This is a genomic window from Streptomyces sp. NRRL S-1022, from assembly GCF_000720135.1.
Taxonomy (GTDB): domain Bacteria; phylum Actinomycetota; class Actinomycetes; order Streptomycetales; family Streptomycetaceae; genus Streptomyces.
Map to the genome: position 1 here is coordinate 1 of NZ_JOIU01000022.1, position 112,282 is coordinate 112,282.

A 112,282-nucleotide genomic window follows, 5' to 3' on the forward strand; every position below is an offset into this window, starting at 1 on the left:
GCCACCGGGTGGCGCACAAGCCGCCAAGCACGCCGCCACCCGGGGCCGTTCCTTCCAACCGCAATCGAAAGGAACCACCATCATGGCCCACCACACCCCACCCCCGCCGAAGATCTGCCCGGCCTGCGACGGCTTCGCCTCCGTCGCCGTCACCCTCGGCGGCCGCGACCACCGTGGCCACCTGCGCACCATCACCGCCCACTGCCCGGCCTGCCAGGGCACCGGCACCGCCCGCCCCGCCCGCTGGCAGGGGGTGAACGCCTGATGCCCCGCCGCTGGAGCCTCGGAGTCGACCGCATCCTGTCCGACGGACTGGACGGCGACTACGACCGCCTGAAGAAGACCGCCAAAGCCCACCAGCTGCACGACACTGACCGGGCCGCCAAGCCCGGCCGCCACGGCCGCTCCTCCAACACCGCCGCGAGCGAGGACGCCAACACCCCGCAGAAGCGAGGTTGGCGCCGTTGACCCCGAAAGCCCTGCTCGACCCGACCACCCTCGGCGACCTGCTGAGGGTGGCTTCGGCCCCCGACTACACCCGCTGGCACGAGCAGATCCGCCGCAGCGGCGGCTGCGCCGACCCCATCCACCTGACCGGCTGGGTCCTGCATAAGGACAGGACGACCGGCGAGACCCTGCACCACTACTCCACCGAGACCGAGCCGGGCGGGCGCCTCCGCATCGCTTGCGGCAACCGCCGTGCCTCCCGCTGCCCGTCCTGCGCCTGGACCTACGCGGGCGACACCTACCACCTCATTCGCGCCGGCCTCGCCGGGGACGACCGCCGCGACATCCCCGCCACCGTCCGCGACCATCCTCGCGTCTTCGCCACCTTCACCGCCCCCTCGTTCGGCCGCGTGCACAACCGGCCTGACAGGGGCGTCTGCCGCTGCGGCACCCGTCACGGCGCCGACGATCCCGCACTCGGCACGGCCCTCGATCCGGAGTCGTACGACTACGCGGGCGCGGTGCTGTTCAACAACCACGCCGGACAGCTCTGGCAGCGCTTCACCAACCGGCTCCGTCGCGAGGTCGCCGCCCGCGCCGGCCTCTCACAGCGGGAGCTGAAGGAAGCCGCCCGGGTGTCCTACGGCAAGGTCGCCGAGTTCCAGAAGCGCGGCGCCCTGCACTTCCATGCCGTGATCCGGATCGACGGCCTCGACGGACCGGGCGCCCCGCCTCCAGCCTGGGCCACGGTCGAGCTCCTCGCCGACGCCATTCAGGCCGCTGCCGTCCACTCCTACACGTCGGTGTCGGTGCCCGCCGCTGGCGACCAGGCCGCCCGTACTTTCCGTTGGGGCACCCAGCTCGACGTCCGCCCCATCAAGGCCTTCGGAGACGGGTCCGACATCACCGAACAGGCCGTCGCCTCCTACGTCGCCAAGTACGCCACCAAGGCCGCCGAGAACACCGGCACCCTCGACCGCCGCATCGGCGAACTCTCCGAACTCGACCGCCACGGCGTCCCCGGCCACACCCGACACCTGATCGAAGCCTGCAAGCTGCTCGACCCGCTGTATCCGGACCGGCGCCTGTGGGCCTGGGCGCACATGCTCGGCTTCCGCGGCCACTTCTCCTCGAAGTCCCGCCGCTACTCGACCACCCTCGGCGCCCTCCGCCAGGCCCGCGCCGACTACCGCGCCGCGCAGGAACAGGCCGCCCTCGGCCTCGACGACCAGGAGCCGGACACCGTCCTGGTCCTCGCCGACTGGCAGTACGCCGGCCACGGCCACACCCCCGGCGAATCCGTCCTCGCCGCCACCATCGCCCGCGACCTCCAACTGAACCGCGAAACCGCCCGTGAGGCACTTGCCGCACTGCCACAGGAAGGGGAGTGGTGATCGTGGCGACACGTCTGCCTGACCGGTACCTGACGCCTGAGGACCTGGTCGAGCTGTTCGAGCTGCCCAGCGTCGAGACCGTCTACCAGTGGCGCCGCAAGCGCATCGGCCCCCGCGGCTTCCGTGTCGGCCGGCACCTCCGCTACGACCCCGAAGACGTCCGCGCCTGGGTGAAATCCCGTATGAAAGAAGGAGCCGCCGCGTAATGGCCGGACACGTCCAAGACCGTTGGTACAAGAGCGTCCCCGGCCCCGACGGCAAGACCGTCCGGGTCAAGACCGACCGATACGGCGTCGGCCACCGCTACCGCGCCCGGTACATCGCGCCTGACGGTTCCGAGAAATCCAAGAGCTTCCCGGACAAGCAGAAGCGCAAGGCGGACCAGTGGCTCGCCAACATCGAAGCGGACATGTCGCAGGGGCGATACATCGACCCAGCTGCGGGCTCCGTGACCTTCGGTGAGTACGCCAAGAAGTGGATGGCAGCACTCACCATCGACCCGGTGACCCGAGAGAGTGTCGAGATCCGTCTCCGGGTTCACGCCCTTCCGTATCTCGGTGATCGACCGATGGCCTCCTTCCGTCCCTCGCACCTGCGCATATGGATGCGGGAGCTAGAGGCCACGGGCCGCGCGGCGTCCTACCGGAGATCAATCTTCGCCAACGTGTCCGCCGTGTTCACGGCTGCCGTGGAGGACCGGATCATCGCCGAGAATCCCTGCCGGGCGCGCTCGGTCCGGGCGCCGTCCCTCGACGGGCGCAAGGTCAAGCCGTGGTCGGTCGAGCGTGTCATGGCCGTACACGATGCCCTGCCCGATGCCTACCGAGAGATGGTGTCCCTGGGGGCTGGGTGCGGCCTTCGGCAAGGCGAGATCTTCGGCCTGGCCCTCGAAGACGTCGACTTCCTCGGCGGTACCGTCCACGTCGTCCGGCAGGTCAAGCTCTTGCGCGGCACACAGGCGGTCTTCGGCCCGCCCAAGGGTGGCAAGGAACGGCGTGTGCCTCTGCCCGAGACGGTCGCCTTCGCGCTGGCCGCCCACATCACCAAGCATGAGCCGGTCGAGGTCACGCTGCCGTGGAAGACGCCGGACGGCCCGCCGGTGACGGCCTCGCTGCTGTTCTCCAACGCCCGGAACAGGGCGGTGGCCCTGCACCGCACCCGCTTCAACCGCTATGTGTGGCGCCCAGCCCTGACGGCCGCCGGCATCCCCCTCGGACGCGAGAACGGCATGCACGCCCTCCGCCACTTCTACGCGTCCGTGCTCCTGGACGCGGGGGAGAGCATCAAGGCGCTCAGTGAGTACCTCGGGCACCACGACCCGAGCTTCACTCTGCGGACGTACACACACCTCATGCCGAACAGCGAGGCGCGCACCCGGGCTGCCGTGGATCGCGTCTTCCGGGACCCCGACAGCACCGAGGACGGCCCGGTAACGGCCCAGGGGGAAAGTTAGGCCCCTGACCTGCACCGCAATCAGAACAGCCACAACTGACCGACCCCGCACGTCCGGAGCGCCCTTTCCCGCAGGGGGAAGGGCGCTTTCGCCGTGGGTGGCGTGGTGCGCGGGGGCGTCCAGGGGCCGGCCGGTCCCTCCGGTTCGCGGCGGCCGGGGGAGCCCGTCCTCACCCGCCGCCGGCGCCCGTCCCGGCCCACGCCGGGGGCCGGCCCGCGGTGAGCGCCTCGTACAGCGCCAGCAGTTCGTCGGCCGTCTCGCGGCCGGCGGGCAGCAGGGGTGCGCGGACCGGTCCCGCGGGCAGGCCGAGGCGGTTCAGCAGGGCCTTCGCGGTGACCGTGCCGGGCAGACCCGCCTCCATCACGGCCTCGGTCAACGTGGTAAGCGCCAGCTGGAGTGCCGTCGCCCGGCCGGTGTCGCCGGCGTCGAACGCGTCCAGGACCGCGGCGACCCGGTCGGGCACGGCGTTCGCGATCGTGCTCACACAGCCCGCCGCGCCGACCGCGTACAGCGCCAGGAGGTGCTCGTCGCAGCCCGCGTAGTACGCCAGCTCCGTCCGCGCCAGCACCTTCTGGGTACCGAGGAAGTCGTAGGAGCAGTCCTTGACGGCCACGATCCGCGGGTGCCGGGCGAGCCGGATGACGGTGTCCGGTGCGATGCGGGTGCCGGTGCGGCCCGGGATGTCGTAGAGCATCACCGGCAGCTCGCTCGCGTCGGCGACCTCCAGGAAGTGCGCGGCCACGGCCTCCTGCGGGGGCCGGCTGTAGTACGGCGTCACCACCAGGACGCCGTCGGCGCCCGCCTCGGCGGCCGCGAGCGCCAGCTCCACCGTGTGCCGGGTGTCGGACGTGCCCACGCCCGCGACCAGCGCGGCCCGGTCGCCGACCGCCTCCCGTACGGCCGTGACCAGCCGGGCCTTCTCCTCGTCCGTGGTGGTGGGCGACTCGCCCGTGGTGCCGCTGAGGACCAGGCCGTCGCAGCCCCGCGCCACCAGGTGCGCGGCCAGCCGCCGGGCACCGTCCAGGTCGAGGGCGCCCTCCTCGGTGAACGGCGTGATCATGGCGCAGAGCGTGCGGCCGAAAGGGGCGGCGTCGCGGGTACTCGTCATGGGAGTAGTCTCGGGGGCGCGACGATGAAGCTCTACTTAATTCTTCTACGTGATATCTGGAAGCATCACTGATCGATGAAGAGGTCCGGCCGGAGGCCCTGTGTCCAACTCGGCACCTGATGGGTCACTATGGCCGAAAGGGTCACCGACGTCAGGTCATGGGAGGCGCCATGAAGCTGGGCAAGGCACTGGCCACCGGAGTCGCCGAGGAACGGCCGCTCGCCCGCCTCGAACCCGAGGAGGAGCCGCGAAGCGCCGAGGAGACCGTCCGTGTGGAGGCGGACGCACCGGCCGAGCCGGTCCGTGAAGAGGTCCCGGCCGCCCGATGAGGCTGCGGCTCCCGGCGGAACACCCGACGGAGCCGCCGACCGGCTACAAGATCGCCCACCCGGTGCTGTCACAGGACGGCACCCGGGCCGGGTTCACCGGTGTGTCGCTCGGCGGCGCGCTGCCGTACGCCGTCCTCGACGACGCCTCCTGCGTCTACGGACTGCGTCACCGCCCGCCCGCGCGCCGGTGCGACTGCGGCTTCCACTGCGTGCACGACCGGGCCGCCGCCGAGGCACTGCTGTGCACCGCCGAGCACCGGGCGGCCGTCCTGCTGGAGGTCTCCGTCCTCGGCGCCTACATCCGCTTCGAACGCGGCTTCCGCTACGCCCGGCAGCGGGTGCGCACGGTCACGGCCGGCCCCTGCGGCTGCGGCGCAGGCGCCGTCGCACTGGCCGACGCCGGCTGGGGCCGGCCCGGCTGGCGGGCCCTGGCCCCCGCCTGCGCCGGCTGCCTGCGCGGACGGCCGTCCCTCCCGCTCGCCGGGTTCGCCCGGCTGGCCGGCCAGGGCCTCCGCGTGGTCGCGGGCGCCGGAGGTACGGGCGCCCCGCCGGGCCCGGCCGCCGGGTTGACGTCCGCCGCCGAGCCGGGTGTGCCCGAACTCGTCGCCGAGGCGGCCCTGTTGCAGGCGCGTCTCGACTGGTTCCAGTCCCAACTGGCGCGTCTCGGCGACCGCGGGAGCGGAGGCGCCGGGCAGGGGTGAGGACCCCCGGGGCCGGGTACCCGGACGTTCCGCACAGAGAGGAGGCGGACACCGTGACCGTGACCTCGCACACCCGGCCCGCGGCCGACGCGCACCCCTCCACGGGCGAACTCGTCAGCCGGGCCACCGAGCAGCTCTCCCGGCTGCTGCGGCAGGAGATCGCCCTCGCCAAGGAGGAGCTGGCCCGCAAGGGCCGCCGGGCCGGACGCGGCGGCGGGCTGCTGGGCGCCGCCGGCGCCGTCGGCTACGTCGGGCTGATCACCCTGGCCGGAGCGGCCACCGCCGCCCTCTGTCTGGCGCTGCCCGTGTGGGCGGCGGCGCTCGTCGTGGCCGTGGTGTTCTTCGCCGTGGCCGGCCTGCTGGCCGCGACCGGACGCGCCCAGCTGCGCCGCGCCGCCCCGCCCGCGCCGGAGGAGACGCTCGGCAGTGTCAGGGCGGACCTCGACGCCATCAGGGAAAGGGCACACCGATGACGCACAGGAAGCCGCACGGCACGGGCGCCAAGGGCCCCGACGAGCTGCGGCAGCAGATCGAGCACACCCGCGACCAGCTGGGCGACACCGTCGCCCAGCTGGTCGGCCGTGCCGATGTGAAGGGCCGGGCCCGCGCCCGGGCCGCCGACCTGAGGGACAAGGCCGGTGCCATGACCGTCCAGCTGCGCGTCGGCGCCGCCCAGGCGGGGCACGGCGTGCAGGACCGCGCGGCGAAGGCGGGGCACCTGGTGCAGGACCGCGCCACGCGGGCCGGTCACACCGCGCAGGAACGGATGGCGAAGGCCGGCCACCTGGTGCAGGAGCGGGCCGGCCACGGCCGGCACACCCTCCAGGACCGGGCCGTCCACGCCGGGCAGGCCATGGAGCACGACGTGCGGGTGCCGCGCCCGGTGCGCTACGTCGTGGGTGCCGCGCGGCGGCATCCGCGGCCGGCGCTGGTCCTGGGCGCGGCGGGCGCCGTCGTCGTCGGCGCCGCCGTGGTCTGGCGCCGGATCGACCGCGGGCGGTGACACCGCGGCGGCGGGACCGGCCGGACGCCGTCCGGCCGGTCCCGCCGCAGGGTCACGGACGGAACCGCAGCACCTGCGGGTCGTGGTCGCTGATCTGGTCGTGGAACTCCGCGTTGATGTGCACGCTGTCGTAGTCGAAGTCGCAGCCGCGGCGGATCGCCGGGCTGATCAGGATCTGGTCCAGGACCTGCTGGTTGCCCTGGTAGTCGTAGCTGTAACGCTCGCTCCTGGGCAGCGACTTGATCGCCGACCACAGCTCGCCGTCACCTTCGAGGATCTGCGCGGTGCCGGAGAACTCGAAGTCGTTCATGTCGCCGAGCGCGATGACGTCCGCGTTCTTCTGTACGGACAGGATGTCCTTGACGAACGCGTTCACCACGGTCGCCTGGGCGTGCCGCTGGATCTCCGAGCTGCGCACCGGCGGCTGGTACTGCGAGGTCAGCCCCTGGTCGCCGCCCTTGGAGTTGAGGTGGTTGGCGATCACGAACACGGTCTTGCCGCGGAAGACGAACTCGCCCGCGAGCGGCTTGCGGCTGTTGTTCCAAGCCGCGTTCGCCGGGTCGATCCGGCCCGGGGAGAGCGTCAGCTGCGCCTTGCCGTGCACCTTGGTGACGCCGACCGCGGTGGTCGAGTCGCCGCCCGCGCGGTCCACGAAGGACACCCGCTCCGGGTTGAACAGGAACACCTGGCGGATGTTGCCGCCGGGCTCGCCGCCGTCCTGGTCGTTGACCGGGTTGACCGAGCGCCACTGGTACGTGGGGCCGCCCGCCGCGGCGATCGCGTCGATCAGCTTGGTCACCGTCTGGTCCGCGTCGACCGTGCCGTCGTCCTTGGCGCCGTTGTTGTCCTGGATCTCCTCCAGCGACACGATGTCGGGCGACTGGAGGTTGTGCACGATCGCGGAGGCGTGCTGGTCGAAGGTGGCGTCCGACGGGTCGAGGTTCTCCACGTTGTACGTCGCCACCGCCAGCTCGCGGCCCGACTGCTTCCGCGTCGTCTCGCGCTCCAGGCCACCGCCGCGCAGCGTGCCGAGCTTGCTCGCGACGAGGGTGTAGCCGCCGAACTGGTTGAAGTCCAGCGGGCCGGTGGTGGTGCCCTCCAGGGTGTCGCCGACGTCCGCCTTCGGGAAGTCGGCGGTGGCGCCCAGCGACTGGATCTGGAGCCGGCCGGTGTTCTGCGAGTCGTACGAACCGTAGACCGTGCCGCCCCGGCGGCTGCGGTGCTCCCACGGCTTCACGGTGACCCACAGCTCGCTGTACGGGTCGGTCGCGGTGACCACGCGGGCGTCGGCGACCTGGACGTTCATGCCCTCAAGGGACTCGTAGTAGTCCAGGGCGTACGCCGACGGGTCCAGGGGGAGGCCGTTGACCGAGTTGGCCGCTGCCGCGTCGCCCTGCGGGGCGTACGCGTCCGGCACCGCGTCCTCGTCGACGACGACCGGCGCCGGCACCGGGTTGCCGGTGGAGACGGTGGTGACGGCCGGCTTGGTGATCTCCGTGACCGACTGGTTGCCGGAGGAGGCGCCGCCCGGCACGAACTCCGAGACCGTTCCGCTGACCGTCACCGCGTCGCCGACCGCGACCTTGGGCGCGGAGCTGGTGAAGACGAACACGCCCTCACTGGTGGCCGGGTTGTCGTCCGGGGTCGGGTCCTGGAGCCAGAAGCCCTTGGACGAGCCGTACGTGCGCGTGGCCGTGACGACGCCGGGCACGTCCGTCACCTTCTGCCCGGCGAAGGGGGACACCCGGGTCGTGCCCTGGATGTCGTGGACGCGCACCGAGTCGGCGTGCGCGGGCGTGGGGAGGACGACTATCTGGCTGACCGCCGCCGCGCTGCAGACGGTGGCGACGGTGAGCGCGGCGAGGCGCGCGGAAGACCTGCTCGGCAAGGGATCCCTCCGGGGACGTGACGATGCGCCGGGACGAGGGTGGAACGGGAGCGTGCGGGGCCGGTAGCCCTCTGTGACACGCGTAGAGCCGAGTGAACAGTTGTCCCCCCAACTTCTACGCGCGTCAATCTCCTGCCTGGCCCGGGGAGTTGTCAAGGTTTCGGCCAGGTACGGCTGCTTACGGGGAGATGAACCGGGCGGCATAGGTGGAAATCCGTCTAGGCTGAGCGGCTGAGCCCGTTCACGGTCCGAGGAGAACCAGCCGATGTCAGACAGCTCCCCCCTGCCGCCCGTACGGCTGCACCCCGAAGCGGAGCTGGCGCGTGCCGCGCTGTCCACGCCGTTGCTGTCCCGGGCCGCCCGCCTCGCCCGCTGGGCCGGGCCCGACACCCGCGTGGACGCCGGCGGCGGGCTGGCCGAGGAACAGCTGCCGGCCGCCGCCGAACTGCTCGGACTGACCGGCGACGACGCCGCCGCGTACACCAGTGAGGCCTGGCGGGTCGCGGTGGACACCGGCCTGGTGGAGATCGTGGACGAGGAGGCCGGCACCGTCCGGACGGGGGAGGAGCTGAAGCTGCTCACCGGCGGCTCCCCACGGGACGTGCTCACTGTGTGGCTCGCCGCCCTGGAGACCGTCCTCGCCGACGCGGCCGTCCCCGATCTGGACGACCTGGCCGACGCCCTCGACGACGGCGGAGAGGTCGATTTCTCGTCACTCGACTGGGACCCGGAGGCCGAGGCGGAGTTCCTCGACGGCGTCCTCGGCAACCTCTACCTGCTGACCGTCAGTGAGGACGGCGCCGGCGACGGACCCGTCCCGCTGCCCGCCCTGGCCGCCTCCATGCTCGTACCCGACGACATGGGCGAGCCCACCAACGACGTCCTGGAGCAGGTCTCCGACGCCATGATGCGGCTGGACGACCAGTTCCGCGCGCTGGAGCCGGTCGGGCTCGTGGCCTACCAGCCGGTGGACGAGGCGCTGATGGCCGACGCCGAGGAGGAGCCGGCCGCGCCGGTGGACGACACCGACGTCTCCCGCTACGGCATGGTCCGGCTCACCCCGCTCGGCGCGTACGGGCTGCGGGCGCGGCTGCTGGAGGCCGGGTTCGACGCGCCGGCCGTCGGGGAGCTCGCCGACAAGGGCGCGGACGCGCTGCTCGACGGCACCGCCCGGTTCGGCCGGTCCGCCGCCCGGGCCGAGACCGAGCAGTGGCTCGCCCGCCGCGAACCGCTCGCCGCCGCACGCGAGTTGCTGGCGGCGGCCCGCGGCGCGGACGCCGGGGCCCCGCTGCGCCGGCTGCGCTGCCAGCAGGCGCTGTCGCTGGTGGGCGCCGAGGCCGAACCCGCGCTGCGGGAGGTGCTGGACGACCCCGAACTCGGCGGGCTCGCCCGGGTGTGGCTGAGCGAGCGGGGCGCCGCCGGGGTGCCGGCACCGTCCCAGGAGCTGGTGTTCTGGCTGACCGTCGACACGCTCGCCGCCCAGCTGGCCGCCGAGGGCAACTCCGAGGAACTGCAGGCCCTGGTGGAGGGGCTGGCCGCCCAGCACAGCGGCTTCTTCGCGGCGGCCTGGCGGGTGGAGCACCCGGCCACCGCCGAGGTGCTGGACGCGATGGGCCGGCTGCACCCGGACAAGAAGGTCGCCAAGGAGGCCCGCAAGGCCGCGTTCAAGGCCCGCTCCCAGCAAGGCGGGTGAGCACTGCCGGGTGAGCACTGCCCGGGGAGCGTTGCCGGGCGAGCGAGTGGCTGCGGCGGGCCGGTCCTGCGCGCGTCCCGGTGGATGACCCGGGCGGCGCGTGGCCGGTGCTTGGGACGGCCATGGGGTGCCGCATACGGGTTCATGGAACAGGCGCCCTGGTGGTGGTCCGGCGTTCAACTCCCGTTCACGGCCGGGCGGGAGCGTGTGCGCCGAACCGAGGCCCCCCACCCTCACGGCACTGCCACCTCGTCACAGGAGACACCATGTCGCTCACCCGCAGGGACTTCGCCAGGAATTCCGCGATCACCGGTGCCGGGGTCGCGCTGGCGGGCAGCGTCGGCGCCCTCGCCACCGCGCCGAACGCCCTTGCCGCCACGGACACCGAGAGCGCCGGGGCCGAGTCCGCCCACGGGGGCCACCACGGCGTCGGCTACGGCCCGCTCGTCCCGGACCCGGCCGGCATCCTCGCCCTGCCCGCCGGCTTCGCGTACCGCGTCATCACCTACAGCGGCCGGACCAAGCTGGAGTCCGGCGAGTTCACCCCGTCCAACCACGACGGCACCGCCACCTTCGCCGGTCCGCGCGGCACCACCCTGCTCGTCAACAACCACGAGCTGGCCGGTGCCCGCGCCCAGTGGCCGCACCCGGTGCCGCTCACCGAGGGCCTGGTCTACGACCCGGCGGCGGCCGGCGGCTGCACGGTGGTCGAGGTCCGCCGCGGCGGCGAGGTCGCCGAGTGGGTCGGCATCGCCGGCACCGCCACCAACTGCGCCGGTGGCAGCACCCCGTGGGGCACCTGGCTGACCTGCGAGGAGACCGAGGACAAGGCCGGCAAGAACGGCTTCACCAAGGACCACGGCTACGTCTTCGAGGTCGACCCCGAGGACCGCCGCGCCAACCGCGACCCCAAGCCGGTCAAGGCCCTGGGCCGCTACGCCCACGAGGCCGTCGTCGTCGACCCCCGGCGCGGCCACCTCTACCTCACCGAGGACGCCTCCGGCCCGAACGGCCTGTTCTACCGCTGGACCCCGCCGGAGGGCTTCCGCCACGGCCGCGGCAGGCTGCGCGCCCTCGCCGACGACGCGGGCGTGCTCCAGGCGTTCAAGTGCTTCGACTCCGGCGGCCAGTTCGTGGACGACCTCTCCCGCGCCACCAAGGCCGGCACCGTCTACGGCGTCGACTGGGTGGACGTCCCCGACCGCGACGCCAGGACCGTCTCGGTGCGCAAGCAGTTCACCGACGGCCAGGTCACCCGCGCCCGCAAGCTGGAGGGCATGTGGTGGGGCGACGGCGGCGTCTACGTCGTCTCCTCCTTCGCCCGCCAGGAGAGCCCGGTCCAGCACGACGGCCAGGTCTGGTTCTACGACCCCAAGCGCCGCACCCTGACCCTGAAGGTGCTGTTCGGCGTCAACCCGGACCCGGCGCAGGACGGCGCATTCGACGGCCCGGACAACATCACCGTCTCCCCGTACGGCGGCCTGGTCATCGCCGAGGACGGCGAGGGCGTCCAGCACCTGTTCGGCGCCACCGAGAGCGGCCGGACGTACCCGATCGCCCGCAACGAGCTGAACATCGGCACCGCCGAGGAGCCCGAGTACAGCGAGTTCACCGGCGTCACGTTCTCGCCCGACGGCAGGACCCTGTTCGCCAACATCCAGACGCCCGGCATCATGCTCGCCATCACCGGTCCCTGGAAGCGTCAGCAGCGCGGCTGAATCCCGTCCGGCGATCAATTCGCTCGCCCGTCCCGCGGCCCCCACCTCGGAACCGGCCCTGGCTCGTCTGACCGGCCGCCCCCGGCCCGTCCCGGCCTAGGATACGGAGAGCGTCCCCGGTCGGAGGAGTGGGTGGATGACGCAGGGCAGGCCCATGCGCGCGGACGCTCGGCGCAACTACGAGCGGCTGCTGAAGGTGGCGGCGGATGCCTTCGCCGAGCACGGGGAGAACGCGTCGCTCGACGACATCGCCAAGCGAGCGGGCGTCGGCTCCGGCACGCTGTACCGGCACTTCCCGACCCGGCGGGCGCTGCTGGAGGCGGCGTACGTGGACCGGGTCGAGGCGCTGGGGGTGCGGGCCGACGAGCTGGCCGCCCGGCTGCCGCCGGGCGAGGCGCTCATGGAGTGGCTGTACGAGCTGGCGGTCCGCACGCTCCAGGTGCGGGGGATGAAGGCGCTGCTCAGCTCGGCGGTGACGGACGACGGCGGGGCGGCGGCGCTGACGGTGTGCGGGACCGTGGTGAAGGGGGCCGCGGGCCGGCTGGTGGTGGCGGCGCAGGCGGAGGGGACGCTGCGCCGGGACCTGGAGCCGGTGGAGGTACTGCGGCTGGCGCACGGGGTGGCGACGGCGGCCGAGCTGGCGGGGGCGGGCGAGCGGGAGATCCGGCGCTACCTGGGACTCCTGGCGGAGGGCATCCGCTGCGGCTGAGGCGCTTGCCGGGCCCCGGCCGGCCGGGGCCGGGCGGGGGCGGGGGCGCTCACCCGCGCCGGCGGCGTGCCGCCGCGCCCGCCCGTGCCGCCCCGCCCCCGCGGCTGCTCGTGGTCGTGGTCACAGGGCCCGGGCGCCCGGGTCCGCCATGTTGCGGACCGTGCGGGCCTTGACGAAGGAGCCCAGGGCCGTCATGTCCCACTCGCCGGAGAACTGGCGGACGAGCTTGGCCATCAGGACGCCGGTCTGGGGCTCGGCGCCGGTGAGGTCGAAGCGGACCAGTTCCTCGCCGGTGGCCGCGTCGACCAGCCGGCAGTAGGCCTTGGCGACCTCGGTGAACTTCTGGCCGGAGAAGGAGTTGACCGTGAAGACCAGGCCGGTGACCTCCTGCGGGAGCCGGCCGAGGTCGACCACGATCACCTCGTCGTCCCCGCCGCCCTCACCGGTGAGGTTGTCACCCGAGTGCTTGACCGCGCCGTTCAGGATCGACAGCTTGCCGAAGTAGCAGCTGTCGATGTGGTTGCGCTGCGGGCCGTAGGCGATGACCGAGGCGTCCAGGTCGATGTCCTTGCCCCGGAACGCGGGCTCCCAGCCGAGCCCCATCCGCACCTGGGAGAGCAGCGGTCGGCCACCCTTGACGAGGGACACGGTCTGGTTCTTCTGCAGGCTGACCCGGCCCTTGTCCAGGTTGACCTTCCCGGCGCCCGGCGCGGGGGCGGGCGCCGGCGCCGCCGGCCGCGGCGGGGCAGCGGTCGGCTGCGGCGGGGCAGCGGGGGGCACCGGGGCCGCGGGGGCGACCGGGGCGGCCGGGGCCGCGGCCGGCTCCTCCACCGTCACGCCGAAGTCGGTCGCGATGCCCGCGAGCCCGTTCGCGTACCCCTGTCCGACGGCCCGGGCCTTCCACTGGCCGGCCCGGCGGTAGATCTCCACGACCACCAGCGCGGTCTCGGTGCCGAGCTGCGGCGGGGTGAACGTCGCCAGCACGGTCCCGCCGTCCGCGTCCCGGATCGTGGCCGTCGGCTCGATGCCCTGGAAGGTCTGGCCGGCCGCGTCCGGGCTGGCCGTGACGACGATCTTCTCGATCTCCGCCGGCACGGCGGCGGTGTCCACCGTGACCGCGTCCGGGGCCGTACCGCCACCCGACCGGTAGGTCACACCGGGGCCGTTCGGCTGGTTGTAGAAGATGAAGTCGTCGTCGGAGCGCACCTTGCCGTCGCCGGTGAGCAGCAGGCCCGACACGTCGAGCCGCACCGGGGCGGAGACGTCCACCGTCACGCGAGCGGCCGGGAGAGGGATGTTCGAGCCAGGGGTCATAGCTGTCATGCCGGGTGAACGAACGGCACCGCTTTACCGTTCCCTTACCGGCCGAACGGGTCCCGCCCGCCCGCCGGACGGCCTACGGCACCACCACGATCTTCCGACCCACCCCCGCCGCGAACTGCTCCAGCGCCTGCGGGTACCGCTCCAGCGGGAGCCGGTCGCTGATGAAGACGCCCGGGTCCAGCACCCCGTTCGCGAACAGTTCCGCCGCCCGCTCGAAGCTGTGCAGCACCGCCATGGACCCGGTGATCGTGATCTCCTGGTTGTAGATCCGGTACGGGTCGATCGTCACCCGCGTCGCGTAGTCGGCCACCCCGAACTGCAGGAACGTGCCGGCCTTGGCGACCCGGTCCAGGCCGTCCTGGATCGCCGCCGCGTTGCCGGTGGCGTCCACCACCACGTCCCAGCCCCGCGGCCGGTCCAGCTCGTCCGCGCTGCCCGCCGCGCCCGACACGCCGAGCAGCCGGGCCGTCTCCAGACGGGCCGGGTTCACGTCGACCACGTCCACGCTCGCCGCGCCGGTCCGCTTGGCCAGCTCCAGCATCATCAGGCCCATGGTCCCGGAGCCGTAGATCAGCACGTGCGCGCCGAGGCGGGCGCGCAGCACGTCGTAGCCGCGCACCGCGCAGGACAGCGGCTCCACCAGGGCCGCGTCCTCGGTGCGCACGTGCTCGGGCAGCTTCACGCAGTTGGCGACCGGGGCGAGCGCGTAGCGCGCCGCGCCGCCCGCCGTCGTCACGCCGATCGCGGCCCACCGCTCGCACAGGTTGTTGTGGCCGGTGCGGCAGTACCGGCACTCGTGGCAGTACAGGGACGGGTCGACGGCCACCCGGTCGCCGACGGACACCTCGGTGACCCGGGTGCCGACCCCGACGACCTCGCCCGCGAACTCGTGCCCGGGCACGAGGGGCAGCTTGGGCGCGAACTCGCCCTGGAGGATGTGCAGATCCGTGCCGCACAGCCCGCAGGCCGCCACCTCGACGACGACCTCGCGCGGGCCCGGCGTCGGGTCCGGGACCTCGGTGACGACGGCACGGCCCACGGACTCGATGACGGCGGCCTTCATTTCACGGCTCCCAACGACAGGCCCTGGACCAGCTTGTCCTGGGCGGCGAACCCCGCGGCGAGCACCGGCAGGGAGATGACGAGCGACGCGGCGCACACCTTGGCCAGGAACAGGCCCTGGCTGGTGATGAAACCGGTCAGGAAGACGGGGGCGGTCTCGGCGACCACGCCCGTCAGCACCCGGGCGAAGAGCAGTTCGTTCCAGCTGAAGATGAAGCAGATCAGGGCCGTGGCGGCGATGCCGGGCAGGGCGATCGGGGCGACCACGCGCGCGAGGACCGTCGGCAGCCGGGCGCCGTCCACCCGCGCCGCCTCGATGACGGCGACCGGCACCTCGGCGAGGAACGACTGCATCATCCACACCGCGATCGGCAGGTTCATGGAGGTGTAGAGGACGACCAGCAGCCAGATGTCGTCGAGCGTCCCGGTGTTCCTGGCGAACAGGTAGACCGGCAGCAGGCCCGCCACGGCCGGCAGCATCTTCGTGGAGAGGAAGAAGAACAGGACGTCCGTCCACTTCTTCACCGGCCGGATCGACAGCGCGTAGGCGGCCGGCAGGGCCAGCAGGAGGACGAGCAGGGTCGAGGCCACCGACGCGACCGCGGAGTTGACCAGCGCGGGCCAGGGGCTCGCCCCGCCGCCGGTGCCGAAGAACTCGCGGTAGCCGTCGAGGGTCAGGGAGGCGGTGAAGGACGGCGGGTTCGTCGCCGCGTCCGCCTCGGAGTGGAAGGACGTCAGGGCCATCCAGGCGACGGGCAGGAAGAAGACGATTCCGGCCAGCCAGGCCACCAGGCCGAGCCCGCCCCGGCGCAGCGCGTTCATGCGCGGGACACCTCCTCGCGGAACAGGGACGACACCACGCGCAGGGCGAAGGTCGCGATGACGATCGAGCCGATGACCACCAGGACGCCGGCGGCCGAGGCCAGGCCGTTCTCGTGGGCCTGGTAGAAGCTCTGGTAGACGGTGTACGGCAGATTGGCGGTGCCCAGGCCGCCGGACGTGATCGTGAAGACCGCGTCGAAGTTCTGGACGATGTAGATCGAGCCAAGCAGCGCGCCCAGTTCCAGGTAGCGGCGCAGGTGGGGCAGGGTCAGATGGCGGAAGATCTGCCAGTCGCCCGCGCCGTCCACCCGGGCGGCCTCGATCTGCTGCTGGTCCCGGCTCTGCAGTCCGGCCAGCAGGATGAGCATCATGAACGGGGTCCACTGCCACACCAGGGAGGCCTCGACCGCGAGCAGCGGGGTGCGCGAGACCCAGTCCGGCTGTGGGCCGCCCACATAGTGCAACAACCCGTTGAGCAAGCCGTACTCGGGGTTGTAGAGCACATGCTTCCAGAGCAGGGCGGCGGCCACCGGCACCACCAGGAAGGGCGCGATGAGCAGGGTGCGGACGATGCCCCGGCCGCGGAACCGCCGGTCCAGCAGCAGCGCCAGCGCGAGGCCCAGGACCAGGCTGGCGAGCACGACCGCCGCCGTGAGCAGCACGGTCGTCCACACCGAGTGGCGCAGGTCCGCGTCGGTCAGCACCTGGCGGTAGTTGTCCAGGCCGGTGAAGTGCCGCGCCTTGGGGTAGAGGGCGTTCCAGTCGAAGAAGGAGATCACCAGCGTGGCCACGAACGGCAGCTGGGTCACCACGATCATGAAGACGAGGGCGGGCAGCAGCGGGGCCCGGGTGGCCCAGGCGCGCAGCCGGGCCGGGGGCCGCCTGACCGTCCGTTCGGGGGTGGCCGCGAGGGGGGCCGTGGTCGTCGCTGTCATCGTCCCTCGTACTCCTCGGAGATCTTCTCGGCGAGCGCCTGTGATTTCTTCAGGGCCGAGTCGACGGACCGGCGTCCGGCGATGGCCGCGCTGATCTCCTGGGAGACCCTGGTGCCGAGGTCGGTGAACTCGGGGATGCCGACGAACTGGATGCCGGGTGCGGGCCGCGGCTGCACGCCGGGGTCGTCCGGCCGGGCGCTCTCGATGGCCTCCTTGGTCATCTCCTGGAACGCGGCGGCCGATCTCCGGTAGTCGGCGTCGGCGTAGGTCGAGGCCCGTTTGCCGGCCGGGACGTTCGACCAGCCGCTGGTCTCGCCGACCAGCTGCTCGTAGCCCTTGCCCGACGCCCAGGAGACGAACTTCCAGGCCTTGTCGGGATTGCGGGAGGCCTGCTGGATGCCCCAGGCCCAGGTGTAGAGCCAGCCGGAGGACGCGGTGCGCTCGACGGGGGCGGGGGCGTAGCCGAGCCTGCCCTTGACCGGGGAGCCGGGCGCCTCCAGCAGTCCGGCCGCGGAGGTGGCGTCGTACCACATGGCGACCTTGCCCTGGGTCATGTTGTTCAGGCACTCGGCGAAGCCGGACTGGGCGGCGCCGGACTCGCCGTGTTCGCGGACCAGGCCGACGTAGAACTTCGTCGCCCGCTCGAAGGCGGGGGAGTCCAGCCGTGCCTTCCAGTCCTTGTCGAACCAGGTGCCGCCGAAGGTGTTCACGACCGTCGTGAGCGGGGCCATCAGCTCGCCCCAGCCGGGCAGCCCGCGCAGGCAGATGCCCCGCATGCCGGGCCGGGCGCCGTCCGCCTTCGCGGCCAGGCCGGCGACCTGCCGCCAGGTGGGACGGGCGGGCATGGTCAGGCCCTTCGCCGCGAACACGTCCTTGCGGTACATGAGGAAGGACGACTCGCCGTAGAACGGCTGCCCGTAGAGCTTGCCGTCGTCCGCGGTGAGGGACTGGCGCATCGGTTTCAGCACGTCCTGCTCGTCGTACGACGGGTCCTTCGCCACGTACGAGTCCATCTCGTGCAGCCAGCCGTTGCGGGCGTAGATCGGTATCTCGTAGTTGGACAGGGTGGCCACGTCGTACTGGCCGGCCTGGTTGGCGAAGTCCTGGCTGATCTTGTCGCGGACGTCGTTCTCGGGCAGGACCGTGAAGTTGACCTTGATGCCGGTGTCCTTGGTGAAGTGGGCGGCGGTCAGCTTCTGCAGCTCGGTCATCTGGGGGTTGTTGACCATCAGCACGTTGATGGAGTCGCCGCCGGAACCGGTCCCGCCGGCGCCGGCCCAGCAGCCGGAGAGCAGCGGGGCGAGCAGCGTCCCTGCGGCGGCCAGGGCGAGCGTGGCTCGCGGCCTCCGTCGGCTCGGGGTGCGCATGGATCGCTCCTGGAGGTATGGGGAGTAAGGGGACATAAGGGGCGCTCGGAGGTGCGGAACGCCCCGGGGAGAAGCGGGAGTCGGACGATCAGACCCGGATGACCTGCGGGCCCAGCAGGGAGTAGCGGTGGGCCTCGGCGGCCGGGAGCAGGGTGCTGGTCACGATCGCCTCCAGCGCGCCGGGCTCGGCGAACCGGCAGAAGCTGACCGCGCCGAACTTGGTGTGCACCCCCGCGAAGACCGTGCGGCGGGCGGCCCGCACGGCCTGCGCCTTGACCTCGCCGACGGCCGGGTCGGGGGTGGTCAGGCCGTGCTCGCGGGTGATGCCGTTGGCCCCGATGTAGGCCAGGTCGATCACGAACCCGGCCAGCATCTTCGTCGTCCAGTGGTCGACGGTGGCCAGGGTGCCCGGGCGGATCCGGCCGCCGAGCAGGAGGACGGAGACGTGGTCGGCCTCCGCCAGGGCGCCGGCGACCGGCAGGGACGCGGTGACCACGGTCAGCGGCCGGTCCCGGGGCAGTGCCTCGGCGATGAGCTGCGGGGTGAAGCCCTCGTCGACGAAGACGGTCTCGGCGTCCCCGAGCAGCTCGGCCGCCGCGGCGGCGATCCGGCGCTTCTCGGGCACGTGGCTGGTGGCGCGGAAGGCGAGCGTCGTCTCGAAGCCGGCGCTCTCCACCGGGTAGGCGCCGCCGTGGGTGCGGCGGAGCAGGCCGTGGTCCTCCAGGGCGCGCAGGTCGCGCCGGACGGTCTCCTTGGCCACGTCCAGGGCGGCGGCGAGCGCGGTGACGTCCACCGAGCCGGTGGCGCGGGCGGCCCGCACGATCTCGCGCCGGCGTTCCTCCGCCGTCCTGGTGGTCATGTGCGTCACCCGCTTCCCTGTGGCACTGCCCGTTCGGGCCCATGGGGGAAGTTCTACCGCCGGTGCGCGCCGCTGACCAGGCCTGTTGCGGGCCCGCTTGTGCCCGCTTCGCGGGGGCCGTGCCCGGCGCGGACCTGCGCGGCCGTCCGGGGCCGGGTGGGACCGGGCACCGCGGATGCCCGGACACGGCGGCGGGCGGGCCCGTTCGGTGCCCGCCCGCGCGCGTGGACGGTCGTTTCCGGCCGTCGGGAGCCGCCCGGGGCCCGGGGAGGCTCAGTAGGGCCAGATGGGCGGGTCGTTGACGAAGTGCCCGCCGAGGTGCCCGTGGGCCGGGTTGTCCGGGTCCAGCTCGCCCTGCTCGGCGATCAGCTTCGCGGCGTACGGCTCGGAGTCGTCCCGCGGCTCGTAACCCAGGGCCCGCGCGGTGCTCAGGTCCCACCACAGGCGGGTGTTGGCGGAGGAGCCGTAGACGACCGTGTGGCCGACCCCTTCGGCGGTCAGGGCCGCGTGGAAGAGGCGGGCGCCGTCGGCCGGGCTCATCCACACCGAGAGCATGCGGACGCTGGTGGGCTCCGGGAAGCAGGAGCCGATGCGCACGGAGACGGTCTCCAGGCCGTGCTTGTCCCAGTAGAGCTGGGCCAGGTCCTCGCCGAACGACTTCGACAATCCGTAGAAGGTGTCCGGGCGGCGCGGGGTGTCGACGGGGATCGGCGGCTCGCCCGCGCGCGGGGCCGGGGTGAAACCCACGGCGTGGTTGGAGGAGGCGAAGACGATCCGCGGCACGCCCTCCTGGCGGGCGGCCTCGTACAGGTTGTAGGTGCCCTCGATGTTGGACTTCAGGATCTTCTCGAAGGGTGCCTCCAGGGAGATCCCCGCCAGGTGCAGGACCGCGTCCACGCCCCGTACGGCCTCGCGCACCGCCTCCCGGTCGCCGAGGTCGGCGACGATCGCGTCCGGCTCGCCCTCGACGGGCCGCACGTCGAACAGGCGCAGCGTGTAGCCGTACTCCGGCAGCAGGGACCGCATCAGGGTGCCGAGCCCGCCGGCGGCACCGGTGAGCAGGATCGTGCGGGGAGCGGGCATCCTTCGATCTCCTTGAGGTCCTCGACGGCCGTGTGCATGGACAGCATTCACATGCGTGGACACGCTAGGGAGCCGCCGCGCGCCTCGTCAAGTGTGCCCTGACACGCGGAAATCCGCTGCCCTGTTGCCCGTTCGCGCGCTTGACCCGCTCCGACGGCGGCCCGTAGCGTGAAGTTGTTCAGAGATATAGACGCCGATCAGAAGCATGCACCGACAGGGAGCGCCCGTGACGCCAGCCCCTCTCGCCGCCCGGCTCCGCGACCCGAGCGGGCCGCTCTTCTTCCCCGTCACGGCCTACGGCCCCGACGGTTCACTGGACCCGGACGTCTACCGCACCCATGTGCGCCGCGGTGTCGCGGCCGGTGCCGCCGCCGTCTTCGCCTGCTGCGGCACCGGGGAGTTCCACGCGCTGCTGCCCGAGGAGTTCGAGACCTCGGTCCGGGCGGCCGTCGAGGCGGCCGAGGGGCGCGTCCCGGTCGTCGCGGGCGCCGGTTACGGTACCGCGCTCGCCGTCCGCTACGCGCGCCTCGCCGCGGACGCGGGCGCCGACGGCCTCCTCGCCATGCCGCCGTACCTCGTGCGGGCCGGGCAGGAGGGCCTGCTGCGGCACTACCGGAAGATCGCCGCGGCCACCGGCCTGCCGGTGATCGTCTACCAGCGCGACAACGCCGTCTTCACCCCGCGGACCGTGGTCGAACTGGCCCGCACCGAGGGCGTCATCGGCCTCAAGGACGGCCTCGGCGACCTCGACCTCATGCAGCGCGTCGTCAGCGCCGTCCGCACCGAGGTCCCCGGCGACTTCCTGTACTTCAACGGGCTGCCCACCGCCGAGCAGACCCAGCTCGCCTACCGCGCCCTCGGCATCACCCTGTACTCCTCGGCGGTGTTCTGCTTCGCGCCGGAGATCGCGCTCGCCTTCCACCGTGCCCTGGAGACCGGCGACCTGCCTCTCGCGCACCGCCTCCTGGACGGCTTCTACCGCCCGTTCGTGGAACTGCGCGCCCAGGGCCGCGGGTACGCCGTCTCCCTGGTCAAGGCCGGGGTGCGGCTGCGCGGCCTGGACGTCGGCGAGGTCCGGCCCCCGCTGCACGAGCCGGCCGAGGAGCACGTCGAACAGCTCGCCCGGCTGATCGAGCGCGGCTACGCCCTGCTGGAGGAGGACGCGTGAAGGCATCGGCGTTCGTCTACCCCTGGGACGTCAACGGCGACCCCGGGGCCTCCGCGCGCATCGCCGGACTCGGCGTCGAGCAGGTCACCCTCGCCGCCGCCTACCACTCCACCCGCGCGCTGACCCCGCGCCACCCCCGCCACCGCATCGTCACCGCCGAGTACGCGGCCGTGCTCTACCCGCCGGGCGACCGCTGGGCGGGCCGCGGCCTGCGGCCCCACCCCGCCGGCCGCTGGGCCCCCGGCGACGCCTACGGCGAGGCCGCCGAAGCGCTCGCCGCGGCCGGCCTGGAGGTGCACACCTGGGTCGTCCTCGCCCACAACTCCCGCCTGGGCGCCGAGCACCCGGACACCTCGGTCGTCAACGCCTACGGCGACCGCTACCCGTGGGCGCCCTGCATCGCCCAGCCCGCCACCCGCGCCTACCTGGTGGACCTGGCCGCCGAGGCCGCCGTACGCCCCGGCGCGCACGGCACCGAACTGGAGTCCCTCGGCTGGTACGGGCTCCAGCACCTGCACGCCCACGACAAGACGGCCGGCGTCGGCCTCGGGGACGCCGGGCAGTACCTGATGTCCCTGTGCTTCTGCCCGTCCTGCCGGGCCGGCTACGGCACGCGGGGCCTGGACGCCGACGCGCTCGCCGCGGCCGTGCGCGAGGCGCTGGAACCGCTGTGGCGGGGCGCCGGCGGCGACGAGGGCTGGCCGACGGTGGAGAAGCTGCTGGGGGAGGACACCGCGGCCGCCACGCGCGCGTGGCGCGACACCACCGCCCGCACCCTCCAGGAGGAGGCCGTCGCCGCCGTACGCGCCGCCGCCCCGGACGGCTTCCAGGTCCTGCTGCACGCCGACCCCGTCTCCTACCACTGCGGCGCCAACGCGGGCGTCGACCCGGCCCACGTCCTGTCCGTCGCCGACGGCGTGGTGGTGCCCTGCACCGGCGGTACGGCCCTGCTGGCGCCGTTCGCCGGACAGGCCCGGGAGGGGACGGTGCTCGCCGCCAACCTCACGGTCGTCTCCGGCATGGGCGGCAGCCCCGGCACGCTCACGGCGGACGCGGCACGCGCGCGGGCCGACGGCGCGACGGAACTGCGGCTATATCACGCCGGGTTGGCGTCCGACGAGGACCTCGCCTCGGTCCGGGAGGCGCTCGCCGCGCGCTGAAGCAGCGGCAGCGCCGTCAGCAGCAGCGCCACGCCGTACAGCGGCAGCAGCACTGCGGGGCCGGCCAGTTCGACCAGGCCGGCCCCGGCGCCGAGGCCGAGCGCGGTCGGCGCGAAGACCAGCGTGTTCGCGGTGGCCGTCGCCCGGCCGAGCAGCGGGCCGGGGGTCTCCTGCTGCACCGCGGTGAGCGCGGCGATCAGCACACAGGGCAGGCCGAGGCCGCACGCCACGCCGGTGGCCAGCGCCACCGGGTCCCACGGCACCGCCCGTGCCACCACCGCGGCCCCCGTCAGCGCGATCCCGGCCGCCGCGAACCGCCGGGCGCCCAGCCGCCGCAGCGCCGGCCCGGCGAGCAGCCCGGCGGTCACCGAGCCGGCACCCTGGGCGGCGTACAGCACGCCCGTGTAGGCGGGGGAGTGGCCGAGGCGGCCGGCCACGGCGTACACCGTCGTGCCGGCCAGCCCGCTCAGCAGCATGGTCGTACCGCCCGCCGCGACCAGCGGGCGCAGCACGGGATGGCCCCACAGGTGCCGGACCCCCTCCGCGGTCTGCCGCCGCCGGTTCCCGCCCGGCCGGGCGGGCCGCTCCTCGCGCACCCGCAGCAGGCCGCACAACCCGGCCGCGAGCAGGAAGGTGACCGCGTCCAGGCAGGCCACGGCCGGGCCGCCGCAGACCGTGTAGAGGCCCGCGCCGGTCAGCGGGGCGACGAGCTTCATGCCCTCCGTCAAGGCCATCCGCAGCCCGTTGACGTCACCCAGCAGGTCCGGGCCGACCACGGCGGTGACCAGCGCCGACTCGGCGGCGTCGGACACGGCACCGGCGGCGCCGTACAGGAACAGCACGGCGAACAGCAGCCACAGGCGGCCGGGGGAGCCGACGGTGAAGAGGACGGGGAGCAGCGCGGCGAGACCCAGGTTCAGGGCGATGAGCAGGGGCTTGCGGCGGTGCCGGTCGGCGAGGGTGCCCAGGGCGGGGCCGGCCAGGGTGGGCGCCCACATCGCCAGCATGGACAGGGCGGCCAGGCCGTCGGACCCCGTGAGGTCCTTGACCCACACGCCCGACGCCAGCCACAGCGAGGAGGTGCCGAAGCCGGACACCACCAGGGCGGTGAGGTACAGGCCCGCGTTGCGGTCGCGCAGCACGCGGAACACGGTCGGGGAAGTCGTCATGCCCGGTCATCGTGGGACTAAGGCGGGGGTCCCGGGATCGGGAGGATGCCCGGGTTCCGGGTGCGGCACGGCGGCGACAATCCGTCGGAACCTGGCAGGGACGCCCCTGGGACGCCGGGAGACGGAAACCTACCGTCGACCACATGCGCTACACCGCCCCCCTTCTCATAGGCCTGCTCTACGTCACCCTCATGTCCCTGCTCCCCGAACCCCACCGGCGCCGGGTGAACGCGATCATGGTCGCCGGCGCCGGGGCCGCCTACCTGAGCGGCGGCGGGCTCGGCGGCTGGGAGTTCGCGTTCACCGCGGTGGCCACCTGGGTGGCCTACAAGGGCCTGGACTCCTGGACGTTCATCGGCGTCGGCTGGCTGCTGCACACCGCGTGGGACGTCGTCCACCACCTCAAGGGCCACCCGATCGTCCCGTTCGCGCACGACTCCTCGTTCGGGTGCGCGCTGTGCGACCCGGTGATCGCCGTGTGGTGCCTCGCGGGCGGCCGCCGGCCGTGGGAGCGGCGGCGCGGCACCGATGAGTTTGCGGGCGCCGGCCGGTCACCCCTGCGAACGGCAGGCACGACCGTGAAGGAGTAGGACATGACCATGGTGGACCTGGGCCCCCAGACCCGGATCGTGGCGCGGCTCGCCGCGTCCGTGACCGACGAGCAGCTGACCGCCGCCACACCGTGCCCGGACCTCGGGGTGCGCCACCTGCTGGGCCATCTGCTGATGCTGTCCGTGGCCTTCCGGGACGCCGCCCGCAAGGACCTCGGTCCGACGACCGACACCGGCCCGGACGCCGCCCTGCCGGACATCGGCCCCGGCTGGCGCGAACGGCTGCCCGAGGCGCTGGAGGAGCTGGCCGCGGCCTGGCGCGACCCGGCCGCCTGGACCGGCGGGACCCGCGCCGGCGGGGTGGACCTGCCGGGCGCGGTCGCCGGTGCCGTCGTCGCCGACGAGCTGGTGATCCACGCCTGGGACCTGGCCCGCGCCACCGGCCAGGCCTACACCCCCGACCCGGCCGCCCTCGACTCGGCCCTCGTCTTCCTGCGGGCCGCGGCCGGCGACCCCACCCGCGGCGGCGGCATCTTCGGCCCCGCCGTCCCGGTCCCCGCGGACGCGCCGCTGCTGGACCGCGCGGTGGGCTTGAGCGGCCGGGACCCGGCGTGGTCGCCGCAGGCCGCCCCGCGGGCGGCCGGAGCCTGAGCCGCCCGGCGGCCGCCGGGCGGCGGAAGCGGCGCACCGGGCCTACGGTGACCCTGGGAGGGGGCACGCCGAACGACGGGTACGGAGGAAGCCGCCATGCAGGAGCACTACGTGTGGGTGACGACGCGCCGCCTTCAGCCGGGCACGCTGGAGGACTTCGAGAGTGCGTGGCGCCCGGAGCCCGCACCGCAGGGCCTGCACCGGGCCTACGCGTACTGGTCCGAGGACGGACAGGAGATCACCGGGGTGTCGTTCTGGGACTCCCGGGAGTCGTGCGACGCGTGGCGGGACTCCCCGTCGGAGGCGCAGCGGCGGGAGGCCATGGCCCCGTACGTCGCCGAGGAGCGCGAGGGCTTCTACCGGGGCCGCGAACTCACCCTGCCCAGCACCGCCCGCGGCTGACCGCGGCCGGCCCGGACCTGCGTGCCTACGGTGGAGACATGAGCGCGATCGTCGTCGTGTACGAGCTGGAACAGCCGGCGGCCGCACCCGCACCCGCCCCCGCGGCCGGGCCGCCCGGCGCCGGACGGCTCCCCCGCAGGGTGCACGCGGCGCCCGCGGCCCCCGGCCAGGCCGACACCGTCGGCCCGCGGACCCTGTGCGGCAAGGACACCTTCGCCATGGCCAGAGCGCGCCGGACACCGTCCGGGCGCCCCGGGGAGCCCTGGTACCCCGACGAGTACGCTTCCGTGGTGTGCCCGGACTGCGACGCGGTGATGGAGGTCTGAACCCCGCCGCGGCCGGGCGGTCCGGGCGGCCCGGGCGGGGCGGCGTACCCTCGGGGCCATGCCGCTCAGCCTCACCGTCCTCGGTACCGCCTCGCCCCACCCGGGACCCGACCGGCCGTGCTCCGGGTACCTGCTGTCCGGCGCGGGCGCCGAGGTGTGGGTGGACGCGGGGCCCGGCACGTTCGCCGCGTTGCAACGGCACACGGACCCGGCGCGGCTCGCCGCGATCTGGATCTCCCATCTGCACGCCGATCACAGCGCCGACCTCCTCGCCGCCGCCTACGCCTTCGCCTTCGGCGGGATGGCCCCGCCCGCACCGGTCCCGGTGTACGCGCCGCCGGGCTGCGCCCGCCGGCTGGCCGGCTTCCTCGGGCGGCCGGACGTCGACTTCCTGAAGAGCGTCCTCGACTTCCGCGACCTGTACGACGGCCATGACGTGCGGCACTGGAACCTCCGCCTGAGCGCCCGCGCCGTCGCCCACGGCACCGAGGCGTACGGGCTGCGCGCGGAGTGCCAGGGCAGTGTGGTCGCGTACTCGGGGGACAGCGGCCCCTGCCCCGCACTCGGCGAACTCGCGGCCGGAGCCGACCTGTTCCTGTGCGAGGCCGACATCGACGCCCATCGCGACGGCGAACAGGTGCACCTGACACCGGAGGACGCCGGCCGCGTCGCCCGGGCGGCACGGGTGCGGGAGCTGCTCGTCACCCACGTCGGCCCCACGCTCACCCGGGAGTCGGCCACCGCCCGGGCCGCCGCCGCGTCCGGCCGGCCCACGTTCACCGCGGTCGAGGGCGACATCCACAGCGTCTGAGGGCGCCCCGCCTTCGTCTTCGGGTTCCTTTTGCAAGAAGCATTGACGAAACCCGGGCCCCCTCCTACCGTCATCGCGTCGTACTTCGTACGTCATATATGAGACGCGATATGTGAGATCCGAGAGGGCCGCATGACCTCTGTGCCCACCCCGATCCCGTCCCGCACGCAGTACGTGCTCGACGCGATCAAACACCGCATCCTCACCGGGCAGCTGACGCCCGGACAGCCCCTGGTCGAGACGGAGCTGGCCGCGCAGTTCGGGGTGTCCAAGACCCCGGTGCGGGAGGCGCTGAAGACGCTCGCCGGGACCGGGCTGGTCGTGATGAGCCAGTACAAGGGCGTCACGGTGCGCATGGTGGACGCGGACATGGCGCGCGAGGTCTACGACGTACGACTGCTGCTCGAACCCGAGGCGCTGCGCCGGGCCGTCGCCCGGGGCGCCTCCCTCGACGCCGCCCGGGACGCGCTCACCCGCGCCGACACCGCCACCGACACCGCCGAACGCTCCCTCGCCAACCGGGGGTTCCACCGCGCCCTCTACCTGCCGTGCGGCAACCCGCTGCTCGGCCGGATGCTGGACGAGGTCCGCGACCAGGCCGCCCTCGTCTCCGCCGTCGCCTGGTCCGCCGACCCCTCCTGGGACCGGGAGGCCGCCGAGCACCGGGAGATCCTGCGGCTCGCCCTGGACGGCGACGCGGACGGCGCCGCGCACGCCCTGCGCGACCACATCGCGTCCTTCGTACGCCGTGCGTTCCCCGAGCCCCTCGCAGAGGAAGGTCAGAAATGAGCAGCGTGACGTTCGAGACCCAACGGGCGGCCCTGGCCGACGTGGTGGCCATCCCGGTGACCCCCTTCGCCGAGGACGGCTCCGTCGACAGGGACGCCCACCGGGCCCTGCTGCGTCGCGTGCTCGACGGCGGGATCACCACCCTGACCCCCAACGGCAACACCGGCGAGTTCTACGCCCTCACCCCCGAGGAGCGCCGCCTCGTCACCGAGCTGGCCGCCGACGAGGCCGGCGACCGCGCCACGCTGCTGGTCGGCGTCGGGCACGACCTGCCCACCGCGATCGCCTCCGCCCGGCACGCCCGCGACCTCGGCGCCGCCATGGTCATGGTCCACCAGCCGGTGCACCCGTACGTCTCGGCGGCCGGCTGGGTCGACTACCACCGCGCCATCGCCGAGGCCGTCCCCGGCCTGGGCGTGGTGCCCTACCTGCGCAACGCCCAGCTGCCCGGCGCCCGGCTCGCCGAACTCGCCGACCACTGCCCGAACGTCATCGGCGTCAAGTACGCCGTCCCGGACGCCGCCCGGTTCGCCGCCTTCGCCCGGGACGCGGGTCTGGAGCGCTTCGTCTGGGTGGCCGGCCTCGCCGAGCCGTACGCACCCTCCTACTTCTCCGCCGGCGCCACCGGCTTCACCTCCGGACTCGTGAACGTCGCCCCGGCCGTCTCGCTGAACATGATCGAAGCACTGCGCGCCGGCGACTACCCGGCCGCCATGAAGGTCTGGGAGCAGATCCGCCGCTTCGAGGACCTGCGCGCCGCGCACGGCAACGCCAACAACGTCACCGTCGTCAAGGAGGCCCTCGCCGCGCTCGGCCTGTGCCGCCGGGACGTGCGGCCGCCGAGCAGGCCGCTGCCCGAGGACGAGCGCGCCGAGGTCGCCGCCATCGCCGCCGGGTGGTCCATATGAACGCACCCCGCAAGAAGCCCGAGGACCTGCGCAGCCACCAGTGGTACGGCACCGACGGGCTCCGCTCGTTCAGTCACCGCGCCCGCACCCGCCAGCTCGGCTACCTGCCCGAGGAGCACCTCGGCAAGCCGGTGATCGCGATCCTCAACACCTGGTCCGACATCAACCCCTGCCACGTCCACCTGCGCGACCGCGCCCAGGCCGTCAAGCGCGGGGTGTGGCAGGCGGGCGGCTTCCCGCTGGAGTTCCCGGTCTCCACCCTGAGCGAGACCTTCCAGAAGCCGACCCCCATGCTCTACCGCAACCTGCTCGCCATGGAGACCGAGGAGCTGCTGCGCTCCTACCCGGTCGACGGCGCGGTGCTGATGGGCGGCTGCGACAAGTCCACCCCCGCGCTGCTGATGGGCGCCGCCTCCGCCGGCCTGCCCGCCGTCTTCGTGCCGGCCGGCCCCATGCTGCCCGGTCACTGGCGCGGCGAGGTCCTCGGCTCCGGCACCGACATGTGGAAGTACTGGGACGACAAGCGGGCCGGCCTCATCGGCGACTGCGAGATGGCCGAGCTGGAGAGCGGCCTGGCCCGCTCGCCGGGCCACTGCATGACGATGGGGACGGCCTCCACGCTCACCGCCGCGGCGGAGGCGCTCGGGGTGACCGTGCCGGGCGCCTCCAGCATCCCGGCGGTGGACTCCGGGCACGACCGGATGGCGGCGCGGGCGGGTATGACCGCCGTCGAACTGGTCCACCGCGGCCGCACGCTGTCCGACATCCTCACCCCCGAGGCCTTCGAGGACGCCGTCACCACCGTGCTCGGCCTCGGCGGCTCCACCAACGCCGTGATCCACCTGATCGCCATGGCCGGCCGGGCCGGCGTCCGGCTCACCCTGGACGACTTCGACCGCATCGCCCGCACGGTCCCGGTCCTCGCCAACGTCCGCCCCGGCGGCCGGACGTACCTGATGGAGGACTTCCACTTCGCCGGCGGCCTGCCCGGCTTCCTCTCCCGGATCACCGACCTGCTCCACCTGGACCGGCCGACGGTGTCGCACGACACCCTGCGCGAGCAGCTCCGGGGCGCCCGGGTGCACCACGACGACGTCATCCGCACCCGGGACAACCCGGTCGCTGCCGAGGGCGGGGTCGCCGTACTGCGCGGCAACCTGTGCCCGGACGGCGCGGTCATCAAGCACATCGCCGCCGAGCCCCACCTGCTCAAGCACACCGGCCCCGCCGTCGTCTTCGACGACTACCGGACCATGCAGCGCACCATCAACGACCCGGCGCTCGGCATCACCGCCGACCACGTCCTGGTGCTGCGCAACGCCGGCCCCAAGGGCGGCCCGGGCATGCCCGAGTACGGCATGCTGCCGATCCCGGACCACCTGCTCAAGCAGGGCGTGCGGGACATGGTCCGGATCTCCGACGCCCGCATGAGCGGCACGAGTTACGGCGCCTGCGTCCTGCACGTCGCCCCGGAGTCGTACGTCGGCGGCCCGCTGGCACTGGTGCGCACCGGGGACCTCGTCACCCTGGACGTCGGGGCCCGCAGCCTCCACCTCCACGTGGACGACGCGGAGCTGGACCGCAGGCGGGCCGAGTGGACCCCGCCGCCCGCCCGGTACGAGCGCGGCTACGGCGCCCTCTACAACGAGCAGATCACCCAGGCCGACACCGGCTGCGACTTCGCGTTCCTGGCCCGCCCGGGCACCGTGGCGGACCCGTACGCCGGCTGACGCCACCCCCGCGGTACCGCACCTCACGCACGTGTACGGAGCAAGCGCTTCCTGCACTCCCGGTAAGTGTCCCACTGCGAAACGGAGAACAGTCATGGCCCAAGCCGCAGCCGTGGCGAAACCGCCCGCGCCACCCCGGCGGCGCCGTGCCTCCGCGACCCCGCGCAGGCTGCCCTACCTGCTGATCGCCCCGGCGGCCCTGCTGATGCTGGGCTTCATCGCCTACCCGGTGCTCAGCGTCTTCTACTACAGCCTGCAGAACTACAACCCCACCAAGCCGTGGCGGAACGGATTCGCGGGCCTCGGCAACTTCACCCAGGCCTTCGCCCACGACCCCCAGTTCCGGGACACGCTGGCCTTCAGCGCCAAGTGGGTCGTGGTGGAGGTCGGGCTGCAACTGCTCTTCGGCCTGGCGCTGGCGCTCATCGTCAACCAGACCTTCGCCGGGCGGGCACTGGGCCGCGCGCTCGTCTTCTCGCCCTGGGCCGTCTCCGGCGTACTGACCTCCGCGATCTGGGTACTGCTGTACAACTCCCAGACGGGCATCACCCGTTACCTGGCGGACGCGGGGCTGGGCTCCTACGGCACCAGCTGGCTGTCGGACACCTCCACCGTGTTCCCGGCCGCGGTGGTCGCCGACCTGTGGCGCGGGGTGCCGTTCTTCGCGATCCTCATCCTCGCCGACCTCCAGTCCGTCTCCCGCGACCTGTACGAGGCCGCCGAGGTCGACGGGGCGAGCCGGCTCAAGCAGTTCTGGCACATCACCCTGCCCCACCTGAAGGACGCCATCGTCCTGTCCACGCTGCTGCGCGCGGTGTGGGAGTTCAACAACGTCGACCTGCTGTACACGCTGACGGGCGGCGGACCCGCCGGGGAGACCACGACCCTTCCCCTCTACATCGCCAACACCAGCGTCGACGCCCACAACTTCGGCTACGCCTCCGCGCTGACCACGGTGGCGTTCGTGATCCTGCTCTTCTGCTCGATCGTCTATCTGCGGCTGAGCAAGTTCGGAGGCGACTCCAAGTGATCACCGAGATCGCTCCCGCGCCCGAGCGGGTCGCGGACGAACCCGTCCGCCCCGGCGGCAGGCGCCGCGCCTGGGACGAGGTCCCGCGCTGGCAGATCTACGTCCCCCTGACCGTCTACCTCCTCTTCACCCTGATCCCGTTCTACTGGATCCTGCTCTTCGCGCTCCGCCCGGCCGGCTCCACCTCGCTGGTGCCCTGGCCGGTGACCTCCGAGCACTTCGAGAAGGTGTGGACCGAGCGCAGCTTCGGCACCTACTTCGCCAACAGCGTCTACGTCGGTCTCGCCACCCTGGTGCTGACCACCGTGGTCGCCCTGGCCGGCGGCTACGCGCTCGCCCGCTTCGACTTCCGGCTCAAGCGCGGCTTCATGCTGGCCCTGCTGTGCTCCCAGTTCGTGCCGGGCGCGCTGCTGCTGGTGCCGCTGTTCCAGATCTTCGCCAAGCTGTCGATGATCAACTCGCTCGGCAGCGTCGTCATCGCCGAGACCGTCTTCCAGCTGCCGCTGTCGATGATCCTGATCAGCGGGTTCATCCGGAACGTGCCGCACTCCCTGGAGGAGGCCGCCTGGGTGGACGGGTGCAACCGGTTCACCGCCTTCCGGATCGTCGTGCTGCCGCTGCTGCGGCCCGGGCTCATCGCCGTCGGCTCCTTCGCCTTCGTGCACGCCTGGAACCACTTCCTGTTCGCCCTGATGTTCCTGTCCGACCAGAGCAAGCAGACCATCCCGGTCGGCCTCAACACGCTGATGAGCTCGGACAGCGTCGACCTGGGCGCGCTCGCGGCCGGCGGCATCATCGCGGCCGTACCCGTGGTGATCGTGTTCGCCTTCATCCAGAAGTGGCTGATCACCGGGTTCAGCGCGGGGGCGGTGAAGGGATGAGCGTGCCCGTCGTCCTGGCGGGCGCCCGCGGCCACGGCCGCTGGCACCTGGCCAACATCCGCCGGCTCCAGGCCGCGGGGCTCGTACGGCTGGCCGGGATCTGCGAAGTGACCCCGCTGACCGGGGCGGAGATCCCCGACGGACTCGGCACGCCCGCGCAGTCCGCCGACCTCGGCGCGCTCCTGGACGCCACCGGCGCGGCGATCGCCGTCGTCTGCACACCGATCCCCACCCACACCGACCTGGCCCTCACCGCCGCCGCGCGCGGGGTGCACCTGCTGCTGGAGAAGCCGCCCGCGCCCTCCTACGCCGAGTTCCGCCGCATGGCCGACGGCGTCGCGCGGGCCGGGGTGGCCTGCCAGATCGGCTTCCAGTCGCTCGGCTCGCACGCGCTGCCCGCGATCCGGCGGCTCGTCGCCGAGGGCGCGATCGGCGAGGTCACCGGGGTCGGCGGGGCCGGGGCCTGGGCCCGCGACGAGGCCTACTACCGGCGGGCACCCTGGGCGGGACGGCGCCGGCTGAACGGCGCCGACGTGGTCGACGGGGTCCTCACCAACCCCCTCGCCCACGCCGTCGCCACCGGTCTCGCACTGCTCGGCACCACCCGCGCCGAGGACGTCACCGGCATCGAGACCGAGCTGCTGCGCGCCAACGCCATCGAGTCCGACGACACCTCCTGCGTCCGCGTCCGCACCCCGCACGGACCGGTCACCGTCGCGGCCACCCTGTGCGCCGAACACCCCGGCGAGCCCTACCTGGTGGTGCACGGCAGCAGCGGCCGGATCACCTTCTGGTACAAGCAGGACCGGGTGCTGCTCCAGCGCACCGGCCACGGCCCGGAGGAGACCGAGTACGGCCGCACCGACCTGTTGGAGAACCTCGTCGGCCACCTCGACGGCGGCACCGCGCTGCTGGTCCCGCCGGACGAGACCGGCGCCTTCATGCGGGTCGTCGAGGCCGTGCGGACCGCCCCCGACCCGGCGCCGCTGCCCGAGCACGCCTGGCGGCTGCTGCCCGCCGAGCACCGCCGGATCGTGCCCGGCGTCGACGGCCTGGTCGCCGCGTCCGCCGACACCCTCGCCCTCTACTCCGAACTGGGCGCCCCCTGGGCCCCGCCGAACGAGGTGAGCACCCGATGACGTCCTCCGACACCCTGGTCCTGCGGGTCGCGGGCCGCCCGGTCGGCCGCTACGTCACCCGGCCCGGACTGCCCGCCCGGCTCGCCCCGCGCCCCTACCTGCACCCCGTCACCACCCTGGCCGGCACGGCGGTCACCGAAGTGAGCCCCGCCGACCACGCACACCACCTCGGCGTCGGTGTCGCCGTTCCCGACGTCGAGGGGCACAACTTCTGGGGCGGCCGGACCTTCGTCCGGGACCGGGGTCCCACCGAACTCGACAACCACGGCACCCAGCGGCACACCGGCTTCCAGCTCCGCGACCCCGACGGCTTCGTGGAGGAGCTGCGCTGGGTCGCCGCCGGCACCGAGCTGCTGCGCGAACGCCGTACCGTCGCGGCCACCGGACTCACCGGCCGGGCCTGGGCGCTGGACTTCACCTTCTCCCTCACCAACGTCACCCCGGCGCCCCTGTCGATCGGCAGCCCCGCCACCAACGGCCGGCCCGGCGCGGCCTACGGCGGCTTCTTCTGGCGGCCCCGCAAGGAGGCCGCCGCACCGCGGGTGTTCACCGCCGACCGGGACGGCGAGGCCGCGGTGCACGGCACCCGCGCCGACTGGCTCGCGCTGGCCGGACCGGGGTCCCCGCGGCCGGGCGGAGCCGGGAGCGGGGGAGGCTGGACACTGGTCTTCGCCGGGGCCACCGAGGACACCCGCCGGGACCCGTGGTTCGTCCGGGCCGCCGAGTACCCGGGAGTGGGGTCCTGTCTGGCGCACTCCCGGCGGCCGGCCGTCGCGCCGGGCGGGACCCTCGTACGCCGGATCGTCACGGTCGTCGCCGACGGCGCCCTGTCCCGCGACGAGGCCGCGGCGCTGGTCCGCAAGGCGGTGGCCCAGTGAACACCTACACCAACCCGGTCCTGGACGCCGACTGGTCCGACCCCGACGTCGTCCGCGTCGGCGACGACTTCTACCTCACCGCCTCCAGCTTCGGCCGCGCCCCCGGACTGCCCCTGCTGCACTCGCGGAACCTGGTCGACTGGACGCTCGTCGGCCACGCCCTGGAACGCCTGGAACCGGAGCAGGAGTTCGCCCGGCCCCGGCACGACCGCGGGGTCTGGGCGCCGTCCGTCCGGCACCACGACGACCGCTTCTGGATCTTCTGGGGCGATCCGGACCACGGGATCTTCCAGGTCAACGCGCCCGAGATCAGGGGCCCCTGGACCAGCCCGCACCTGGTGAAGGCGGGCCGGGGCCTGATCGACCCGTGCCCGCTGTGGGACGACGAGAACGGCGAGGCCTACCTCGTGCACGCCTGGGCCAAGTCCCGCTCCGGCGTCAAGAACCGCCTCACCGGCCACCGGATGCACCCCGACGGCACCTCGCTGCTCGACGAGGGCAAGGTGATCGTCGACGGGGACCGCATCCCCGGCTGGTTCACCCTGGAAGGTCCCAAGCTCTACCGGCACGACGGCTGGTTCTGGATCCTCGCGCCCGCCGGGGGAGTGGAGACCGGCTGGCAGGGGGCGTTCCGCTCGCGCGGCTTCTTCGGCCCGTACGAGGAACGGATCGTCCTGGAGCAGGGGGACACCGACGTCAACGGGCCGCACCAGGGCGGCTGGGTGCGCACCGCGGCCGGCGAGGACTGGTTCCTGCACTTCCAGCAGCGCGGCGCCTACGGCCGGGTCGTCCACCTCCAGCCGATGCGCTGGGGCGGCGACGGCTGGCCGGTCCTCGGCGACGCGGGCACGCCCGTCGCCGTGCACCGCCGGCCGGACCTCCCGCCGCAGCCGCCCGCCGCGCCCGCCACCGACGACGACTTCCCCGGCGGCCGGTACGGCCGGCAGTGGCAGTGGACCGCCAACCCGGGCGACGGCTGGGCCACCCAGCACTCCGGCGACGGACTGCGGCTGACCTGCGTCCGCTCGGCCGACGCCCACGACCCGCGGAAGCTGCCGAACGTCCTCACCCAGCGGCTGCCCGGCCGGCCGAGCACGGTCGAGGTCGAGCTGCGGCTGGACGGCACCGAGCCGGGCGCGCGGGCCGGACTCGTGGTGCTCGGGGACGCCTTCTCGTGGATCGGTCTGGAGCGCGGGGCCGACGGCACGGTCCGGCTCGTGCACCGGTTCGCGGAGGCCGCCGCCGACCGGGAGCGCGACGCCGGGCCGGCCTGCCCGGCCCCCGGGGGACGGGCACGGCTGCGGATCGACGCCGGCGCCGGGGCCCGCTGCCGTTTCCGCTACGACGTCGGTGACGGCCTGCGTCCGTCCGGGCCCGTCTTCGCGGCCACGCCCTGGCGCTGGGTCGGCGCCCTGCTCGGCCTGTTCGCCGTCGCGCCCCGGGGACCGGGCTCCGCGGGGTCCGCCACGTTCACCCGGTTCCGGATCACACCCCCGACGCCACCGGACCGGTAGCACCCGGGCCCCGGGCACCTCCCCGGCCCGCGGCAGCGCACCGGTCGCCGAAGTCTTCCCCCCACAGCCGCATCACCGTTGGAATCACAAGAAGAGAGCCGACCATGACAAGCAGCATCCGCAACCGCAGAAGCAGGCGCGCCGCCCTGGCCGTCGCCCTGGGCTCCGTCCTCGCGCTGACCGCCACCGCCTGCGGCGACGACGGCAGCGGCGGCGCGGGGGAGAAGGGGAACGAGGGGTCCGGCAAGGGCACGATCACCTTCTGGGACAACAACGGCGGTGTCCGCACCGACATCTGGAAGCAGATCATCGCCGACTTCGAGAACGAGCACCCGGACATCAAGGTCAAGTACGTCGGCATCCCGGCGGCCGGCGCCCAGTCCAAGTACGACACCGCCATCCAGGGCGGCGGCCTGCCGGACGTCGGCGGTGTGGGCACCGCGATGCTCGCCGAGGTCGCGGTCCAGGGCGCGCTGGAACCGCTGGACAGCCGGCTGGAGAAGAGCCCGCTGAACGGGAAGCTGAGCCGGAACCTGATCGACGTCAGCAAGGCGGCGGGCGGCGGGGGCGCGCTGTACCAGGTGCCGACCTCCGCCAACAACGGCACGCTGTGGTACCGGACCGACCTGTTCGAGAAGGCCGGCCTGGACGCGCCGACCACCTGGTCGAAGTTCTACGAGGCCGCCGGCAAGCTCACGGACAAGGGGAAGAACCAGTTCGGCTTCACCATCCGCGGCGGCGAGGGCGCCATCGCGCCGGCCCTCGACGCGGTGTACGGCCAGACCGGGATCACCTCGTTCTGGAACGGCGACAAGACCACCGTGAACGACCCCAGGAACGTGGCCGCCCTGGAGAAGTACGTCGCGCTCTACAAGAAGGACACCCCGTCCGCCGACGTGAACAACGACTTCACCAAGATGGTCGCCCAGTGGGACAGCGGCACGATCGGCATGCTGAGCCACAACCTGGGCTCGTACCAGGACCATCTGAAGGCGCTGGGCAAGGACAGGTTCCGGGGGGTTCCGAACCCCACGCTGGACGACGGCACCCGGGTGCAGGTCTCCAACCCGGTGGACGGGCTCAGCCTGTTCAAGTCCAGCAAGAACAAGGCGGCCGCCTGGAAGTTCATCGAGTTCGCCGTCTCCGCCAAGGAGAACTCCAAGTTCAACCGGTCCGCCGGGCAGGTCCCGGCGAACACCGACGCGGCCCGGGACACGTGGATCCGGCAGGCCGAGCCGACGAAGCTGGCGGCCGAGGCGCTGAACGGGAGCGACACGAAGATCGTGCAGCTGCCGTACTACCTGCCCGACTGGAACACGATCTCCAAGGCGGACAACGAGCCGAACTTCCAGAAGGTGCTGCTCGGGAAGATGAGCGCGAAGGAGTTCCTGGACATCCTGGCCGACCAGCTGAACAAGGCGCAGGCCGACTGGAAGAAGAACCACTAGTCGAAAGGCACGGGTTGTGTCCCTCACGCGCAGACAGGTCACGTCCGCCGCACTCGCCGCCGTTCCGCTCGCCGGGCGTTCCCCTCGCACCTCCCGCACGCTCCACATCGCCGGTGATTCCACCGCCGCCCAGAAGTACGCCGACGCCGCTCCCGAGACGGGCTGGGCCATGGCGCTTCCGTTCTTCCTCCGCAAGGAGGTGGAAGTCGCCAACCACGCGGTGAACGGCCGGAGTTCGAAGAGCTTCGTCGACGAAGGCCGGCTCGACGCGATCCTCGCCGGGATCCGCACCGGCGACGTCCTGATCGTCCAGTTCGCGCACAACGACGAGAAGGCCACCGACCCCGCCCGGTACACCGAGCCGTGGACGACGTACCGGCAGTATCTGCGGCGGTACGTCGACGGGGCCCGGTCCCGCGGCGCCCGGCCCGTCCTCGCCACCCCGGTGGAGCGCCGCAGGTTCGACGCCGACGGCAACGCCCAGCCGACCCACGGCGACTACCCGGCGGCCATGCGGGCCCTGGCCGGGGAGGAGAGGGTGCCGCTGCTCGACGTCCAGGCGCTGTCGCTCGCGCTGTGGCAGCGGCTCGGGGCGGAGGAGACGAAGACCTACTTCAACTGGACCGCCACCGAGCAGGACAACACCCACTTCAACCCGCCGGGCGCCATCGCCGTGGCCCGGCTGGTGGCGCAGGAGCTGCTGCGCACCCGGGTGCTGGCCCGGTCCGGCGTCGTACGGCTGCACGAGGACGTCCCGGCGTCCTGGATCACCTGGCCGCCCGCACCCGCACCCGCACCCGCACCCGCACCCTGAGCTTCGTCACAGAGGAGAACCGCACAGTGCGTACACCGAAATGTCATGGACGGGTCATGAGTGCCCTGGTGGGCGGCGCGGCCCTCGTCCTCGCCGTCACCGGCACCGCGTCCGCGCGGCCCGTCCACCAGGCCGGCCCCGACCGGCAGGTGCTGGCCGCCCAGGACGGCTGGGCGGCCTACGGCACCGGCACCACCGGCGGAGCCGCCGCCGACGCCGCGCACGTGTACACCGTCACCACCTGGGAGCAGTTCAAGGCGGCCCTGGCCGACGGCGGCAGCGCACCGAAGATCGTCTGGGTCAGGGGCACGATCGACGCCGACGGACCGGGCTGCGACGCGTTCGCCGTGCCCGGGTACGACTTCGCCGCCTATCTGAAGACGTACGACCCGGCGGTGTGGGGCCGTGCCAAGAACCTCGACGGCGAGCCCGACGACAGCCCCGAGGGCCTGCGCCGCGCCTCCGCCGCACACCAGGACGCCTTCATCAAGGCGGACGTCCCGGCCAACACCACCATCATCGGCGTCGGCCGGAACGCCGGCTTCAAGGGCGCCAGCCTCCAGATCAAGGGCGTCGACAACGTCATCGTCCGCAACCTGGCCTTCGAAAGCCCCCTGGACTGCTTCCCGCAGTGGGACCCGACCGACACCGCCGACGGCAACTGGAACTCCGAGTACGACAGCGCCGTCGTGTACGGCTCCACCCACGTGTGGATCGACCACGACACGTTCACCGACGGGGAGCACCCGGACAGCACCCTCCCGTCGTACTACGGCCGGATCTACGAGCAGCACGACGGCGAGCTGGACATCGTCAAGGGCGCCGACTACGTCACCGCCTCCTGGAACGTCTTCGAGGACCACGACAAGACGATCCTCATCGGCAACAGCGACGGCGCCTCCACGGCCGCCGTCGACCGCGGGCACCTGAAGGTCACCTTCCACCACAACCTGTTCCGGAACCTGGTCGAGCGGGCCCCGCGCGTCCGCTTCGGGCAGGTCGACTCGTACAACAACCACTTCGTCGCCGGCGACGGCTTCTCCTACAGCTACGGCATCGGCATGGAGTCCCGGCTGGTCGCCGAGCACAACGCGTTCACCCTGCCCGACGGCGTCCGGGCCGGCTCGATCCTGAAGAAGTGGAAGGAGGCGCCGGTCACCGCCGCCGACAACTACGTCAACGGCGTGCCGACGGACCTCGTCGCCGTCCACAACGCGCAGGTGCCCGGCGAGATCCTCCAGTCCGGGGCCGGATGGACGCCCGCCCTGCGGACCAGGGTCGACCGGCCGCAGGCCGTCCCCGGCCTCGTCGGCCATGGCGCGGGCGCCGGACACCTGCGCTGACCCCCACCGGCCGGGGCGCAGGACGCCCCGGCCGCCCTCCTCCCCGGAGCCGCCCTCCTAAGGAGCACGCCCATGTCCCTGTCCAGACGGGGTCTGTTCACCGCGAGCGCCGGGGCCGCCGCCGCGCTCGCCCTGACGTCCGCGCCCGCACACGCCCGCACCCGCCCGTTCGGCCGCTACGGCTCCCCGGCCCGCCGCCTCACCCCGGGCACCCTGTACGTCGACCCGCACGGCCGCGGCGACTTCACCTCCGTCCGGGCCGCGGTCACCGCCGCCACCGGCAGCGGCCGGACCCTGGTGATCGCCCCCGGCAGCTACCGGGAGACGGTCTCCGTCGACGCCGGCCGTACGGAGATGACCTGGATCGGCGCCTCCGAGAACCCCCGGGACGTCGTGATCGTGTACGACAACGCGGCCGGCACCCCCAAGCCCGGCGGCGGCACCTACGGCACCAGCGGTTCGGCGACGACCACCGTGCAGGCCGACGGGTTCACCGCCCGCTGGATCACCTTCGCCAACGACTGGCTGCGCGCCGGCCACCCGGACATCAGCGGCACCCAGGCGGTCGCCCTCAAGGTGCAGGGCGACCGCAGCGCCTTCCTGCACTGCCGCTTCCTCGGCCACCAGGACACCCTGTACGCCGACTCCGCGGCCCTCGGCACCTTCGCCCGCCAGTACTACGCGCACTGCTACGTCGAGGGGGACGTCGACTTCGTCTTCGGGCGGGCCACCGCCGTGTACGAGCACTGCCGCTTCCACACCCTGAACCGGACCGACCTGGCCGCGGCGCCGTACGGTTTCGTCTTCGCGCCCTCCACGGCCGCCGCCGGCCCGCGCGGCTACCTGGTCACCCGCAGCCGTGTCACCAGCGAGGCCCCCGACGCCGCCTACAAGCTGGCCCGCCCCTGGGTGCCCGGCTCCGACCCCACCGCCCGCCCGATGCTCACCGTCCGCGACACCTGGCTCGGCCCCGGCATCGACGCGGCCGCCCCCTACACGAACATGTCGGCGGCGCACCCCTGGCAGGACCAGCGCTTCGCCGAGTACCGCAACTCCGGCCCCGGCGCGGTCGTCACCGTCCCCGAGAACCGGCCCCAGCTGACTCCGGCCGAGGCCGCCCTGCACACCCCGGCGGCCTACCTCGGCGACTGGCACCCCTGCTGAACCGCTCCCGACGAACCGGCCGGCATCACCGCCACCGGACGTCTCAGCCGCACGGAGTGATGATCTCCCAGTCCTTCGCAGGGTCCCCGGTCAGGAGGTACTCGCTCAGATACATGTCCGTGTCCTCCTGAAGGTCGTCCTCCAGGTCCCAGACGGATTCGCACTCGGGGCAGAGAAAGAACTTCCGACCCGTGTCCTTCCGCTCGTAACAGCGCACCCAGTCCTGACCGCAATGCGCGCAGGCGACCTTGTCCATCAGTTCCAGCTCCTCGGGAAGGCCGTGATCACTTCGTTGCCGTGTTCGACGGTGATCGAAACATATTCCTCTCCGGGGTTGTAACCCACCTGCCGGCCCATCGGGATGATGTATGTGGAACGAGCACCCTGCTGGTTGACCGACACCGCCATGGCGCGCCGCCCCCATGCTTCGTCGACCGTTTCCAGCACGCCCTTGTTGCCCGTGTCGAAAACTCCGTGAGCGGGCTTCGCGGGGTTCTCACGGGTGTGCTGCATGACGTGCGTGATGCGGTGGCCCTCGGCCGAGCCCGGACCGTAGTCCAGTCCTTCAGGGGAGCGGTACCAGCCGCCCCCGAGGTCCTCCAGCTCACATCCGTACAGACCCAGCGGGTCCGACCAGGTCCCGGGATGGCGGATGTATGCCGAGGGGTTGGGGCCCGGTTTGAGACCCAAGGGGTCCTGGCTGAGGTAGCAGGCCGTCTCGGGGTCGTAGTAGCGGAAGTAGTTGTACCGCAGGCCGGTTTCGGCATCGGCGTACTGACCTGGGAAGCGCAGCGGACAGTCGGCGGTGTCGGACTCGGCCGGGCCGGCCAGGAGGGTGCCCCACAGAGTGGTCCGGCTCTGCCATGTCGTCTCGCCTTCGGTGGTGACCAGCTCGGTGGGCGTGCCGACGGCATCCGTCACGACTGCGTGGAACACGGCCGCGTGGCCGGGTGCCGACTCCTCCGCCAGCCGGGCGAGGGCCGAGGCGTCCCGTCCGAGGGCTGATCGCCGGTGATCGGTCTGGGCGATCGGCCGGTGGGTGCCGGGCTCGTAGTCCCAGGTGGTCACCTTGCCGTCCGGGGCGGTCTGCTCCGCCAACCTGGTGTCGTCCCAGGAGAAGTCGGTGCGGTCGACCTGCCTTCCGTCGTCCGTCAGGCGGTACTTGCACAGGCGGCGCCCGAGCGGATCGTAGGCGTACCTCCACCGTTCGCCGTCCTGCGTGCCGACCTCGACGAGGCGGTCCTCGGCGTCCCAGACGTACGTGCAGGTCCGGGTCTGTCCGTTGAGCAGCTTGCGTGTTCTGCGGACCAGGCGCCCCTGGGCGTCGTGCTGGTAGGCGGTGCTACCCGCACGACGTACGAGGCTGCCGTCGAAATCACGCTCACCGGCCGAGTCGTGACCGGGTGCCGTTGCCCGTACCAGGTTGCCGACGTGGTCGTAGGCGTATGTTTCGGACCAGCCGTGGGCGCGTACGCCCGTCACGCGGCCCGTCGCATCCAGGTCGAAACGCCGGGTACCTGTGGTGAGCTCGCGGATCTCCGTCAGATAGCCGTCGCTGCGGTAGGCGTAGACGCGATGCTGAAGAAGGCTCTGCGCATCGGCTGGACCTGCCGTGAGGGACTGGAGGACCAGACGGCCCGCAGCGTCCCACGTCTGGGTCAGCAGGACATCGGAGCCGAGACGGCGCTCCGTCTCGTGTCCCACCGCATCATGGGTGAAGGTCAGGGATCCCGCGTCCGAGCGGAGTTCCGAGGGCCGTCCCGCGGCATCGTAGGTCCACAGTGAGGCCACTTTGGAGGGAGTCTCGCGGCGGACGCAGCGGCCCAAGGGATCATAGGCGTAAGCCGTGGTGCGGCCGTCGACCACTTCTCTGAGAGTGCGCCCGAGAGCGTCTCTGTCGAAGATCACCTCGGCGTCTCGGTTGACCGCCCGGGCAAGCAGTCCGTCCGCTCCGTATCGGAACGTCGTCGTCTCACCGGTACCGGTGCGCTGCTCCACGACGCGGCCCGCCGCGTCACGGACGAAGCTCAACGTCTCCCCGGCTCCGTTGGTACGCGAAACCAGCCGACCCGCCGCATCGTGCGTGTACGTCAGCGTACGGCCGTTGAAGTCCGTCTCGGCCACCAGACGGCCGGCTTCGTCGTATGTGTACGACCAGGTCCGGCCCTCCGGGTTGGTGACGCCCGTCAGCCGCAGTTCCGTGTCGTACGAGAACGCGTAGTGCGCACCGTCCGGCTCCGACCGGGTGGCGGGGACGTCGAAACGAGTCGCCGTGTGGTGGGTCGTGTTGCCCGCCGCATCCGTGTAACCGAGCAGGTTGCCCTCGGCATCCCAGGTCCATGACTCGCGGCCGCCATCGGGCTGCTCCCGCCAGGACGGCTTGCCCTCCCTGGTCCAGCCCAAGCGTGTGGTCTGGCCCAGCGGATCGGTTACCCCGATCACCCGCCCGCAGCTGTCGCGGCGGATCGTTGTCGTGTGGCCAAGTTCGTCCGTCAGGGAGACGGGCAGGCCCGCCGCGTCGTAGGCAACGGTGCGGGTGTGACCGAGTGCGTTCGTGATCGCTGTGGGGCGGCCCGCCGCGTCGTTCGTGTACCGCGTCTCGGCGCCCGTGGGGTCCGTGGTGACGAGCAGATTGCCTCGCTCGTCGTAGGTGTGCTGCCAGGTCGCCCCGCCCGGCTCGACGACCTTTGTCGGCAGGCCGAGTGCGGTGTACTCCGCCTGGGCCTTCGCGCCATCGGGGAGGGTGAGGCCGGTGAGGTTGCCCGTGTCGTCGTACGTGTACCGCGTGGTGTGTCCCAGCGGGTCCGTCACGGTGACCGGCCGGGCTCCGTGCTCGTCCCACTCGGTGCGCGTTACGTGGCCGAGCGGGTCGGTCTTCTCCACCACCAGACCGTTGGCGTTGTACCGGTGGACTGAGACACGGCCTTGGGAGTCGGTGTACGTCGTGGTGCGTTCCGCGTCGTCGTAGGTCAGCGTCCCGGAGAGGATGCCGTCGACACCCTCCGTGCGGATCACCCGGCCGCGGTCGTCGTAGACGTAGGAGAACCAGGTGCCGTTGCGGTCGGTCCAGCGGGTGACGCGGCCCTCGGTGTCGTAGGCGAAGCGCAGGGGCTCGCCGCTGGAGTTGACGACCTCGGTGAGGTTGCCGGCGGTGTCGTAGCCGTAGCGCATCACCACCGTGCCCTCGTCGGGGGCGGTGGACGGGCGGTAGCGGGAGGGCGGCTCGTCCAGCAGGCGCAGGGCGGTGATGCGCGGGCCCTGGGTGTCGACGGCGACGTAGTAGCCGCCGGAGTGGCGGATGCCGAACGGGACGCCGTCGTCGTCGCGTTCGATGTCGACGCGGTTGCCGTTGCGGTCGCTCCAGGAGTCCAGGGCCAGGTGGAAGACGCCGAAGGAGGGGGAGGGCACGGGGGCGGCGAAGGTACGGGTCAGGCCGGTCGCGGGGTCGGTGACCGTCATCGCGCCGTCCGGCTTGCCGTCCCACTCCAGGGGCCAGCGCGGCCCCTTGGCCGGCATCGTGGGGACGCCGGGCCGCGGCACCGGGTAGACCAGGCGCATGCCGTCCCCGGCGGCGAAGACGACGCCCTCGCCGTCGATCTGGAGGCACTCGTCCAGGGTGGAGATCCATGCCGGGCCGAAGCAGACGCCACCCCGGTAGGAGGAAAGGTGGGTGCGGGTGAAGTTCAGGGGCAGGCTGCCCGGCAGGGTCAGGTCGGTCTGCGTCATCAGCATCGCGCCGGTCGCCACGTCGATCGGCTCGCCCACGCAGGGGGTGCGTTCGGCGTTGCGGGCGGCCGGGCCCAGCTCGACCAGGTCGGGACGCAGCGAGGGCGGGCGCAGCAGGAGCGGGGTGGTGTCGGCGAGACCGCCTTCCATGCTCGCCTTCAGCACTCCGCCGCCCGCGCCCAGCGCGCCGCCGAAGATCATGCCGTCCTTGGCGGCCTGGTTGACCTCGTCCAGGCTGAAGCCCTTCTGGAGACCGGTGGCCATCTTCAGCGGCTGGGCCACGGCGAGGTCGACGGTGACCGACTCGACCCCGCCGAACGCGGCGGCGACGAGCGTGCCGGCGGCGATCTCGGCCACCGTCGTGGACACCGCGATGCCCATCGTGGCACCGAACTCGATGACCGCGTCCGCCGCCGCGACAGCCGCCCCGGAGGCCAGACCCGCGGTGAAGAAGGCCAGCGCCACCCCGCCCGCGATCACGGCCGCGTCGATGCCGATCTGCGTCCACAGTTTGTTGATCGCGTCGTCGATCGCGTCGGCGAACTTCTCCAGCGCCTTGGCCATCTCCCGTGCGGACTTCGCCAGGTCGCTCAGCCAGCCGCCGTCCTGGTCCTTGGCATAACGGCCCCAGAACTTCTCGAACGCCTCGATCGACTCACCGGTGTTGTTGTGGATGATCGAGGACGCGCTGCGGTGCACGGGAGCGCGGACGTCGTCCACCGAGTCGGCGAAGGCACTCCATGCCTTCGCCGCGGACCGCAGCTTGCCGGAGTCCGCCTCGGGCCACCACAGACCCAGCTTGAGAAGGATGTGGCGGGCCTTGTCCTCAACGCTCACCGGCACCGTCGCTCTGCTGGGGGCTCTTCACTTGCGTGAACATGCCGGCGATGAGCTGGTCGTTGTCCACGTGCCCGTCCGACAGGTCCACCATGGCCTCGTGAATGCTCGTCAGACCGAGCACCAGGATGCCCGCGGCGCTCTCGATCTTCTTCTGCTGCGGCTTGTAGGCACCGCCGAACTTGTCGCCCTGCTCGTCGTGGCCCCAGGGCTCACCCAGGCCGTCCAGCGCCTGGATCAGCGTGGTCAGCGCCTTGCTCAGATCGATGGCCCCCTGGTGGAAGGCCGGTGCCGCCGCCTTGATGTCGGCGGTCTTGATGTCCAGGACCTTGCCGGGCACCTTGCCGTCGCCCACCGATGAACCCCCGTTCGCAGTCGCGGTGTCCGACGATAGGGCCAGCGCGTCAAGTCGGCGTCAGGCGGAGGTAATCGGACGGCAATGTTCCGGGCGGTCGCGCGGCATGGCGTGCGTATCGATCGGATAACAGGGCTCGCAGCGCGGGTGTGATGCGCGTAGACAGTCCGTGACCTGGTACATCACTCTCATTCACCAGATCCGGAGAATCCATGCGGAAGTCCCTCAAGGCGGTCGCGGCCGGTGCCGCCTGTGTCGTCGCCGGTGCGGCGCTGTACGGCGCGGGCGCGGCCACCGCCGGCCAGTCGACGGCCAACTCCACCCACGAGCCGTACAACATCGGGCTCCTGGTCAAGGACATCGACACCTACTACGGCACCGCCGCCGACGGCAACGGCGCCTACCAGGCGTCTCCTGACAGCCCGTACGCCAAGGACCTGGCGCGCATCGACGCCGACGCCAGGCACTACATAGACAAGGCGGCCCGCAAGGCGCGGCACAAGGGCGAGAAGCCGGCCGTCGTCTTCGACATCGACGACACGCTGCTGCTCAGCCTCGACTACGAGAAGCGCACCAACTACACGTACAACGGCACCACGTGGAACGACTACGTGAACAAGGCCGACCGTCCGGCGGTCTTCGGCAGCCCCGAGCTGGTGCGGTACGCCGAGTCCGAGGGTGTCGAGGTCTTCTACAACTCCGGTCTGAGCGAGGCCCAGCGCACCGCCGCGGTGGAGAACCTGAAGAAGGTCGGCGCCGATGTGAACCTCGACGCCGGCCACATGTTCCTCAAGGACAAGGCCAACCCGCCGGCCTACCTGAAGGACTGCGCCGTCCCCGGCAGCTGGACCTGCACGACCGTGCAGTACAAGTCCGGGACGCGCAAGCACATCGAGGACGACCTGGGCTACGAGATCGTCGCCAACTTCGGCGACCAGTACTCGGACCTGGACGGCGGTTACGCGAACCGCACGTACAAGCTGCCGAACCCGACGTACTTCGTCTCCTGATCCCCACGATGCTCCTCCGGAGGATCAGCCGTACGTCCTGAGCAGCCGCTCGTACTCCGCCCCCGTCACCGGCAGCACCGTGCCGTGGCGGGGGCTGGCGGGCAGCGCGTAGCCGGTGGACGGCGTCCACCGGCCGGAGGCGAGGTCGGTGGTCTCGAACGGCACGTACCCGCGCAGGCCGTACTCGTCGATGAACAGGTACCACTTCTTCTCGGTGTTCGACTTGAAGACGGTCGGCCCCTCGCCGCGCGCGAGGGCACCGCTGCCGACGCAGTCGGCGACGAAGCCGTACGACGTGTCGGTCAGGTTCCGCGACTTCTCGGCGGTGATGAACTTCGAGCAGGGCGAGCCGGAGGACGGGTCCCGCTCGTCCTTGGTGAAGCGGTAGTACGTCCCCTTGTCCTTGACGACCGTCGAGTCGATGACCGAGTGGCCGGGGTCGTCCCAGACCCTGGGCGCGCTGAAGGTGCGGAAGTCCTCGGTCGTCGCGTAGAGCATGCGGTTGTAGGTGGAACCGGCGTGGTCCGGGTCGTCGGCGGCGTACAGCTTCGACGCCCAGAACACCACGTACTCGTGCCGCCGGCTGTCCCAGTAGGCCTCCGGCGCCCAGGTGTTGCCCGCGTTGTCGGGTGCCACCCGCACCAGCCGCTGGTCGGTCCAGTGGACCAGGTCGGTGGACTCCCACACCATGACCGACCTGCTGCCGTGCCGCTGGACGTCGTCCCAGCTGCCGCTGCTGTTGCGGTACATCCGCAGGTCGGTGGCGACGAGATAGAACCTGTCGCCCTCGGGGGAGCGGATCACGAACGGGTCGCGCAGGCCCTTCTCCCCGATGGTCGAGGTCAGCACCGGCTGCCCACCGTTCGACTCCCGCCAGTGCAGCGGGTCGTTGCCCTGGCTGAGCGCGTAGCGGATCTGCTCGCCGTCGGCCGTGCCCTCGCCGGTGAAGTAGACGAACAGGTAGCCGGCGTACCTGGACCGCGCGGTGTCGGCGGAGCCGGGCGGGGCGGCCGGCAGGGTGAGGAGGAGGGCGAGCAGCGGGACCAGCAGGGTTCTGAGACGCATGACCGTCCTGTGTGGGCGTGAGGGTTTCTGTTGGGTGCTGTGCGTTCTCGGAGTGTCACCAGCACCGCCCACTGCGTCAATCGGTGTGCGACCGCCTGGGGCGGTCGAAAGTTTCGGTCTCGCGGGGGCGGGGAAGCCGTCCTCACCCCCGCGGGGTCTACGAGGCTCCGCCCGTGCTGCCCCGCGTGTGCACGGCGAAGTCACCGGTCACCGCGTACGTCCGGCCCCCGGCGGTACCGCTGACGACGTAACCGTCGGCCTTCGCGTCACGGCCCCCGCGCGTGTGGTCGTACTGCCCCGCGAACTCCCACTGCCCCGCCGGTACCGTACGCCCCTGCTTCAGCGTCCAGGTGTAGACGACGAACCCGTTCTTCTCCGCCACGGTCTGGGTGAAGTCCCCTTCCGGCAGCGAGCGCCACGCGCCGGTCGAGGTGACCCCGCCGGTCTGGGCGACCTTCAGCTCGACCGTCAGGGACGACAGCGGCTCGGACGTCTTGAGGGTCACGTTGCTCTGCGCCCAGAAGTCGTTGCTGTGCGGGTCCACCGAGCCGTCCGACCACAGGGGGCCGTCCTGCTCGGCGCGCGCCACCGGCGGCGGCGTCGGGGCGGTGCCGTCCGGTGTACGGGAGGGGGAGGAACCCGGTGTGCGGGACGGCTGCGCGGCGCTCTTGCCGGGTGCCGGGTCCGCGGTGCGGGAGGGGGGACGGGTCGTCGGGGCGGAAGACTGGGAGGGGGTCGGCGAGACCGCCACGGTCTGCCGGGCCGGCGGCTCGTCCTTCACCGCGGACGCCACCGCGTAGCCCCCGACCGCGAGCACACCGGCGACCGCGGCCGTCGCGGTGGCCACCCGGACCCAGCCGAACACCGGCCGACGCCCGGCCCGGTGGCCGGGGCGGGACCCGGCGGCCATGCCGCGCTCCACCCGGGCCAGGATGCGCGCGCGGTCGGGCTCGTGGGCCCCGGCCGCCTCGTGCAGCCGGGCGCGCAGCTCGTCGTGCACGTCCTGCTGCCTCATCGGTTCCTTCCTCCGCTCTCGCCGGCCCGGGCCGCCATCGCCGCGTGCACCCGCCCCGGGTCGGCCTGCGGGCCGAGCAGCCGCTTCAGTTCGGCCATGCCCTTGGACGTCTGGCTCTTAACCGTACCCACCGAGATCCCGAGCGCGAGCGCGGTGTCCTTCTCCGACAGGTCGAACGCGTGCCGGAGCACCACGCACGCCCGTTTCCGGAACGGCAGCCGGCGCAGCGCCCCCTGGACGTCCACCACACCGGCGACGTCCGGGTTCTCGGTCCGCTCCTCGCCGCGCGGCCAGAACAGCGCGATCCGCCGCCGCTCGCGCACCGCGCCGCGGATCCGGGTGCGGGCCAGGTTGGCGACCACGCCCCGCGCGTACGCCACCGGATGGCCGGCCGCGCGCACCCGGTCCCAGCGGTGCCACAGCGCCAGCAGCGCGTCCGCCGCCAGGTCGTCGGCGGCGTCCGCCTCGCCGGTCAGCAGGTGGGCGAAACGGGCGAGTTCGGCGTAGTGCCGTTCGAAGAAGGCATGGAACTCCACGGAGGCTGCGTCGTCGACGACTGTGCCCACGGGTGACCTCTTCTCGGTACGCGCTCTGTGTGTGTCATGTGAATGACATGCGAGGGTCCGGGGAGGGCCCGGACGGAGATCCGGAGCGTAGCAGTGATCGTTTGACGTGCTTGTGCGGGGGGCCGGACGCCGATTGGCGGACCGAACTCGATGAGATAGCACGGAAGGGGCCGTTCCGCCATACATCGCTGCATGCGGAACGGCCCCCTCCGACCGTTACTTGAGGGCGGCCTGCATCATCGCCCTGGCGACCGGAGCCGCCAGCCCGTTGCCGCTGACCTCGGACCGCGCCGCGTCCGACTGCTCCACCATCACGGCGACGGCGACCTCCTTGCCGCTGCTGTCGGACTTGCCGTAGGAGGTGAACCAGGCGTACGGCGTCTTGCTGTTGTTCTCGCCGTGCTGCGCGGTGCCGGTCTTGCCGCCGACGGTCACCCCGTCGATCAGCGCGTTCGTACCGGTGCCGTCCTTGACCACCGTCTCCATGGCCGACCGGAGCTGTTCGGCGGTGGTGGAGCTGACGATCTCCGTCGCGTCCGCGCCGTCGTCGTAGTCCTCCAGCACATCACCGCCGCTGTCGGTGATCTGCGAGACCATGTGGGGCGATACCAGCTTTCCGCCGTTGGCAATGGCCGCGGAGACCATGGCCATCTGCAAGGGGGTGGCCGTGACGTCGAACTGGCCGATGCCCGACAGGGCCGTCTGGGCCTTGTCCATGCCCGAGGGGTAGACGCTCGGGTAGGCCCGCACCGGCACGTCCCGCTTGTCGTCGTCGAAGCCGAACTTCTCGGCCATGGCCCTGACCTTGTCCTGCCCCAGCTCGACGGCCATGTGACCGAAGACGTTGTTGCACGAGTACCGCAGGGCGACCCGGATCGAGGCGTTCCTGCACGGCGCCGACCTGCTCTCGTTCGGCAGCTCGCGCACGGTGCCCGGCATGATGTACGGATCGGGGCTGTCGGTGGGCTCGTCCACGTTCTTGTACAGCCCGTCCTCCAGCGCGGCGGCCGCGACGACCAGCTTGAAGGTCGAGCCCGGCGGCAGCGGCTGGCGCAGCGCGCGGTTGGTGAGCGGCTTGTCCTTGTCGGCGTTGAGCGTCTTCCAGGCCGTGCCGGCCGTGTTCGCGTCGGTGAGCGAGGAGGGGTCGTACGCCGGTGTCGACACCACCGCGAGGATCCTGCCCGTCTTCGGGTCGACCGCGACGGCCGCGCCCTTGTTGCCGCCCAGCGCGCGGTAGGCGGCCTTCTGCACGGCCGGGTCGATCGTCGTGACCACGTCGCCCGGCTCGGACCGCTCGCCGGTGACGGTGCCCATCACCGTCCTCAGCCGGTCGTCCGTGCCGTTGAGCAGGTCCTTGTAGACGCCCTCCAGCTGGGTGGGGGCGTAGGCCTGCGAGGCGAAGCCCGTCACCGCCGCGTACAGCTTGCCGTCCTTGTACGTCCGCTTGTACGCGAGGTCGTTTCCCTTCGTCCGCGCCGAGCCGGTGATCGCCTCTCCGGCCACGATGATGTTCCCGAGGGGACGCGAGTAGGTCGCGATCGCGTTCCGCCGGTTGTCGTTGTCGTCCGCGAGGGCCTTGCCGTCGTAGAACTGCAGCCATGTCGCCCTGACCAGCAGGGCGAGCACGAGCAGCAGCGTGAAGACGGACGCCCGCCTGATCGTCTTGTTCATCCCGCTGGGAAGACGGTCGCGGCCGGGGGGATCGTTCCCCTACGCCCGGATTTCTCATCCGGTGTTCAGGAAGCGGGCAGCACCAGCACGACCTCCTCGATCTCCCGGCCCCGCGCGTTCGCGTACCCCCGGGCCCGGGCCGCCTCGCGGAAGCCGCACTTCTCCAGCACGCGCAGCGACGCTCCGTTGTCGGCCGCCGCCCGCGCGTACAGCGGCCGTTCCGGGACCTCGGCGAGCAGGGCCCGCAGCGCGGCCGTCGCCACGCCCCGGCCCCAGTACCCGCGGTCGATCCAGTACGTCACCTCGCGCTCGCCGGCCACCCCGTACACGGCCGCGCTGCCGGCCACCTCCCCGTCGGCCAGCACCGTGCGCAGCACGTCGGAGGAGGTGCGCAGCCGCTGCCAGTAGGCCGCGAAGGCCTCCCGGTCGTACGGGTCCTCCGGACCGAACGCGGCCATCAGGGCGGCCTCCGGGTCGGTCATCTGCCGGTGGAACACGGCCAGATCGCCGTCCTCCACGGCCCGCAGCGTGATCTCCATGCCGCCGAGCCTACGGCCCCGGGGCTCAGAGCCTGCGGGTCGCCAGCGTCAGCCGGTCCCGCGCGTCGAACAGCGCGTCCTTGATCATCTGTTCGTGGGCGGGGGTGAGCCGGGCCACCGGCACCGAGCAGCTGATCGCGTCGCGCGCCGGCGTGCGGTACGGGATCGCCACGCCGAAGCAGCGCAGGCCCAGGGTGTTCTCCTCGCGGTCGACCGCGAAACCCTGCTCCCGGATCTGGTGCAGCTCCTCGATGAGCCGCTCCCGGTCGGTGAGGGTGTTCTCGGTGAGCGCGGGCAGCGTCTCCGGCAGGAGCCTCCGGACCTGCTCGTCGGTGTAGGTGGCGAGGATCGCCTTGCCGAGCGAGGTGGAGTGGGCCGGGAGCCGGCGGCCGACGCGGGTGAAGGGGCGCAGGTAGTGCTGGGACTGGCGGGTGGCCAGGTAGACCACGTTGGTCCCGTCGAGCCGGGCCAGGTGGATGGTCTCCGTGGTGTCGTCGGAGAGCCGGTCCAGGGTCGGGCGGGCGGCGGCCACCACCTCGTCGCCGTCGATGTACGACGTGCCCACCAGCAGCGCCCGCACCCCGATGCCGTACCGCGTGCCCGTCGCGTCCGTCTCCACCCAGCCCAGCTCCACCAGGGTGCGCAGCAGCATGTAGAGGCTCGACTTGGGGTACCCCACGGCCTCCTGCACGGCCGCGAGGGAGTGCATACCGGGCTTGCCCGCGAAGAACTCCAGCAGTTCCACGGTCCGTACCGCGGACTTGACCTGCGCCCCGCCGCCTGTGTCGCCTGCCGTCATCGCCCTTGGCCCCTTCGTTCGACGAGGACTGAGTTATATAGTCTCCGAGCAGCATATTCACGATCAGAGACGGTGTTCAGTATATCGAACGCCGGGAGGGATCCGCGGTGGCAGCAGCACCAGTCTGGAGTGTCGACCCGCGCACCGGGAAGCAGCGTGAACAGGTTGCGGTGGAGGCCACAGCCCAGGAGGTGGACGCGGCGGTCCGGGCGGCCCACGCCGCGCGCGGTGCCCTGGCCGACCGCACGGTCCGCGCCGCCTTCCTGCGCTCCGCCGCCGCGGGCCTGGACGCGGCCCGGGACGGCCTGATCGAGACCGCCGACGCCGAGACCGCGCTCGGTCCGGCCCGGCTGACCGGCGAACTCGCCCGGACCACGTACCAGTTGCGGGCCTTCGCCCGCATCGTCGACGAGGGCGCCTTCCTCGACGTCATCATCGACCACCCCGACGACACGGCCACCCCGCCCATCCCGGACCTGCGTCGTTACAAGGTGCCGCTCGGCGTCGTCGCCGTCTACTCCGCCTCCAACTTCCCCTTCGCCTTCTCCGTGGCCGGCGGCGACACCGCGAGCGCGCTGGCCGCGGGCTGCCCGGTCGTGGTCAAGTCCCACCCCGACCACCCGGGCCTGTCCGAGCTGGTCGCCGGGGTGCTGCGCCGGGCCGCCGCCGAACACGGCGTCCCCGAGGGCGTGGTGGGCCTCGTGCACGGCTTCGAGGCAGGCGTGGAGCTGATCAAGCACCCGCTGGTCGCCGCGGCCGGCTTCACCGGCTCGGTGCGGGGCGGCCGGGCCCTGTTCGACGCCGCCGCCGCGCGTCCGGTGCCGATCCCGTTCCACGGCGAGCTGGGTTCGCTCAATCCGGTCCTGGTCACCGAGGCCGCGGCGGCCGAGCGGGCCGAGGAGATCGGCGGCGGCCTCGCCGGGTCGATGACCCTCGGCGTGGGCCAGTTCTGCGTCAAGCCCGGCCTGGTGCTGGTGCCCTCCGGCGCCGCGGGCGACCGGCTGGTGAAGTCCCTGGCCGACGCCGTCGGCGACACCGGCGCCGGGGTGCTGCTCGACCACCGCATGCGGGACGACTTCATCGCCGGCGTGGCCGAGCGGGCGCAGCTCCCGGACGTGGACGCGCCGGTCACCCCGGGCGCGGGCGGCGAACACTCGGTCAGCGCCGGGTTCCTCACGGTGCCGGCGGAGAGGCTGTGCGCGGAGGGGGCGTACGACCTGCTCCTCGAAGAGTGCTTCGGGCCGGTCACCGTGGTGGCCCGCTACGCGTCCGAGGCCGAGGCGACGACCGTGCTGTCGCGGCTGCCGGGCAACCTCACGGCGACCGTCCAGGTGTCCCTGGAGGAGGCCGCGGGGCAGGGGCGGGGGCCGGAGCTGCTCGCCGAGTTGACGCCGCTCGCCGGGCGGGTGCTGGTCAACGGCTGGCCGACGGGTGTCGCCGTGGCACCGGCCCAGCACCACGGGGGGCCGTACCCCGCGACCACCTCCACCTCCACCTCGGTGGGCGGTACGGCCATCGAGCGGTGGCTGCGGCCCGTGGCGTACCAGAACGCGCCCGAGGCCCTGCTGCCGGCCGAGCTGAGGGACGACAACCCCCTGGGGCTTCCCCGGCGGTTCAACGGGGTCCTGGAGCGGTGACGCAGTTGCAGCTTCCCGAACTGCCCTTCCCGCTCACGGCGTACGGACCGGACGGCGACTGGTCCTATGCGGACGGTGTGCTGACCGGGTCGGCCGGGGCCCGGCAGGACCGGTTCGTACCGCCCACCGGGGAAGGTCTCGCACCCACGTCGGACGCGCCCCGGCTGCTCGGGGCGCCCGAGGGGGACTTCCGGCTGGCCGCCAGGGTCACCGTGGGCTTCCGTGCCGCCTTCGACGCCGGGGTGCTGTACGTCCACGCCGGCGAGCGGGCCTGGGCCAAGCTGTGTCTGGAGTACTCCCCGGACGTGCCGACCGTCTGCACGGTGGTCACCCGGGGCCACTCCGACGACGCCAACTCCTTCACGGTGGACGGGGACTCGGTGTGGCTGCGGGTCAGCCGCACCGGGCGGGCCTTCGCCTTCCACGCCTCCCCGGACGGGGAGCGCTGGACCTTCGTGCGGCTCTTCACCCTCGGTGAGGGCACCGGCCCGGCGCTCGTCGGGTTCCTGGCCCAGTCGCCGGTGGGGGAGGGGTGCGCCGTGAGGTACGACCGCATCGCGTTCGCCGCCGGCGCACCGGACGACCTGCGAGACGGCAGCTGAGGAGCAGGGCCGGGGAACGCCGGCGGCGCCCCGGCCGCCCGGCGCCACGGCATCAGGAGGACGGCCACCGGCGCGGCGGGCGTACCGGCGTCGACGTGGGCAGCGAGGGGGTCTCCCGCAGTTCCTCGGCGCGCTCCGTGCGCCCGCCTGGTCCGCCGGGCCGGCGGACCAGGTGCAGCCGCCACGGAACCGGGTAGCGGGCGGCCGCGTCTTCCGCTGCATGATCGATGACCGTGTCAGGGGCACCCGCGTGATCCGCACCGCCCTGCCCGCCGAGGCGGAGCGGATCGCCGCACTGCACCGCAGGGCCCGCTCGACGTACTACCCCGACGGCCTCCCGGACGACGGCATCGACTGGGCCGCCGCCTGGCGCGGCGCCGTCGAGCGTCCCGACGGACAGGTGCTGTGCGTCGTGGAGGAGGGCGTGATCACCGGCATCGCCTCCTTCCGGCCCCCGCAGGACGGCCCCGCCGGCACGGTCAAGCTGTACCAGTTCCACGTCGACCCCGACCGCTGGCGCCGCGGCACCGGTGCGGCCCTGCACGCGGCCTGCGTGGAGCAGTGGCGCGCCGAGGGCAGGAGCCGGGCCGTCCTCGACGTCCACGTGGACAACCGGCGCGCCCAGGCCTTCTACGCCCGCCAGGGCTGGCTCCCGGACCCCGGGCACCCGCCCGCCGACGACGACCACCACCTCTTCCTGTACTTCTCCGTGCCGCCCCGGGAATGAAACGGCGTTCTTGAAGGTTCACGCAGCGGCCGGGGAGAGCCCCCGCACCCGTACGAGCCGGAGAGAGCCGAAGACATGCGCGTCGAGATCTGGAGCGACATCGCCTGCCCCTGGTGCTACGTGGGCAAGGCCCGCTTCGAGAAGGCGCTGGCCGCCTTCCCGCACCGCGACCAGGTCGAGGTGGTGCACCGCTCCTTCGAGCTGGACCCGGGCCGCGCCAAGGGCGACGTCCAGCCGGTCGTCCCCCTGCTGGCCAAGAAGTACGGCATGAGCGAGGCACAGGCCCAGGCCGGCGAGGACAACCTGGGCGCACAGGCCGCCGGCGAGGGCCTGGACTACCGCACCCGGGACCGCGACCACGGCAACACCTTCGACATGCACCGCCTGCTGCACTTCGCCAAGGAGCACGGCCGGCAGGACCAGCTGATCCAGATCCTCTACCGGGCGAACTTCGCCGAGGAGCGGTCCCTGTTCTCCGAGGGCGACGCACGCCTGGTGGACCTGGCCGTCGAGGCCGGCCTGGACGCCGAGGCCGCCCGCGCGGTGCTCGCCGACCCGGACGCGTACGCCGACGAGGTCCGCGCCGACGAGCGGGAGGCCGCCGAGCTGGGCGCGACCGGCGTACCGTTCTTCGTCCTCGACCGGAAGTACGGCGTCTCCGGCGCCCAGCCCGCCGAGGTCTTCACCCAGGCGCTGACCCAGGCGTGGGGCGAGCGCTCCCCGCTGAAGCTGGTCGACCAGGGGGACGCCGCGGCCTGCGGTCCGGACGGGTGCGCGGTGCCGCAGCACGGCTGACACCCTGGCCGGGGGCGTCCTATAAGCGCCGCTAAGAGGAACCACGTAAAAGATCGCAATGGACGGGCAGTTCCCTGGGCCGCAGAGTAGACCCATGGAGACCACGGAGACGTTCGAGAGCCTCGTCCGCGCCGAGTTCAGTCCGAAGAGCAGCTACCTCAACACCGCGAGCAACGGCCTGCTGCCCGCCCGTACCGTCGCCGCCCTCCAGGAGGCGGCGCTGCTGCGGGCCGAGGGCCGGCCGCTGACCTCGCTGTACGAGGACGTGGAGGCGAGCCGGGCCGCGTTCGCCCGGCTCGCCGGTGTCCCCGCCGGCCGGGTCGCGGCGGGCGCCTCGGTCGCCGCGCACACCGGCGTGATCGCCGCCTCGCTGCCCGCGGGCGCCGAAGTCCTGACCGCCGAGGACGACTTCACCTCCGTGCTCAACCCCTTCCACGTCCGCGGCGACCTCAAGGTCCGCACGGTCCCGCTGGAGCGGATCGCCGAGTCCGTCCGCCCGGGCACCGCGCTGGTCGCGGTCAGCGCCGCCCAGTCCGCCGACGGACGGATCGCCGACCTGCCCGCCCTGCGCGAGGCCGCCCGCGCCCACGGCGCCCGCACCTACGTCGACTTCTCCCAGGCCGCCGGCTGGCTGCCGATGGACGCGGACGCCTACGACTTCACCGCCGCCGTCACCTTCAAGTGGCTGCTCGGCCCGCACGGCGCGGCCTTCCTCACCGTCCCCGAGGACTTCGGCGGACTGACCCCGCTGCTCGCGGGCTGGGTCGCCGCGGAGAAGCCGTGGGACAGCTGCTACGGCCCGGTCGCCGAACTCGCCCGTTCCGCACGCCGGTTCGACCTCACCCACGCCCTGTTCAGCTACGCGGGACTGCGGCGCTCGCTGGAGCTGATCGAGGAACTCGGCGTGGACGCCGTGCACGCCCATGACGTCGCCCTCGCCGAGAGGTTCCGGGCGGGACTCGCCGGCCTCGGCCACGAGCCGGTGGCCGCCCCCGGCTCGGCGATCGTCTCCGTCCCCGGACTCGGCTTCCGCCAGCCGGAGTTGAGCGAGGCGGGCATCGAGGTCTCCGACCGCGCCGGCAACCTGCGCGCGGCCTTCCACCTCTACACCACGGCCGCGGACGTGGACCGGCTGCTCGACGCGCTGTCCGGCTGACATGACCGGGCCGGGGCCTCCCGTCCCACACGAGGAGGCCCCGGCCCGGTGTCCTTCGGGCGGCTAGCGCACCGGGGTGAAGTCCCTCGCCCCGATGAACTCGGGCCGGCGCACCGGCGCCGCGAACGGCTCCACCGCGGTGTTCTCCACGCTGTTGAACACGATGAAGACGTTGCTGCGCGGGAACGGCGTGATGTTGTCGCCGGAGCCGTGCATGGCGTTGCAGTCGAACCAGGTCGCCGAGCCGGCCTTGCCGGTGAACAGCCGGATGCCGTACTCGCTCGCCAGCGCGGTCAGTGCCTCGTCCGACGGCGTGCCCGCGTCCTGCATCTGCAGGGACTTCTTGTAGTTGTCCTTCGGCGTGGCGCCGGCGCAGCCCAGGAACGTCTTGTGTGAACCCGGCATGATCATCAGGCCGCCGTTGGTGTCGTGGTTCTCGGTCAGCGCGATCGAGACGGATACCGTGCGCATGTTCGGCAGGCCGTCCTCGGCGTGCCAGGTCTCGAAGTCCGAGTGCCAGTAGAAGCCGCTCGCGCCGAAGCCCGGCTTGACGTTGATCCGGGACTGGTGGACGTACACGTCCGAACCGAGGATCTGCCGGGCGCGGCCGACCACGCGCGGATCGCGGACCAGCTTCGCGAACACCTCGCTGATCCGGTGCACCTCGAAGACCGAGCGGATCTCCTGGGACTTCGGCTCCACGATGGAGCGATCGTCGGCACGGATCGCCGGGTCGGCGACCAGCCGGTCCAGCTCACGCCGGTACACCTCGACCTCGTCCGGGGTGATCAGCTGGTCGACGGCGAGGAAGCCGTCCCGCTCGTACGCCTGGAGGCCGGCGGCCGGGATGGGGCCGGGGGTGTCCGGGGAGCCCCAGACGACCGGGTCCTGGCGGGGGACGGTCACCTCGCCGGTGCCGCGGGTGGGGTACAGATCGGTGACGATGGCAGTGGTCATCGTGTGTCACACCTCCTCGGGCTCGGTGAGCAGCGGGTAGACGCCGTTCTCGTCGTGGTCCTCCCGGCCGGTGACCGGCGGGTTGAACACGCAGATGCAGTGGAAGTCCTCCTTGACGCGCAGCGTGTGCCGCTCGTGCCCGTCGAGGAGGTACATGGTGCCGGGGGTGATGGTGTACGTCTTCCCGGCCTCGTGGTCGGTGAGTTCGGCCTCGCCCTGGGTGCAGACGACGGCCTCGATGTGGTTGGCGTACCACATCGACGTCTCGGTCCCGGCGTAGAGAATCGTTTCGTGCAGGGAGAAGCCGACCCGCTCCTTGGCGAGGACGATCCGCTTGCTCTCCCAGGTGCCGGACGCGGCCTTCACGTGCCGGTCGGTGCCTTCGATGTCCTTGAAGGATCGGACGATCATGGGGGTGCGCTTCCTCCTTGCTGTCAGGCGGTTTCCCGGACGGCGCGGGCGAGGACGCTCAGGCCCTCGTCCAGTTCGTCGGGGGTGATGGTGAGGGCGGGCAGCAGCTTGACGACCTCGCTCTCGGGGCCGGACGTCTCGATGAGCAGTCCGAGTTCGAAGGCGCGCCGCGCGATGCGCGAGGCCCGCTCCTTGTCGCGGAACTCCAGGCCCCACACGAGCCCGCGTCCGCGGTACTCCTTCACATCGGCGAGGTTCTCCTCGGTGATGGAGATGAGGGCCTGTTCGACCTGTTCGCCCCGGGCGCGGGTCTGCTTCTCCATGGCGGAACCGTCGGTCCAGTAGGTTTCCAGGGCGGCGGTGGCGGTGACGAAGGCGGGGTTGTTGCCGCGGAAGGTGCCGTTGTGCTCGCCGGGCTCCCACACGTCCAGCTCGGGCTTGAACAGGCACAGCGACATCGGCAGCCCGTAACCGCTGATCGACTTCGACACGGTCACGATGTCCGGGGTGATCCCGGCCTCCTCGAAGGAGAAGAACGCGCCGGTACGGCCGCAGCCCATCTGGATGTCGTCGACGATCAGCAGCATGTCCTGCCGCTCGCACAGCTCCTTCAGCGCGCGCAGCCACTGCGGACGCGCGACGTTGATGCCGCCCTCGCCCTGCACCGTCTCCACGATCACCGCGGCCGGCCGGTTCAGACCCGAGCCCTGGTCCTCCAGCAGCCGCTCGAACCACAGGAAGTCCGGGACCGTGCCGTCGAAGTAGTTGTCGAACGGCATCGGCGTGCCGTGCACCAGCGGAACACCGGCACCGGCGCGCTTGAACGCGTTGCCGGTCACCGCCAGCGACCCCAGCGACATCCCGTGGAAGGCGTTGGTGAACGACACGATCGCCTCGCGCCCCTTCACCTTCCGCGCCAGCTTCAGCGCCGACTCCACGGCGTTGGTGCCCGTCGGACCCGGGAACATGACCTTGTACGGCAGGTCGCGCGGACGCAGCACCAGGTCCTGGAAGGCCCGCAGGAACGACCGCTTCGCCGTGGTCGACATGTCCAGGCCGTGCGTGACACCGTCACGCTCCAGATAGTCGATCAACGCCCGTTTCAGCACCGGGTTGTTGTGACCGTAGTTGAGCGATCCGGCACCGGCGAAGAAGTCGAGGTACGCATGACCGTCCTCGTCGTACATCCGGCTGCCTTGCGCACGGTCGAAGACGGTGGGCCAGCCGCGGCAGTAGCTGCGCACCTCGGACTCCAGGGTCTCGAAGACGCTGAGGTCGGGCTGGGTGATGGTCACGGTGAATCGCTCCTCAGTGGGCGGTGAAGTCGGTCAGCGGGCCGATGCGGTACAGCACTTCGGGGTCGTGCGGGCCGTCCGGGAACAGGTGGGCCGGGAACAGCACCTCGCGGGTGACCCCGGCGCCGTGCCGCTCGGCGAACGAGGTGAACAGCCGCTCGGAGGCGGTGTTGCCGGGCGTGATGGTGGTCTCCAGCTCGGTGATGCCGCGTTCGGCGGCGAGCCGGGCGGTCAGCCCGTCCAGCAGCCTGGCGGCGATGCCGAGGCCCCGGTGCCCGGGGTCGACGGCCACCTGCCAGACGAGCAGGGTGCGGGGGCGGTCCGGCCGGAGGTATCCGGTGACGAAGCCGACCGGCTCCCCGTCCGCACCGCGCGCCACCGCCGAGGTGCCGGCGAAGTCCCGGCACCACAGCACATAGCTGTAGGAGGAGTTGAGATCCAGGGTTTTCGAGTCCTTGGCGAGACGCCAGAGCGCGGCTCCGTCGGTCGTCGCCGGCCGTTCGATGAGCAGGTCTGCTGGTGCGGCAGTCATGCGGCACGAATTTAGCGAGGTGAATTCGAAAATGCACGGGAGTGATCGCCGGGGGCGCGCACCGGGTCGGTGATATGTCCGGAATGCCCCCAGGAAAATCGGAACAAAACTCCCGCGCTGTGGACTGTGTCACAGGACGTAAACCGACGGAAACCGGTCGGCAAACTCTCCTGTTTAGCTCTGCAAAAACCGGGCAGAAGAAAACGGGAAGCTATCGCCCGCAGAATTGGCGGAGATTGTGAAAGTAATTGGAATCAGAGATGAGAAAACGGCCCGCGTAGTGTGCGCGAGCCGTTTTCAGTGCGTTCCGGAGTGATGCCGGAACCCTCCGGAGCGGTGACACACCGCCGGCTACCGCCAGACGTTCTCCACGGCCCGCCGGGCGGCGGCCGGGTCCACCGGCAGCCCCTGCCCGGCGAGCGCCGCGCCCAGTGCCGCGAGGGAGGCCTGGACCGCGTCCCGCGTCGCGTCGGCGCCGTAGTGGTTGACGCGGATCATCTCCTTCGCCAGGGCACCGCCCCCGGCGGCCAGCGGCAGCGCCGGGTCCGCCGCCAGGGCGCGGGCCACCAGCTCCGAGGCCACCACCCCGGACGGCACCCGCAGGGTCGTGGCGACCGGCGCCGCGTCCCGCTCCTGATGCACGTACGGCTCCAGGCCCCCGCCCAGCGCGACCGCACCCGCCCGCGAGGCCAGCGCGGCGCGCCGGTGCCGGGCCATCACCGTCTCCAGGCCGGCCGACTCGATCCGCTCCAGGCACGCCTGAAGCGCCAGCATCTCCAGCTGGGCCGGAGCGTGCGGCAGCGCCTTGCGGCCGGCGTCGGTCCAGCGCTCCTTCCAGTCCAGCAGGGACAGGTAGGAGCGGCGCGGGGCGTTCGGGTTGGCGGCCATCCGGGCCCACGCCCGCTCGCTCACCGAGATCGCCGACACCCCCGCCGGCCCGCCCATCGCCTTCTGCGCCCCGATCACGCACAGGTCCACGCCCCACGCGTCCGGCAGCACCGGCTCGGCGCCCACGGAGGCCACCGCGTCCAGGTAGAAGAGGGCACCCTGCGCCCGTACCACCTCGCCGATCTCCGCGACCGGGTTGGTGTTGCCGGTCGCCGCCTCGGCGTGCACCAGCGACACGAAATCGATCTCCGGGTGCTCGGCGAACGCCTCCCGGATCTGCCCGGCGGTCACCGCCGTGTGGAAGGGGACGGACAGGTCGTGCACCGTGGCGCCGGCGTCGCGCAGCCAGCCGCCGAAGGTCTGCCCGTAGGGGCCCGTGATCACGTTCAGGGCCACCGTGCCCGGACCGGCCGCCGCGCGGATCGCGCCCTCCAGCGGCAGCAGCGCCTCGCCCTGGGTGATCAGGACGTCCTGCCGGGTGTCCAGCAGCCGGGCCACCCCGTCCTCGATGGCGGCGAAACGCTCGGCGGTGAGCGGGGGCAGATCGAGGAAGGGGTGGGTCACGGCGGTGCTCTCTTCGCTCTCGGGAGGTCGACTCCACCGATCTTAGGTCGAAAGCCCTCGTGGCCATCGGTTTGATTTGAGAGACTCAAACCCTTCCTTATAATCGGAAGCCTCAGTTCCCCCACAGGAGATCTCCCCATGAAAACGCTCGCAGGGCGCCGGACCCGCCTCCTGGCCGCCACCACCGCGACCGCCGCACTCGTGCTCGTCGCGGCCGGCTGCTCCTCCAGCGACTCGGGGAGCGGCAAGACCACCGTCAAGGGCGTCCACCTGGCCAAGGCCGGTCAGCTGACCACCTGCACCCACCTGCCCTACCCGCCGTTCCAGTCGGAGGTGGACGGCAAGGTGCAGGGCTTCGACGTCTCCCTCATCGACCTCGTCGCCAAGGACCTCGGCGTCAAGCAGCAGATCCTCGACACGCCCTTCGAGAACTTCAAGACCGGCGCCTTCCTGAACTCCGGGGAGTGCGACCTGGCCGCCGCCGGCATGACCATCACCGCCGAGCGCAAGAAGAACGTCGACTTCTCCGACCCGTACTTCGAGGCCACCCAGGCCGTCCTCGTCGACAAGAGCAGCGGCATCGACTCGCTCGCCGACGTCAAGGCCAAGGGCAAGAAGCTCGGCGCCCAGGCGCAGACCACCGGCGAGGACTACGTCAAGGGCAAGGGCTACGACCCGATCTCCTTCGAGTCCTCCGACGCCGTCCTCAACGGCCTGCGCACCGGCCAGGTCCAGGCCGTCGTCATCGACTACCCCGTGGTCCAGGGCTGGCTGAAGGACAAGGCCAACGCGGACAAGTTCAAGGTCGTCGACAACCTCAAGACCGGTGAGCAGTACGGCTTCACCGTCAAGAAGGGCAACAAGGCGCTGCTCGACGCCATCGACAAGGCCCTCAAGGACGCCAAGGCCGACGGCACGTACAAGAAGATCTACGAGAAGTGGATCGGCCCGTACAACCCGTCCGTGGCCTCCCCCGCCGCCTCATGACCGACACGGACGTACAGCTGCAACCGAAGAAGAAGGGACTGACCCGGCGGCAGAAGCGCGGCATCTCGCGGGGCGTGCAGTACGCCGTCTTCGCCGCCGCCGTGATCGCCTTCGCGGTCACGGCCGACTGGGGCCGGCTGCAGAACCAGTTCGCCCAGGCGGACATCGCGAAGCAGATGTTCCCGGACGTCCTCACGCTGGCGCTGAAGAACACCGTGCTCTACACGCTGTCCGGCTTCGTCGTCGGACTCGTCCTCGGCATGGTCATCGCGCTGATGCGGCTGTCCTCCGTCGGCCCGTACCGCTGGCTGGCGGGCGTCTACATCGAGATCTTCCGCGGCCTGCCCGCCCTGCTGATCTTCATCTTCGTCGGGGTGGCCTTGCCCCTCGCCTTCCCCGGCACGGAGATTCCCGGCGGGACGTACGGCAAGGTCGCCATCGCGCTCGGCCTGGTCTCGGCCGCCTACATGGCCGAGACCATCCGGGCCGGCATCCAGGCGGTGCCCAAGGGGCAGATGGAGGCGGCCCGTTCGCTCGGCTTCTCGCCCGCCAGGGCCATGGTCTCCATCATCGTCCCGCAGGCCTTCCGGATCATCCTGCCGCCGCTCACCAACGAACTCGTCCTGCTCTTCAAGGACTCCTCGCTGGTGCTGTTCCTCGGCGTCACCCTGGAGGAGCGGGAACTGTCCAAGTTCGGCCGAGACCTCGCCAGTACGACCGCCAACTCCACGCCGATCCTGGTCGCGGGCCTGTGCTACCTGCTGGTCACCATCCCGCTCAGCTTCGTCGTCCGCCGTATGGAAGCCAAGGCCCAGGAGGCGATCCGGTGAGCCGTCCGGAGATCGAGGTCCGCGGACTGCACAAGTCCTTCGGCGACAACGAGGTGCTGCGCGGCATCGACCTGGAGATCGGCCAGGGCGAGGTCGTCTGCGTCATCGGCCCCTCCGGCTCCGGCAAGTCCACGCTGCTGCGCTGCGTGAACCTGCTGGAGGAGCCCACCAAGGGCCAGGTGTTCGTCGGCGGCACCGAGGTGACCGACCCCGACGTCGACATCGACGCCGTACGCCGCCGCATCGGCATGGTCTTCCAGCAGTTCAACCTCTTCCCGCACCTGAGCGTCACCGAGAACCTCACGCTGCCCCAGCGCCGGGTCCTCGGACGGGACAAGGCGACGGCCGCGCGCGTCGCCGCCGAGAACCTGGCCCGCGTCGGCCTCTCGGAGAAGGCGGACGCCTACCCGTCCTCCCTCTCCGGCGGCCAGCAGCAGCGCGTCGCCATCGCCCGCGCGCTCGCCATGGGCCCCGAGGTGATGCTCTTCGACGAGCCGACCTCCGCGCTCGACCCGGAGCTGGTCGGCGACGTCCTCGCCGTCATGCGCCGGCTCGCGCACGAGGGCATGACGATGATGGTCGTCACCCACGAGATGACCTTCGCCCGCGAGGTCGCCGACCGGGTCGTCTTCATGGACGGCGGCGTGATCGTCGAGGACGGCAGCCCGGACCGGGTGATCGGCGACCCGCAGCACGAGCGGACCCGGCACTTCCTGTCCCGGCTGCTCGACCCGGCGATGGCCGAGGTCGAGGAGGAGACCTCCGACCAGGTGGGGAAGTCCGAGCCGTAGGTCGTTAGGGTGCGGTGCATGAGCGATGGCGCGGTGCTGCACCTGAGGGGCAGGGTTCTGGCGGGGCCCGAGGACGTCCGGGACGAACTGTGGGTGGTCGGCGGGCGGATCTCCTACGACCGCCCCGCCGGCGCCCGCGACATCACCACGGTCGAGGGCTGGGCGCTGCCCGGCCTGGTCGACGCCCACTGCCACGTGGGCCTCGACGCGCACGGCCCCGTCGACGCGGAGACCGCCGAGAAGCAGGCGCTCACCGACCGGGAGGCGGGCACCCTGCTGATCCGGGACGCGGGCTCGCCCTCCGACACCCGCTGGATCGACGACCGGGACGACCTGCCGAAGATCATCCGGGCGGGCCGGCACATCGCCCGCACCCGCCGCTACATCCGCAACTACGCCTGGGAGATCGAGCCGGACGACCTCGTCGCCTACGTCGCCCGGGAGGCCCGGCGCGGCGACGGCTGGGTCAAGCTGGTCGGCGACTGGATCGACCGCGACCTCGGCGACCTCGCCCCCTGCTGGCCGCGCGGGGCGGTGGAGGCGGCGATCGCCGAGGCCCACCGGCTCGGCGCCCGCGTCACCGCGCACTGCTTCGCCGAGAACTCCCTGCGCGACCTGGTCGAGGCGGGCATCGACTGCATCGAGCACGCGACCGGCCTCACCGAGGACCTGATCCCGCTGTTCGCCGAGCGGGGCGTCGCGATCGTCCCCACCCTCGTCAACATCGCCACCTTCCCGCGGCTGGCCGACGGCGGCGACGAGAAGTTCCCGCGCTGGTCCGCGCACATGCGCCGGCTGCACGAGCGGCGCTACGACACCGTCCGCGCCGCCTACGACGCCGGCATCCCGGTCTTCGTCGGCACGGACGCCGGCGGCTCGCTCGCCCACGGCCTGGTCGCCGAGGAGGTCGCCGAGCTGGTCACCGCCGGCATCCCGCCGGTCGAGGCCCTCTCCGCCACCAGCTGGGGCGCCCGCAGCTGGCTCGGCCGGCCCGGACTGGAGGAGGGCGCCCCGGCCGACCTCGTGGTGTACGAGGCCGACCCCCGGGCCGACGTACGGGTGCTGGCGGCGCCGCGGCGGGTGGTGCTCAACGGGCGTGTCGTCGAGTAGGCGGGCGAGAGCGGACGTCCCATGACGCCGCTCCTTCGAATGACCGTGCGGGAAATCCACGTTCGGGTGAAGTAACCCCGGAACGCTGACCGTTCACCCACACCGGGGACAAGGTTGACGGGTCCCACGCAGGTTCCGTCTGGGGGTCCCACCGCCTTGAACAGCAACAACTTCCGCATGCCCGCACGCCGTCTCGCCGCGCTCGCGACGGCCACCGCGCTCACCGCGGCGCCGGCGGTCCTGGGCGCGGGCACCGCGCACGCGACCGGCGACCACGGTCGCGCCTCCGCCGTCGTCCTGCGCACCGGGCTCGACGTGTCCCTGCTCGCCAAGACCGTGCACGTGCCGCTCACGGTCTCCCTCGACGAGGTCCGGGCACCGCGGAGCGCCGACCGGACCGCACTGTCCGCCCGGCTCGACGGCGTGAACGGCGGCAAGGCGTTCACCGTCCTCGACGCGGACGCCGCCGAGGCCCGGGCCACGGTGGACAAGCGGCGGGCCGAGGGCTCGGTCCGGGTCGCCCACGTCCGGCTGCACCTGCCCGGCCTGCCCCTGCTGTCCCTGATCGAGGCCGACACGGTCACCGCCGAGGCGACCTGCGCGGTCGGCAAGGCCCCCACCGCCGCCGCGAACGTCCTCGGCGCCGTCACCGTCCTCGGCAAGCGCGTCACCCTCACCGCCGGCGGCCCGGCCGAGGTGAAGGTGCCCGGCGTCGGCGAGGTCCGCCTCGACCTCTCCCAGCGGCGCACCACGACCCGTACGGCCGCGGCGACCGCCCTCGAACTGAAGGTCTCCGTCGACCCCTTGAAGCTCGGCGTGGCCGGGGTGGAGGGAACGGTCACCCTGGCCGAGGCCACCTGCGAGTCCCCGATGGCCCCGCCCACCGGCACGCCGGTACCGAGCCACGACCCGGCCGGCGGCCCCCGCCCCCAGGGCGGCACCGCCGAGGCCGGCCTCGCGGAGACCGGCGGCGACTCGGCGACCCCCTACATCGCGGGCGGCGCGCTGGCGCTGCTGCTGGCGGGCGGGGGAGCGGTGACCATGGCCTACCGCAGGAAGCGCTGACGCCTGCCGCTCCCCGTCCCGGCCGTCACCCCGGGCAGGGAGCGGCCCCGCGGCCCGCCCGGAGTGCCGCCGCCCACCAGGACAGCCGGCCCAGCAGGGCCTCGGCGTACCCGGGGGGCCTCGGCGTCGAGCGGCAGGCAGCCCCCGGGGTCCCGGGCCGTTTAGCGGATGGCGGGGCGGTTCGCCCTTGAGCCGCCGGCTTTCCGCCCTCGGCCGGTCCGCCCTTGAGCCGCCGGCCGATGGCGCTCGGGCGGTCCGCCCTTGGGCCGCCGGCTTTCCGCCCTCGGGCAGTCCGCCCCTGGGCCGCCGGCCGATGGCGCTCGGACAGTCCGCCCTTGGGCCGCCGGCTTTCCAGCGCCGGGCCGTCAGCGGACGGCGCTCGGGTGGGTCGCCCCTGGGTCGCCGGCCTTCCAACGCCGGGCCGTCAGCGGACGGTGCTGGGGTGGTTCGCTCTTGGGCCGCCGGCTTTCCGCCCTCGGGCCGTCAGCGGATGGCGCTGGGGTGGGTCGCCCTTGGGCCGCCGGCCTCCCGACCCTGGGCCGTCAGCCGATGGCGCTCGGACAGTCCGCCCTTGGGCCGCCGGCCTTCCAGCGCCGGGCCGTCAGCGGACGGTGCTGGGGTGGTTCGCTCTTGGGCCGCCGGCTTTCCGCCCTCGGGCCGTCAGCCGATGGCGCTCGGGTGGGTCGCCCTTGGGCCGTCAGCCTCCCGCCCCTGGGCCGCCGGCCTCCCGCCCGCCTCCGGGTCGTCAGCCGGCGCCCTCCGCGCCGCGGCCTCTCAGCCGGCGGCCGCCGGGGTCTCCGTCTCGCAGCCGGTAGCCGCCGGGCCTTCGCCTCTCAGCCGGGCGAGGTGGACGGGTCGGCGGGAGGATCCAGGGCGGCCGACAGGGCTTTCAGGAAGGCGGTCGTGGTCGTGCGGTCCCGGACGGCCAGCCGTACCCAGTCCGTGCCGAGTCCCGGGAACGTGTCGCCCCGCCGCACCGCGTAGCCGAGCTCCCGCAGCCGTCGCCGTACCCCTGCCGCGCCCGGCATGCGGACCAGCACGAACGGCCCCTCCGCCGGCTCCACCACCCGCACCCCGCGAGCAGCGAACGCGGCCAGCCCGGTCACCAGGTGCGCCCGGTCCCCGGCGATGCGGTGCGCCGCGTGTCCCGCCTCGGCCAGCGCCCGCGGCGCCACGCAGGCCCGCGCCGCGGCCAGCGCCGGCGTGGACACCGGCCACAGCGGCTGGGCCCGTTCCAGCTCGGCGATGATCCCGGGCGCGGCGAGCACGTACCCGATGCGCAGCCCGGCCAGCCCCCAGGTCTTGGTGAGGCTGCGCAGCACCACGAGCCCCGGCACCCCGGTCCGCCCGGCCAGCGCCTCCCGCTCGCCCGGCACCGCGTCCATGAACGCCTCGTCCACCACCAGCGTCCGCCCGGCCCGGGCGAGCCGGACGACCGTCTCCGCGGGATGCAGCACGGACGTCGGATTGGTGGGATTGCCGATCACCACCAGGTCGGCGTCCTCCGGCACCGCCGCAGGATCCAGCCGGAACCCGTCCTCCTCCCGCAGCAGCACCCGGTCCACGGTGTGCCCGGCGTCCCGCAGCGCGGCCTCCGGCTCCGTGAACTGCGGATGCACCACCACCGGCCGGCGCACCTTCAGCGCGCGGGCGAGCAGCACGAACGCCTCCGCCGCCCCCGCCGTCAGCAGCACCCGTTCCACCGGCAGCCCGTGCCGCGCCGCCACCGCCGCCCGCGCGGCCCGCCCGTCCGGGTAGGCCGCGAGGGACGACAGCGAGCCGGCGATCTCCTCCCGCAGCCACGCCGGGGGCGTGTCCGCGCGGACGTTGACGGCGAGGTCGACCAACGCGGCCCCGTCGTCCCGTACTTCGGCGTCCCCGTGGTGCCGCAGATCGTGCCCGGCTCCGCCGGCCGCCTCAGTGCGCATGGCTGTGCGAGTGCCCCCCGTGATGGTGGTGCCCGTGCCCGTGGTGGTGGTCGTCGTCGTCCGGGTGGAAGTGCGGCTGCTGCGGCAGCCCCACCTTGTCCTCGAAGCCCGGCAGCGCGATCCGGTACACGCACGAGTCGCAGTTCATGCGCAGATCACCCTTGACGGCCTCCTCGTACCGCTCCATCACCAGGTCCAGCAGCTCCGGCTCCGGCCCGATGACGTCGGCGGACCGCACGTCGACGTCCCCGTGCGCGGCGGCCCAGTCCTCGGTCTGCCGCCGCACCCGGTCCGGCAGGATGCCGGTGAACAGGAAGTACGGCAGCACCACGACCCGCTTCGCGCCCAGCGCCACACACCGGTCCAGGCCGCTCGGCACGTCCGGCGCCGCCAGCGACACGAACGCCGTCTCCACCCCGGCGTACCCGCGGCCCTCCCACAGCAGCCGGGCCGCCTTGAACACCTCGGCGTTGGCGTCGGGGTCGGTCGAGCCGCGCCCCACCAGCAGCACGGTCGTCTCCGCGCGGTCCGCGCCGTCCAGCGCCTCGTCCAGCCGCCGCTCCAGCACGCTCAGCAGCGCCGGGTGCGGGCCCAGCGGGCGGCCGTAGGTGTACGAGATCCCCGGGTGCCGCTCCTTCTCCCGGGCCAGCGCGGCCGGGATGTCACCCTTGGCGTGCCCGGCGGACACCAGCATCAGCGGCACGGCGGCGAACCGGCGTACACCCTGCTCGACCAGCTCGCTGACCGCCTCGCCCAGCGGCGGCGGGGACAGTTCGATGAAGCCGCCGGCGACGGGCAGCCCGGGGTGGCGGCGCCCCAGCTCCCGGACGAAGTCGCGGAACGCCTCGGCTCCGGCGTCGTCACGGGTGCCGTGGCCGGCGATGAGCAGGGCGGGCGGGGTGGTCACGAGATCTCCTCAGACGAGACGAACAGGTACGGCAGGTACGGCAGCTGCGGCGGGGACGGCGGGCAGGGGAGGGGCCGGATCACCGGGTCTCCTCGCGGGTGCTCTCCTGCCAGCGGTAGCCGCGCGGGGTCACCATGCGCCCCGCGACGGTCCGGGTGGCGGTGTTGCCCACGGTGACGACCGTCATCATGTCGACGGTCGCCGGGTCGAGTCCGGCGAGCGTGGTGACCCGGCTCGACTCGTCCGGCCGGGAGGCGTTGCGGACCACGCCGACGGGCGTGGCCGGTGCGCGGTGCCCGGCGAGGATCGCGAGGGCCTTGGGCAGCTGCCAGTCACGGCCCCGCGAGCGCGGGTTGTAGAAGGTGACGACGAGGTCCGCCTCGGCCGCGGCGCGCACCCGGCGCTCGATGACCTCCCACGGCGTGTGCAGGTCGGACAGGCTGATGGACACGTGGTCGTGGCCCAGCGGCGCGCCGAGGATCGCCCCGGCGGCGAGCGCGGCCGTCACCCCGGGCACCCCGATCACGTCGATGTCGTCGGACGCCTCGGCGAGCGCCGGGGAGGCCATGGCGTACACGCCCGCGTCCCCGCTGCCGATCAGCGCCACCGCCTGCCCCCTGCGGGCCTCCGCGACCGCCGTACGGGCCCGCTCCTCCTCCGCGCCGAGCCCCGACTCCAGCACCCGGGTGCCGGGCCGCAGCAGATCGCGGATCTGGTCCACGTACTGGTCGAGCCCGACCAGCACCGAGGCCCGCCGCAGCTCGGCCGCCGCACGCGGGGTGAGCAGGTCCCGGGCGCCCGGACCGAGCCCGACCACCGCGAGCCGCCCGCGCGCCGGCCGCCGTACCACGGCACAGGTCGCCATCGCCGGCTGCCCGTCGGCACGCTCGGACTTCCGCTTGGGCACGAGGAGTTCACCGCCGCGCACCAGGGCGGCGGCCTCGGCCACCGACGGGGTGCCGACGGCCGCGAGCGGCGCCGCCGACGGATTGGGCACCGCCACGCCCGCCAGCTCCTCGGCCGAGTACGTCACCAGGGGCACCCCGAGCCGCTCGGCGGCGGCCACGATGCCGGCCTCCCCGGCCTTGGCGTCCACGGTGGCCAGCTCGCCGACCGACCGGGGCGACAGCCCCGCCTCCCGCAGCGCCTCCCCGACCAGGTCGAGGATCTCCTCGGCCGGCGCGCCCTTCGACGCGCCGACCCCGACCACCAGCGACGGCGGCCTGAGCAGCACCTCCCGCTCACCGGCCGGCACGGCACGGTCGGTGAGCCGGATCGTGTACGCCCCCTGCGGCGCGACCGGCAGCGGCGGCAGCGGCCACGGCACCTCCGCCTCCAGCGCGACCGGTTCGCCGTCCAGCAGGGCCCGGGAGACCGCGGCGACCGAACCCTCGCAGGGCAGCCCGAGCGTGTCCAGACCCGCCATCCCGGCGGAGTCCGTCGCGGTCGTCACCACCGGCTCGGCGCCCAGCAACTCCGCGACCTCGCGGGCGAGTTCGTTGGCACCGCCGCCGTGCCCGCCGACCAGCGACACCGCGAACCGGCCGCTCTCGTCCACGCAGACCACACCGGGGTCGGCCGCCTTGTCACCGAGCAGCGGCGCGAGCAGCCGTACCACCGCGCCGGTCGCCAGGAAGCACACCAGCTGCCCGCACTCGGCGAACGCGGCCCGTACGGCCTCCCCGACGGGACCCTCGTACACGCGCGTCCGGTCCGGCCAGGCCGCGGCCAGCCGGTCCCGCGCCGCCGCTCCCGCCGCCGTGGCGGAAATGAGGCCGATCACTGGGCAACTCCTTCACTAGACGCCGGGGTGCGCACGCCCCACAGCAGGAACACAGGATTGGTGGCCGCCAGCCGGGTCACGTCCCCGGGCAGCGGCGCCAGCCGCGACGACTGCAACAGCACCCCGTCACAGGTGAAGCCGGCCTCCGTCAGCGCCGCGCGCGCCGCCGGCACCCGGTCGAGGGCGGCCATGGCGACGACCACGGTCCGCCGGGCCCGCCGCGCGCACGCGCCGACGACGGCGGGCAGCTCGCGCCCTCCGCCGCCGACGAAGACGGCGTCCGGATCGTCCAGCCCCGCCAGGGCGGCGGGAGCCGAGCCGTGCACCACCCGCACGTCCACGCCGTGGGCGTCCGCGTTGGCGCGGATCCGCGCCACCCCGTCCGGGGCCTTCTCGACGGCGACGACGGCCGCGCCGAGCCGCGCGCACTCCACCGCGACCGAGCCCGACCCGGCGCCCACGTCCCACACCAGGTCGCCGAGGCGCGGCCCCAGCCGGGCCAGGGCCAGCGCCCGGACCTCGAACTTGGTGATCATCGAGTCCCGGTGCGCGAACCGGTCCTCGGCCAGCGCCCAGCCGGCCGGCCCGGCCGGCGCCCCCGCGACCGTACGGACCCCGCCGAGGGGCCGGCCCTCGTCCAGGCACAGCACCACGCTGACGTCCGGGCCCCAGTCCCGGGCGGCGGCCTCGGCGGGCGTGACCCGCTCGACCCGCTCCCGCGCGGACCCGAGGGCGGAGGCGACGACGAGCACCCGCCCGCCCGGCGCGGACGGGTCCTGCGACAGCGCCGCCCCGAGTTCCGCCGGACCGGCGCCCGGTCCCGTCAGCACCGCCACCTTCGGCCGCGCCCGGCACACGTTGACCGCCGTACGCAGCTCCCGGCCGTGCGCGCTGACCACGACCGCGTCGTCCCACGGCAGCCCGGCCCGCGCGAACGCGGCCGCCACCGAGGACACCCCCGGCCGCACGTCCAGCAGCCCCGGCCCGAACCGCTCGGCCAGCACCCGCACGATCCCGAAGAACCCCGGGTCGCCGGAGGCCAGCACCACCACCCGGCCCGCCTTCTCCAGGTGCCGCTCGACGACGTCCAGCGCCGGCGCCAGCGGGCCGAGCACGACCCGCTCGGCGTCCGCCGGCAGCCGTACCGCGTCCAGGTGCCGGCGGCCGCCGACGACCAGTGCGGCACCCGCGAGGACGTCCTCGGGGACGGGCGTCCCCGTCCCCGCGCCGACGACCGTGATCAACTCTTCGCCCTCTGCTCGCGCAGCGCCCGCCGCGCCTCCGGGTCGGCCTTGCGGTAGCCGTGGAAGTGGCCCGGGTGGTACAGGTGCGACCGCGTCCCGCTGGCGTCCAGCGCCGGGCCGACCAGGAACAGCGTGTGCTTCCAGAGCTTGTGCTCCTTGACCGTCTCCTCCAGCGTGCCGATCGTGCACCTCACGACCAGCTCCTCCGGCCAGGTCGCCTGGTAGGCGACGACCACGGGGGTGTCCGTCGGATAGCCGCCCTCCAGCAGTTCGCGCACCAGCTGCCCGCTGCGCGCCGCCGACAGGAAGACCGCCATCGTGGTGCCGTGCCGGGCGAACTCGCGCACCTCTTCGCCGGGCGGCATCGGCGTCTTGCCGCCGCCCAGCCGGGTCAGCACCACCGACTGCGCGACCTCGGGGATCGTCAGCTCGCGCTGCGCGAGCGCGGCCACCGCGGAGAAGGACGACACACCCGGGACGACCTCGGTCGCGATGCCGATCTCCTGGCAGCGGTCCAGCTGCTCCTGCGTGCCGCCCCACAGGGCCGGGTCGCCGGAGTGGATCCGGGCGACCTTCAGCCCCTCCTCGAACGCACGTCGGTACACGGCGACCACGTCCTCCAGGGACATGGTCGCCGAGTCCAGGATCTCGGCGTCCTCGCGGGCGTGTTCGAGGACCTCCGCCTGGACCAGGCTCGCGGCCCAGATCACCACGTCGGCCTCGGCGATGGCCCGGGCGGCACGGAACGTCAGCAGGTCGGCGGCGCCGGGGCCGGCACCGACGAAGGTCACCTTGCCGGTGGGGGCTTCGGCCATGGGAATCGGTCCTCTCCTACGAGTACTGCGGTTGTCGCTGTCGGACATGCGGGAACGCGGGTCGATCCGATAGCAAGGGCCTATGGCGGTCTTCGTCGCGCTCGGCGCGTTCCTGATGACGCTGGCCGGCGGCTGGACGGCACAGCGCGTGACCGACCGCCGCCATCTGGTCCTGGGCCTGGCCGGCGGGCTGATGCTGGGCGTGGTCGGCCTGGACCTGCTGCCGGAGGCGCTGCGCGCGGCCGGCCGCGAGGTCTTCGGCGTGCCCGCCGCCCTGCTGCTGTTCGTGGCCGGGTTCCTGCTCGCCCATCTGGTGGAACGCACCCTGGCCGCCCGCCAGGCGGCGCACGGCGGCGCCGAGGGGCAGGGCCGTCACCGGGCGCCCGAGGTGGGCCTGGCCGCGGCCGGCGCGATGGTGGGCCACAGCGCCATGGACGGCGTGGCGATCGGCGCGGCCTTCCAGGTGGGCAACGGCATGGGCACGGCCGTCGCGCTCGCCGTGATCGCCCACGACTTCGCCGACGGCTTCAACACCTTCACCATCACCAGCCTGTACGGCAACGCGCGCCGCCGGGCCGTCGCCATGCTGGTCGCGGACGCCTGCGCACCCGTGCTGGGCGCGCTGTCCACGGCCTTCTTCCACATCCCCGCACCGGTGCTGGGCTGCTATCTGGGCCTCTTCGGCGGCGTACTGCTCTATCTCGCCGCGGCCGAGATCCTGCCCGAGGCCCACCACGAGCACCCGGCCCGCTCCACCCTGCTGTGCACGGTGGCCGGCGTCGCGTTCATCTGGCTGGTGGTGGGCGTCTCCGGCTGAACCGGCCCACCCGGCCCGACCGGCGGCACCGGCGGGTCCGGCCGGCCGCGCGCCCGGAGCGGCAGCGCGGGCTGTCACAGCTTCCCGCCCCGCCCGCCGTCCCGCCGCGGGGGCGCGATCAGCGTCGACAGGTACGGCAGCGGCGTCCCGTCCAGCTCGGCGGCCGGCCGCACCGACTCCTCCGGCAGCCCCAGCGCCGACCCCCACACGGCGTCCTGGAGCCGGCCGTTCTCCGCCAGCGCCTCGGCCACCTCGGCGGCCTGCCGCCCGAACTTGTACGCCACCACGGTCCCCGGCCCGGCCAGCGCCTCCTTCAGCACGGCCGACCCGGCCGTCACCGGTACGAGGGTGAGCGGCTCGGTGCCCTCGGTCAGCACCGCCCCCGACCGGGCCGCGAGATCCTGCATCGCGGTGATCCCCGGCACGGTCTCCACGACGACACCCGGCACCAGCTCCGCGATGGTCTGCGCCAGATAGGTGAACGTCGAGTACACGTTCGGGTCGCCGATGGTGGCGAACGCTACGGACCCGTGCCGGGCCAGCAGCTCGGCGACCTTGGCACCGGCCGCGTCCCAGGCCGCCTCCCGCCGCGCCCGGTCGGTCCGCTCGTTCAGCGCGAACACCACCCGGACGACCTTCTCCCCGGGCACGTAGTGCAGCACCGTCGCCTCGGCCCGCCCCCGCTCCAGGGTGTCCATGACGGGTACGACGACGACATCGGCGGCCCGCAGCGCGTTGACCCCCTTGACGGTCACCAGCTCCGGATCACCGGGACCGACCCCGACTCCGACCAGCCTGCTGCTCATGACGTCCGGCACCTCTCCACGAACCGACGGGCGACACCGGGCTCGGACGCCCAGTGCGTGTGCAGATAACTCGCGTGCACGCCCTGCTGTACGAAACCTTCGACCCGCCGCGCCGGGGCGCGCACACCCCAGGCGGGAGCGGCACCGGCGCCGGGCTCGACGACCGTGCGGTGGAACTCGTGCCCCCGCATCCGCGTCCCGGCCGCCGCCAGCACACTGTCCCCGACGGCCACGGCGTCCCGGTAGCCGAGTGTCAGCCGTCCGGTCATCCGCGCGGTGGCGTCGAGCACCCCGCACATGGGCCGGCCGTCCAGCTCCCGGCAGAGGTAGAGCAGTCCGGCGCATTCGGCCGCTACGGGCGCGCCGGAGAGCGCGAGGTCCGCGACGGCCCGGCGCAGCGGCTCGTTGGCGGACAGCTCGGCGGCGTACACCTCGGGGAAGCCGCCTCCGACGACCAGCCCGGCCGTCCCGTCGGGCAGTTGCTCGTCGTGGAGCGGATCGAAGGGGACGACCTCGGCACCGGCGGCGGCGAGCAGCTCGGTGTGCTCGGCGTAGGAGAAGGTGAAGGCCTCCCCACCGGCGACGGCGACCACGGGTCCGCGCTTCCCGGCCCGCCGAGGAGGCTGGTCGTGGGCGGGCGGCTCGGGGGTCCAGGGGGCGGTGCCCTCCGGGAGGGCACCGGCACTCCGGGCGAGTGCTTCCAGCGCGTCCAGGTCACACCCTCGTACCACCTGCGCGGCCATCGCCGCGACGGCGTCGACCGCGGCGGCCCGCCGCTCGGCGACCGGGACCAGCCCCAGGTGCCGGGAGGGCACGTCCACCTGCCCGGTCCGCCGCAACGCGCCCAGCACCGGCACGCCGGAGGAGTCCAGCGCCTCCCGCAGAAGCTCCTCGTGCCGGTCGGACCCCACCTTGTTCAGGATCACGCCCCCGATCCGCACCCCGGGGTCCCAGGACGCGAACCCGTGCACCAGCGCCGCCACCGACCGCGACTGCGACGACGCGTCCACGACGAGCACCACCGGCGCCCGCAGCAGCTTGGCGACATGCGCGGTGGACGCCAGCTCGCCCTCCCCGGCGGCCCCGTCGAACAGCCCCATCACGCCCTCGACCACGGCCAGGTCGCACCCCCGCGCCCCGTGCAGGAACAGCGGAGCGACCAGCTCCGGCCCGCACAGGTACGCGTCCAGGTTGCGCCCCGCCCGCCCGGTCGCGAGAGCGTGGTACCCCGGGTCGATGTAGTCCGGCCCGACCTTGTGCGGGGACACGGCGAGCCCCCGCGCGGCGAACGCGGCCATCAGCCCCGTGGCGACGGTGGTCTTGCCGCTGCCCGAGGAGGGCGCGGCGACGACCAGCCGGGGAACGGCATTCACCACTCGATGCCCTTCTGGCCCTTCTGCCCCGCGTCCATGGGGTGCTTGACCTTGGACATGTCGGTGACGAGGTCGGCGAAGTCCACCAGCTTCTCCGGCGCGTTCCGCCCGGTGATCACCACATGCTGGGTGCCCGGCCGGTTCCGCAGCACCTCCACGACCTCGTCGGTGTCGATCCAGCCCCAGTGCATCGGGTACGCGAACTCGTCCAGCACGTACAGCCGGTACGTCTCGGCGGCCAGGTCACGCTTGACCTGCTCCCAGCCCTCGCGGGCCTTCTCCTCGTTGTCCAGCTGCGCGTCCCGCTGGACCCACGACCAGCCCTCGCCCATCTTGTGCCAGGCGACGGTCCCGCCCTGCCCGGAGGCACCGAGCACCTTGAGCGCGTTCTCCTCGCCGACCTTCCACTTCGCCGACTTGACGAACTGGAACACCCCGATGGGCCACCCCTGGTTCCAGGCGCGCAGCGCGAGCCCGAACGCGGCGGTGGACTTGCCCTTTCCGACGCCCGTGTGCACGACGACCAGCGGCCGGTTCCGGCGCTGGCGGGTCGTCAGACCGTCCTCGGGTACGACACTCGGCTGTCCCTGCGGCATTACGCGGCCCTCCCGCTCTGCATTCCCTTTACCAGCCCGGCGATCGAGTCCGCCCGCAGCTCGTCCAGCGTCACAGCCGTACCGCCCAGTTCCCCGGCCAGCTGCCCGGCGAGCCCGAGCCGCACCGGCCCCGACTCGCAGTCCACGACCACCGAGGCGACCTGCCCGGCCGCGAACAGCCGTGCCGCCCGCCCCGCGAGGGCGACCGGCTCCGGGCCGCCCGTGGCCCGGCCGTCGGTCACCACGACCAGCAGCGCCCGCCGCGCCGGATCCCGCAGCCGCTCCACGCGCAGCACCTCGTGCGCCTTGAGCAGGCCCGCCGCGAGCGGCGTACGCCCCCCGGTCGGCAGCGACTCCAGCCGCGCGGCGGCGGCGTCGACGGACGACGTCGGCGGCAGCGCGACATCGGCCGCCGAGCCACGGAAGGTCACCAGACCCACCTTGTCCCGCCGCTGGTAGGCGTCGAGCAGCAGCGACAGCACGGCGCCCTTCACGGCACTCATCCGCTGCCGCGCGGCCATCGACCCGGAGGCGTCCACCACGAACAGCACGAGGTTGCCCTCGCGCCCCTCCCGGGCCGCCTGCCGCAGGTCGTCCCGCCGGATCACCAGGCCCGGCCCGGACCGGCCCCGCGCCCGCTGGTGCGGCGCCGCGGCCTGCACGGTCGCCGCCAGGTGCAGCTTGGTCAGTGCCCCCCGGGGCCGCCGGGCCCCGGTGGTCCGCCCGTGCTCGGTGCGGGCCCGCGAGCGCCGCCCGGCCGCACCCTCGCCGATCCCGGGCACGCTCAGCACCTTCGTCCTGAACGGCTCGGCGGCCCGTACGGCCGACTGCTCCTGGGCGCCGGACGGCTGCGGCTGCCCGCCCTCACCGGCCTCGGGCCGCGCGTCACCGGCGCCGTCACCCCGCGGACCGCTGTCGGGCGCCGGCTGCCCACCGCCCCCACCGGGGCCGTCGGGGTCCGGATCGTCGTCGGGGGAGCCGCCGGAGGACTGCTCCAGCGTCTCGTCCAGCTTGTCCTCGTCCAGGCCCGGCGCGTCGAACGGGTTGCGCCGGCGCCGGTGCGGCAGCGCCAGCAGGGCGGCCTGCCGCACGTCCTCGGCGAGCACGTCGGTCCGCCCGGCCCACGCGGCCAGCGCGGTCGCGGTCCGCGCCATCACGATGTCGGCGCGCATGCCGTCGACCTCGAAGGCGGCACAGGTCGCCGCGATCTGCCGCAGCGCCCCGTCGCCCAGCCGCACCTGCGGCAGCAGCTCCCGCGCCGCCACGATCCGCTGCCGTACGGCGGCCTCCTCCTGCGCCCAGCGCGCGGCGAAGGCGGCGGGGTCGTCGTCGTACGCCAGCCGGCGCCGCACGACCTCCACGCGCAGGTCCGGCTCCCGCGAGGCCGCGACCTCCACGGTCAGCCCGAACCGGTCCAGCAACTGCGGACGCAGCTCGCCCTCTTCGGGGTTCATGGTGCCGACGAGCAGGAACTTCGCGGCATGCCGGACGGACACGCCCTCGCGCTCCACGTACGAGGCACCCATCGCCGCCGCGTCCAGCAGCAGGTCGACCAGGTGGTCGTGGAGGAGGTTGACCTCGTCGACGTACAGGATCCCGCGGTGCGCGTCGGCCAGCAGGCCCGGCTCGAACGCCTTCACGCCCTCCGCGAGCGCCCGCTCGATGTCCAGTGCGCCGACCAGCCGGTCCTCGGAGGCGCCCACGGGCAGCTCGACCATCCGCGCGGGGCGCTCGGTGCCGGGGCCGGCCTCGTGCGGCCCGTCCGGGCACCCCGGGTCCGGGGCGGCCGGGTCGCAGGAGAAGCGGCAGCCGGGCACCACGGCGACCGCCGGCAGGAGCGCCGACAGCGCCCGTACCGCCGTGGACTTCGCGGTGCCCTTCTCGCCGCGCACCAGCACACCGCCGACCGCCGGCGACACGGCGTTCAGCAGCAGCGCGAGCCGCAGGTCGTCCTGGCCGACAACGGCCGTGAACGGAAAGGGGGTGGTCACTTGTCGTCGCCCTCCAGGTCGCCTTCCAGCTCCAGGTAGGTGGCGCGCAGCCGCTCCAGCGTGTCCGCGTCCGGCTCCGCCCACAGGCCGCGGTCCGCCGCCTCCAGCAGGCGCTCGGTGATGCCGCGCAGCGCCCACGGGTTGGACTTCTTCATGAAGTCCCGGTTCTCCGGGTCGAAGACGTACTCCGCGCTCAGCTTCTCGTACATCCAGTCGTCGACCACGCCCGCCGTCGCGTCGTAGCCGAACAGGTAGTCCACGGTCGCCGCCATCTCGAAGGCGCCCTTGTAGCCGTGCCGGCGCATGGCCGCCATCCAGCGCGGGTTGACCACCCGCGCGCGGAAGACGCGGTGGGTCTCCTCGCCGAGCGTGCGGGTCCTCACCTGGTCCGGTACGGCCGAGTCCCCCACGTACGCCTCGGGGTTGGCGCCGGTCAGGTGCCGGACCATGGCCACCATGCCGCCGTGGTACTGGAAGTAGTCGTCGGCGTCGACCAGGTCGTGCTCGCGGGTGTCGACGTTCTTCGCCGCCACGGCGATCCGCCGGAACGCGGTCTCCATGTCCCCGCGCGCCGCCCGCCCGTCGAGCCCCCGCCCGTACGCGTAGCCGCCCCACACCGCGTACACCTCGGCGAGGTCGGCGTCCGAGCGCCAGTTGCGGGCGTCGATCAGCGGCAGCAGACCGGCGCCGTACGCGCCCGGCTTGGAGCCGAAGATCCGGGCCGTGGCCCGGCGCCGGTCGCCGTGCTCGCCCGTGTCCGCGTCGGCGTGCGCCTTCACGTAGTTGCGCTCGGCGGGCTCGTCCAGCTCCGCCACCGCGCGGACCGCGTCGTCGATCAGCCCCACCACGTGCGGGAAGGCGTCCCGGAAGAAGCCGGAGATACGGACCGTGACGTCGATGCGCGGCCGGCCCAGCTCTGCCAGGGGCACCACCTCGAAGCCGGTCACGCGGCGCGAGGCGTCGTCCCAGACGGGACGGCAGCCCAGCAGCGCCAGGATCTCGGCGATGTCGTCGCCCTGCGTGCGCATCGCGGACGTGCCCCACACCGTGAGGCCGACCGACTTCGGGTAATCACCCGTGTCCTGGAGATAGCGGGCCACGAGCGAGTCGGCGAGCGACTGCCCGACCTCCCAGCTCAGCCGGGACGGGATCGCCTTGGGGTCGACCGAGTAGAAGTTCCGGCCGGTCGGCAGGACGTTGACCAGTCCGCGGGTGGGCGAGCCGGAGGGGCCCGCCGGGACGTAGCCGCCGTCCAGCGCCTTCAGGATGTGCCCGATCTCGTCCGTCGTCCGGGCCAGACGCGGCACGACCTCCGTGCACGCGAACTCCAGCACGGCGACGGCGTCGGGCAGTTCGGCGCCGAGGACGTCCCTGAGCAGACCACGGCTCTGCGCGGCGTCCCAGCCGCGCTCCTCCATGCCCTCCGCGATCCGCCGGCACAGCTGCTCCAGCAGGTCGATCGCGTCGGAGGCCGTGCGCGCCGGGCCCTCCACCAGGTCCGTCAGCTCCACCGGCACCTTCACCGGGGCGCCCGGCTCGCCCAGCAGCTCCTTCTCCACCAGCCCGAAGTGCGCCGCCAGCGAGGCCCGCAGGCCCGGCAGGGCGTTAGCCCGGCCGCCCCACACCTGCGAGGCGCGCAGCACGGCCAGCACCAGGTTGACGCGCGGCTCGGCGACCGGCCCGCCGCCCAGGATGTGCAGGCCGTCACGGATCTGCACGTCCTTGATCTCGCACAGGTAGCCGTCGATGTGCATGACGAACTCGTCGAACTCCGCATCGTCCGGCTGCTCGTCCACGTGCAGGTCGTGGTGCAGCTCGGCCGCCTTGACGAGCGTCCAGATCTGGGCGCGGACCGCCGGGGCCTTCGTGGGGTCCAGGTCGGAGACGAGCGCGTACTCGTCCAGCAGCTGCTCCAGCTTGGCCAGGTCGCCGTAGGTGTCCGCGCGGGCCATCGGCGGCACCAGGTGGTCGACCACCGTGGCGTGCCCGCGCCGCTTGGCCTGGGTGCCCTCGCCGGGGTCGTTGACGATGAACGGGTAGACCAGCGGCAGGTCGCCGAGGACGGCGTCGGGCGCGCAGCCGCCGCCGAGGCCGAGGCCCTTGCCCGGCAGCCACTCCATCGTGCCGTGCTTGCCCATGTGCACGATCGCGTCGGCGCCGAAGCTGTTGTCCAGCCAGCGGTAGGCCGCCATGTAGTGGTGGGACGGCGGCATGTCCGGGTCGTGGTAGATCGCGATGGGGTTCTCCCCGAAGCCGCGCGGCGGCTGGATCATGACCACGACGTTCCCGAACTGCAGCGAGGCGAGCACGATGTCGCCGCCGTCGACGTACAGGCTGCCGGGCGGCTCGCCCCACGCCTCCCGCATGGCGTCCCTGAGCTGCGGGTCCAGCTTCTCGAACCACGCCCGGTAGTCCGCCAGCGGCACCCGTGCGGGCGCGGCGGCCAGCTGCTCCTCGGTCAGCCACTCGACGTCGTGGCCGCCGGCGTTGATGAGCCGGTGGATCAGCTCGTCGCCGTTGTCGGGGTGCCCCTCGACCGCGTACCCGGCGTCCCGCAGCGCGTCCAGCACCCGCACCGCCGACGCGGGCGTGTCCAGGCCGACCGCGTTGCCGACCCGGGAGTGCTTGGTCGGGTAGGCGGTGAAGACCAGCGCGATCTTCTTCTCGGCATTGGGCTTGTGCTTCAGCCGGGCGTGCCGCACGGCGATCCCGGCCACCCGCGAAGCCCGCTCCGGGTCGGCGACGTACACCGGGACCTCGTCCGGTCCCTGCTCCTTGAAGGAGAACGGGACGGTGATCAGCCGGCCGTCGAACTCCGGGATCGCGACCTGCATCGCCGCGTCCATGGGCGACAGGGCCGCGTCGGACTCCTCCCAGGCGCTCTTCGACGAGGTCAGGCAGAGACCCTGCAGCACGGGCACGTTCAGGTCGGCGAGCGCGCCGATGTCCCAGGACTCCTCGTCACCGCCCGCCGAGGCCTGCGAGGCGTGCGTGCCGCCGGCCGCGAGCACGGTGGCCACCAGCGCGTCGGTCCGGCCCAGCAGCTCGTACAGCCCGGGGTCCGCACCGCGCAGCGAACCGCAGTACACCGGGAGGGCGTTGGCGCCCTGCGCCTCGATCGCCTCGCACAGGGTGTCCACGAAGGCGGTGTTCCCGCTCAGTTCGTGGGCGCGGTAGAAGAGCACTCCTACGGTCGGGCGGCCGTCCCGCAGCGGGTACGAGCCGTGGACGCCGTACTCCGGCATCTTGCGCGGCTCCTCGAAGCCCTCGCCGGTCAGCAGCACGGTGTCCGACAGGAACCGCGACAGCTCCAGCAGGTTCGCGGGCCCGCCCTCGACCAGGTACCGCAGCGCCTCGGCGACCACGCCGGCCGGCACGCTCGACTCGGCCATCAGCTCGGCGTCCGGCACGGCCTCGCCGCCCAGCAGGACGGTCGGGATGCCGGCCGCCTTCAGCGCGGCCAGTCCGTCCTCCCAGGCCCGCTTGCCGCCCAGCAGCCGTACGACGGCGAGGTCCGCGCCCTCGACCAGGCCGGGCAGCTCCCCGGCGACGTCGACCCGGGTGGGGTTGCCGATCCGGTAGTCCGCGCCGGAGGCCCGGGCCGCCAGCAGATCCGTGTCGGCGGTCGACAACAACAACACTGTGCTCATGCGGGCGCTCCCGGTGGAATGAAAGGCAGTCCTTGCGGCGCGCCCGACTCGATGAGCCGCCAGAGCGCGTCCGTGTCCGCGTGCTGTTCGATCAGGTCGCCGAGCCGGTCCAGCTGCTCCTCGCGCAGCGCGGCGAAGGAGGTGTCCGGCGCGGGCACGAAGCGGCGGCCCGAGGCGGCGGCCACCTCGCGCAGGAAGGCCCGGCGGAAGCCGTCGGACTCCAGCGAGCCGTGCCAGTGGGTGCCCCACGTCTGGCCGACCCGGCAGCCGTCCAGGAAGGGTTCGCCGCCCTCGACGGCGGCCACGCCGTGGTGGATCTCGTAGCCGTCGACGCGCTCGCCGAGGGCTTCGCCGCCGGGCCGGGTCAGGGTCTTCTCGCGGGCGAAGCGCACCCGGACGGGCAGCACGCCGAGCCCGTCGACCGCGCCGGCGCGCGACTCGACCTCGTCCTCGATGTGCTCGCCGAGCACCTGGAAGCCGCCGCAGATGCCGAGGACGGGCCGCTGCTCGGCGGCCCTGCGCACGAGGGCCTCGGCCAGGCCCCGCTCGCGCAGCCACTGCAGCGCCCGTACGGTCCCGCGCGTGCCCGGGACGACCACCAGGTCGGCGTCGGCCAGCTCCTCCGGGCGGTCCACGAACCGCACCACGACGCCCGGTTCGGCGGCCAGCGCGTCCACGTCGGTGAAGTTGGACATCAGCGGGATCGCGCACACGGCGACCCGCAGCACGTCCTCGCCGACCGGGGGAGCGACCGCGGACTCCCGTACGGTCCCGCGCAGGGACACGCGCAGCCCGTCCTCCTCGTCGATGCCGAGCCCGTGCCGGAAGGGCAGCACGCCGTAGGTCCGCCGTCCGGTCAGGTCCCGGAGCATGTCCAGCCCCGGTTCCAGCAGGGAGACGTCGCCGCGGAACTTGTTCACCAGGAAGCCGGCGACCAGCTCCTGGTCCTCCGGCGAGAGCAGGGCGACCGTACCGAAGAACGACGCGAAGACGCCCCCGCGGTCGATGTCGCCGACGACGAGCACGGGCAGCCGCGCGCCCCGCGCGATCCCCATGTTGACGATGTCGGTCCGCCGCAGGTTGATCTCGGCCGGACTGCCCGCCCCCTCACAGATCACCGCGTCATACGTGCCCCGCAACTCGGCCAGGCAGTCCAGCACCGTGCCCAGCAGCCGCTGCTGGCGCCCGCCGTGGTACCCGCGCGCGCTCAGCTCGCCCACCGGCTTGCCGAGCAGCACCACCTGGCTGCTCTGCTCGCCGCCGGGCTTGAGCAGCACCGGGTTCATCAGCGCGGTCGGCTCGATCCGGCAGGCCTGGGCCTGCATCGCCTGCGCCCGGCCGATCTCGGCGCCCTCGCGTGTCACGAACGAGTTGAGCGACATGTTCTGCGCCTTGAACGGCGCGACCTTCACGCCCTGGCGCACCAGCCAGCGGCAGATACCGGCCGTCACGACGCTCTTGCCGGCGTCGGAGGTGGTGCCGGCGACGAGGAGACCACCGTTCACTTCCCGCGTCCCTTCAGGAGTCGGCGCGCGGCGAGCGTGCTGCCGAGGGCGAGCAGTCCGACGCGGCGGGAGAGCCGTACCGCCCGGTCGATGTCGGTGACCCGGACCGGCCGTCCGGTGGCGCCGTTGAGCACCGGGCGGTGTTCGACCCGGCCGCCGTAGGAGAGCGTCCCGCCCAGGCGGACGCCGAGGGCACCCGCGAAAGAGGCCTCCACGGGCCCGGCGTTGGGGCTCGGGTGCCGGTGCGCGTCGGCCTTCCAGGCGCGCAGGGCACCGCGCGGGTCCGGTCCGGCCGCGGCGGCGAGCACGGCGGTCAGCCGGGCCCCCGGCCAGCCGGCGACGTCGTCGAGGCGCGCGGCGGCCCAGCCGAAGCGCCGGAAGCGGGGCGAGCGGTGACCCACCATCGCGTCCAGGGTGTTGACCGCCCGGAACCCGAGGAGCCCCGGGACCCCGGCCACCGCACCCCACACGAGGGCGCCCACCACCGCGTCGGAGGTGTTCTCGGCGACCGACTCGACCACGGCCCGCGCGATGCCGTCGGCGTCCAGTGCCTGCGGGTCCCGGCCGCACAGGTGGGGCAGCCGCGCCCGGGCCGCCTCGACGTCCCCCGACTCCAGGGCGCGCCCGATCGCGCGGGCCTCCCGGGCGAGCGAGGTGCCGCCCACCACGGCCCAGGTGGCGGCGGCGGTCAGTGCGACGGAGGCGGTAGGACGGGGGCGTACGGCAGCCGCGGCCAGCGCGCCGAGTGCGACGGTGCCTCCGGCGCACACGGCGGTGTGCAGGGCGCCCCAGCCGCGGTGGTCGTGCCACAACGCGCCTTCCGCGGCGCCCGCCGCCCGGCCGAACGCGGCGACGGGATGCCCGCGGCGCGGATCGCCGAGGAGCAGGTCTGCCAGGACGCCGGCGGCGGCGCCGTACGCGTACGTGCGATCGGCACCCATCGGCTCAGCCGGCCGTGGGAACAGGAACGGGCCTGGTACGAGTCCTCGATGGGCAGCCGAGCATGGCGATATGTGTCCTCACTCAGGGTGTCCGCGCCCTGGTTCGACGTGAATCGGCGGTGAGAGTTCCTGGCTCCCGGGGTTCACTCCCCGGTGACAGTGGCGGGACCGCGCCGGATTCGCACCGGCTTCCTCTCCTGCCGCCGTACATGGCCTGGGCAGTCCACCACGCGCCCGGAACGGCCGTCAACTTGCCTGTGACCTGCGAGGGGAGAGTGTGCCGATCCCCACACCGCGGGGCGTGCGGGCCTGGTGGGGCCACGACGAAGGCTCCCCTCCGCGACACGGGAGGGGAGCCTCAGAGGTGGAGCGATCGGTCAGGCCTTGGCCACGATCAGGTTGATGCCGTACGCCACCGCCGCCGCGCACGCCGCGAAGCAGAGGTAGGCGCCGGTGACGGCGAGGCCGGCGGAGCCGCCCTGCGCCACGGCCTTCTCACGGCGGCTCAGGCCCGCGATGCCGAGGGTGAACAGGGCCACCAGGCCCACCGTGACCACGAGGCTGACGCCGAACACGGAGCCCAGGGCTGCCCAGTCGATCTTCATAGTGCTTCCTTCGGTAACCGGTAACCGGGTGCTCGGGGTCAGACCGCGGCGGCCGGCGGGCCGGTGGGGGCCGGTTCGGCGGGGGCGGTGTGCTGCTGCGGGAAGGCGAGGTCCAGCTCGGCGGCGACCGCCCCGGTGGGCGGCGGGATCACGGCGGCGATGGCGGTGGTGACCACACCGGCCGGCTCCTCGGTCTCCTCGACCACGTTGGTGTGGTCGACGACCTCGCGGCGGGAGATCTTCCAGATCGCGGCGCTCGCGGCGACGAGGAAGACGGCGACGACGGCGGTGCCCCAGTCACCCAGGCCGGTGACGGCCTCGGCACCCGCGCCGACCAGCGCGGCGGCCGGCAGGGTCAGCGCCCAGGCGATGAACATGCGGGTCGCGGTGGACCAGCGGACCACACCGCCCTTGCGGCCCAGACCCGCGCCCATCACCGAGCCGGAGACGACGTGCGTGGTGGAGAGGGAGAAGCCGAGGTGCGAGGAGGCCAGGATGGCGGTCGCGGCGCTGGTCTGCGCGGCGAAGCCCTGGCGCGGCTCCAGGTCGGTCAGGCCCTTGCCCATGGTGCGGATGATGCGCCAGCCGCCGATGTAGGTGCCGAGCGCGATGGCCAGGCCGGCGGAGAGGATCACCCAGGTGGGAGGGTTGGAGCCGGGGGCGAGCGAGCCGCCGGCCACCAGGGCGAGGGTGATGATGCCCATCGTCTTCTGGGCGTCGTTGGTGCCGTGGGCCAGGGAGACCAGGCCGGCGGAGGCGATCTGGCCGGCGCGGAAGCCCTTGCGGGTGGCCTCGCCGTCCGCGGTGCCGCCGATGCCGTACGAGAACCGGGTGGCCAGCAGCGAGGCCAGGCCGGCGACGACCGGCGCGGCGACGGCCGGCAGCAGCACCTTGGTGACCAGGACGTCACCGTGGACGGCGCCGAATCCGGCGGAGGCGACGGTGGCCCCGACCAGGCCGCCCATCAGGGCGTGCGAGGAGCTGGAGGGCAGGCCCACCAGCCAGGTCAGCAGATTCCAGAGGATCGCGCCGACCAGGGCGGCGAAGATGACCTCGGGACGGATGCCGGTCTCGTCGACGAGACCCTTGGAGATCGTGTTCGCGACCTCCACCGAGAGGAAGGCGCCCCCGAGGTTGAGGGCGGCGGACATGGTCACCGCGATCTTCGGCTTCAGAGCGCCTGTGGAGATGGTGGTGGCCATCGCGTTCGCGGTGTCGTGGAAACCGTTCGTGAAATCGAACGCGAGAGCGGTGACGACCACTATCGCGAGGATCAGCGAGAAGCTTTCCATTTACCCAGGCAATCGTTCGAGGTCATTGGCGGGTCGAACGTAGGCAACCTGGGTGAACGGAAGATGAACTGGGACGGGCGTGGGGGTGTCGGTAACGCGCGTGTGGGATTCCGTTTGTGCCCCTGGTCCCAAGCGCCCCTTGGCTACCGGCCCCGCGCCAGGATCCGCAGCCGGCTCAGGGGGCCGTTGAAGAGATTCTGGTCACCCGGCAGCCGGCCCTTGGCGGCGTACTGCCAGAACGTCCAGTAGCGCCAGCCGCCCGGCAGCGTCCCCGGCCGCGAGGTGCCGTGCCGGGCGATCCACAGCGGGTTGGAGGAGGCGAAGGCGTGGCTGTTCCCGGTGCACAGCTTCCACCACTGGGTTGTGGTGTAGATCACCGGACGGCGGCCGGTCTGCCGCTCGACCTCGTCGCTGAAGGACCGGATCCAGCGGACCATGCGGGCCTTGCCCAGCCCGTAGCACTTGTGCCGCGTGCTGTACGGGTTGTACTCGATGTCCAGCGCGGGCGGCAGCGTCCAGCCGTCCGCGCTCCAGTCGCCGCCGTGCCGCACGAAGTAGGCGGCCTGCCGGGTGCCGGAGGACCGGTCGGGCAGGGCGAAGTGGTACGCGCCGTGCAGCAGGCCGGCCGTGCGGGCCCCGGTGTACTGCCCGGTGAAGTACGGGTTGCGGTAGGTCGTGGACTCGGTCGCCTTGACGTACACGAACCGGGCGCCCTTCGCCGCGGCGGCGGTCCAGTCGACGCGCTTCTGGTGGGACGAGACGTCGTGCCCCCGGGGCGTCCCGGCGGGTGCCGACAGCCCGGCGGACCCGGGGACCCCGGCGGGCAGTGACGTTTCGGCTGTCCGCGCGGTCCCGGCCGGCCGGGCTCCTCCCGCCGGCCCGCCGGGTCCCTGCGGCCCGGCCGACGCGGGTGCGGTGGCCGCGAGGACGAGGGCCGCCGTGGCCGCCGCGAGGACACCGGCGCGGCGGCGGACAGGGGTGCGTTCACGGACCATGCGTCTCCCCGGGGTGGCGGACGACCGCGGGCGGCGGCGATCGTCCCGTGGGCAAGAGAGGCCATTGAAGGTCCGGCGAGCACCGCATCCAGGCCGATTCCGAGCGTTTCGTGACCAGATGCGCCCGTTCGGCCGTACGGATTCCGGGCGCAGGCGACCGGTCCCGCCCGCTCGGCACCGGTCCGGCTGGCAGGATCACGGCATGGCTGAACCGCTGCGGAACACGGACGACGGACACCACGCCGGGGACCACGCCGGGCGGCAGGCGGGGGACCGGGCCGGGGACCCGGACGTGGCACGGCTGTGGGCGGACGTGGTCGCGACGGCGCGCCGGACCGTCGCCGACGGGCTGGTCGTCGGCACCTCCGGCAACGTCTCCGCGCGTGTCGGCGACCTCGTGCTGGTCACCCCGTCGGGCGTCCCCTACGACCGGCTCACCCCCGCCGACCTCACCGGCGTCGACCTCACCGGACGCCAGGTGCTCGGCACCCTGGTGCCGACCAGCGAGCTGCCCATGCACCTCGCCGTCTACCGCACCACCGACGCCCGCGCCGTCGTGCACACCCACGCCGTGCACGCGACCGCGGTCTCCACGCTCGTGACCGAGCTGCCGGGGGTGCACTACATGGCCGGCGCCCTCGGCGGCCTGATCAGGGTCGCCCCCTACGCCGCCTACGGCACCGACGAGCTGGCGCAGAACATGCTCCACGCCCTCGCCGGCCGCTCCGGCTGCCTGCTGCGCAACCACGGCACCGTCACCTACGGCGCCACCCTCGACCAGGCCTACGACCGCACCGCCCAGCTGGAATGGATGTGCCGCCTGTGGCTGACGGCGTCCTCGGTGCCGGGCCTGACACCGTCCCTGCTGACGGAGGCACAAGTCGCCGAGGCCGGGGAACGCTTGAAGGGGTACGGCCAACGGAGGTGACCCCTTGCCGAGCAGCAACCCGTTCCGCCCCCTGCCGACCCCGCTCGCCCTGCTCCGCGACAGCGGCGCGAGCCGGCTCGGCTCCGTCCGCCGCGCCGGCGCCCGGTGGCGGCGCGGCCACCCGGCGCTGCCGAAACCGCCCGCCCCCGCCCGGTCCGCGCTTCCGCTGGCCACCGGCCGGAACCCCGCCGACACTGGACCCGTGCGCACTGTGAAGGCGGCCGCCACCGCACTCACCGCGGTCCTGGCCGCCGGCACCGCCTCCGTGGTCGCCGGCCGGCTCGCCAGCGACGCGGCACTGAAGGCACCGCCGGGCCGGCCCCTGCCCACCGAGCCCCGCCTCACCGTGCACCGCACGGCCGCCGGGCAGATCACGCTCACCCGCGACCTGGCCGCGCTGCGCCCCGGCACCTACGGTCTCGCCGGTGACGGCTCCCACGCGGTCGTCGGCCCCGTCCTGGAGGCGGCCGCGCACAGCGCCGACACCGTCGTACGCCGGCTGGAACGCGTCACCCACGGCACCCTCGCCCCCGGCGACACGGTGTGGCTCACCCCGAACGTGCACGTCGGCGACCCGCGCGCGGCCCTCGGCCTGGACCACGAGGACGTCGGCGTGCCCGGGGCCCTCGGCACGCTGCCCGCCTGGTTCGTGCCGGGCGACCGGGAGACCTGGGTGATCGCGGTGCACGGCCTCGGCGCCACCCGGGAGCAGGCCATGAACGTCATGGGCTTCCTGCACCGCCGCCGGCTGCCGGTCCTCGCCCTCGCCTACCGCGGCGACCCCGGCGCCCCGCGGTCACCGGACGGGCTCAACCACCTCGGCGAGACCGAGTGGCGGGACGTGGACGCGGCGGTCCGCTACGCCGTCGGCCGCGGCGCCCGCCGGGTCGTCCTGCTCGGCTGGTCCACGGGTGCCACGATGGCCCTGCGCGCCGCCGAGCACTCCACGGTCCGCGACCGCATCGCCGGGCTCGTCCTGGACTCGCCGGTGCTCAGCTGGGAGGCCACCCTGCGCGCCCTGGCCCGGGCCCGGCACACCCCGCAGCCGCTGCTGCCGCTCGCCGTGCGGGCCGCGCAGGGCCGGGCCGGGCTGCACGCCGACCGGGTGGCCGAGATCGTCGACCCCGCCCGGCTCCGGGTGCCGACCCTGATCGTGCACGGCCCGCAGGACCAGGTCGCCCCCTGGGAGTTCTCCCGCCGGCTGGCCCGGCGCCGCGCCGACGTCGTCGCCCTGCACACCGTCGCGAAGGCCCCGCACGCGGCGATGTGGAACGCGGACCCGGCCGAGTACGAGGAGCGCCTGCGCCGTTTCCTGACCCCGCTGATGTGACCCGCGGACGCCGTCCGGGCGCCGGGCCCGCCGGTACCGGCGCGAAGCATTCCGTTTATAGCCGTACGGCTGGCTCGATCACGTCGCCGTGGCCCGTCCCGGACGCCGTGCCTTGGCCAGCCCCGTAGCCCGCGGTGACATTCCGTTTGGGTTTTCGGACCGTCAACCGGAAGACTGCACCCGTGACGTCCCGTATCCCGCGCGACTCCAGGCTTCGACTCGTCCGACCGCGACCCCTGGCCGCCGCCCCCAGAGCTGTGAACCAGCGGCGCCCACAGCGCCCCGCACCCCGGCCGCCGGAGGGCACACCCGCCCGCGCCGAACTGGCCGGAATGGCCCGCACCGGTCTGGCCGGCGCGGCCCGCGTCGCCCGCTGGGCCGACGCCGCACTCGGTCCCGGCCGCGCCGGCGCCACCACCGACGGCAAAGCCACCCTGTCCGACGCCACCGCGGAACGCGCCGCCGCCGAACTGGGTCTGAGCGCCGCTCAGGTCCGCGCCGACTGGGACACCGCCCGCCTCGCCGGACTCGTCGAGGTGCACGGCGACAGCGCGCGCCCCGGCTGGCGGCTGCGCGCCTGGGACCGCGACGACAGCGCCGTCCTGCGCGGCTGGGTCGCCCTCTTCGACGCCTGGTCGCTCGCCTGCCCCGAACCCGGCGGGCACGAACCGGCCGCCGTCGCCGAGGTCGTCTCGGCCATGCCCCAGGTGCTCTCCTTCCTCCAGCTCTCCGCCGGCCCCGTCCCGGTCGAGCAGCTGCTCGACCTGCTCCAGCAGCGGGTCACCGAACTGCGCACCGAACGCTGCGAGGTCGCCTACGAGCCCGGCACCGGACAGCCCGCCGGCACCCCGCGCCCCGCGGACCCCGCGCCCGCCGGGGACGCCCCGCTCGCCCCGCTGCTCGACTGGGCGCTGCGCGCCCTCGCCTCCGTCGGCGCCCTCACCTACGGCGGCGGCCAGGCCACCCTCACCCCGCTCGGCAGCTGGGCGGTGTGGGTCAAGCTGGAGCAGATCTGCGTGGCCGCGCAGAGCCCCGCCGGCAACATCGAGCAGTCCGCCGAGGACATGCTCCGCGGCTGCGCCCAGCTCCGTCCCAACGCGGCCCGCGCCGAGTACCGCGCCTGGCTCGCCGCCCGCCCCGTCGGCAGCGCCGTCACCGAGCTGATCGGCGCCGCCCGCGGCGACGACGCCCTGCTGCGCGGCCTGGCCTTCGAGGCGCTGCGCGTCGTCGGCGCCCCCGCCGAGCCCGACGTACGGGCCGTGGTCGACGAGCCGGCCCTGCGGCCCTACGCGCTGCTGTGGCTCGCCGAGCACGACGGGATCGACCCGGAGGACGCCCACGAGGTGCTCACCCGCGAGGAGGCCACCTGGCTGTGGGTGGACACCGCCGCCGCCGTCGCCGACCACGGCGAGGCGCCGATGCTGGTCCGGCACCTGGAGTCCGCGGTGCAGCCCACCGTGCCCCAGCTGCTCGACGAGGTCCGCGCCGTCGGCCACCCGCGCACCGTGCAGGTCCTGGTCGCGCTCGCCGCCGCGCACCCCGACCCGGCCCTGGCCAAGGCCGTCCGCCGGGCCGCGTTCCAGGTGCACACCGGGGGATGAGCGGCCGGGGAGCGGCTCAGCCGCCGGTCTCCGGGGCGTAGGTCCCGAAGCTCCAGACGTTCCCCTCGGCGTCCCGGGCCAGGTAGTCCCGCGAGCCGTAGTCCTGGTCCGTCGGGGGCATCAGGATCTCCACCCCGTGCTCCACGGCCCGCTGGTGGTGGGCGTCCACGTCGTCCACCACGACGTACACCCCGGCGGGCCCGGCGTCCTGCATCGCCGTGTCGAAGGGACCGCCGCGGCCCTTGGAGCCGAGCATCACCACGCCGCCGCCCTGGACCAGCTCGGCGTGCATCACCGTGCCGTCCTGCGTCTCGTACACCGACAGCTCGGTGAAGCCGAGGGCCTCGGTGAGCTGCCTGATCGCCGCCCTGGCGTCCGCGTAGAGCAGCGTGGGACAGATGCCCGGCCGTGCGCCGCCACCCGTGCCTGCCATGCCGATCACTCCTTCGTGCACCGGTTGCGCCCCGCCCTCCGAGTCTGGCAGGCACCACCGACAGCGCCCGGCCCGGTGGCCCGCACCGCCCGCCGCCGAACGGGGGACTTCCGGGCCGCCGCCCGCCCGGCCGCCCCGCCCGCCCGGCCCCCGGTGACTACGCTCTGCGCCTGTTCCGGGACGGTGGATCCCAGTCGGTACCAAGGGGGCAAGGTGGCCTTTCCACCACACCGTCTCACCGCCGTCCTCCTCACGGCCGCCGTCGCCCTCGGCGTGCTCTCCCTGGCCCGGCACGCGCGGCCCGCCCCCTACGGCGACCGGCTCCAGGCCGGCCGGTCCGGCGAGCCGCACCCGGGCACCCGGGCCTGGGCGGCGCGGGCGCACGACGGCGCGGTGGCCGGCTACGACAGCCGCACCGGGGCCCTGCGCTGGCGCTACGCGCGCGCGGGCCACCGCCCCGTCTCCGTGCTCCCCGCGCGCGCGGAGGTGATCGCGCTCTGGGACGACGGACTGCTCACCGACACCGACGGCCGCTCCGTGCGCTGGCACCGGGCCCTGCCCGACGCGGCCGAGTGGCTTCCGGCCCAGGGCGGTACCGGCGTCCTGCGCCTCCTCGGCCGCGGCATCCTCGCGGTCGTCACCCCGCGCCGGGTCACCGCGTACCGCACCGCCGACGGCGATCTGCGCTGGGTGCTGCCCGCCCGGCCGGGCTGCGCGTTCCGGCCCGAGGGCGCCGTCCGGCGGGGCGCGGCCCTGCTCCTCGCCCAGCCGTGCGCGGACAGCGCCTGGACCGGGCAGCTCGTGGCCGTGGACGACCTGGGCCGGATCGCCCCCGGCCGCACCCCGCTGGGCAACGACCTGCCGGGCCCGCGCCCCGGCCCCGGACACCTGGACGCAGAAAATTCGCTTGCCCGGCCCCGTTAGACTTGTTCCCATGGCCATTCTCCTCGCGCATTAGACGGCGGGAACGTCCTCAGCCGCCCACCCGCCAATCCCTGTACGCCCTGGAGTCTGTCCTTGATCTCCGCCTCCGGTATCGAGTTGCGCGCCGGTGCGCGCGTCCTCATCGAGAACGCCAGTTTCCGTGTCGCCAAGGGCGACCGCATCGGCCTCGTCGGCCGCAACGGCGCCGGCAAGACCACGCTGACGAAGTGCCTGGCCGGCGAGGGCATCCCGGCCGCCGGCCAGATCACCCGCTCCGGCGAGGTCGGCTATCTCCCGCAGGACCCCCGCACCGGCGACCTCGACGTCCTCGCCCGCGACCGCATCCTCTCCGCGCGCGGCCTCGACCTGCTGATCCGCAAGATGCGCGAGAACGAGGAGCGCATCGCCAACGGCAAGGGGTCCACCCGCGAGAAGGCCATGAAGCAGTACGAGCGCCAGGAGACGGAGTTCCTCACCAAGGGCGGGTACGCCGCCGAGGCCGAGGCCGCCACCATCGCCGCCGCGCTGAACCTGCCCGACCGGGTGCTCGCCCAGCCGCTGCACACGCTCTCCGGCGGTCAGCGCCGCCGTATCGAGCTGGCCCGGATCCTGTTCTCGGACGCCGACACCCTGCTGCTCGACGAGCCGACCAACCACCTCGACGCGGACTCGATCATCTGGCTGCGGGACTACCTGAAGACCTACCGCGGCGGCTTCATCGTGATCTCCCACGACGTCGACCTCGTGGACACCGTGGTCAACAAGGTGTTCTACCTGGACGCGAACCGGTCCGCGATCGACATCTACAACATGGGCTGGAAGCTGTACCAGCAGCAGCGCGAGGCAGACGAGAAGCGCCGCAAGCGCGAGCGCGCCAACGCCGAGAAGAAGGCCGCAGCCCTGCACTCGCAGGCCGACAAGATGCGGGCCAAGGCGACCAAGACCGTCGCCGCGCAGAACATGGCGCGCCGGGCCGACAAGCTCCTCGCGGGCCTGGATGCGGTCCGGATGTCCGACAAGGTCGCCAAGCTCCGCTTCCCGGAGCCCGCGCCCTGCGGCAAGACCCCGCTGACGGCCGAGGGCCTGTCGAAGTCGTACGGCTCGCTGGAGATCTTCACCGACGTCGACCTCGCCATCGACAAGGGCTCCCGGGTGGTCATCCTGGGCCTCAACGGCGCCGGCAAGACCACGCTGCTGCGGCTGCTCGCGGGAGTGGAGCAGCCCGACACCGGCCGGGTCGTCCCCGGGCACGGGCTCAAGCTGGGCTACTACGCGCAGGAGCACGAGACGCTGGACGCCGACCGCACGGTCCTGGAGAACATGCGCTCGGCCGCCCCCGACATGGACCTGGTCGAGGTCCGCAAGGTGCTGGGCTCGTTCCTGTTCTCCGGCGACGACGTCGACAAGCCGGCCGGGGTCCTCTCCGGCGGCGAGAAGACCCGTCTCGCCCTCGCGACCCTCGTGGTCTCCTCGGCGAACGTGCTGCTCCTGGACGAGCCGACCAACAACCTGGACCCGGCCAGCCGTGAGGAGATCCTCGGCGCCCTGCGCACCTACAAGGGCGCGGTCGTCCTCGTCACCCACGACGAGGGCGCGGTCGAGGCGCTCCAGCCGGAGCGGATCATCCTGCTGCCGGACGGCGTCGAGGACCTGTGGGGCTCCGACTACGCGGATCTCGTCGCCCTGGCGTGATCGAAAATCTGATCCACTGAGTATGGATCATTCGGCCCATCGGTGATCCATCATCTGTGTGAGATCTCCTCGTATCGAGGTGTGTCGTACACGGATTTTCCGGCCGATCCCCCGATAGTCGGGGGATCGGCCGCTTTGCCTTCCTGACCTGGTACTTCGCGAATCCGCCCGCGCAGAGCCGTGGACCGCACCCCTCGGAATCTTCTATTCCGTTTGTGGGGATCCGCTCCTGTCGTCACAACGATGTCTCACGGACCTTGCCGAATGGGTGGCCATCGCGCCCGGGAGGGGTGATCATGAGGAGACCAGAGCGCACTTCCCATGAGGAGGCACGGGTGGCCGAGACTCTGAAGAAGGGCAGCCGGGTGACCGGCGCCGCGCGCGACAAGCTCGCGGCAGACCTGAAGAAGAAGTACGACTCCGGTGCGAGCATCCGGGCGCTGGCCGAGGAGACCGGCCGCTCGTATGGCTTCGTGCACCGGATGCTGAGCGAGTCGGGCGTCACGCTGCGTGGGCGTGGCGGAGCGACCCGCGGTAAGAAGGCCGCTTCGTCCTGAGTCCGGGCGGCCCATCGGCTTCGATGGTGGCCACCCGGTCGGGGGACCGACCGGCCGGGTGGTTACTGTGCAGTCACTTAGCTTTGCTCTGCTGACCGCACCCATCGGAGGCGCCCCATGGCTTCGCCCGAGCAGGACCTCGCTCCCGCACTCGACAAGGACGGCGTACGGCTCACCGTCGACGACACGCTCGCCACGGTGACGCTGGCCAACCCGGCCAAGCTCAACGCGCAGAGCCCCGCCCTGTGGCGGGCGCTCGCCGAGGCCGGGCGGCTGCTGCCGGGCTCCGTTCGCGTCGTCGTGCTGCGTGGCGAGGGCAAGTCCTTCTCCGCCGGGCTGGACCGTCAGATGTTCACCCCGGAGGGGATCCCGGGCGAGCCGTCCTTCATCGAACTCGCGCGCCGTGACGACGCCGGGCTCGACGCGACCATCGCCGAATACCAGGAGGCGTTCACCTGGTGGCGGCGGACCGACATCGTGTCCATCGCCGCCGTCCAGGGGCATGCCATCGGGGCCGGCTTCCAGCTCGCGCTCGGCTGCGACCTGCGGGTCGTCGCCGACGACGTGCAGTTCGCCATGCGCGAGACCAGCCTCGGCCTCGTACCCGACCTGACCGGCACGCACCCGCTGGTCGGACTCGTCGGATACGCCCGCGCGCTGGAGATCTGCGCGACCGGGCGGTTCGTCGGGGCCGAGGAGGCGGTGTCGAGCGGACTGGCCAACCTCGCGGTGCCCGCGGCCGAACTGGACGGGGCGGTACGGGACTTGGCGGCGGCGTTGCTGGCCGCGCCGCGCGACGCGGTCGTGGAGACCAAGGCGCTGCTCCGTGGTGCCGTGGACCGCACGTACGACGAGCAGCGCGCGGCCGAGCGCGCCGCGCAGGCCCGGCGGCTGCGGGACCTGGCCGGCCTCGGCGAATAGCCCGTACAGCCCCTGCCGTGACCCGGCGGGTCCGGCGTGGCGTCCCCGGCGTGGTGGCGTCCCCCGGCCCGGCGGGGCGCGTCGGCGTGCTCATGGTGTGTGCGTCCCCGGGGGCGGCACGGCAGCACGCCGACGCGACCGCGGTCCCGGCGGCCGTCAGAACCCGTGCCGGGTCCCGCCGTCCACCGGCACCATGACGCCCGTCACATAGGAAGCCGCGGGGGACAGCAGGAACGCCGCCACCCGTCCGAACTCCTCGGGCGCCCCGTACCTCCGCAGCGGGATCCGGGACTCGTTCGCGGCCCGGGTGGCCTCCGGGTCCGCGGACCGCCCGTCCAGGTCGCGCATGCGGTCCGTGTCGATCCGCCCGGGCAGCAGCCCCACCACCCGGATCCCGCGCGGCCCCAGTTCGTCGGCGAGCGACTTGGCGAACCCGGCGAGTCCGGGCCGCAGCCCGTTGGAGATGGTCAGCCCCGGGATCGGCTCGTGCACCGACCCGGACAGCACGAACCCGATGGCACCGCCCTCGTCCAGCTCGGCCGCCGCCGTGCGGGCCAGCCGTACCGCGCCGAGGAACACCGATTCGAACGCGGCGCGCCACTGTTCGTCGGTGTTGTCCGCGACGAACCCCGGCGGCGGCCCGCCCACGCTCACCAGCACCCCGTGGAAGCCGCCGAAGTGCTCACGCGCGGCGGCGACCAGCCGCTCGGGGGCCGCCGCGTCGGCGTTGTCCACGGCCACGCCCACCGCGTCCGGGCCCAGTTCCGCGGCGGCGTCGGCGACCTGCTTCTCGTCCCGCCCGGTGATGACCACCTTCGCGCCGTCGGCGAGGAGCTGCCGCGCGGCGGCGTTGCCCAGCCCGCGGGTGGCTCCGGTGACGACGTACACCCGGTCCTTCAGTCCAAGATCCATGGGTCCTATCCTGCCTCTTCGCCCCCGTACAGGGTGAGGGCGGTGTTCACCAGGCCGACGTGGCTGAACGCCTGAGGGAAGTTGCCCAGCTGGCGGCCGTGGACGGGGTCGTACTCCTCGGCCAGCAGCCCCACGTCGTTGCACAGGCCCACCAGCCGGTCGAACAGTTCGCGCGCCTCCTTCGTCCGGCCGGTCAGATGCAGCGCGTCGGCCAGCCAGAACGAGCAGGCGAGGAAGGCGCCCTCGCCGCTCGGCAGCCCGTCCACCACCGAGTCCTCGGTGTCGTAGCGGCGCAGGAAACCCCCGTGGCCGAGGTCGTCGCGGATCGCGTCGACCGTGCCGACCACCCGCGGGTCGTCCGGCGGCAGGAACCCGACCCTCGGGATGAGCAGCAGTGCGGCGTCGAGTTCCCGGGAGCCGTAGTACTGGGTGAAGGTGTTCCGGTCCGGGTCGAAGCCCTTCTCGCACACCTCCCGGTGCACCTCGTCCCGCAGTGCGCGCCAGCCCTCCAGGTCGCCCTCCAGTTCCGGGTGCTGCTCCAGGGTCCGCACGGCCCGGTCGGCGGCCACCCACACCATCACCTTGGAGTGCACGAACCGGCGCCGGCCGCCGCGCACCTCCCACAGGCCCTCGTCCGGCTGCCGCCACACCGTCTCCAGGAACGTCATCAGCGAGCGTTGGAGGGCCCACATGTGCGGCTTGGCGGGCAGCCCCGCGGCGCGGGCCAGCGACAGCGAGTCCATCACCTCGCCGTACACGTCGAGCTGGAGCTGCTCGACGGCGCCGTTGCCGGTGCGTACGGGGGAGGAACCGGCGAAGCCGGGCAGCCAGGGCAGTTCGGTCTCCCCGACCCGTCGCTCGCCCGCGACGCCGTACATGATCTGCAGGTCGGCCGGGTTGCCGGCGACCGCGCGCAGCAGCCAGTCGCGCCAGGCCCCGGCCTCCTCCTGGAAACCCATGGAGAGCAGCGCGCCGAGGGTGAGGGTGGAGTCACGCAGCCAGCAGTACCGGTAGTCCCAGTTGCGCACACCGCCCGGGCTCTCGGGCAGCGAGGTGGTCGGCGCGGCGACGATCCCGCCGGTCGGGGAGTACGTGAGCGCCTTGAGGGTGATCAGGGAGCGGACGACGGCGTCCCGGTACGGCCCGTCGTACGTGCACCGGCGGGCCCAGCGCCGCCAGTCGGTGACGCTGTTCTCCAGCGCCTCGTACGGGTCGATGAGCGGCGGGCGCTTCTCGTGCGAGGGGTGCCAGGTGAGCACGAACGCGACCCGCTCGCCCTCGGCGACGGTGAACTCCGCGTGGGTGCCGAAGTCCTCGCCCCAGGTGCGCACGGGCGGCTCGGAGCGCAGCCACGCGGAGTCCGGCCCGGCGACGGCCACCCGGTGACCGTCCGAGCGGCGCACCCACGGCGTGATCGAGCCGTAGTCGAAGCGGAGGCGCAGGGTGCTGCGCACGGTGACCCGGCCGCTGACGCCCTCCACGATCCGGACGACGTCGGGGGCGCGCTCGCGCTGCGGCATCAGGTCGGTGACGCGTACCGTGCCGTCGCCGGTCTCCCACTCGGTGTCCAGGACGAGGGTCTCCGGCCGGTAGGCCCGGCGGGTGCAGACGTCCGCGCCCTCGGGCGCGATCCGCCAGTGGCCGTGGTCATCGTCGCCCAGCAGCCGGGCGAAGCAGGCCCCGGAGTCGAAGCGCGGCAGGCACAGCCAGTCGATCGAGCCGTCCTTGCCGACCAGGGCCGCGGTCTGCTCGTCGCCGATGAGGGCGTAGTCCTCGATGCGCGCGTTCACGGGATGCGGTTTCCCGGCGGGCCAGGGGGCCAATCAGGTGGTGCGCCGTGGGAGTGACGCAGGCGCGCGCAGGGGCGGTGCGCGCTCAGACCGCGGCCGGTGCGCTCTCCTCCGGCTGCCGCTCGGCCGCGGCCTCCTCGCGGTCGCGGATCTCCCGCCGCACCAGGAACCACCAGCCGACCGGGACGGCCGCCGCGAACAGCCACCACTGGATCATGTACGCGTAGTTCAGCGGGGCGTCCTCGCTGCCCGGGTCGGAGATCTGCTCCGGGGAGCCGCCCTTGGCCGCGGGCGCCGTCTGCTGGATGTAGCCGCCGAGCACCCGGGCGCCGAGCCGCCGCGCCTCCTCGGCGCTGTTGATCAGCATGATCTGCCGGTCGGGCAGGCCCTCGACGTTCTTGATGCCGCTCGCCGCGGTGGTCTCGTCCGCCATCAGCCGCCCGGTGACGGTGGTCCGGCCGGCCGGCGGGGCGGGCACCTTCGGGAAGGCGGTCTGCGCGCCGTTCGCGGGGATCCAGCCCCGGTTGACGAGCAGCACCCTGCCGTCGTCGAGGACGAAGGGGGTGAGGACGTGGAAACCGACCTCGCCGTCGGAGTTCGTGCGGCGCCGGACCACGACCTGCCTGGCGGTGTCGAAGGTGCCGGTCGCGGTGACCGTGCGGTACTTCTCGGTGCGGGTCACCGCGTGCCCCGGGGAGGTCAGCCGCTCGACCGGGACCGGCTCGGCGTGCAGCGCGGCGGAGACCAGGTCGTTGCGGGCGGTGCGTTCCTCGTACCGGTGCTGCTGCCAGAAACCCAGCCGGATCATCGTCGGGATCAGCGCGATCGCGACGAGCGTGAGAATCACCCACTGGCGGGACAACAGGAAGCGGTAACGGTGCACCCCACGACGGTACCTCCCGGCACGTGGGGTGCATTCAGGCGGGTACCGGGTCACACCCGGTCGACGATGCCCGTCCTCCCCTCCTGGCGGGCGCAGTGCGCGCCGCAGTACCAGTGGCCCTCCACCTCCACGCCCTGCCCGATGATCTGCACCCGGCAGTGCTCGCAGATCGGGGCCATGCGGTGGATCGCGCAGGAGAAGCAGTCGAAGACGTGCACCGCGCCCTGCGCGTGCACCTCGAAGGACATTCCGTAGTCATTGCCGCAAACTTCGCATGTCGCCATGCGCCACAGGGTGAGCCGTCGGCCGATCGCCCGGCGAGCGGGCGCCGGGTGAGTCGCGGGGCAATCACCCGTTCGTACGATCCCCGGCCCCGGCCCGGGGCCTGCCGCTCGCCGCCGGCTACTCGTCGGCGGGCTCGACATCCCTCAGCAGTTGCCCGAACGCGGCCTCGTCCACGATCGGTGTGCCGTACTGCCGGGCCTTGACCGTCTTCGACGTGCCCGAGTCGGGGTCGTTGGTCACCAGCAGGCTGGTCAGCCGGGAGATGCTGGAGGCGACGTGCAGCCCGGCCTCGGTGGCGCGGTCCTCCAGCATTTCCCGCTCGGTCGAGGTGTCACCGGAAAAGGCTACCCGCATGCCCTGTTTGAGGCGTTTGCCGTCTTCATAGCGCCCTGGGTTGGGGTAGGGGCATGCGGGCCTTTTGCGGGACGGGCGCCAACTGGCCGCCCCGTAGGCGCCGTAGCCACCCGACGACTGCCGGGGCACCGCCCGGTCGGACCACTCCGTCAGCGGCCGGCACTCCAGCAGCGGCAGCCGTACACCGCTCTCCGCCGCGGCCCGCAGGCTCGGCCGGAACGCCTCCGCCAGCACGCGCGCGTCGTCCAGCGCGTGGTGGGCCCGCTGCTGCACCACCCCGAAGTGCGCCGCCAGCGACTCCAGCTTGTGGTTGGGCAGCGGCAGCCCCAGCTCCTTCGACAGCGCGATGGTGCACAGCCGTTGCCGCACCGGCGCCTCGCGGCGCACGCGCGCGTACTCCCGCGCGATCATCTGCCAGTCGAAGACGGCGTTGTGCGCGACGAGCACCCGGCCGTCCAGGCGGGCGGCGAACTCCTCGGCGATGTCCCCGAACAGCGGAGCGCCTTGGAGGACATCGCTCGTCAGACCGTGTATCCACACCGGCCCCGGATCCCGCTCCGGGTTGACCAGCGTGTACCAGTGGTCCTCGACCTCGCCGCGCGCGTCCAGCCGGTACACGGCCGCGGAGATGATGCGGTCGTCCCGGGCCAGGCCGGTGGTCTCCACGTCAACGACCGCGTATCCCTGCGGATACACGGCCGGCCACTGGGTGGGGGAGGACACTGCGGTCGCACGGTCTTCGAGCATGGTCATTGAGGATACGGGCCACGACCGACAACGCGGCCCCTCAGGGGTCGCGGCCGTACGGCGTCAGCCCCGTGCCGCCACCACGTCCCCGGCTGTCGGCGGCACGAGTGCGCATCCGTCGGCCGGGCCGGGCAGCAGCCGGTGGAGCGCGCCGGTCGCATGCTGCGGCGCCACCCCGCCGTGCACCAGCGCCACGAACACGCGCTTGTCCGCCGCCGCTTCACCCGCACGGGTGTCGGCGTCCGCCGCGTCACTCACGGGCTTTTGCCGGTCCGGCGCCTGTGGTGCCCCTGCGCATCCCGCGCAGGGCGTCGGTGCGGCGGCCACCGGCGCCGGGGTGGGATCCTCCCTGCTGTGACGGAACCCACCCACGACGAGGCCCACGGCGGCGCCCTCGGCTCCCGGCTGAACTGGCTCCGCGCGGCCGTGCTCGGCGCGAACGACGGCATCGTCTCCACCGCGGGACTGGTCGTCGGCGTGGCCGGCGCGACCGGGAGCCGGGCCGCCCTGCTCACCGCCGGACTGGCCGGCCTGCTCGCCGGATCGATGTCCATGGCGGCCGGCGAGTACGTCTCCGTCTCCACCCAGCGCGACTCCGAGATGGCCGCGCTGGCCCTGGAGAAACGGGAGTTGCGCGAGCAGCCGGAGGCCGAACTGCGCGAGCTGACCGACCTGCTTCAGGCGCGCGGCCTGTCCCGCGAGGTGGCCCGCGAGGCCGCCGAACAGCTCACCGCGCGGGACGCGCTGAGGGCCCACGCGCGCGTGGAGCTGGGCATCGACCCGGACCAGCTGACGAATCCCTGGAACGCGGCCTGGGCGAGCTTCCTGTCGTTCACCGCGGGCGCGCTGCTGCCCCTGCTGGCCATCGTCCTGCCCCCGCACGGCTGGCGCCTCACCGTCACCGTCGTCTCCGTCCTGGCCGCCCTCGCCCTCACCGGCTGGTCCAGCGCCCGCCTCGGCGCGGCGGACCCGAAGCGGGCGGTCCTGCGCAATGTGGCGGGCGGGGCGCTGGCGATGGGGGTGACGTACGGGGCGGGGAGCCTGCTGGGGGCGGCGGGGGTGTGACCCGGCCGGTCAGCCGATGACCAGCCGTTCGCGGGGGAAGAGCTCGGCGCCGAGGACGTCTTCGCAGTCGTGGAGCTCGATCTCCACGTCGTGCAGGGGGCCAGGGGGGTCAGGTCCAGCGGGCCGCAGCGGGAGAAGGCGACGGACTCGAGGGCCGGGAGGTGAGCGAGCGCCTCGATGGTGTCGACACGGTCGATTCTGCCGAGGCAGACCGTGGTCAGCCTCTGATGGGGCAGCAGATCGGCGAGGCCGACCAGGGGCACGCTCTGGACATTCAGCGACTCAGGGGGCGAGAAGCTCCCGGCGTCGTCCCACTGGTCGTCGTGCGCGTTGCGGACCAGCACGCCGAAGTCCCGCGCCTCGACGGCCGCCTTCGCGCCCAGGCAGTCCTGGAAGGTGCGGTGCACGAAGTCGACGGCATCCGGCACCGGTTCGGGCAGCAGTCCGCTGCGGTTCAGCAGGTGGGTGAAGACCTGTTCGGCGTCCCCCTGCTCCCGCACCTGCGGCATCGCGGCCAGCCACTCGCCGTGCATCCCGACGGCGTCCTGCCGGACGGCCTCCGCCTGCCCGTTGCGGATCAGCCAGCAGGCCACCACTGGAGCGGCGCCGACTTGTTGGACCCGGCCTGCCCGCGCAGCACGAGCCGGTGGCAGTCCGCCGGCGCCTGTTCCACCCGCACGGCGGGCGGCGCCGCACCGACCCCCTCGGCGTGCGGCTCGTACCGGGGCCGCCCGGTCATCCCGAGGGACAGGTACGCCGTTTCCAGCGGCCACTCGGCGCGGCGCCGGTCGCCCAGGGTGATCCGTAGAGCTCCAGCCGGGAGTGCGCCCCGGCGACGAAGTCCGCGTACCGCTGCTCGAAGCCGTAGGAGCCCGCCTCGGCCTCACCGGAGCCGGTCCGCTGCCGCAGCAGTGCCCCGGAGCGGCGGGTCCGCTCCACCGCCGCCCGCGCCGGGAACGACGGCTCGACGGTGAGTCGTTCGACGAAGTGCGCGCAGCACAGGGCGAGCAGTTCGCCGTACAGCTCACGCCCCCGTTCGGCCAGTCCGGCCGGCGGACGCTCCAGCTCCGCCGCGAGCCGCCCGGGATCCAGGTCGACGGCGAAGAGCCGGCCGGCGTCCAGCGGGCCCGCCGCCGCGAAGGTGTCCTGCACGGCGGCCGTGGCCGCGAGCCGCTCGTGCTCCGGCAGCGTGGCGTACCGGGAGGAGATCCGTTCCGTCAGGACCCGCGCCAGTTTCTCCGGGGCCGCCGGCAGTCTCCAGGCCGTGCACCCCCCGGGCCCTCCTTGTTCCCGCCCGCCGCATCGCAGGACCGGGCACCCGCGCCGGGCTACGGCACCTCGCCGCGCGTCCCGCGCGGGAGGCGACGTACCGTGAAGGGCGCCCACACCCCCGGGCGCACCCCAAACCTCGCACGACCCCGCACGAGAAGGATCCCCGCCATGCGCGCCACCACCATCCACGCCCCGTACGACATGCGTGTGGAGGAGGTGCCCGAGCCCGTGGTGCAGTTGCCCACCGACGCCGTCGTGCGGGTGCTGCGGGCCTGCATCTGCGGCAGCGACCTGTGGGCGTACCGGGGCGAGGCCGCCCGGCAGCCGGGGCAGCGGATCGGGCACGAGTTCCTCGGCGTCGTGGAGGAGACCGGCTCCGACGTGGGCACCGTCCGCCGCGGCGACCTGGTCGTCGCGCCCTTCATGTGGTCCGACGGCGTCTGCGTCTACTGCCGCGAGGGCCTGACGACGTCCTGCGAGCACGGCGGCTTCTGGGGCTCCGTCGGCTACGACGGCGGCCAGGGCGAGGCCGTCCGCGTGCCGTTCGCCGACGGCACCCTGGTGCAGTTGCCCAAGGAGGCGGCCTCCGACGAGCGCCTGCTGTCCGCCCTGCTGACCCTGTCCGACGTCCTCGGCACCGGCCACCACGCCGCCCTGGGCGCGGGTGTCCGGCCCGGCGCCACGGTCGCGGTCGTCGGTGACGGCGCGGTCGGTCTGTGCGCCGTCCTGGCCGCCAGGCGGCTCGGCGCCGAGCGGATCATCGCGCTCGGCCGGCACGAGGCCCGTACCGCCATCGCGCGCCGGTTCGGCGCCACCGACGTGGTCGCCGAACGCGGGGACGCGGCCGTGGAGGCCGTCCGCGAACTGACCCGCGGGCAGGGCGCCCACTGCGTCGTGGAGGCGGTCGGCACCGAGCAGTCCATGCGGACGGCCGTCGACGTCACCCGCGACGGCGGCGCCATCGGCTTCGTGGGCGTGCCGCACGGCAGCGGCACCGGCCTGGACCTCGGCGTGATGTTCGACCGGAACATCGCCCTGCGCGGCGGCGTGGCGCCGGTCCGTGCCTACATCCCCGACCTGCTGCCCGACGTGCTCGACGGCACGGTCGACCCCTCGCCGGTGTTCGACATGACCGTCGACCTGGCGGGCGTGCCCGCCGGCTACCGGGCCATGGACGAGCGCACCGCGCTCAAGGTGCTGGTGACCGCATGACCGACAGCACCGGCGCCGTCCACACCATGGACGCCGTCACGCACTGAATCAACCTGGTCAACCTCACCGCCACGCGGCCGGGTCCGAACCCCACGGCACCGGGGGCCTGGCCCAGGAGGTGGGGCCGCCGGTGAAGGAGACGGGCGGCCGGGCGTGCCGCAGCCGCCCCAGCGGACTGTCCGTCCCGGCCAGCCAGGCGTCCGGGCCCGGGTACGGCGCGCTCCCGGCCGGGGCGGGCCGGATGCCGTCCGTCAGCCAGCGGGCGGTCCGGGCGAGCGCCAGCCGGACCAGCCGGCTCCCGCCCTCGTACGACTGCTCGGTCAGGGCCCGCAGCACGGCCGCCGCCAGCAGGTACCCGGTGCCGTGGTCCAGGGCCTGCGCGGGCAGTGCGCCGGGCCGCTCCGCCGTGCCCTCGGTCACCGCGATGCCGGTCGCGACCTGCACCAGGCTGTCGAAGCCGCGCCGGCCGCCCCACGGCCCGTAGCCGCCCCAGGCCGACACCTGGGCCACGACCAGTCCGGGGCGCCGTTCGGCCAGCGCGTGCGGGGTGAGCCCGAACCGGTCCAGGGCACCCGGCCGGTACCCGGTCACCACGACGTCGGCCCCGCTCAGCAGCTCCTCGAAGGCGTCCCGGCCGGTGGCCAGGTCGAGCACGGCGGACCGCTTGCCGAAGCCCGTGTCGGCCTGCTGGTCCGGGAGTTCCGGCAGCCACGGCGCGTCAACGCGCAGGACGTCCGCGCCCAGCAGGGCCAGGGTGCGGGTGGCGACCGGGCCCGCAAGCACCCGGGTCAGGTCCAGCACCCGCAGTCCGGCGGCGGGCAGCAGGGGAGCGGCGGACGGGTCCAGGGGCGCCGGCACGCGCGCGGGAGCCGCGTCCAGCCGTACGCGCTCCACCAGCGGCCGGGCGGCCACCTCGGCGGCCTGCGGGTGCGCCCGCCACTCCTCGGGGGTGCGCAGGGCCACCGCGAGACCGCCGGCGCCGTAGACGGCCTCCTCGGTCTCCCGGGCGGAGCGCTCGGCGAGCCGGCCGGCGACGTCCTCCGCCGAGGCGTCCGCCGGCAGGCCCAGCGCGCCGAGCAGCCGGGCCCGGTGGTGCGGGTAGTTGGCGTGGGTGCGCACCCAGCCGTCGGCCGTGCGCCAGAACCGCGACAGCGGCGCGAAGGCGTCCGGCGTCCGGCCGTCGACCTGGAGGAGCCGCTCGCTGTGGAAGGCGGCGGCCACCGCCCCGTCGTCCACGGTGACCGCCGGCGCCTCCGCGAGCCCGGCCCGCCGCGCCCCCAGTTCCGCGGCGGCCAGCGCGCACGCTCCGACACACGCCCGGGCCAGCTCGCGTACCGGCAGCCGCGCGCCGAGCACGTCCCGGCGGACGACCGCCGGGACGCGCCGTGCCGCGTCGGGGTGCCCGCCGACGGCCTCCCAGGCGTCATTGATTTCCATCATGACTTCACTATGCAGTATTGATTGGATCAATCTATGGGTGGATGGAGGCTCACCCTGCTCAACACTGCACGGCTAAGGACGGCTACTTGACCGCGCGGAGCGCGTTGACCACGCCGAAGCCGTAGAAGCCGTTCACCCGCTCCCCGCCTGCGCAGGTCGCGTCCACGACCCCGTCCCCGTTCCCGTCGTAGGGCTCGGCCGGGCAGCCCGGGTTGTCCGCCTCCGCCTTCAGCAGCGCCCGCAGCTGCGCCGGAGTGGCGTGCGGGTGGGCCGACTTGAGCAGCGCGGCCACCGCGGCCACGTGCGGCGAGGCCATCGACGTGCCCTGAAGGAAGCCGTACTGGTCGTTCGGCAGGGTGGACAGGATGCGCCCGTTCTTCGACGGCGTGTCCGGGATCTGGTACTTGTCCCCGCCCGGTCCCGCGACGTCGACGACGCCCCGGCCGTAGCTGGAGTAGTACGACTTGGTGCCCTTCACGCCCACGGCGCTCACGGTCACCACACCGGGCAGCTGGGTCGGCACGTCGAAGCACTCGTGCGGGTCGATCGTGCGGGTCCGGGCCGTCGAGTCGTCGGGGCTGGAGTCGTCCACGATCGCGTCGGCGTCCAGGTCGTGGTTGGAGTTGCCCGCCGAGGCGACGTTGAGCGTGCCCTTGCGCTGGGCGTACAGCTGGGCCCTGTTGACCGCGTCCACGATGGCACGTTGATCGGGGTCGTCCATGCAGTTGTACAGCCACGGGTCCACGTAGTAGCTGTTGTTGGTGATCTCGATGCCGTGGTCCGCGGCGAACACGAACGCGCAGACCACGCTCTCCGGGTAGAACAGCGAGGTCGCGTCCGGCTGTGCCACCGTGATGCTCGCGACCTTCACGCCCGGCGCCACGCCCGCCACGCCGATGCCGTTGCGGGCGGCGGCTATCTCACCGGCCACGTGCGTGCCGTGGTAGTGGTCGGCGTCCGCCGGCCGCCACGCGCCGTACGTCGTGTCCGCCTTGCCGCTCACGCAGCTCGCCGACTGGGACGCGGAGAAGTTCGGGGCGATGTCCGGGTGGGTGTCGTCCACGCCCGTGTCGATGACCCCGACCGTCACGTTCCGGCTGCCCGGGTTGATCTGCGCGGCCCGGTCGGCGCCGATCGTCCGCAGGTCCCACTGGTCCGCCTCCAGGGGCTCCTCGCCCGCCGCCGCGCTCGACGCGAGCCGCGCCTGCTCGGCCCGGGAAAGCACCTGCACCGATCCCTCGTCCGTCGTCCCCGCCGCGCTGAGCGGCGCGGTACGGGTGGCTCCCGCCGAGTCGACCCCGCGCACCGCACGCATCCGCGCGCCGAAGTCCGGGTTCGCGGAGTGGACGACGACGACGCCGATCCGGTCGTAGACGGCCACGACCGTGCCGCCGTTGCGCGTGATCTCCCGCCGCACGGACTCGATCGTGCCGCGGTCGGTGCGGGTGTTGACCACGTAGGCGAGGTTCGGGCCGTCCGCCGCCCGCGCCACCGTGCCGGCGGCGGGCGCGGCCGAGGCCGCCGCCGGCAGGAAGCCGAGCGAGGCGGTCAGCGACAGCACGACCGGCACCGCGAGCGCGAGACGGCGTCTGGAGCGCAGATGAGCCATGGGATCTCCACATCATCCGGATACGGAACCGCCCCGAACACGGTTCGTGTTCGGGCAGGTACATGACGGGTGGTGCAGGCCGAAGCTATCTGCCGCGCCCGATCTCCGAAAGGGCCCGACGGGCTTGAACCGCTCCGCACGCGGCGCCGTGACCGTGAACGGAGGGCCCGGCGCCGCCGCGCCCCCACGGGGATCACACACGGGAGTCACCCGGCGACTACCGGTAACGTGACCCCGGTCCTGTGAGGCCGGACAGCGCATGTCCGCGACGCGAGGAGAGCCCGTGGCCACCGAGACACCGCCACCCGCGAAATCCCCAGCTTCCCTTCCCTCCACCGAGGAGTTCACCGAGGTGCAGCAGAGCGCGGAGTTCGGTGAACTGCGCCGCGCCCACCGCTCGTTCGCCTTTCCGCTGACCATCGCCTTCATCACCTGGTACCTGCTGTACGTCCTGCTGTCGAACTACGCGGGCGGCTTCATGGGCACCAAGGTGGCCGGCAACATCAACGTGGCCCTCGTCCTGGGCCTCGCCCAGTTCCTCACCACGTTCCTCATCGCCTGGTGGTACGCGCGGCGCGCCGCCACCCGGCTCGACCCCAGGGCCGAGGCCATCAAGTCCCGGATGGAGGGCGGAGCATGAGCCCCGTTCAGCACACCCTGCTCGCCGCCGGCGAGGCCGGCGAGCACCGGACGCTGATCGTCACCCTGTTCGCGGTGTTCGTCGCCGCGACCCTCGTCATCACCGTCTGGGCCGGCCGGCAGACCAAGGGCGCCGCCGACTTCTACGCCGGCGGACGGCAGTTCACCGGCTTCCAGAACGGACTCGCCGTCTCCGGCGACTACATGTCCGCCGCGTCCTTCCTCGGCATCGCCGGCGCCATCGCCCTGTTCGGCTACGACGGCTTCCTGTACTCCATCGGCTTCCTCGTCGCCTGGCTGGTCGCGCTGCTCCTGGTCGCCGAGCCGCTGCGCAACTCCGGCCGCTACACGATGGGCGACGTGCTCGCCTACCGGATGCGCCAGCGCCCCGTCCGCACGGCCGCGGGCACCTCCACGATCGTCGTGTCGATCTTCTACCTGCTGGCGCAGATGGCCGGCGCCGGCGTCCTCGTCTCCCTGCTCCTCGGCATCACCAGCGACGGCGGCAAGATCGGCATCGTCGCCCTGGTCGGCGTGCTGATGATCGTGTACGTCACCATCGGCGGCATGAAGGGCACCACCTGGGTCCAGATGGTCAAGGCGGTCCTGCTGATCATCGGCGCCCTGCTGCTGACCTTCCTGGTCCTGCTGAAGTTCGACTTCAACGTCTCCGACCTGCTCGGCAGGGCCGCCGACAACAGCGGCAAGGGCAGCGCCTTCCTGGAGCCGGGCCTGAAGTACGGCGCCACCGGCACCACCAAGCTGGACTTCCTCTCGCTCGGCATCGCCCTGGTCCTGGGCACCGCCGGCCTGCCGCACATCCTCATCCGCTTCTACACGGTTCCCACCGCCAAGGCCGCCCGCAAGTCCGTCATCTGGGCGATCGGCCTGATCGGCGCCTTCTACCTGATGACCCTCGCCCTCGGCTTCGGCGCCGCCGCACTGATCAAACCGGACGAGATCATCACCTCCAACAAGGCGGGCAACACCGCCGCCCCCCTCCTGGCGCTCCACCTGGGCGGCGTCGACTCCGACTGGGGAGCCGTCCTGCTCGCCACGATCTCCGCGGTCGCCTTCGCCACCATCCTCGCGGTCGTCGCCGGACTGACGCTGGCCTCGTCGTCCTCGTTCGCGCACGACATCTACGCGAACGTTCTGAAGAAGGGCCGGGCCACCGAGAAGCAGGAGATCCGCGCGGCCCGCTGGGCGACCGTCGGCATCGGCGCGGTCTCGATCGTGCTCGGCGCGCTGGCCCGCGACCTGAACGTGGCCGGCCTGGTCGCCCTCGCCTTCGCGGTCGCCGCCTCCGCCAACCTGCCGACCATCCTCTACAGCCTGTTCTGGAAGCGGTTCACCACCGCGGGCGCCCTGTGGTCGATCTACGGCGGCCTGGTCACCGCGGTCGGCCTGGTGCTGTTCTCCCCGGTGGTCTCCGGTAAGCCGACCTCGATGTTCCCCGGCGTCGACTTCCACTGGTTCCCGCTGGAGAACCCCGGCCTCATCTCCATCCCGGTCGGATTCCTGCTCGGCGTCGTGGGCACCCTGCTGTCGAAGGAGACCCCGGACGCGGGCAAGTACGCGGAACTGGAGGTGCGGTCCCTGACCGGCACCGGAGCCCACTGACGGTTCCCACCGGCGACCGCGTCGTGCGGGCCTGTACGGTCCTACGACGCGGTCGCGTCCCACCTCGTGGGATCGGTCGCTGTCGTTGTCACCCGGGTCACGTAGGCTCGCTGGTGACAGCCCGACCGAAAATCGGGCGACCGGCAGAGGGAGGGGGCCCACGTGCTCATCGACACCTACGGCCGAGTGGCCACCGACCTGAGGGTCTCGCTGACCGACCGCTGCAACCTGCGCTGCACGTACTGCATGCCCGAGGAGGGCCTGCAGTGGCTGGCCAAGCCGGACCTGCTCACGGACGACGAGATCGTCCGGCTCATCGACATCGCGGTCCGCACCCTCGGTATCGAGGAGGTCCGCTTCACCGGCGGCGAGCCGCTGCTGCGCCCCGGCCTCGTCGGCATCGTCGAGCGCGTCGCGGCCCTCGCCCCGCGCCCGCAGATGTCCCTCACCACCAACGGCATCGGCCTCAGGCGCACCGCGACCGCCCTGAAGGCGGCGGGCCTGGACCGGGTCAACGTCTCCCTGGACACCCTCCGCCCGGACGTCTTCAAGACCCTCACCCGCCGCGACCGCCACAAGGACGTCCTGGAGGGCCTGGCGGCCGCCCGCGAGGCCGGGCTGAACCCCGTCAAGGTCAACTCGGTCCTGATGCCGGGCCTGAACGACGACGAAGCCCCCGACCTGCTCGCCTGGGCGGTGGAGCACGACTACGAGCTGCGCTTCATCGAGCAGATGCCGCTGGACGCCCAGCACGGCTGGAAGCGCGAGGGCATGGTCACCGCCGGCGACATCCTCGCCTCCCTGCGCACCCGCTTCGACCTCACCCCCGAGGGCGCGGACGAGCGCGGTTCGGCACCGGCGGAGCGCTGGCTGGTGGACGGCGGCCCGCACCGGGTCGGCGTGATCGCCTCCGTCACCCGGCCGTTCTGCGCCGCCTGCGACCGCACCCGCCTCACCGCCGACGGCCAGATACGCACCTGTCTGTTCGCCACCGAGGAGACCGACCTCCGCGCGGCCCTGCGCTCCGGCGCCCCCGACGAGGAGATCGCCCGGATCTGGAAGCTCGCGATGTGGGGCAAGAAGGCCGGCGCGGGCCTGGACGACCCCTCCTTCGTCCAGCCGGACCGCCCCATGTCGGCGATCGGCGGCTAGCCCCGCCGCCCCTGCCGGACCGGTCCGTACCCACCGCCTTCCGCGGACCCGCCGGCCCACTCGGCCCCTTGCCCGCGCGTTCCGCTCCACCCCGGGCAGGCGCCAACCGCCGACGGTCCCGGGGGAACGACCGCCGACGGTGGCCCGGTCGGCCAGGCATCGGCCGCTGTGGTGCGTCGGCCCGCCCCGGTGGTGTGTCAGCCCGGCCGGTGGTGTGTCAGCCCGCCTGCGGGAGGGTGGGGCGCATAGACCTGGGGCTCCACCGCCCTCACCTGGTCGGGCGCCCGCCCGGTGCAGGGCTCGCCGGGGTAGCCGTCAGCCGCGGGCGTCCTCGGTCGCCTGCCACTGCGCCAACGGCACGACGTCCTTCAGGAACCCGCGCACCCCGAGGAACTGCGACAGATGCTCGCGGTGCTCCTCGCAGGCCAGCCACGTCTTGCGCCGCTCCGGCGTGTGGATCTTCGGGTTGTTCCACGCCAGCACCCACACGGCGGCGGCACGGCAGCCCTTGGCGGAGCAGATCGGGGTCTCGTCACTCACGGGTTTCGTCCCGGGTTCGTCTCGTGAAGGGGCGGGAACACGGCGACGCCGGGCAGCCACGGGGGGAGCTGCCCGGCGTCGGTCCATCGCTCCGACGGGGGATGCGGAGCGCGTACGCAGTATGTCACGGCTACCCCATCGCCCGGCACTGGAACAGCAGGATTGATCTGAGCTTTTCTTGAGCTTGCCGTAGGCTCGCGTTCCGCTTCGGCCGGGCGCTCACCGTGCTCAGAGCGGGTCGGGGCGCTCACCACGGACTCCGGTCGCGGGGCTCGGCGGCACGTCCTCCGGCGCGGTCCGCGCTCCCGGACGCGATGCGGACCTCTGTTCGGACTCGCGCGCGGACTCCCGCACCGACTCCCGCGCGGTGTCCCTTTCCTCCCCGGCCCCGGACGGCGCGATCATCGGCCGCACCGGCGTGGCGACGAACGTCGACGGCAGGGACGGCGGCCGCTCCCGGCCCGCGTTGGCGACCACCACGGCGATGTAGGGGAGAACCGCACCGAGCACCAGCGCGACGATCGCGACGTACCGCTCGACGTTCCACAGCGAGGCCGCGAGGATCACCGACACGGTACGGACCGACATCGAGATCACGTACCGCCGCTGCCGGCCCCGGACATCCTCGGCGAGTCCGGTCCGGGCACCGGTGATCCGGAACACCTGGACGTTCCCGCCGTGCTGTTTCCGCATCACATTCCACCATCCGCCCGCATGGGACTCTCCCCGGCCCGCGCCCTCGTCCCACCCGGCGGGGAACCGGGGCGGGACACCACCCACGGTACGCCGCGCCCCCGCCGCCCACGAGACCGGGTCACCCCCTGCCTGCGCGTACGCCGGTGGCACCGCCGCGTACGGGGCAATCCGACATGCGCCGTACGGCGCAGCCGATCACACTGACCGTAATGCTCACGTCGAGCCGTACGAGGAGGCAGCCATGGGCTGGTTGTGGGCGATCATCGTGGGATTCGTGCTGGGCCTCATCGCCAAGGCGATCATTCCGGGCAAGCAGCACAGCCCGCTGTGGCTGACCACCATCTGCGGCATGCTGGGCGCCATCGTGGGCAACGCCGTCGCCCGCGCGGTCGGTGTGGAGGCGACCCGGGGCATCGACTGGAGCCGGCACATCTTCCAGCTCGTGGCCGCGATCATCATCGTCGCGGCGGTGGACGCCCTGTACATGGCGACGCTGGGCAAGCGGAAGCACCAGCGGGCCTGACCTCTCGGGGCGCGGGGCCCGGACGGCGGCCGCGACGCGGTCGCCGCCCGCCCCACGCCCCTACGGCGCTCAGGCGCCCGTGACCTCCACGGCCGCCAGGTTCTTCTTCCCGCGCCGCAGCACCAGCCACCGCCCGTGGATCAGCTCCCCGGCGGAGGGCACGGCGTCCTCGCCCGCCACCTTCACGTTGTTCACGTACGCCCCGC

At 73.1% G+C, this 112,282-nt stretch carries 108 protein-coding genes, 1 pseudogene and 1 riboswitch (1 of these 110 cut by a window edge); of the genes and pseudogenes, 56 read left to right on the plus strand and 53 right to left on the minus strand.

All coding sequences use genetic code 11. From position 1 onward, the window contains the following. The first annotated feature begins 82 nt into the window (after positions 1-82). The 5 genes from IG05_RS0128990 to IG05_RS0129010 are packed head-to-tail and all read left to right on the plus strand — an operon-like array spanning position 83 to position 3,294. Entirely contained in the window at positions 83-265 is a 183-nt protein-coding gene (locus tag IG05_RS0128990; RefSeq protein WP_030346978.1) for a hypothetical protein, read from the plus strand. Further along, positions 265-468, plus strand: a complete 204-nt coding sequence (locus IG05_RS0128995) for a hypothetical protein (RefSeq protein ID WP_030346979.1) — start codon at positions 265-267, stop codon at positions 466-468. The genes IG05_RS0128990 and IG05_RS0128995 overlap by 1 nt, the downstream gene beginning before the upstream one ends. After that, entirely contained in the window at positions 465-1,841 is a 1,377-nt protein-coding gene (repSA, locus tag IG05_RS0129000; RefSeq protein ID WP_107051441.1) for a replication initiator protein RepSA, read from the plus strand. The genes IG05_RS0128995 and repSA overlap by 4 nt, the downstream gene beginning before the upstream one ends. A 2-nt stretch (positions 1,842-1,843) precedes the next feature. Further along, entirely contained in the window at positions 1,844-2,047 is a 204-nt protein-coding gene (locus IG05_RS0129005) for a helix-turn-helix transcriptional regulator (protein ID WP_420707636.1), read from the plus strand. After that, entirely contained in the window at positions 2,047-3,294 is a 1,248-nt protein-coding gene (locus IG05_RS0129010) for a tyrosine-type recombinase/integrase (protein ID WP_030346982.1), read from the plus strand. Before IG05_RS0129005 ends, IG05_RS0129010 begins: the two co-directional genes overlap by 1 nt. A 169-nt stretch (positions 3,295-3,463) precedes the next feature. Here IG05_RS0129010 and dapA read toward each other — a convergent pair whose 3' ends face one another. Then, positions 3,464-4,402 carry a 4-hydroxy-tetrahydrodipicolinate synthase gene (dapA, locus tag IG05_RS0129015; protein WP_078894575.1) on the minus strand — a complete coding sequence of 313 codons (939 nt, stop codon included), beginning with the start codon at positions 4,400-4,402 and terminating at the stop codon, positions 3,464-3,466. Between the two features lie 170 nt (positions 4,403-4,572). Between dapA and IG05_RS48490 the strand changes: the two genes are divergently transcribed. The 4 genes from IG05_RS48490 to IG05_RS0129035 are packed head-to-tail and all read left to right on the plus strand — an operon-like array spanning position 4,573 to position 6,435. Then, positions 4,573-4,731, plus strand: a complete 159-nt coding sequence (locus IG05_RS48490) for a hypothetical protein (protein WP_199808402.1) — start codon at positions 4,573-4,575, stop codon at positions 4,729-4,731. Beyond that, a complete protein-coding gene (locus IG05_RS0129025) occupies positions 4,728-5,432 on the plus strand; it encodes a hypothetical protein (RefSeq protein WP_030346984.1) in 705 nt (234 codons plus the stop codon). Before IG05_RS48490 ends, IG05_RS0129025 begins: the two co-directional genes overlap by 4 nt. 53 nt (positions 5,433-5,485) lie before the next feature. Beyond that, complete coding sequence (locus tag IG05_RS0129030; protein ID WP_030346985.1) at positions 5,486-5,905, plus strand: phage holin family protein; 420 nt, start codon at positions 5,486-5,488, stop codon at positions 5,903-5,905. Further along, complete coding sequence (locus tag IG05_RS0129035) at positions 5,902-6,435, plus strand: DUF3618 domain-containing protein (protein ID WP_030346986.1); 534 nt, start codon at positions 5,902-5,904, stop codon at positions 6,433-6,435. Before IG05_RS0129030 ends, IG05_RS0129035 begins: the two co-directional genes overlap by 4 nt. Before the next feature lie 52 nt (positions 6,436-6,487). Here IG05_RS0129035 and IG05_RS0129040 read toward each other — a convergent pair whose 3' ends face one another. Next, a complete protein-coding gene (locus tag IG05_RS0129040) occupies positions 6,488-8,323 on the minus strand; it encodes an endonuclease/exonuclease/phosphatase family protein (RefSeq protein WP_030346987.1) in 1,836 nt (611 codons plus the stop codon). Between the two features lie 265 nt (positions 8,324-8,588). Here IG05_RS0129040 and IG05_RS0129045 point away from each other — a divergent pair, with 265 nt between their 5' ends. The 3 genes from IG05_RS0129045 to IG05_RS0129055 all read left to right on the plus strand — a co-directional run bounded on the left by IG05_RS0129045 (position 8,589) and on the right by IG05_RS0129055 (position 12,443). After that, positions 8,589-10,016 (plus strand): hypothetical protein, encoded by a 1,428-nt coding sequence (locus IG05_RS0129045; RefSeq protein WP_030346988.1) that lies wholly within the window; start codon positions 8,589-8,591, stop codon positions 10,014-10,016. Between the two features lie 266 nt (positions 10,017-10,282). After that, on the plus strand, positions 10,283-11,734 hold the full coding sequence (locus tag IG05_RS0129050) for an alkaline phosphatase PhoX (protein ID WP_030346989.1): 1,452 nt from the start codon (positions 10,283-10,285) through the stop codon (positions 11,732-11,734). A gap of 136 nt (positions 11,735-11,870) precedes the next feature. Beyond that, positions 11,871-12,443: a TetR/AcrR family transcriptional regulator gene (locus IG05_RS0129055; RefSeq protein WP_030346990.1), complete on the plus strand. Its 573-nt coding sequence runs from the start codon at positions 11,871-11,873 to the stop codon at positions 12,441-12,443. 120 nt (positions 12,444-12,563) lie between these two features. On the opposite strand, the gene IG05_RS0129060 is transcribed toward IG05_RS0129055, so the two are convergent. The 7 genes from IG05_RS0129060 to IG05_RS0129090 form a co-directional block, all read right to left on the minus strand. Then, entirely contained in the window at positions 12,564-13,757 is a 1,194-nt protein-coding gene (locus tag IG05_RS0129060) for a TerD family protein (protein WP_030346991.1), read from the minus strand. Between the two features lie 82 nt (positions 13,758-13,839). Then, positions 13,840-14,829: a zinc-dependent alcohol dehydrogenase family protein gene (locus IG05_RS0129065; RefSeq protein ID WP_030346992.1), complete on the minus strand. Its 990-nt coding sequence runs from the start codon at positions 14,827-14,829 to the stop codon at positions 13,840-13,842. Then, on the minus strand, positions 14,826-15,650 hold the full coding sequence (locus tag IG05_RS0129070; RefSeq protein ID WP_030346993.1) for a carbohydrate ABC transporter permease: 825 nt from the start codon (positions 15,648-15,650) through the stop codon (positions 14,826-14,828). Before IG05_RS0129070 ends, IG05_RS0129065 begins: the two co-directional genes overlap by 4 nt. After that, a complete protein-coding gene (locus IG05_RS0129075) occupies positions 15,647-16,585 on the minus strand; it encodes a carbohydrate ABC transporter permease (protein WP_030346994.1) in 939 nt (312 codons plus the stop codon). Before IG05_RS0129075 ends, IG05_RS0129070 begins: the two co-directional genes overlap by 4 nt. Further along, positions 16,582-17,952, minus strand: a complete 1,371-nt coding sequence (locus IG05_RS0129080; RefSeq protein WP_030346995.1) for an ABC transporter substrate-binding protein — start codon at positions 17,950-17,952, stop codon at positions 16,582-16,584. The genes IG05_RS0129075 and IG05_RS0129080 overlap by 4 nt, the downstream gene beginning before the upstream one ends. Before the next feature lie 88 nt (positions 17,953-18,040). Continuing rightward, positions 18,041-18,811, minus strand: a complete 771-nt coding sequence (locus tag IG05_RS0129085; RefSeq protein WP_030346996.1) for a DeoR/GlpR family DNA-binding transcription regulator — start codon at positions 18,809-18,811, stop codon at positions 18,041-18,043. A gap of 273 nt (positions 18,812-19,084) precedes the next feature. Further along, positions 19,085-19,894: an NAD-dependent epimerase/dehydratase family protein gene (locus tag IG05_RS0129090; protein WP_030346997.1), complete on the minus strand. Its 810-nt coding sequence runs from the start codon at positions 19,892-19,894 to the stop codon at positions 19,085-19,087. Positions 19,895-20,120: 226 nt separating this feature from the next. On the opposite strand from IG05_RS0129090, the gene IG05_RS0129095 reads away from it, so the two are divergent. Both IG05_RS0129095 and IG05_RS0129100 read left to right on the plus strand, forming a co-directional pair. After that, entirely contained in the window at positions 20,121-21,062 is a 942-nt protein-coding gene (locus IG05_RS0129095; RefSeq protein ID WP_030346998.1) for a 5-dehydro-4-deoxyglucarate dehydratase, read from the plus strand. Further along, a complete protein-coding gene (locus tag IG05_RS0129100; RefSeq protein ID WP_030346999.1) occupies positions 21,059-22,222 on the plus strand; it encodes a hypothetical protein in 1,164 nt (387 codons plus the stop codon). The genes IG05_RS0129095 and IG05_RS0129100 overlap by 4 nt, the downstream gene beginning before the upstream one ends. Here IG05_RS0129100 and IG05_RS0129105 read toward each other — a convergent pair. Continuing rightward, positions 22,159-23,391 carry an MFS transporter gene (locus IG05_RS0129105; RefSeq protein ID WP_030347000.1) on the minus strand — a complete coding sequence of 411 codons (1,233 nt, stop codon included), beginning with the start codon at positions 23,389-23,391 and terminating at the stop codon, positions 22,159-22,161. The two genes, IG05_RS0129100 and IG05_RS0129105, sit on opposite strands and share 64 nt — an antisense overlap. Positions 23,392-23,534: 143 nt before the next feature. On the opposite strand from IG05_RS0129105, the gene IG05_RS0129110 reads away from it, so the two are divergent. From IG05_RS0129110 to IG05_RS0129190, 17 genes are all read left to right on the plus strand, one after another. Beyond that, positions 23,535-23,981 carry a DUF6010 family protein gene (locus IG05_RS0129110; protein WP_030347001.1) on the plus strand — a complete coding sequence of 149 codons (447 nt, stop codon included), beginning with the start codon at positions 23,535-23,537 and terminating at the stop codon, positions 23,979-23,981. 3 nt (positions 23,982-23,984) lie between these two features. Then, a complete protein-coding gene (locus IG05_RS0129115; protein ID WP_030347002.1) occupies positions 23,985-24,593 on the plus strand; it encodes a TIGR03086 family metal-binding protein in 609 nt (202 codons plus the stop codon). A gap of 96 nt (positions 24,594-24,689) precedes the next feature. Next, positions 24,690-24,995 (plus strand): hypothetical protein, encoded by a 306-nt coding sequence (locus tag IG05_RS0129120; protein WP_030347003.1) that lies wholly within the window; start codon positions 24,690-24,692, stop codon positions 24,993-24,995. Between the two features lie 38 nt (positions 24,996-25,033). Then, positions 25,034-25,321 (plus strand): hypothetical protein, encoded by a 288-nt coding sequence (locus IG05_RS0129125; RefSeq protein WP_030347004.1) that lies wholly within the window; start codon positions 25,034-25,036, stop codon positions 25,319-25,321. Positions 25,322-25,379: 58 nt separating this feature from the next. Beyond that, the gene (locus tag IG05_RS0129130; RefSeq protein WP_030347005.1) at positions 25,380-26,132 is read left to right on the plus strand and encodes an MBL fold metallo-hydrolase; all 753 of its coding nucleotides are present in this window, start codon (positions 25,380-25,382) and stop codon (positions 26,130-26,132) included. A 132-nt stretch (positions 26,133-26,264) separates the two neighbouring features. Next, the gene (locus tag IG05_RS0129135; RefSeq protein WP_030347006.1) at positions 26,265-26,921 is read left to right on the plus strand and encodes a GntR family transcriptional regulator; all 657 of its coding nucleotides are present in this window, start codon (positions 26,265-26,267) and stop codon (positions 26,919-26,921) included. After that, a complete protein-coding gene (locus IG05_RS0129140; RefSeq protein ID WP_030347007.1) occupies positions 26,918-27,829 on the plus strand; it encodes a dihydrodipicolinate synthase family protein in 912 nt (303 codons plus the stop codon). The genes IG05_RS0129135 and IG05_RS0129140 overlap by 4 nt, the downstream gene beginning before the upstream one ends. Continuing rightward, entirely contained in the window at positions 27,826-29,559 is a 1,734-nt protein-coding gene (gene araD, locus IG05_RS0129145; RefSeq protein WP_030347008.1) for an L-arabinonate dehydratase, read from the plus strand. Before IG05_RS0129140 ends, araD begins: the two co-directional genes overlap by 4 nt. Positions 29,560-29,653: 94 nt before the next feature. Beyond that, the gene (locus tag IG05_RS0129150; protein WP_030347009.1) at positions 29,654-30,589 is read left to right on the plus strand and encodes a carbohydrate ABC transporter permease; all 936 of its coding nucleotides are present in this window, start codon (positions 29,654-29,656) and stop codon (positions 30,587-30,589) included. Beyond that, a complete protein-coding gene (locus tag IG05_RS0129155; RefSeq protein WP_030347010.1) occupies positions 30,586-31,470 on the plus strand; it encodes a carbohydrate ABC transporter permease in 885 nt (294 codons plus the stop codon). The genes IG05_RS0129150 and IG05_RS0129155 overlap by 4 nt, the downstream gene beginning before the upstream one ends. Beyond that, positions 31,467-32,609: a Gfo/Idh/MocA family protein gene (locus IG05_RS0129160; protein WP_030347011.1), complete on the plus strand. Its 1,143-nt coding sequence runs from the start codon at positions 31,467-31,469 to the stop codon at positions 32,607-32,609. Before IG05_RS0129155 ends, IG05_RS0129160 begins: the two co-directional genes overlap by 4 nt. Further along, the gene (locus IG05_RS0129165; RefSeq protein WP_030347012.1) at positions 32,606-33,487 is read left to right on the plus strand and encodes a PmoA family protein; all 882 of its coding nucleotides are present in this window, start codon (positions 32,606-32,608) and stop codon (positions 33,485-33,487) included. The genes IG05_RS0129160 and IG05_RS0129165 overlap by 4 nt, the downstream gene beginning before the upstream one ends. After that, the gene (locus IG05_RS0129170; RefSeq protein ID WP_030347013.1) at positions 33,484-35,001 is read left to right on the plus strand and encodes a glycoside hydrolase 43 family protein; all 1,518 of its coding nucleotides are present in this window, start codon (positions 33,484-33,486) and stop codon (positions 34,999-35,001) included. The genes IG05_RS0129165 and IG05_RS0129170 overlap by 4 nt, the downstream gene beginning before the upstream one ends. A gap of 104 nt (positions 35,002-35,105) precedes the next feature. Then, complete coding sequence (locus IG05_RS0129175) at positions 35,106-36,449, plus strand: ABC transporter substrate-binding protein (protein WP_030347014.1); 1,344 nt, start codon at positions 35,106-35,108, stop codon at positions 36,447-36,449. 16 nt (positions 36,450-36,465) lie between these two features. Beyond that, complete coding sequence (locus IG05_RS0129180) at positions 36,466-37,263, plus strand: rhamnogalacturonan acetylesterase (RefSeq protein WP_030347015.1); 798 nt, start codon at positions 36,466-36,468, stop codon at positions 37,261-37,263. Positions 37,264-37,319: 56 nt separating this feature from the next. Beyond that, positions 37,320-38,606, plus strand: coding sequence for a pectate lyase family protein (locus IG05_RS0129185; protein WP_051790381.1), 1,287 nt, complete (start codon positions 37,320-37,322; stop codon positions 38,604-38,606). 72 nt (positions 38,607-38,678) lie between these two features. Next, entirely contained in the window at positions 38,679-39,770 is a 1,092-nt protein-coding gene (locus IG05_RS0129190) for a pectinesterase family protein (protein ID WP_030347017.1), read from the plus strand. Positions 39,771-39,813: 43 nt separating this feature from the next. On the opposite strand, the gene IG05_RS0129195 is transcribed toward IG05_RS0129190, so the two are convergent. The 3 genes from IG05_RS0129195 to IG05_RS0129205 are packed head-to-tail and all read right to left on the minus strand — an operon-like array spanning position 39,814 to position 44,688. Continuing rightward, positions 39,814-40,026, minus strand: a complete 213-nt coding sequence (locus IG05_RS0129195) for a hypothetical protein (protein ID WP_030347018.1) — start codon at positions 40,024-40,026, stop codon at positions 39,814-39,816. After that, positions 40,026-44,333, minus strand: coding sequence for a DUF6531 domain-containing protein (locus tag IG05_RS0129200; protein WP_234336074.1), 4,308 nt, complete (start codon positions 44,331-44,333; stop codon positions 40,026-40,028). Before IG05_RS0129200 ends, IG05_RS0129195 begins: the two co-directional genes overlap by 1 nt. Continuing rightward, positions 44,323-44,688, minus strand: coding sequence for a hypothetical protein (locus IG05_RS0129205; protein WP_030347020.1), 366 nt, complete (start codon positions 44,686-44,688; stop codon positions 44,323-44,325). Before IG05_RS0129205 ends, IG05_RS0129200 begins: the two co-directional genes overlap by 11 nt. Positions 44,689-44,900: 212 nt before the next feature. On the opposite strand from IG05_RS0129205, the gene IG05_RS0129210 reads away from it, so the two are divergent. After that, positions 44,901-45,698 (plus strand): HAD family acid phosphatase, encoded by a 798-nt coding sequence (locus IG05_RS0129210; RefSeq protein WP_030347021.1) that lies wholly within the window; start codon positions 44,901-44,903, stop codon positions 45,696-45,698. 30 nt (positions 45,699-45,728) lie between these two features. Here the strand turns inward: IG05_RS0129210 and IG05_RS0129215 are convergent. From IG05_RS0129215 to IG05_RS0129240, 6 genes and pseudogenes are all read right to left on the minus strand, one after another. After that, positions 45,729-46,763, minus strand: a pseudogene (locus tag IG05_RS0129215) (glycoside hydrolase family 43 protein); the annotation flags it as partial. Positions 46,764-46,920: 157 nt separating this feature from the next. Beyond that, a complete protein-coding gene (locus IG05_RS0129220) occupies positions 46,921-47,778 on the minus strand; it encodes a hypothetical protein (RefSeq protein WP_030347023.1) in 858 nt (285 codons plus the stop codon). Next, on the minus strand, positions 47,775-48,344 hold the full coding sequence (locus IG05_RS0129225) for a SigE family RNA polymerase sigma factor (protein WP_030347024.1): 570 nt from the start codon (positions 48,342-48,344) through the stop codon (positions 47,775-47,777). The genes IG05_RS0129220 and IG05_RS0129225 overlap by 4 nt, the downstream gene beginning before the upstream one ends. A 216-nt stretch (positions 48,345-48,560) precedes the next feature. Beyond that, the gene (locus tag IG05_RS0129230) at positions 48,561-50,015 is read right to left on the minus strand and encodes a peptidoglycan D,D-transpeptidase FtsI family protein (RefSeq protein WP_030347025.1); all 1,455 of its coding nucleotides are present in this window, start codon (positions 50,013-50,015) and stop codon (positions 48,561-48,563) included. A gap of 65 nt (positions 50,016-50,080) precedes the next feature. Then, positions 50,081-50,554, minus strand: a complete 474-nt coding sequence (locus tag IG05_RS0129235) for a GNAT family N-acetyltransferase (RefSeq protein ID WP_030347026.1) — start codon at positions 50,552-50,554, stop codon at positions 50,081-50,083. A gap of 25 nt (positions 50,555-50,579) precedes the next feature. Then, on the minus strand, positions 50,580-51,353 hold the full coding sequence (locus tag IG05_RS0129240; protein WP_030347027.1) for an IclR family transcriptional regulator: 774 nt from the start codon (positions 51,351-51,353) through the stop codon (positions 50,580-50,582). Between the two features lie 107 nt (positions 51,354-51,460). Between IG05_RS0129240 and IG05_RS0129245 the strand changes: the two genes are divergently transcribed. The 5 genes from IG05_RS0129245 to IG05_RS0129265 all read left to right on the plus strand — a co-directional run bounded on the left by IG05_RS0129245 (position 51,461) and on the right by IG05_RS0129265 (position 56,270). Next, positions 51,461-52,990 (plus strand): aldehyde dehydrogenase (NADP(+)), encoded by a 1,530-nt coding sequence (locus IG05_RS0129245; RefSeq protein WP_078894579.1) that lies wholly within the window; start codon positions 51,461-51,463, stop codon positions 52,988-52,990. Between the two features lie 5 nt (positions 52,991-52,995). Then, entirely contained in the window at positions 52,996-53,592 is a 597-nt protein-coding gene (locus IG05_RS0129250; RefSeq protein WP_030347029.1) for a DUF1349 domain-containing protein, read from the plus strand. 220 nt (positions 53,593-53,812) lie between these two features. Then, on the plus strand, positions 53,813-54,319 hold the full coding sequence (locus IG05_RS0129255; protein ID WP_030347030.1) for a GNAT family N-acetyltransferase: 507 nt from the start codon (positions 53,813-53,815) through the stop codon (positions 54,317-54,319). A gap of 75 nt (positions 54,320-54,394) precedes the next feature. After that, positions 54,395-55,114 (plus strand): DsbA family oxidoreductase, encoded by a 720-nt coding sequence (locus IG05_RS0129260; RefSeq protein ID WP_030347031.1) that lies wholly within the window; start codon positions 54,395-54,397, stop codon positions 55,112-55,114. A 94-nt stretch (positions 55,115-55,208) separates the two neighbouring features. Continuing rightward, positions 55,209-56,270, plus strand: a complete 1,062-nt coding sequence (locus IG05_RS0129265; RefSeq protein WP_030347032.1) for an aminotransferase class V-fold PLP-dependent enzyme — start codon at positions 55,209-55,211, stop codon at positions 56,268-56,270. A gap of 63 nt (positions 56,271-56,333) precedes the next feature. Here the strand turns inward: IG05_RS0129265 and thpD are convergent, their stop codons facing one another. The 5 genes from thpD to IG05_RS0129290 form a co-directional block, all read right to left on the minus strand. Then, positions 56,334-57,227, minus strand: a complete 894-nt coding sequence (thpD, locus tag IG05_RS0129270; RefSeq protein WP_030347033.1) for an ectoine hydroxylase — start codon at positions 57,225-57,227, stop codon at positions 56,334-56,336. Positions 57,228-57,233: 6 nt separating this feature from the next. Then, positions 57,234-57,638 (minus strand): ectoine synthase, encoded by a 405-nt coding sequence (locus IG05_RS0129275; RefSeq protein ID WP_030347034.1) that lies wholly within the window; start codon positions 57,636-57,638, stop codon positions 57,234-57,236. 23 nt (positions 57,639-57,661) lie between these two features. Continuing rightward, complete coding sequence (gene ectB, locus IG05_RS0129280) at positions 57,662-58,933, minus strand: diaminobutyrate--2-oxoglutarate transaminase (RefSeq protein ID WP_030347035.1); 1,272 nt, start codon at positions 58,931-58,933, stop codon at positions 57,662-57,664. Positions 58,934-58,946: 13 nt separating this feature from the next. After that, a complete protein-coding gene (ectA, locus tag IG05_RS0129285) occupies positions 58,947-59,465 on the minus strand; it encodes a diaminobutyrate acetyltransferase (RefSeq protein ID WP_030347036.1) in 519 nt (172 codons plus the stop codon). 351 nt (positions 59,466-59,816) lie between these two features. Further along, positions 59,817-60,917, minus strand: coding sequence for a pyridoxal-phosphate-dependent aminotransferase family protein (locus IG05_RS0129290; protein ID WP_030347037.1), 1,101 nt, complete (start codon positions 60,915-60,917; stop codon positions 59,817-59,819). 138 nt (positions 60,918-61,055) lie between these two features. On the opposite strand from IG05_RS0129290, the gene IG05_RS0129295 reads away from it, so the two are divergent. From IG05_RS0129295 to IG05_RS0129315, 5 genes are all read left to right on the plus strand, one after another. After that, positions 61,056-61,904, plus strand: coding sequence for a transporter substrate-binding domain-containing protein (locus IG05_RS0129295; protein WP_030347038.1), 849 nt, complete (start codon positions 61,056-61,058; stop codon positions 61,902-61,904). Beyond that, positions 61,901-62,734, plus strand: coding sequence for an amino acid ABC transporter permease (locus IG05_RS0129300; protein WP_030347039.1), 834 nt, complete (start codon positions 61,901-61,903; stop codon positions 62,732-62,734). Before IG05_RS0129295 ends, IG05_RS0129300 begins: the two co-directional genes overlap by 4 nt. Next, the gene (locus IG05_RS0129305; RefSeq protein WP_030347040.1) at positions 62,731-63,525 is read left to right on the plus strand and encodes an amino acid ABC transporter ATP-binding protein; all 795 of its coding nucleotides are present in this window, start codon (positions 62,731-62,733) and stop codon (positions 63,523-63,525) included. Before IG05_RS0129300 ends, IG05_RS0129305 begins: the two co-directional genes overlap by 4 nt. An 18-nt stretch (positions 63,526-63,543) precedes the next feature. Continuing rightward, complete coding sequence (locus IG05_RS0129310; protein ID WP_030347041.1) at positions 63,544-64,635, plus strand: amidohydrolase family protein; 1,092 nt, start codon at positions 63,544-63,546, stop codon at positions 64,633-64,635. A gap of 156 nt (positions 64,636-64,791) precedes the next feature. Continuing rightward, positions 64,792-65,700 (plus strand): SCO1860 family LAETG-anchored protein, encoded by a 909-nt coding sequence (locus IG05_RS0129315; RefSeq protein ID WP_030347042.1) that lies wholly within the window; start codon positions 64,792-64,794, stop codon positions 65,698-65,700. Between the two features lie 833 nt (positions 65,701-66,533). Here IG05_RS0129315 and cobC read toward each other — a convergent pair. From cobC to cobM, 5 genes are all read right to left on the minus strand, one after another. After that, positions 66,534-67,628: an Rv2231c family pyridoxal phosphate-dependent protein CobC gene (cobC, locus tag IG05_RS0129320; protein WP_051790383.1), complete on the minus strand. Its 1,095-nt coding sequence runs from the start codon at positions 67,626-67,628 to the stop codon at positions 66,534-66,536. After that, complete coding sequence (locus tag IG05_RS0129325; RefSeq protein WP_030347044.1) at positions 67,618-68,535, minus strand: sirohydrochlorin chelatase; 918 nt, start codon at positions 68,533-68,535, stop codon at positions 67,618-67,620. The genes cobC and IG05_RS0129325 overlap by 11 nt, the downstream gene beginning before the upstream one ends. A 79-nt stretch (positions 68,536-68,614) precedes the next feature. Continuing rightward, positions 68,615-70,318, minus strand: coding sequence for a precorrin-3B C(17)-methyltransferase (gene cobJ / locus IG05_RS0129335; RefSeq protein WP_030347045.1), 1,704 nt, complete (start codon positions 70,316-70,318; stop codon positions 68,615-68,617). Continuing rightward, the gene (locus IG05_RS0129340; protein WP_030347046.1) at positions 70,315-71,562 is read right to left on the minus strand and encodes a bifunctional cobalt-precorrin-7 (C(5))-methyltransferase/cobalt-precorrin-6B (C(15))-methyltransferase; all 1,248 of its coding nucleotides are present in this window, start codon (positions 71,560-71,562) and stop codon (positions 70,315-70,317) included. Before IG05_RS0129340 ends, cobJ begins: the two co-directional genes overlap by 4 nt. Continuing rightward, positions 71,559-72,377 carry a precorrin-4 C(11)-methyltransferase gene (gene cobM / locus IG05_RS0129345; protein WP_030347047.1) on the minus strand — a complete coding sequence of 273 codons (819 nt, stop codon included), beginning with the start codon at positions 72,375-72,377 and terminating at the stop codon, positions 71,559-71,561. The genes IG05_RS0129340 and cobM overlap by 4 nt, the downstream gene beginning before the upstream one ends. Before the next feature lie 82 nt (positions 72,378-72,459). Here cobM and IG05_RS0129350 point away from each other — a divergent pair, with 82 nt between their 5' ends. Then, positions 72,460-73,194 carry a ZIP family metal transporter gene (locus tag IG05_RS0129350; protein WP_030347048.1) on the plus strand — a complete coding sequence of 245 codons (735 nt, stop codon included), beginning with the start codon at positions 72,460-72,462 and terminating at the stop codon, positions 73,192-73,194. Between the two features lie 74 nt (positions 73,195-73,268). Here the strand turns inward: IG05_RS0129350 and cobI are convergent, their stop codons facing one another. The 10 genes from cobI to IG05_RS0129400 form a co-directional block, all read right to left on the minus strand. After that, positions 73,269-74,000 carry a precorrin-2 C(20)-methyltransferase gene (gene cobI / locus IG05_RS0129355; RefSeq protein WP_030347049.1) on the minus strand — a complete coding sequence of 244 codons (732 nt, stop codon included), beginning with the start codon at positions 73,998-74,000 and terminating at the stop codon, positions 73,269-73,271. Next, the gene (locus IG05_RS0129360) at positions 73,997-75,376 is read right to left on the minus strand and encodes a cobyrinate a,c-diamide synthase (RefSeq protein ID WP_030347050.1); all 1,380 of its coding nucleotides are present in this window, start codon (positions 75,374-75,376) and stop codon (positions 73,997-73,999) included. Before IG05_RS0129360 ends, cobI begins: the two co-directional genes overlap by 4 nt. After that, entirely contained in the window at positions 75,370-75,969 is a 600-nt protein-coding gene (gene cobO / locus IG05_RS0129365; protein WP_030347051.1) for a cob(I)yrinic acid a,c-diamide adenosyltransferase, read from the minus strand. The genes IG05_RS0129360 and cobO overlap by 7 nt, the downstream gene beginning before the upstream one ends. Beyond that, positions 75,969-77,960 carry a putative cobaltochelatase gene (locus IG05_RS0129370; protein WP_030347052.1) on the minus strand — a complete coding sequence of 664 codons (1,992 nt, stop codon included), beginning with the start codon at positions 77,958-77,960 and terminating at the stop codon, positions 75,969-75,971. The genes cobO and IG05_RS0129370 overlap by 1 nt, the downstream gene beginning before the upstream one ends. Then, a complete protein-coding gene (gene cobN / locus IG05_RS0129375; protein WP_030347053.1) occupies positions 77,957-81,610 on the minus strand; it encodes a cobaltochelatase subunit CobN in 3,654 nt (1,217 codons plus the stop codon). Before cobN ends, IG05_RS0129370 begins: the two co-directional genes overlap by 4 nt. Then, complete coding sequence (locus IG05_RS0129380; RefSeq protein WP_030347054.1) at positions 81,607-83,115, minus strand: cobyric acid synthase; 1,509 nt, start codon at positions 83,113-83,115, stop codon at positions 81,607-81,609. Before IG05_RS0129380 ends, cobN begins: the two co-directional genes overlap by 4 nt. After that, the gene (locus IG05_RS0129385) at positions 83,112-84,056 is read right to left on the minus strand and encodes a cobalamin biosynthesis protein (protein WP_030347055.1); all 945 of its coding nucleotides are present in this window, start codon (positions 84,054-84,056) and stop codon (positions 83,112-83,114) included. Before IG05_RS0129385 ends, IG05_RS0129380 begins: the two co-directional genes overlap by 4 nt. Before the next feature lie 100 nt (positions 84,057-84,156). Then, positions 84,157-84,299: riboswitch (cobalamin riboswitch) on the minus strand. A 134-nt stretch (positions 84,300-84,433) separates the two neighbouring features. Beyond that, positions 84,434-84,661 (minus strand): hypothetical protein, encoded by a 228-nt coding sequence (locus IG05_RS0129390; protein ID WP_030347056.1) that lies wholly within the window; start codon positions 84,659-84,661, stop codon positions 84,434-84,436. 38 nt (positions 84,662-84,699) lie between these two features. After that, positions 84,700-85,953 (minus strand): inorganic phosphate transporter, encoded by a 1,254-nt coding sequence (locus tag IG05_RS0129395; RefSeq protein ID WP_030347057.1) that lies wholly within the window; start codon positions 85,951-85,953, stop codon positions 84,700-84,702. 143 nt (positions 85,954-86,096) lie between these two features. Next, a complete protein-coding gene (locus IG05_RS0129400) occupies positions 86,097-86,948 on the minus strand; it encodes a lysozyme (protein WP_030347058.1) in 852 nt (283 codons plus the stop codon). 202 nt (positions 86,949-87,150) lie between these two features. On the opposite strand from IG05_RS0129400, the gene IG05_RS0129405 reads away from it, so the two are divergent. The 3 genes from IG05_RS0129405 to IG05_RS0129415 all read left to right on the plus strand — a co-directional run bounded on the left by IG05_RS0129405 (position 87,151) and on the right by IG05_RS0129415 (position 90,807). Further along, positions 87,151-87,876, plus strand: coding sequence for a class II aldolase/adducin family protein (locus IG05_RS0129405; RefSeq protein WP_030347059.1), 726 nt, complete (start codon positions 87,151-87,153; stop codon positions 87,874-87,876). A 202-nt stretch (positions 87,877-88,078) separates the two neighbouring features. Further along, on the plus strand, positions 88,079-89,206 hold the full coding sequence (locus tag IG05_RS0129410; protein WP_030347060.1) for an alpha/beta hydrolase: 1,128 nt from the start codon (positions 88,079-88,081) through the stop codon (positions 89,204-89,206). Positions 89,207-89,388: 182 nt separating this feature from the next. After that, the gene (locus tag IG05_RS0129415; protein WP_199808403.1) at positions 89,389-90,807 is read left to right on the plus strand and encodes a hypothetical protein; all 1,419 of its coding nucleotides are present in this window, start codon (positions 89,389-89,391) and stop codon (positions 90,805-90,807) included. A gap of 16 nt (positions 90,808-90,823) precedes the next feature. On the opposite strand, the gene IG05_RS0129420 is transcribed toward IG05_RS0129415, so the two are convergent. Further along, entirely contained in the window at positions 90,824-91,240 is a 417-nt protein-coding gene (locus IG05_RS0129420; protein ID WP_030347062.1) for a VOC family protein, read from the minus strand. Between the two features lie 213 nt (positions 91,241-91,453). Between IG05_RS0129420 and IG05_RS0129425 the strand changes: the two genes are divergently transcribed. The 4 genes from IG05_RS0129425 to IG05_RS0129440 all read left to right on the plus strand — a co-directional run bounded on the left by IG05_RS0129425 (position 91,454) and on the right by IG05_RS0129440 (position 95,334). Further along, the gene (locus IG05_RS0129425) at positions 91,454-92,164 is read left to right on the plus strand and encodes a hypothetical protein (protein ID WP_051790386.1); all 711 of its coding nucleotides are present in this window, start codon (positions 91,454-91,456) and stop codon (positions 92,162-92,164) included. Positions 92,165-92,257: 93 nt separating this feature from the next. Beyond that, entirely contained in the window at positions 92,258-93,856 is a 1,599-nt protein-coding gene (locus tag IG05_RS0129430; protein WP_030347064.1) for an ABC-F family ATP-binding cassette domain-containing protein, read from the plus strand. Positions 93,857-94,191: 335 nt separating this feature from the next. Then, the gene (locus tag IG05_RS0129435) at positions 94,192-94,413 is read left to right on the plus strand and encodes a helix-turn-helix domain-containing protein (RefSeq protein ID WP_004002281.1); all 222 of its coding nucleotides are present in this window, start codon (positions 94,192-94,194) and stop codon (positions 94,411-94,413) included. 117 nt (positions 94,414-94,530) lie between these two features. Next, the gene (locus IG05_RS0129440; RefSeq protein ID WP_030347065.1) at positions 94,531-95,334 is read left to right on the plus strand and encodes an enoyl-CoA hydratase/isomerase family protein; all 804 of its coding nucleotides are present in this window, start codon (positions 94,531-94,533) and stop codon (positions 95,332-95,334) included. 156 nt (positions 95,335-95,490) lie between these two features. Here IG05_RS0129440 and IG05_RS0129445 read toward each other — a convergent pair whose 3' ends face one another. The 6 genes from IG05_RS0129445 to IG05_RS0129470 form a co-directional block, all read right to left on the minus strand. Continuing rightward, the gene (locus IG05_RS0129445; protein ID WP_030347066.1) at positions 95,491-96,246 is read right to left on the minus strand and encodes an SDR family oxidoreductase; all 756 of its coding nucleotides are present in this window, start codon (positions 96,244-96,246) and stop codon (positions 95,491-95,493) included. 5 nt (positions 96,247-96,251) lie between these two features. Beyond that, on the minus strand, positions 96,252-98,036 hold the full coding sequence (locus tag IG05_RS0129450; protein ID WP_030347067.1) for a glycoside hydrolase family 15 protein: 1,785 nt from the start codon (positions 98,034-98,036) through the stop codon (positions 96,252-96,254). An 85-nt stretch (positions 98,037-98,121) separates the two neighbouring features. Next, positions 98,122-98,919 (minus strand): SURF1 family protein, encoded by a 798-nt coding sequence (locus IG05_RS0129455; RefSeq protein ID WP_030347068.1) that lies wholly within the window; start codon positions 98,917-98,919, stop codon positions 98,122-98,124. 50 nt (positions 98,920-98,969) lie between these two features. Next, on the minus strand, positions 98,970-99,203 hold the full coding sequence (locus tag IG05_RS0129460) for a hypothetical protein (RefSeq protein ID WP_078894583.1): 234 nt from the start codon (positions 99,201-99,203) through the stop codon (positions 98,970-98,972). 118 nt (positions 99,204-99,321) lie between these two features. Beyond that, positions 99,322-100,305 carry a DEDDh family exonuclease gene (locus IG05_RS0129465; protein ID WP_030347070.1) on the minus strand — a complete coding sequence of 328 codons (984 nt, stop codon included), beginning with the start codon at positions 100,303-100,305 and terminating at the stop codon, positions 99,322-99,324. A gap of 63 nt (positions 100,306-100,368) precedes the next feature. Further along, entirely contained in the window at positions 100,369-100,563 is a 195-nt protein-coding gene (locus IG05_RS0129470) for a hypothetical protein (RefSeq protein ID WP_030347071.1), read from the minus strand. Positions 100,564-100,659: 96 nt separating this feature from the next. Between IG05_RS0129470 and IG05_RS0129475 the strand changes: the two genes are divergently transcribed. Beyond that, positions 100,660-101,370, plus strand: a complete 711-nt coding sequence (locus IG05_RS0129475) for a VIT1/CCC1 transporter family protein (protein WP_030347072.1) — start codon at positions 100,660-100,662, stop codon at positions 101,368-101,370. Between the two features lie 577 nt (positions 101,371-101,947). Here IG05_RS0129475 and IG05_RS48495 read toward each other — a convergent pair. Both IG05_RS48495 and IG05_RS50695 read right to left on the minus strand, forming a co-directional pair. After that, on the minus strand, positions 101,948-102,109 hold the full coding sequence (locus IG05_RS48495; RefSeq protein ID WP_199808404.1) for a hypothetical protein: 162 nt from the start codon (positions 102,107-102,109) through the stop codon (positions 101,948-101,950). Continuing rightward, positions 102,106-102,831, minus strand: a complete 726-nt coding sequence (locus IG05_RS50695; RefSeq protein WP_420707637.1) for a hypothetical protein — start codon at positions 102,829-102,831, stop codon at positions 102,106-102,108. Before IG05_RS50695 ends, IG05_RS48495 begins: the two co-directional genes overlap by 4 nt. On the opposite strand from IG05_RS50695, the gene IG05_RS0129495 reads away from it, so the two are divergent. Continuing rightward, positions 102,811-103,854: a zinc-dependent alcohol dehydrogenase family protein gene (locus IG05_RS0129495; RefSeq protein WP_030347074.1), complete on the plus strand. Its 1,044-nt coding sequence runs from the start codon at positions 102,811-102,813 to the stop codon at positions 103,852-103,854. The two genes, IG05_RS50695 and IG05_RS0129495, sit on opposite strands and share 21 nt — an antisense overlap. 63 nt (positions 103,855-103,917) lie before the next feature. Here the strand turns inward: IG05_RS0129495 and IG05_RS0129500 are convergent, their stop codons facing one another. Together IG05_RS0129500 and IG05_RS0129505 are read right to left on the minus strand one after the other, a co-directional pair. Further along, positions 103,918-105,294 (minus strand): CoA transferase, encoded by a 1,377-nt coding sequence (locus tag IG05_RS0129500; protein ID WP_030347075.1) that lies wholly within the window; start codon positions 105,292-105,294, stop codon positions 103,918-103,920. Between the two features lie 82 nt (positions 105,295-105,376). Beyond that, on the minus strand, positions 105,377-106,903 hold the full coding sequence (locus IG05_RS0129505; RefSeq protein WP_030347076.1) for a S8 family peptidase: 1,527 nt from the start codon (positions 106,901-106,903) through the stop codon (positions 105,377-105,379). Between the two features lie 283 nt (positions 106,904-107,186). On the opposite strand from IG05_RS0129505, the gene IG05_RS0129510 reads away from it, so the two are divergent. The 3 genes from IG05_RS0129510 to moaA all read left to right on the plus strand — a co-directional run bounded on the left by IG05_RS0129510 (position 107,187) and on the right by moaA (position 110,317). Further along, positions 107,187-107,543, plus strand: coding sequence for a DUF485 domain-containing protein (locus tag IG05_RS0129510; RefSeq protein ID WP_030347077.1), 357 nt, complete (start codon positions 107,187-107,189; stop codon positions 107,541-107,543). After that, positions 107,540-109,165: a cation acetate symporter gene (locus IG05_RS0129515; protein WP_030347078.1), complete on the plus strand. Its 1,626-nt coding sequence runs from the start codon at positions 107,540-107,542 to the stop codon at positions 109,163-109,165. The genes IG05_RS0129510 and IG05_RS0129515 overlap by 4 nt, the downstream gene beginning before the upstream one ends. A gap of 162 nt (positions 109,166-109,327) precedes the next feature. Further along, on the plus strand, positions 109,328-110,317 hold the full coding sequence (gene moaA / locus IG05_RS0129520; RefSeq protein WP_030347079.1) for a GTP 3',8-cyclase MoaA: 990 nt from the start codon (positions 109,328-109,330) through the stop codon (positions 110,315-110,317). A gap of 315 nt (positions 110,318-110,632) precedes the next feature. On the opposite strand, the gene IG05_RS0129525 is transcribed toward moaA, so the two are convergent. Beyond that, entirely contained in the window at positions 110,633-110,857 is a 225-nt protein-coding gene (locus IG05_RS0129525; protein WP_030347080.1) for a hypothetical protein, read from the minus strand. A 228-nt stretch (positions 110,858-111,085) separates the two neighbouring features. Beyond that, positions 111,086-111,550 carry a DUF3099 domain-containing protein gene (locus tag IG05_RS0129530; protein WP_030347081.1) on the minus strand — a complete coding sequence of 155 codons (465 nt, stop codon included), beginning with the start codon at positions 111,548-111,550 and terminating at the stop codon, positions 111,086-111,088. A gap of 244 nt (positions 111,551-111,794) precedes the next feature. Here IG05_RS0129530 and IG05_RS0129535 point away from each other — a divergent pair, with 244 nt between their 5' ends. Next, positions 111,795-112,076 carry a GlsB/YeaQ/YmgE family stress response membrane protein gene (locus IG05_RS0129535; protein WP_030347082.1) on the plus strand — a complete coding sequence of 94 codons (282 nt, stop codon included), beginning with the start codon at positions 111,795-111,797 and terminating at the stop codon, positions 112,074-112,076. Between the two features lie 69 nt (positions 112,077-112,145). Here IG05_RS0129535 and tyrS read toward each other — a convergent pair whose 3' ends face one another. Beyond that, on the minus strand, positions 112,146-112,282 hold the final stretch of the coding sequence (gene tyrS / locus IG05_RS0129540) for a tyrosine--tRNA ligase (protein ID WP_030347083.1). The gene runs 1,132 nt beyond the window's last position; the window shows 137 of its 1,269 coding nt (coding positions 1,133-1,269); its start codon lies off the right edge, out of view; its stop codon occupies positions 112,146-112,148.

Excerpts from the sequence above, each read along its gene's own strand:
- IG05_RS0128990 (WP_030346978.1), top strand. The coding sequence starts at position 83 with ATGGCCCACCACACCCCACCCCCGCCGAAGATCTGCCCGGCCTGCGAC.
- IG05_RS0128995 (WP_030346979.1), top strand. The coding sequence starts at position 265 with ATGCCCCGCCGCTGGAGCCTCGGAGTCGACCGCATCCTGTCCGACGGA.
- IG05_RS0129010 (WP_030346982.1), top strand. The coding sequence starts at position 2,047 with ATGGCCGGACACGTCCAAGACCGTTGGTACAAGAGCGTCCCCGGCCCC.
- dapA (WP_078894575.1), bottom strand. The coding sequence starts at position 4,402 with ATGACGAGTACCCGCGACGCCGCCCCTTTCGGCCGCACGCTCTGCGCC.
- IG05_RS48490 (WP_199808402.1), top strand. The coding sequence starts at position 4,573 with ATGAAGCTGGGCAAGGCACTGGCCACCGGAGTCGCCGAGGAACGGCCG.
- IG05_RS0129025 (WP_030346984.1), top strand. The coding sequence starts at position 4,728 with ATGAGGCTGCGGCTCCCGGCGGAACACCCGACGGAGCCGCCGACCGGC.
- IG05_RS0129035 (WP_030346986.1), top strand. The coding sequence starts at position 5,902 with ATGACGCACAGGAAGCCGCACGGCACGGGCGCCAAGGGCCCCGACGAG.
- IG05_RS0129045 (WP_030346988.1), top strand. The coding sequence starts at position 8,589 with ATGTCAGACAGCTCCCCCCTGCCGCCCGTACGGCTGCACCCCGAAGCG.
- IG05_RS0129050 (WP_030346989.1), top strand. The coding sequence starts at position 10,283 with ATGTCGCTCACCCGCAGGGACTTCGCCAGGAATTCCGCGATCACCGGT.
- IG05_RS0129055 (WP_030346990.1), top strand. The coding sequence starts at position 11,871 with ATGACGCAGGGCAGGCCCATGCGCGCGGACGCTCGGCGCAACTACGAG.
- IG05_RS0129060 (WP_030346991.1), bottom strand. The coding sequence starts at position 13,757 with ATGACCCCTGGCTCGAACATCCCTCTCCCGGCCGCTCGCGTGACGGTG.
- IG05_RS0129065 (WP_030346992.1), bottom strand. The coding sequence starts at position 14,829 with ATGAAGGCCGCCGTCATCGAGTCCGTGGGCCGTGCCGTCGTCACCGAG.
- IG05_RS0129070 (WP_030346993.1), bottom strand. The coding sequence starts at position 15,650 with ATGAACGCGCTGCGCCGGGGCGGGCTCGGCCTGGTGGCCTGGCTGGCC.
- IG05_RS0129075 (WP_030346994.1), bottom strand. The coding sequence starts at position 16,585 with ATGACAGCGACGACCACGGCCCCCCTCGCGGCCACCCCCGAACGGACG.
- IG05_RS0129080 (WP_030346995.1), bottom strand. The coding sequence starts at position 17,952 with ATGCGCACCCCGAGCCGACGGAGGCCGCGAGCCACGCTCGCCCTGGCC.
- IG05_RS0129085 (WP_030346996.1), bottom strand. The coding sequence starts at position 18,811 with ATGACCACCAGGACGGCGGAGGAACGCCGGCGCGAGATCGTGCGGGCC.
- IG05_RS0129090 (WP_030346997.1), bottom strand. The coding sequence starts at position 19,894 with ATGCCCGCTCCCCGCACGATCCTGCTCACCGGTGCCGCCGGCGGGCTC.
- IG05_RS0129105 (WP_030347000.1), bottom strand. The coding sequence starts at position 23,391 with ATGACGACTTCCCCGACCGTGTTCCGCGTGCTGCGCGACCGCAACGCG.
- IG05_RS0129110 (WP_030347001.1), top strand. The coding sequence starts at position 23,535 with ATGCGCTACACCGCCCCCCTTCTCATAGGCCTGCTCTACGTCACCCTC.
- IG05_RS0129115 (WP_030347002.1), top strand. The coding sequence starts at position 23,985 with ATGACCATGGTGGACCTGGGCCCCCAGACCCGGATCGTGGCGCGGCTC.
- IG05_RS0129120 (WP_030347003.1), top strand. The coding sequence starts at position 24,690 with ATGCAGGAGCACTACGTGTGGGTGACGACGCGCCGCCTTCAGCCGGGC.
- IG05_RS0129125 (WP_030347004.1), top strand. The coding sequence starts at position 25,034 with ATGAGCGCGATCGTCGTCGTGTACGAGCTGGAACAGCCGGCGGCCGCA.
- IG05_RS0129130 (WP_030347005.1), top strand. The coding sequence starts at position 25,380 with ATGCCGCTCAGCCTCACCGTCCTCGGTACCGCCTCGCCCCACCCGGGA.
- IG05_RS0129135 (WP_030347006.1), top strand. The coding sequence starts at position 26,265 with ATGACCTCTGTGCCCACCCCGATCCCGTCCCGCACGCAGTACGTGCTC.
- IG05_RS0129140 (WP_030347007.1), top strand. The coding sequence starts at position 26,918 with ATGAGCAGCGTGACGTTCGAGACCCAACGGGCGGCCCTGGCCGACGTG.
- araD (WP_030347008.1), top strand. The coding sequence starts at position 27,826 with ATGAACGCACCCCGCAAGAAGCCCGAGGACCTGCGCAGCCACCAGTGG.
- IG05_RS0129150 (WP_030347009.1), top strand. The coding sequence starts at position 29,654 with ATGGCCCAAGCCGCAGCCGTGGCGAAACCGCCCGCGCCACCCCGGCGG.
- IG05_RS0129160 (WP_030347011.1), top strand. The coding sequence starts at position 31,467 with ATGAGCGTGCCCGTCGTCCTGGCGGGCGCCCGCGGCCACGGCCGCTGG.
- IG05_RS0129165 (WP_030347012.1), top strand. The coding sequence starts at position 32,606 with ATGACGTCCTCCGACACCCTGGTCCTGCGGGTCGCGGGCCGCCCGGTC.
- IG05_RS0129175 (WP_030347014.1), top strand. The coding sequence starts at position 35,106 with ATGACAAGCAGCATCCGCAACCGCAGAAGCAGGCGCGCCGCCCTGGCC.
- IG05_RS0129185 (WP_051790381.1), top strand. The coding sequence starts at position 37,320 with ATGAGTGCCCTGGTGGGCGGCGCGGCCCTCGTCCTCGCCGTCACCGGC.
- IG05_RS0129190 (WP_030347017.1), top strand. The coding sequence starts at position 38,679 with ATGTCCCTGTCCAGACGGGGTCTGTTCACCGCGAGCGCCGGGGCCGCC.
- IG05_RS0129195 (WP_030347018.1), bottom strand. The coding sequence starts at position 40,026 with ATGGACAAGGTCGCCTGCGCGCATTGCGGTCAGGACTGGGTGCGCTGT.
- IG05_RS0129210 (WP_030347021.1), top strand. The coding sequence starts at position 44,901 with ATGCGGAAGTCCCTCAAGGCGGTCGCGGCCGGTGCCGCCTGTGTCGTC.
- IG05_RS0129220 (WP_030347023.1), bottom strand. The coding sequence starts at position 47,778 with ATGAGGCAGCAGGACGTGCACGACGAGCTGCGCGCCCGGCTGCACGAG.
- IG05_RS0129230 (WP_030347025.1), bottom strand. The coding sequence starts at position 50,015 with ATGAACAAGACGATCAGGCGGGCGTCCGTCTTCACGCTGCTGCTCGTG.
- IG05_RS0129235 (WP_030347026.1), bottom strand. The coding sequence starts at position 50,554 with ATGGAGATCACGCTGCGGGCCGTGGAGGACGGCGATCTGGCCGTGTTC.
- IG05_RS0129240 (WP_030347027.1), bottom strand. The coding sequence starts at position 51,353 with ATGACGGCAGGCGACACAGGCGGCGGGGCGCAGGTCAAGTCCGCGGTA.
- IG05_RS0129255 (WP_030347030.1), top strand. The coding sequence starts at position 53,813 with ATGATCGATGACCGTGTCAGGGGCACCCGCGTGATCCGCACCGCCCTG.
- IG05_RS0129260 (WP_030347031.1), top strand. The coding sequence starts at position 54,395 with ATGCGCGTCGAGATCTGGAGCGACATCGCCTGCCCCTGGTGCTACGTG.
- IG05_RS0129265 (WP_030347032.1), top strand. The coding sequence starts at position 55,209 with ATGGAGACCACGGAGACGTTCGAGAGCCTCGTCCGCGCCGAGTTCAGT.
- thpD (WP_030347033.1), bottom strand. The coding sequence starts at position 57,227 with ATGACCACTGCCATCGTCACCGATCTGTACCCCACCCGCGGCACCGGC.
- IG05_RS0129275 (WP_030347034.1), bottom strand. The coding sequence starts at position 57,638 with ATGATCGTCCGATCCTTCAAGGACATCGAAGGCACCGACCGGCACGTG.
- ectA (WP_030347036.1), bottom strand. The coding sequence starts at position 59,465 with ATGACTGCCGCACCAGCAGACCTGCTCATCGAACGGCCGGCGACGACC.
- IG05_RS0129295 (WP_030347038.1), top strand. The coding sequence starts at position 61,056 with ATGAAAACGCTCGCAGGGCGCCGGACCCGCCTCCTGGCCGCCACCACC.
- IG05_RS0129300 (WP_030347039.1), top strand. The coding sequence starts at position 61,901 with ATGACCGACACGGACGTACAGCTGCAACCGAAGAAGAAGGGACTGACC.
- IG05_RS0129310 (WP_030347041.1), top strand. The coding sequence starts at position 63,544 with ATGAGCGATGGCGCGGTGCTGCACCTGAGGGGCAGGGTTCTGGCGGGG.
- cobC (WP_051790383.1), bottom strand. The coding sequence starts at position 67,628 with ATGCGCACTGAGGCGGCCGGCGGAGCCGGGCACGATCTGCGGCACCAC.
- cobM (WP_030347047.1), bottom strand. The coding sequence starts at position 72,377 with ATGGCCGAAGCCCCCACCGGCAAGGTGACCTTCGTCGGTGCCGGCCCC.
- IG05_RS0129350 (WP_030347048.1), top strand. The coding sequence starts at position 72,460 with ATGGCGGTCTTCGTCGCGCTCGGCGCGTTCCTGATGACGCTGGCCGGC.
- cobI (WP_030347049.1), bottom strand. The coding sequence starts at position 74,000 with ATGAGCAGCAGGCTGGTCGGAGTCGGGGTCGGTCCCGGTGATCCGGAG.
- cobO (WP_030347051.1), bottom strand. The coding sequence starts at position 75,969 with ATGCCGCAGGGACAGCCGAGTGTCGTACCCGAGGACGGTCTGACGACC.
- cobN (WP_030347053.1), bottom strand. The coding sequence starts at position 81,610 with ATGAGCACAGTGTTGTTGTTGTCGACCGCCGACACGGATCTGCTGGCG.
- IG05_RS0129385 (WP_030347055.1), bottom strand. The coding sequence starts at position 84,056 with ATGGGTGCCGATCGCACGTACGCGTACGGCGCCGCCGCCGGCGTCCTG.
- IG05_RS0129390 (WP_030347056.1), bottom strand. The coding sequence starts at position 84,661 with ATGAAGATCGACTGGGCAGCCCTGGGCTCCGTGTTCGGCGTCAGCCTC.
- IG05_RS0129395 (WP_030347057.1), bottom strand. The coding sequence starts at position 85,953 with ATGGAAAGCTTCTCGCTGATCCTCGCGATAGTGGTCGTCACCGCTCTC.
- IG05_RS0129400 (WP_030347058.1), bottom strand. The coding sequence starts at position 86,948 with ATGGTCCGTGAACGCACCCCTGTCCGCCGCCGCGCCGGTGTCCTCGCG.
- IG05_RS0129405 (WP_030347059.1), top strand. The coding sequence starts at position 87,151 with ATGGCTGAACCGCTGCGGAACACGGACGACGGACACCACGCCGGGGAC.
- IG05_RS0129420 (WP_030347062.1), bottom strand. The coding sequence starts at position 91,240 with ATGGCAGGCACGGGTGGCGGCGCACGGCCGGGCATCTGTCCCACGCTG.
- IG05_RS0129440 (WP_030347065.1), top strand. The coding sequence starts at position 94,531 with ATGGCTTCGCCCGAGCAGGACCTCGCTCCCGCACTCGACAAGGACGGC.
- IG05_RS0129445 (WP_030347066.1), bottom strand. The coding sequence starts at position 96,246 with ATGGATCTTGGACTGAAGGACCGGGTGTACGTCGTCACCGGAGCCACC.
- IG05_RS0129460 (WP_078894583.1), bottom strand. The coding sequence starts at position 99,203 with ATGGCGACATGCGAAGTTTGCGGCAATGACTACGGAATGTCCTTCGAG.
- IG05_RS0129465 (WP_030347070.1), bottom strand. The coding sequence starts at position 100,305 with ATGCTCGAAGACCGTGCGACCGCAGTGTCCTCCCCCACCCAGTGGCCG.
- IG05_RS48495 (WP_199808404.1), bottom strand. The coding sequence starts at position 102,109 with ATGACCGGGCGGCCCCGGTACGAGCCGCACGCCGAGGGGGTCGGTGCG.
- IG05_RS0129495 (WP_030347074.1), top strand. The coding sequence starts at position 102,811 with ATGCGCGCCACCACCATCCACGCCCCGTACGACATGCGTGTGGAGGAG.
- IG05_RS0129500 (WP_030347075.1), bottom strand. The coding sequence starts at position 105,294 with ATGATGGAAATCAATGACGCCTGGGAGGCCGTCGGCGGGCACCCCGAC.
- IG05_RS0129505 (WP_030347076.1), bottom strand. The coding sequence starts at position 106,903 with ATGGCTCATCTGCGCTCCAGACGCCGTCTCGCGCTCGCGGTGCCGGTC.
- IG05_RS0129515 (WP_030347078.1), top strand. The coding sequence starts at position 107,540 with ATGAGCCCCGTTCAGCACACCCTGCTCGCCGCCGGCGAGGCCGGCGAG.
- IG05_RS0129530 (WP_030347081.1), bottom strand. The coding sequence starts at position 111,550 with ATGCGGAAACAGCACGGCGGGAACGTCCAGGTGTTCCGGATCACCGGT.
- IG05_RS0129535 (WP_030347082.1), top strand. The coding sequence starts at position 111,795 with ATGGGCTGGTTGTGGGCGATCATCGTGGGATTCGTGCTGGGCCTCATC.